This is a genomic window from Sandarakinorhabdus sp. (assembly GCF_040398665.1).
Classification (GTDB): Bacteria; Pseudomonadota; Alphaproteobacteria; order Sphingomonadales; family Sphingomonadaceae; genus Sandarakinorhabdus.
The window spans coordinates 1-115343 of sequence record NZ_JBBATQ010000010.1; the positions used below are offsets into that span (position 1 = coordinate 1).

Annotated in this window: 99 protein-coding genes, 4 tRNA genes, 1 rRNA gene and 1 other RNA gene (1 of these 105 running past the window's edge); 38 read left to right on the plus strand and 67 right to left on the minus strand. The window is 65.4% G+C overall.

Going from position 1 to position 115343, the window contains the following annotated elements; genetic code table 11:
* Window positions 1-308: ribosomal RNA gene (locus ABWP22_RS12340) — 16S ribosomal RNA — on the minus strand; the annotation flags it as partial.
* Between the two features lie 807 nt (window positions 309-1115).
* The gene (locus ABWP22_RS12345; RefSeq protein ID WP_353200282.1) at window positions 1116-1535 is read right to left on the minus strand and encodes a CBS domain-containing protein; all 420 of its coding nucleotides are present in this window, start codon (window positions 1533-1535) and stop codon (window positions 1116-1118) included.
* Window positions 1536-1630: 95 nt separating this feature from the next.
* Here ABWP22_RS12345 and ABWP22_RS12350 point away from each other — a divergent pair, with 95 nt between their 5' ends.
* The gene (locus ABWP22_RS12350; RefSeq protein ID WP_353200283.1) at window positions 1631-1924 is read left to right on the plus strand and encodes a hypothetical protein; all 294 of its coding nucleotides are present in this window, start codon (window positions 1631-1633) and stop codon (window positions 1922-1924) included.
* 34 nt (window positions 1925-1958) lie between these two features.
* Here ABWP22_RS12350 and ABWP22_RS12355 read toward each other — a convergent pair whose 3' ends face one another.
* The 6 genes from ABWP22_RS12355 to ABWP22_RS12380 form a co-directional block, all read right to left on the minus strand.
* Window positions 1959-2990, minus strand: coding sequence for a DUF4167 domain-containing protein (locus ABWP22_RS12355; protein WP_353200284.1), 1032 nt, complete (start codon window positions 2988-2990; stop codon window positions 1959-1961).
* 280 nt (window positions 2991-3270) lie between these two features.
* Window positions 3271-4086, minus strand: coding sequence for an SDR family NAD(P)-dependent oxidoreductase (locus ABWP22_RS12360; protein WP_353200285.1), 816 nt, complete (start codon window positions 4084-4086; stop codon window positions 3271-3273).
* Window positions 4083-4769: an NnrU family protein gene (locus ABWP22_RS12365; protein ID WP_353200286.1), complete on the minus strand. Its 687-nt coding sequence runs from the start codon at window positions 4767-4769 to the stop codon at window positions 4083-4085. The genes ABWP22_RS12360 and ABWP22_RS12365 overlap by 4 nt, the downstream gene beginning before the upstream one ends.
* Window positions 4770-4819: 50 nt before the next feature.
* Complete coding sequence (locus ABWP22_RS12370; RefSeq protein WP_353200287.1) at window positions 4820-6115, minus strand: amidohydrolase family protein; 1296 nt, start codon at window positions 6113-6115, stop codon at window positions 4820-4822.
* A complete protein-coding gene (locus ABWP22_RS12375) occupies window positions 6112-7539 on the minus strand; it encodes an amidohydrolase (protein WP_353200288.1) in 1428 nt (475 codons plus the stop codon). The genes ABWP22_RS12370 and ABWP22_RS12375 overlap by 4 nt, the downstream gene beginning before the upstream one ends.
* A gap of 82 nt (window positions 7540-7621) precedes the next feature.
* The gene (locus tag ABWP22_RS12380) at window positions 7622-9379 is read right to left on the minus strand and encodes a peptide MFS transporter (RefSeq protein ID WP_353200289.1); all 1758 of its coding nucleotides are present in this window, start codon (window positions 9377-9379) and stop codon (window positions 7622-7624) included.
* Window positions 9380-9573: 194 nt separating this feature from the next.
* Between ABWP22_RS12380 and ABWP22_RS12385 the strand changes: the two genes are divergently transcribed.
* The 3 genes from ABWP22_RS12385 to ABWP22_RS12395 are packed head-to-tail and all read left to right on the plus strand — an operon-like array spanning window position 9574 to window position 12061.
* Window positions 9574-10209: a LysE family translocator gene (locus ABWP22_RS12385; protein ID WP_353200290.1), complete on the plus strand. Its 636-nt coding sequence runs from the start codon at window positions 9574-9576 to the stop codon at window positions 10207-10209.
* Window positions 10210-10232: 23 nt separating this feature from the next.
* Complete coding sequence (locus tag ABWP22_RS12390; RefSeq protein WP_353200395.1) at window positions 10233-11471, plus strand: metal-dependent hydrolase family protein; 1239 nt, start codon at window positions 10233-10235, stop codon at window positions 11469-11471.
* The gene (locus ABWP22_RS12395; RefSeq protein ID WP_502951125.1) at window positions 11471-12061 is read left to right on the plus strand and encodes a nitroreductase family protein; all 591 of its coding nucleotides are present in this window, start codon (window positions 11471-11473) and stop codon (window positions 12059-12061) included. Before ABWP22_RS12390 ends, ABWP22_RS12395 begins: the two co-directional genes overlap by 1 nt.
* Here ABWP22_RS12395 and ABWP22_RS12400 read toward each other — a convergent pair whose 3' ends face one another.
* The 6 genes from ABWP22_RS12400 to ABWP22_RS12425 all read right to left on the minus strand — a co-directional run bounded on the left by ABWP22_RS12400 (window position 12062) and on the right by ABWP22_RS12425 (window position 17603).
* Window positions 12062-12739 carry a head GIN domain-containing protein gene (locus tag ABWP22_RS12400; protein ID WP_353200292.1) on the minus strand — a complete coding sequence of 226 codons (678 nt, stop codon included), beginning with the start codon at window positions 12737-12739 and terminating at the stop codon, window positions 12062-12064.
* A gap of 55 nt (window positions 12740-12794) precedes the next feature.
* Complete coding sequence (locus tag ABWP22_RS12405) at window positions 12795-13337, minus strand: hypothetical protein (protein WP_353200293.1); 543 nt, start codon at window positions 13335-13337, stop codon at window positions 12795-12797.
* A 29-nt stretch (window positions 13338-13366) separates the two neighbouring features.
* Window positions 13367-13870 (minus strand): CarD family transcriptional regulator, encoded by a 504-nt coding sequence (locus ABWP22_RS12410; protein ID WP_353200294.1) that lies wholly within the window; start codon window positions 13868-13870, stop codon window positions 13367-13369.
* A 423-nt stretch (window positions 13871-14293) separates the two neighbouring features.
* Window positions 14294-14632, minus strand: coding sequence for a ferredoxin FdxA (fdxA, locus tag ABWP22_RS12415; RefSeq protein ID WP_353200295.1), 339 nt, complete (start codon window positions 14630-14632; stop codon window positions 14294-14296).
* A gap of 46 nt (window positions 14633-14678) precedes the next feature.
* Entirely contained in the window at window positions 14679-15008 is a 330-nt protein-coding gene (locus tag ABWP22_RS12420) for an RNA-binding S4 domain-containing protein (RefSeq protein ID WP_353200296.1), read from the minus strand.
* Between the two features lie 3 nt (window positions 15009-15011).
* On the minus strand, window positions 15012-17603 hold the full coding sequence (locus tag ABWP22_RS12425; protein WP_353200297.1) for a helicase-related protein: 2592 nt from the start codon (window positions 17601-17603) through the stop codon (window positions 15012-15014).
* 287 nt (window positions 17604-17890) lie between these two features.
* On the opposite strand from ABWP22_RS12425, the gene ABWP22_RS12430 reads away from it, so the two are divergent.
* From ABWP22_RS12430 to ABWP22_RS12440, 3 genes are read left to right on the plus strand one after another with little or no spacing between them, the layout of a single operon-like run.
* Window positions 17891-19471, plus strand: coding sequence for a peptidoglycan DD-metalloendopeptidase family protein (locus ABWP22_RS12430; protein ID WP_353200298.1), 1581 nt, complete (start codon window positions 17891-17893; stop codon window positions 19469-19471).
* Window positions 19472-19507: 36 nt separating this feature from the next.
* The gene (locus ABWP22_RS12435) at window positions 19508-20167 is read left to right on the plus strand and encodes a class I SAM-dependent methyltransferase (protein ID WP_353200299.1); all 660 of its coding nucleotides are present in this window, start codon (window positions 19508-19510) and stop codon (window positions 20165-20167) included.
* 45 nt (window positions 20168-20212) lie between these two features.
* The gene (locus ABWP22_RS12440) at window positions 20213-20641 is read left to right on the plus strand and encodes a DUF3429 domain-containing protein (RefSeq protein ID WP_353200300.1); all 429 of its coding nucleotides are present in this window, start codon (window positions 20213-20215) and stop codon (window positions 20639-20641) included.
* Between the two features lie 186 nt (window positions 20642-20827).
* Here ABWP22_RS12440 and ABWP22_RS12445 read toward each other — a convergent pair whose 3' ends face one another.
* From ABWP22_RS12445 to ABWP22_RS12500, 12 genes are all read right to left on the minus strand, one after another.
* Window positions 20828-21700 carry a class I SAM-dependent rRNA methyltransferase gene (locus ABWP22_RS12445; RefSeq protein ID WP_353200301.1) on the minus strand — a complete coding sequence of 291 codons (873 nt, stop codon included), beginning with the start codon at window positions 21698-21700 and terminating at the stop codon, window positions 20828-20830.
* A 148-nt stretch (window positions 21701-21848) separates the two neighbouring features.
* On the minus strand, window positions 21849-23036 hold the full coding sequence (locus ABWP22_RS12450; protein WP_353200302.1) for a M16 family metallopeptidase: 1188 nt from the start codon (window positions 23034-23036) through the stop codon (window positions 21849-21851).
* A 38-nt stretch (window positions 23037-23074) separates the two neighbouring features.
* The gene (gene thrC, locus ABWP22_RS12455) at window positions 23075-24466 is read right to left on the minus strand and encodes a threonine synthase (RefSeq protein WP_353200303.1); all 1392 of its coding nucleotides are present in this window, start codon (window positions 24464-24466) and stop codon (window positions 23075-23077) included.
* A 9-nt stretch (window positions 24467-24475) separates the two neighbouring features.
* On the minus strand, window positions 24476-25132 hold the full coding sequence (locus tag ABWP22_RS12460) for an SURF1 family protein (RefSeq protein WP_353200304.1): 657 nt from the start codon (window positions 25130-25132) through the stop codon (window positions 24476-24478).
* On the minus strand, window positions 25129-25404 hold the full coding sequence (locus ABWP22_RS12465; RefSeq protein WP_353200305.1) for a DUF983 domain-containing protein: 276 nt from the start codon (window positions 25402-25404) through the stop codon (window positions 25129-25131). The genes ABWP22_RS12460 and ABWP22_RS12465 overlap by 4 nt, the downstream gene beginning before the upstream one ends.
* A 73-nt stretch (window positions 25405-25477) precedes the next feature.
* On the minus strand, window positions 25478-26311 hold the full coding sequence (locus ABWP22_RS12470) for a cytochrome c oxidase subunit 3 (RefSeq protein WP_353200306.1): 834 nt from the start codon (window positions 26309-26311) through the stop codon (window positions 25478-25480).
* Window positions 26312-26321: 10 nt separating this feature from the next.
* Window positions 26322-26915 (minus strand): cytochrome c oxidase assembly protein, encoded by a 594-nt coding sequence (locus tag ABWP22_RS12475; RefSeq protein ID WP_353200307.1) that lies wholly within the window; start codon window positions 26913-26915, stop codon window positions 26322-26324.
* The gene (locus ABWP22_RS12480; protein WP_353200308.1) at window positions 26912-27109 is read right to left on the minus strand and encodes a cytochrome c oxidase system small membrane protein; all 198 of its coding nucleotides are present in this window, start codon (window positions 27107-27109) and stop codon (window positions 26912-26914) included. The genes ABWP22_RS12475 and ABWP22_RS12480 overlap by 4 nt, the downstream gene beginning before the upstream one ends.
* Window positions 27106-28032: a heme o synthase gene (locus ABWP22_RS12485; RefSeq protein ID WP_353200309.1), complete on the minus strand. Its 927-nt coding sequence runs from the start codon at window positions 28030-28032 to the stop codon at window positions 27106-27108. Before ABWP22_RS12485 ends, ABWP22_RS12480 begins: the two co-directional genes overlap by 4 nt.
* 47 nt (window positions 28033-28079) lie before the next feature.
* Entirely contained in the window at window positions 28080-29717 is a 1638-nt protein-coding gene (ctaD, locus tag ABWP22_RS12490) for a cytochrome c oxidase subunit I (RefSeq protein WP_353200310.1), read from the minus strand.
* Window positions 29718-29739: 22 nt separating this feature from the next.
* Window positions 29740-30714: a cytochrome c oxidase subunit II gene (gene coxB, locus ABWP22_RS12495; protein ID WP_353200311.1), complete on the minus strand. Its 975-nt coding sequence runs from the start codon at window positions 30712-30714 to the stop codon at window positions 29740-29742.
* Between the two features lie 106 nt (window positions 30715-30820).
* On the minus strand, window positions 30821-31642 hold the full coding sequence (locus ABWP22_RS12500; protein ID WP_353200312.1) for a crotonase/enoyl-CoA hydratase family protein: 822 nt from the start codon (window positions 31640-31642) through the stop codon (window positions 30821-30823).
* 29 nt (window positions 31643-31671) lie between these two features.
* On the opposite strand from ABWP22_RS12500, the gene ABWP22_RS12505 reads away from it, so the two are divergent.
* Window positions 31672-32193 carry a (2Fe-2S)-binding protein gene (locus ABWP22_RS12505; protein WP_353200313.1) on the plus strand — a complete coding sequence of 174 codons (522 nt, stop codon included), beginning with the start codon at window positions 31672-31674 and terminating at the stop codon, window positions 32191-32193.
* Window positions 32194-32277: 84 nt separating this feature from the next.
* Here ABWP22_RS12505 and ABWP22_RS12510 read toward each other — a convergent pair whose 3' ends face one another.
* Window positions 32278-33039, minus strand: coding sequence for a Crp/Fnr family transcriptional regulator (locus ABWP22_RS12510; RefSeq protein WP_353200314.1), 762 nt, complete (start codon window positions 33037-33039; stop codon window positions 32278-32280).
* Between the two features lie 323 nt (window positions 33040-33362).
* Here ABWP22_RS12510 and ABWP22_RS12515 point away from each other — a divergent pair, with 323 nt between their 5' ends.
* From ABWP22_RS12515 to ABWP22_RS12525, 3 genes are all read left to right on the plus strand, one after another.
* Window positions 33363-34322 (plus strand): winged helix-turn-helix transcriptional regulator, encoded by a 960-nt coding sequence (locus ABWP22_RS12515; protein ID WP_353200315.1) that lies wholly within the window; start codon window positions 33363-33365, stop codon window positions 34320-34322.
* 242 nt (window positions 34323-34564) lie between these two features.
* Window positions 34565-35251 (plus strand): PEPxxWA-CTERM sorting domain-containing protein, encoded by a 687-nt coding sequence (locus ABWP22_RS12520; RefSeq protein WP_353200316.1) that lies wholly within the window; start codon window positions 34565-34567, stop codon window positions 35249-35251.
* Between the two features lie 317 nt (window positions 35252-35568).
* Window positions 35569-36111, plus strand: a complete 543-nt coding sequence (locus ABWP22_RS12525) for a PEPxxWA-CTERM sorting domain-containing protein (RefSeq protein ID WP_353200317.1) — start codon at window positions 35569-35571, stop codon at window positions 36109-36111.
* On the opposite strand, the gene ABWP22_RS12530 is transcribed toward ABWP22_RS12525, so the two are convergent.
* Entirely contained in the window at window positions 36090-36974 is an 885-nt protein-coding gene (locus ABWP22_RS12530) for a GNAT family N-acetyltransferase (protein ID WP_353200318.1), read from the minus strand. The two genes, ABWP22_RS12525 and ABWP22_RS12530, sit on opposite strands and share 22 nt — an antisense overlap.
* 47 nt (window positions 36975-37021) lie before the next feature.
* Here ABWP22_RS12530 and ABWP22_RS12535 point away from each other — a divergent pair, with 47 nt between their 5' ends.
* Complete coding sequence (locus ABWP22_RS12535; RefSeq protein ID WP_353200319.1) at window positions 37022-38716, plus strand: alkaline phosphatase family protein; 1695 nt, start codon at window positions 37022-37024, stop codon at window positions 38714-38716.
* 230 nt (window positions 38717-38946) lie between these two features.
* Here ABWP22_RS12535 and ABWP22_RS12540 read toward each other — a convergent pair whose 3' ends face one another.
* From ABWP22_RS12540 to ABWP22_RS12580, 9 genes are all read right to left on the minus strand, one after another.
* Complete coding sequence (locus ABWP22_RS12540) at window positions 38947-39486, minus strand: DsrE family protein (protein WP_353200320.1); 540 nt, start codon at window positions 39484-39486, stop codon at window positions 38947-38949.
* A gap of 11 nt (window positions 39487-39497) precedes the next feature.
* The gene (locus tag ABWP22_RS12545; RefSeq protein ID WP_353200321.1) at window positions 39498-40013 is read right to left on the minus strand and encodes a DsrE family protein; all 516 of its coding nucleotides are present in this window, start codon (window positions 40011-40013) and stop codon (window positions 39498-39500) included.
* Window positions 40010-40963 carry an NAD(P)H-dependent flavin oxidoreductase gene (locus ABWP22_RS12550; protein ID WP_353200322.1) on the minus strand — a complete coding sequence of 318 codons (954 nt, stop codon included), beginning with the start codon at window positions 40961-40963 and terminating at the stop codon, window positions 40010-40012. Before ABWP22_RS12550 ends, ABWP22_RS12545 begins: the two co-directional genes overlap by 4 nt.
* Before the next feature lie 174 nt (window positions 40964-41137).
* Entirely contained in the window at window positions 41138-42574 is a 1437-nt protein-coding gene (locus tag ABWP22_RS12555) for an aldehyde dehydrogenase family protein (protein ID WP_353200323.1), read from the minus strand.
* Between the two features lie 207 nt (window positions 42575-42781).
* Window positions 42782-44065 (minus strand): amidohydrolase, encoded by a 1284-nt coding sequence (locus tag ABWP22_RS12560; protein ID WP_353200324.1) that lies wholly within the window; start codon window positions 44063-44065, stop codon window positions 42782-42784.
* The gene (locus ABWP22_RS12565; protein ID WP_353200325.1) at window positions 44035-44814 is read right to left on the minus strand and encodes a sulfite exporter TauE/SafE family protein; all 780 of its coding nucleotides are present in this window, start codon (window positions 44812-44814) and stop codon (window positions 44035-44037) included. Before ABWP22_RS12565 ends, ABWP22_RS12560 begins: the two co-directional genes overlap by 31 nt.
* The gene (locus ABWP22_RS12570) at window positions 44815-45471 is read right to left on the minus strand and encodes a DUF4893 domain-containing protein (protein ID WP_353200326.1); all 657 of its coding nucleotides are present in this window, start codon (window positions 45469-45471) and stop codon (window positions 44815-44817) included. It abuts the gene before it with no gap.
* On the minus strand, window positions 45471-46076 hold the full coding sequence (gene gmk, locus ABWP22_RS12575; protein WP_353200396.1) for a guanylate kinase: 606 nt from the start codon (window positions 46074-46076) through the stop codon (window positions 45471-45473). The genes ABWP22_RS12570 and gmk overlap by 1 nt, the downstream gene beginning before the upstream one ends.
* A gap of 65 nt (window positions 46077-46141) precedes the next feature.
* Entirely contained in the window at window positions 46142-46630 is a 489-nt protein-coding gene (locus tag ABWP22_RS12580; protein WP_353200327.1) for an SspB family protein, read from the minus strand.
* A gap of 172 nt (window positions 46631-46802) precedes the next feature.
* Between ABWP22_RS12580 and ABWP22_RS12585 the strand changes: the two genes are divergently transcribed.
* Window positions 46803-47357 (plus strand): DUF3833 family protein, encoded by a 555-nt coding sequence (locus ABWP22_RS12585; RefSeq protein WP_353200328.1) that lies wholly within the window; start codon window positions 46803-46805, stop codon window positions 47355-47357.
* A gap of 186 nt (window positions 47358-47543) precedes the next feature.
* On the opposite strand, the gene ssrA is transcribed toward ABWP22_RS12585, so the two are convergent.
* From ssrA to rpoB, 6 genes are all read right to left on the minus strand, one after another.
* Window positions 47544-47888, minus strand: a transfer-messenger RNA (tmRNA) gene (gene ssrA, locus ABWP22_RS12590).
* A 5-nt stretch (window positions 47889-47893) separates the two neighbouring features.
* Window positions 47894-51034, minus strand: coding sequence for an efflux RND transporter permease subunit (locus ABWP22_RS12595; RefSeq protein WP_353200329.1), 3141 nt, complete (start codon window positions 51032-51034; stop codon window positions 47894-47896).
* Window positions 51031-52245 (minus strand): TolC family protein, encoded by a 1215-nt coding sequence (locus ABWP22_RS12600; RefSeq protein WP_353200330.1) that lies wholly within the window; start codon window positions 52243-52245, stop codon window positions 51031-51033. The genes ABWP22_RS12595 and ABWP22_RS12600 overlap by 4 nt, the downstream gene beginning before the upstream one ends.
* A gap of 93 nt (window positions 52246-52338) precedes the next feature.
* Entirely contained in the window at window positions 52339-53556 is a 1218-nt protein-coding gene (locus ABWP22_RS12605) for a glycosyltransferase family 4 protein (RefSeq protein WP_502951126.1), read from the minus strand.
* Between the two features lie 142 nt (window positions 53557-53698).
* Entirely contained in the window at window positions 53699-57838 is a 4140-nt protein-coding gene (gene rpoC, locus ABWP22_RS12610; protein WP_353200332.1) for a DNA-directed RNA polymerase subunit beta', read from the minus strand.
* A 74-nt stretch (window positions 57839-57912) separates the two neighbouring features.
* On the minus strand, window positions 57913-62055 hold the full coding sequence (gene rpoB, locus ABWP22_RS12615) for a DNA-directed RNA polymerase subunit beta (protein ID WP_353200333.1): 4143 nt from the start codon (window positions 62053-62055) through the stop codon (window positions 57913-57915).
* A gap of 396 nt (window positions 62056-62451) precedes the next feature.
* Here rpoB and ABWP22_RS12620 point away from each other — a divergent pair, with 396 nt between their 5' ends.
* Window positions 62452-63054, plus strand: a complete 603-nt coding sequence (locus ABWP22_RS12620) for an outer membrane protein (RefSeq protein ID WP_353200334.1) — start codon at window positions 62452-62454, stop codon at window positions 63052-63054.
* Between the two features lie 247 nt (window positions 63055-63301).
* Here ABWP22_RS12620 and rplL read toward each other — a convergent pair whose 3' ends face one another.
* The 7 genes from rplL to ABWP22_RS12655 all read right to left on the minus strand — a co-directional run bounded on the left by rplL (window position 63302) and on the right by ABWP22_RS12655 (window position 66931).
* Window positions 63302-63676: a 50S ribosomal protein L7/L12 gene (rplL, locus tag ABWP22_RS12625; RefSeq protein WP_353200335.1), complete on the minus strand. Its 375-nt coding sequence runs from the start codon at window positions 63674-63676 to the stop codon at window positions 63302-63304.
* Window positions 63677-63720: 44 nt separating this feature from the next.
* Window positions 63721-64242, minus strand: coding sequence for a 50S ribosomal protein L10 (rplJ, locus tag ABWP22_RS12630; protein WP_353200336.1), 522 nt, complete (start codon window positions 64240-64242; stop codon window positions 63721-63723).
* Window positions 64243-64691: 449 nt separating this feature from the next.
* Window positions 64692-65390: a 50S ribosomal protein L1 gene (gene rplA / locus ABWP22_RS12635; RefSeq protein WP_353200337.1), complete on the minus strand. Its 699-nt coding sequence runs from the start codon at window positions 65388-65390 to the stop codon at window positions 64692-64694.
* Window positions 65391-65394: 4 nt separating this feature from the next.
* Window positions 65395-65829: a 50S ribosomal protein L11 gene (gene rplK, locus ABWP22_RS12640; RefSeq protein ID WP_353200338.1), complete on the minus strand. Its 435-nt coding sequence runs from the start codon at window positions 65827-65829 to the stop codon at window positions 65395-65397.
* A gap of 72 nt (window positions 65830-65901) precedes the next feature.
* Window positions 65902-66438, minus strand: a complete 537-nt coding sequence (nusG, locus tag ABWP22_RS12645) for a transcription termination/antitermination protein NusG (RefSeq protein ID WP_353200339.1) — start codon at window positions 66436-66438, stop codon at window positions 65902-65904.
* A gap of 8 nt (window positions 66439-66446) precedes the next feature.
* Entirely contained in the window at window positions 66447-66674 is a 228-nt protein-coding gene (secE, locus tag ABWP22_RS12650) for a preprotein translocase subunit SecE (protein ID WP_353200340.1), read from the minus strand.
* 181 nt (window positions 66675-66855) lie between these two features.
* Window positions 66856-66931 (minus strand) — tRNA-Trp (locus tag ABWP22_RS12655).
* Window positions 66932-67045: 114 nt separating this feature from the next.
* Here ABWP22_RS12655 and ABWP22_RS12660 point away from each other — a divergent pair.
* From ABWP22_RS12660 to rlmB, 4 genes are all read left to right on the plus strand, one after another.
* Window positions 67046-67119 (plus strand) — tRNA-Gly (locus ABWP22_RS12660).
* A gap of 298 nt (window positions 67120-67417) precedes the next feature.
* Window positions 67418-68512, plus strand: a complete 1095-nt coding sequence (locus tag ABWP22_RS12665) for a GGDEF domain-containing protein (protein ID WP_353200341.1) — start codon at window positions 67418-67420, stop codon at window positions 68510-68512.
* Window positions 68513-68613: 101 nt separating this feature from the next.
* Window positions 68614-68700, plus strand: a tRNA-Tyr gene (locus ABWP22_RS12670).
* A 50-nt stretch (window positions 68701-68750) separates the two neighbouring features.
* Entirely contained in the window at window positions 68751-69506 is a 756-nt protein-coding gene (gene rlmB / locus ABWP22_RS12675) for a 23S rRNA (guanosine(2251)-2'-O)-methyltransferase RlmB (RefSeq protein WP_353200342.1), read from the plus strand.
* 69 nt (window positions 69507-69575) lie between these two features.
* On the opposite strand, the gene ABWP22_RS12680 is transcribed toward rlmB, so the two are convergent.
* Together ABWP22_RS12680 and ABWP22_RS12685 are read right to left on the minus strand one after the other, a co-directional pair.
* Complete coding sequence (locus tag ABWP22_RS12680; protein WP_353200343.1) at window positions 69576-72557, minus strand: TonB-dependent receptor domain-containing protein; 2982 nt, start codon at window positions 72555-72557, stop codon at window positions 69576-69578.
* Between the two features lie 171 nt (window positions 72558-72728).
* Window positions 72729-74102 carry a glutamate--cysteine ligase gene (locus ABWP22_RS12685; protein ID WP_353200344.1) on the minus strand — a complete coding sequence of 458 codons (1374 nt, stop codon included), beginning with the start codon at window positions 74100-74102 and terminating at the stop codon, window positions 72729-72731.
* 132 nt (window positions 74103-74234) lie between these two features.
* Between ABWP22_RS12685 and ABWP22_RS12690 the strand changes: the two genes are divergently transcribed.
* The 3 genes from ABWP22_RS12690 (at window position 74235) to ABWP22_RS12700 (ending at window position 78537) form a co-directional block, all read left to right on the plus strand.
* Window positions 74235-74414 carry a hypothetical protein gene (locus ABWP22_RS12690; RefSeq protein ID WP_353200345.1) on the plus strand — a complete coding sequence of 60 codons (180 nt, stop codon included), beginning with the start codon at window positions 74235-74237 and terminating at the stop codon, window positions 74412-74414.
* A gap of 68 nt (window positions 74415-74482) precedes the next feature.
* Window positions 74483-76228 (plus strand): N-acyl-D-amino-acid deacylase family protein, encoded by a 1746-nt coding sequence (locus ABWP22_RS12695; protein WP_353200346.1) that lies wholly within the window; start codon window positions 74483-74485, stop codon window positions 76226-76228.
* 2 nt (window positions 76229-76230) lie between these two features.
* Window positions 76231-78537 (plus strand): penicillin acylase family protein, encoded by a 2307-nt coding sequence (locus tag ABWP22_RS12700; protein WP_353200347.1) that lies wholly within the window; start codon window positions 76231-76233, stop codon window positions 78535-78537.
* On the opposite strand, the gene ABWP22_RS12705 is transcribed toward ABWP22_RS12700, so the two are convergent.
* Window positions 78530-79747, minus strand: a complete 1218-nt coding sequence (locus tag ABWP22_RS12705; RefSeq protein ID WP_353200348.1) for an aminotransferase class V-fold PLP-dependent enzyme — start codon at window positions 79745-79747, stop codon at window positions 78530-78532. The two genes, ABWP22_RS12700 and ABWP22_RS12705, sit on opposite strands and share 8 nt — an antisense overlap.
* A 101-nt stretch (window positions 79748-79848) precedes the next feature.
* Here ABWP22_RS12705 and ABWP22_RS12710 point away from each other — a divergent pair, with 101 nt between their 5' ends.
* Window positions 79849-80538, plus strand: coding sequence for a cell cycle transcriptional regulator TrcR (locus ABWP22_RS12710; RefSeq protein ID WP_353200349.1), 690 nt, complete (start codon window positions 79849-79851; stop codon window positions 80536-80538).
* A gap of 66 nt (window positions 80539-80604) precedes the next feature.
* Window positions 80605-81714 (plus strand): alkaline phosphatase D family protein, encoded by a 1110-nt coding sequence (locus tag ABWP22_RS12715; RefSeq protein WP_353200350.1) that lies wholly within the window; start codon window positions 80605-80607, stop codon window positions 81712-81714.
* On the opposite strand, the gene scpB is transcribed toward ABWP22_RS12715, so the two are convergent.
* From scpB to argS, 5 genes are read right to left on the minus strand one after another with little or no spacing between them, the layout of a single operon-like run.
* Complete coding sequence (gene scpB, locus ABWP22_RS12720; protein WP_353200351.1) at window positions 81715-82293, minus strand: SMC-Scp complex subunit ScpB; 579 nt, start codon at window positions 82291-82293, stop codon at window positions 81715-81717. It lies immediately after the preceding gene.
* A complete protein-coding gene (locus ABWP22_RS12725) occupies window positions 82286-83065 on the minus strand; it encodes a segregation and condensation protein A (protein WP_353200352.1) in 780 nt (259 codons plus the stop codon). The genes scpB and ABWP22_RS12725 overlap by 8 nt, the downstream gene beginning before the upstream one ends.
* Window positions 83065-84105: a beta-N-acetylhexosaminidase gene (gene nagZ / locus ABWP22_RS12730; protein ID WP_353200353.1), complete on the minus strand. Its 1041-nt coding sequence runs from the start codon at window positions 84103-84105 to the stop codon at window positions 83065-83067. Before nagZ ends, ABWP22_RS12725 begins: the two co-directional genes overlap by 1 nt.
* Window positions 84105-84953: an SPOR domain-containing protein gene (locus tag ABWP22_RS12735; RefSeq protein WP_353200354.1), complete on the minus strand. Its 849-nt coding sequence runs from the start codon at window positions 84951-84953 to the stop codon at window positions 84105-84107. The genes nagZ and ABWP22_RS12735 overlap by 1 nt, the downstream gene beginning before the upstream one ends.
* The gene (gene argS, locus ABWP22_RS12740; RefSeq protein WP_353200397.1) at window positions 84953-86674 is read right to left on the minus strand and encodes an arginine--tRNA ligase; all 1722 of its coding nucleotides are present in this window, start codon (window positions 86672-86674) and stop codon (window positions 84953-84955) included. The genes ABWP22_RS12735 and argS overlap by 1 nt, the downstream gene beginning before the upstream one ends.
* 151 nt (window positions 86675-86825) lie before the next feature.
* On the opposite strand from argS, the gene ABWP22_RS12745 reads away from it, so the two are divergent.
* Together ABWP22_RS12745 and ABWP22_RS12750 are read left to right on the plus strand one after the other, a co-directional pair.
* Window positions 86826-87230, plus strand: a complete 405-nt coding sequence (locus tag ABWP22_RS12745) for a globin (protein ID WP_353200355.1) — start codon at window positions 86826-86828, stop codon at window positions 87228-87230.
* A 159-nt stretch (window positions 87231-87389) separates the two neighbouring features.
* A complete protein-coding gene (locus ABWP22_RS12750) occupies window positions 87390-88334 on the plus strand; it encodes a PEPxxWA-CTERM sorting domain-containing protein (protein WP_353200356.1) in 945 nt (314 codons plus the stop codon).
* 13 nt (window positions 88335-88347) lie between these two features.
* On the opposite strand, the gene ABWP22_RS12755 is transcribed toward ABWP22_RS12750, so the two are convergent.
* The gene (locus ABWP22_RS12755) at window positions 88348-90090 is read right to left on the minus strand and encodes an acyl-CoA dehydrogenase (protein WP_353200357.1); all 1743 of its coding nucleotides are present in this window, start codon (window positions 90088-90090) and stop codon (window positions 88348-88350) included.
* Between the two features lie 46 nt (window positions 90091-90136).
* On the opposite strand from ABWP22_RS12755, the gene ABWP22_RS12760 reads away from it, so the two are divergent.
* On the plus strand, window positions 90137-91150 hold the full coding sequence (locus tag ABWP22_RS12760) for an L-threonylcarbamoyladenylate synthase (RefSeq protein WP_353200358.1): 1014 nt from the start codon (window positions 90137-90139) through the stop codon (window positions 91148-91150).
* Window positions 91151-91192: 42 nt separating this feature from the next.
* On the opposite strand, the gene ABWP22_RS12765 is transcribed toward ABWP22_RS12760, so the two are convergent.
* Window positions 91193-91576: a bleomycin resistance protein gene (locus ABWP22_RS12765; protein WP_353200359.1), complete on the minus strand. Its 384-nt coding sequence runs from the start codon at window positions 91574-91576 to the stop codon at window positions 91193-91195.
* A gap of 77 nt (window positions 91577-91653) precedes the next feature.
* On the minus strand, window positions 91654-92262 hold the full coding sequence (locus tag ABWP22_RS12770; RefSeq protein WP_353200360.1) for a PadR family transcriptional regulator: 609 nt from the start codon (window positions 92260-92262) through the stop codon (window positions 91654-91656).
* Window positions 92263-92417: 155 nt separating this feature from the next.
* Here ABWP22_RS12770 and ABWP22_RS12775 point away from each other — a divergent pair, with 155 nt between their 5' ends.
* Window positions 92418-94097, plus strand: coding sequence for an N-acyl-D-amino-acid deacylase family protein (locus tag ABWP22_RS12775; RefSeq protein ID WP_353200361.1), 1680 nt, complete (start codon window positions 92418-92420; stop codon window positions 94095-94097).
* Between the two features lie 225 nt (window positions 94098-94322).
* On the opposite strand, the gene ABWP22_RS12780 is transcribed toward ABWP22_RS12775, so the two are convergent.
* Together ABWP22_RS12780 and ABWP22_RS12785 are read right to left on the minus strand one after the other, a co-directional pair.
* Complete coding sequence (locus tag ABWP22_RS12780) at window positions 94323-95384, minus strand: alpha/beta fold hydrolase (protein WP_353200362.1); 1062 nt, start codon at window positions 95382-95384, stop codon at window positions 94323-94325.
* 88 nt (window positions 95385-95472) lie between these two features.
* Window positions 95473-95559 (minus strand) — tRNA-Leu (locus ABWP22_RS12785).
* Between the two features lie 162 nt (window positions 95560-95721).
* Between ABWP22_RS12785 and ABWP22_RS12790 the strand changes: the two genes are divergently transcribed.
* The 7 genes from ABWP22_RS12790 to ABWP22_RS12820 all read left to right on the plus strand — a co-directional run bounded on the left by ABWP22_RS12790 (window position 95722) and on the right by ABWP22_RS12820 (window position 105514).
* Complete coding sequence (locus ABWP22_RS12790) at window positions 95722-96711, plus strand: complex I NDUFA9 subunit family protein (protein ID WP_353200363.1); 990 nt, start codon at window positions 95722-95724, stop codon at window positions 96709-96711.
* Window positions 96708-97514, plus strand: coding sequence for an undecaprenyl-diphosphate phosphatase (locus ABWP22_RS12795; RefSeq protein ID WP_353200364.1), 807 nt, complete (start codon window positions 96708-96710; stop codon window positions 97512-97514). The genes ABWP22_RS12790 and ABWP22_RS12795 overlap by 4 nt, the downstream gene beginning before the upstream one ends.
* 150 nt (window positions 97515-97664) lie before the next feature.
* A complete protein-coding gene (locus ABWP22_RS12800; protein ID WP_353200365.1) occupies window positions 97665-99116 on the plus strand; it encodes an NAD(P)-dependent oxidoreductase in 1452 nt (483 codons plus the stop codon).
* Between the two features lie 46 nt (window positions 99117-99162).
* Complete coding sequence (locus tag ABWP22_RS12805) at window positions 99163-99762, plus strand: DUF2059 domain-containing protein (protein ID WP_353200366.1); 600 nt, start codon at window positions 99163-99165, stop codon at window positions 99760-99762.
* 17 nt (window positions 99763-99779) lie between these two features.
* Window positions 99780-104327, plus strand: a complete 4548-nt coding sequence (gene gltB, locus ABWP22_RS12810; RefSeq protein ID WP_353200367.1) for a glutamate synthase large subunit — start codon at window positions 99780-99782, stop codon at window positions 104325-104327.
* A gap of 66 nt (window positions 104328-104393) precedes the next feature.
* A complete protein-coding gene (locus ABWP22_RS12815) occupies window positions 104394-104789 on the plus strand; it encodes a hypothetical protein (protein ID WP_353200368.1) in 396 nt (131 codons plus the stop codon).
* Window positions 104790-104848: 59 nt separating this feature from the next.
* The gene (locus tag ABWP22_RS12820; protein WP_353200369.1) at window positions 104849-105514 is read left to right on the plus strand and encodes a glutathione S-transferase family protein; all 666 of its coding nucleotides are present in this window, start codon (window positions 104849-104851) and stop codon (window positions 105512-105514) included.
* Window positions 105515-105516: 2 nt separating this feature from the next.
* Here the strand turns inward: ABWP22_RS12820 and ABWP22_RS12825 are convergent, their stop codons facing one another.
* Window positions 105517-106665 carry an acyl-CoA dehydrogenase family protein gene (locus tag ABWP22_RS12825; protein ID WP_353200370.1) on the minus strand — a complete coding sequence of 383 codons (1149 nt, stop codon included), beginning with the start codon at window positions 106663-106665 and terminating at the stop codon, window positions 105517-105519.
* 83 nt (window positions 106666-106748) lie between these two features.
* Here ABWP22_RS12825 and ABWP22_RS12830 point away from each other — a divergent pair, with 83 nt between their 5' ends.
* The gene (locus ABWP22_RS12830) at window positions 106749-108200 is read left to right on the plus strand and encodes an AMP nucleosidase (RefSeq protein ID WP_353200371.1); all 1452 of its coding nucleotides are present in this window, start codon (window positions 106749-106751) and stop codon (window positions 108198-108200) included.
* Window positions 108201-108359: 159 nt separating this feature from the next.
* On the opposite strand, the gene ABWP22_RS12835 is transcribed toward ABWP22_RS12830, so the two are convergent.
* Both ABWP22_RS12835 and ABWP22_RS12840 read right to left on the minus strand, forming a co-directional pair.
* Window positions 108360-109226 (minus strand): alpha/beta fold hydrolase, encoded by an 867-nt coding sequence (locus tag ABWP22_RS12835; protein ID WP_353200372.1) that lies wholly within the window; start codon window positions 109224-109226, stop codon window positions 108360-108362.
* Window positions 109223-110149 (minus strand): SMP-30/gluconolactonase/LRE family protein, encoded by a 927-nt coding sequence (locus ABWP22_RS12840; protein ID WP_353200373.1) that lies wholly within the window; start codon window positions 110147-110149, stop codon window positions 109223-109225. Before ABWP22_RS12840 ends, ABWP22_RS12835 begins: the two co-directional genes overlap by 4 nt.
* A gap of 131 nt (window positions 110150-110280) precedes the next feature.
* On the opposite strand from ABWP22_RS12840, the gene ABWP22_RS12845 reads away from it, so the two are divergent.
* Window positions 110281-111876 (plus strand): ATP-binding protein, encoded by a 1596-nt coding sequence (locus ABWP22_RS12845; RefSeq protein WP_353200374.1) that lies wholly within the window; start codon window positions 110281-110283, stop codon window positions 111874-111876.
* Between the two features lie 280 nt (window positions 111877-112156).
* On the opposite strand, the gene ABWP22_RS12850 is transcribed toward ABWP22_RS12845, so the two are convergent.
* Window positions 112157-113749 carry an isocitrate lyase gene (locus ABWP22_RS12850; RefSeq protein ID WP_353200375.1) on the minus strand — a complete coding sequence of 531 codons (1593 nt, stop codon included), beginning with the start codon at window positions 113747-113749 and terminating at the stop codon, window positions 112157-112159.
* Between the two features lie 138 nt (window positions 113750-113887).
* Here ABWP22_RS12850 and ABWP22_RS12855 point away from each other — a divergent pair, with 138 nt between their 5' ends.
* Together ABWP22_RS12855 and aceB are read left to right on the plus strand one after the other, a co-directional pair.
* Window positions 113888-115306, plus strand: coding sequence for a helix-turn-helix domain-containing protein (locus ABWP22_RS12855; protein ID WP_353200376.1), 1419 nt, complete (start codon window positions 113888-113890; stop codon window positions 115304-115306).
* A 10-nt stretch (window positions 115307-115316) separates the two neighbouring features.
* Window positions 115317-115343, plus strand: the beginning of a protein-coding gene (aceB, locus tag ABWP22_RS12860; protein WP_353200377.1) for a malate synthase A. The gene runs 1587 nt beyond the window's last position; only the first 27 of its 1614 coding nucleotides appear in the window; the start codon lies at window positions 115317-115319; its stop codon lies off the right edge, out of view.

Genomic DNA, 115343 nt, shown 5'->3' on the forward strand with positions numbered 1-115343 from the left:
AGTCTGGGCCGTGTCTCAGTCCCAGTGTGGCTGATCATCCTCTCAGACCAGCTAAGGATCGTAGCCTTGGTGAGCCTTTACCTCACCAACTAGCTAATCCTACGCGGGCTCATCCCTAGGCGATAAATCTTTGGTCCGAAGACATCATACGGTATTAGCAGTAATTTCTCACTGTTATTCCGTACCTAAGGGCAGATTCCCACGCGTTACGCACCCGTGCGCCACTAAGCCCGAAGGCTTCGTTCGACTTGCATGTGTTAGGCATGCCGCCAGCGTTCGTTCTGAGCCAGGATCAAACTCTCAAGTTCATGCGACCAGTTGCTACGGGGAAAACCGTTTGCAACTGACCGTTCGTTCAGGAGCTTATTCTGTCTGCACAACATCACTAACGTACCGGCAAAAAGCCGGTGTGCTTTGTGGTATTGAGACATATAAGCTTCGGTTTAACCACGGTATCCGGAGCCTGAACCCCCGAACCGTGGACCGCCGCCCACATGTCCCTTCATTTCAACCTACGATGAGAAAGAGCGGCAACTGCCTATCCCCTGGTTGCCCAGGTTCCTGACCGGTGTCTTGTTCGATGTCGGCGGCGAACGCTTTGCCCAGTTGAGGGCGGTGGGTTCGTCGTCGGCGACGGAGGCGGCTTATGGTCCGCTCTGAACTCTCCGTCAACAACTTTTTTCGTTTTCTTTCCGATTGCTCGGAAGGTCCGAAATTCCCGGCACCGCAATGATTGTCTGCCCACTTTTTGGTGGGTCAAGGCGACCATCGCTGCTGTCTTGGCTTTCGGCGGGAACCGCTGGTTCTCGTCGGCCGGGAGCGCTCCTCTATGGGCGGACCCCCGGACTGGCAAGGCGTTTTTTGCATTCTTGTGAAATTTTCTGTCCCATCCTTGGAAGAAGCGAACTCGTTCCCTGTGTAGCGCCCTGTCTGGGGATGGGGTTGCGACCCTCCAAGGGATGCATTTTCGCCGAATCGGCGGAACGAATGGCCCGCAATATGGTTGAAGCCGGCTTCGGGAATCGCCCTTGCCCCGCAGAATCGCGTCGATTGCTCCCCTGGCACCGCAGACGGGCCCCGAATCCCGGGCATGTCCCTGCCCGGCGCCGGTGGGATCAGCTGGCGATATAGTGTTTGAGGGAATCGGCCTCTGCCTCGGCGTCCTCGATCCGGCGCTTCACCAGATCGCCGATCGACACCAGGCCCAACAGCTTGCCATCGTCCACTACGGGCAAATGCCGGAATCGCCGGTCGGTCATGATGGCCATCGCTTCTGCCACGCTGGTCCGCGATTCGGTGACCACCACGGGAGCGGTCATGATCTCCCGCGCGCACACATCATGCACACCGGCGCCATGGACATGCAGGCAACGGCAGATGTCCCGCTCACTGACCAGGCCAGCAATGGTATCGCCATCCATCACCAGCACCGCGCCGATCCGGTGTTCATGCAGCAAGGCCGCGATCTGGGTGATGGTGGCATCAGGGCCGACGCTGACCAGCGGCTTCTTGTCGACCAGAATCGAACCGATCATGATTCGCCTCCCCGTGATTGGCGCAGTATGCACGCGCCGTGGGCTTGTGATCCGGGCCGAGGATGCGCCCATCCGGCCAGGAAGGCAAAAGATCAGTGACAATCGATAACGGCGGGGCCGAACCGCAGGCCAGAAGTGCCCAGACATCGGTCTGGCGGCCCTTCAAGCGATTGATGGCCATAACCGGCGGCCTGGCGGTCGCTGCGGTGGCAGCGGCGCTGACGTGGCTGCAGGCCAGCGGCGCGCCGGCGCGCTGGGAACTCTATCTGGCGGTATCGGTGGGTGTGGCCGGCACCCTGCTGCTCACCGGCGCGCTGATGGGCCTGGTGTTCGTATCGAGCCGATCAGGCCACGACGAATCGGTCGATCGCCGCGAAGCCGACGACTGACGCAGGCTTCGCGGCGATTCGGCTCAGGCCCGGCTCATTCTGCGGCCGGTTCCACATCGGCAACCACTTTGCGCGGGCGGCCACGGCGCTTCGGCGCTGCGACTTCGGCTGGTTCGTCGGCAATCGCAGCCACTGGCAGCAGTTCTGGCGCTGGCGCCGGCGCCGGAACAGCGGCCGGCTCGGCCTCGGCATGCCTCAACGACAGGCGGCGGTCGTCTTCACGGGCGGGGCTGCGCACGGGTTCGGCACGCGACACCGATGGTGGCAAGGCCTGCAGCAGCGATTCGCGATCATCGATGGCTTCGGCGTCGTTGCCGGCGCGCGGCGCCTCGTCCCGCTCCGGCCGACGGTCGCGGCGGTCGCGTTGCCAATCACGGCGGTTGCGATTGGCATCATCGTTGGGGCGTTCGTCGCGGGCACGCTCTTCACGGGGGCGATCCTCACGGGGCCGATCTTCGGCTGGGCGCGCGGCGCGTGGCCGATCCTGCCGGTCATCCTGCGGACGCTCGATGCGCTGCCGATCGCCGCGCGGACGGTCATCGCGTTGCCGGTCTTCCCGGGGCCGGTCTTCCCGGGGCCGATCCTCACGCTGCCTGTCTTCACGCGGGCGGTCGTCGCGCTGCCGCTCCTGCGGGCGCTCATCGCGCATCCGTTCCGGCGGGCGATCATTGTTGCGTTCTTCATCGCGGCGGGCGTCATCGCGGCGCGAACCGCGATCATCCACATCGTCGCGGCCATCGTCGATGGTGTCACCGTCACCATCGCCGTCCAGGCCATCATCATCATAACCGTCGCGGCCGCGGCGCGCGTCAGGCTGGCGATCACGATAATCGCCAAGCAGCCGGAAATAATGTTCGGCATATTGCAAATAATATTCGGCGGTCACGCGATCACCGGCCTGTTGCGCATCACGCGCCAGCGCCCGATATTTTTCCAGCAACTGGGTGGCGTTGCCGCGCTGGCGATTGTCGAGCCGCGGGCCATAATTGTTGCCACCAGCCATTTGCTGCGGGCGTGGGCCATTGTTGCTGCCACCCCGACGCCGGCGCTGGTTGTTTCTGATCAAGATCGCGATCCTCGTTCCTGGCCCGGCCGTGGCCCCACCTGGGCCCGCTGTGGGTGAACTTCAGTGCCTTGCACTTGCCAACAAACGCCGGCGTCAAGCCGGGTCTGCGGTTGTGCCCGCCTGCGGTTCCGTGGCCAAGGGCTCGGAAGCCCCAACAGCCCGGTTACACATGTGCGAAGGCGGGCCTGCTGCATCTGATGCGACGGCTGCCTGATCGGGCCTTAGCCGTGCCAGCGCCATCCGCCAAGGGAAAAACGACGCACGTCCGCCGCCGCCGCGATCAGCGCGCCACCTTGGGCGCCATCCCCGCCATGGCCAGGAAACAGCCTTCCGGGTTGTGGCGCTTCAGATCGAGCAACTGCATTTCCGGCGCGCCGTCGCGGCCGACCGGGATTTCCGGCGAATCGGCCAGGATGCCGGCGATGATCTGCTGCGCCGCTTCGTGGATCGAAATGCCATCGTTCACCGGATCATCACCGGCACCCTTCTGGCTGCCATCGCCGCGCAGCGCATTGGCGGCGATACCGGTGGCGACAAAGCCGGGGGTGAGCACATGCACCTGCACATCATATTGCGCGATTTCGGCGCGCAGCGCGTCTGACCAGCCGACCAGCGCATGCTTGGCCGCGCAATAACCGGTGCGCAGCGGCGATCCGACCTTGCCGGCCACCGAGGCGTTGTTGATGATTCGCCCCGATCGGCGCGCCACCATCCCCGGCAGCACCAATTGCGTCAGCCGCAACGGCGCGAAGAAATCCACTTCCAGCATGGTGCGATAGACGCTGAAATCCGTATCCAGCGCCAGGCTGCGCTGCGAGATGCCGGCATTGTTGACCAGCCAGTCGATACCGCCTGTCGCGGCCTCTACCCGCGCCGCGATTCCCGGCAGCGACTCCAGATCGGTGGCTTCGAACGCTTCAACAAGCGCGCCGGGGCAATCGGCGGCTACCGCCGTCAGCGCATCATGGTTGCGCCCCGAAAGCACCAACCGCGCACCTTGGGCGGCCAGCGCCAGCGCCAACCCCTTGCCGATGCCCGACGACGCACCGGTGATCCAGATCGTCTTGCCCGAAACCTTGCTCCCAGAGACTGTCATTGCATGTAGCTCCAACCTGCGGCGGGAACGCCGATCAACCATGTGTGGCCCCAGCCCAGAAACAGGAACCACGCCGCCGCCCCGCCCAGCATCGGCACCAGGCCGGGCCACAGCGCGCTGGCCGGCTGGCGGCCACCCAGAATGGCCGCGAACGGCACATGGCTGGTGCGTGCCATATGGGCAGCGTAATTGCTGTCCTGCCCCTGCTTCTTCACATCCTGCATCACCGTGCCGATCAACGCCAAGGCCGCGATGCCGCTGGCCAGGATGATGGTGCGCGGATCGGCGGTCATCACCATATGCACCCCGGCCCAGATCACGAAGCTCCACATCATCGGATGGCGGGTGATGCGCTGCATGCCCTTTGGTTCACCCTTCACGCCCGGCATCATCGACGGGTTGGGCGCCGTGACCGAACCGACAAACAGGATGAAGGCGATCAGCATGGCGACCAGCGCTGGCCCATAGGCCCAAGCCGGCGTGTCCCACAGTCGCGCCTTGGGAATCTGCCGCCACAATTGCACGGCGGCGCCCAGCGTGGCGATCGCCACCAACGAATACACGACAGCAAAGCCGCCCGCGCCCAGCCGCGCCACCAGGGGTGCGCGCAGCGGGTGTGCGAGCAGTTCATGGGTCAGGACAAACGCCCCGACCAACAGGCTAAGCAGCACCAGATCCGACACGATATTCTCCCCCTGCCGCCGTTCGATCGCCGTTCAATCGGCCACAGCCTTCACTGCGGATACTGCAACGGCAGATCGGTGCGGCCAAGCGTCTTGTAGCGCTGCGCCAGTTCGGTCTGCCGACTGGTCAGCGACTGCGCCACGCCATCGATCCAGACATTGGTCGGCGAGCTGGTCAATTCCAGCGGATCGCCATCCCACAGCACGACATCGGCGCGCTTGCCCACCTCCAGCGTGCCGGTGTCGGACAGGCCGAGCACGCGCGCCGGATTGGCGGTGATGCTTGCCAGCGCCTGCGCCCTGGTCAGCCCCTTGCCGCCGGGGATCAACCCCTGCGCCACGGCATTGCCGGCATAGCCCGGCAGATTGACCGGCGTGGTGCCGCCGATACCGCCCAGCGGCCCCAGCACCACGGTGACGCCCGCCGCCTGCAATACGCCAACATTGTTGCGCGAGGCCGCCAGTCCTTCGAAATCGTCGGGCAGATCATAAAGACTGTGGGTGATCACCGGCACCCCGGCGCGGGCAATCTGGGCCGCCACCAGCCAGGCTTCGCGCGCACCGACCAGCACCGGCCGCAGCGCCGGATAACGCGCCTTCAGTTTCAGCACCTCGATGATGTCGGCGGCGCGTTCGACGTGCACCATCAGGGCTTGGGTGCCGGCAATCACCGGCAACAACGCCTCAACATCGCGGCGCTTCGTCAAGGAGCCCGAATCCTCGCCGCCCACGGTCGCTGCCGGATTGGCCGCCAGCCGCTTGGCGGCATCGAGCAGGCCCAAAAGCTGCGCATAGGCCGCCGGACGCGAACCGCCGGCAAGCTGGGCGCCGGCCTCCCCCAGTTCCACATATTGAAAGGCCCGCGCGCGGGTAACGGTCGGGCCGCTGGCCGCCAGGCTGAGCAGCGCACCCTGCCCGCCGAACACCGCGTTGCCGGCATCGGGCACCGCGGCAGCGCGGGTGACGCCGGCCATGCGATAGATGGCAAAGTGCAGCGAGGCCGGGTTGATGGCCCCCGCCATGTCCAGCGCCGCCGAATAGGGCGAGGTGCGGGCACTGCCATCGTTGGTTTCGCGCACGCCGCCGACCTCGGTGAGGCCGAGATCGCTGGGCACCGCGACGATGCCGGGGGTGACCGGCAGGCCCTTGGCATCAATCACCGTCGCGCCAGCCGGCACGGGCAGGCCAGCACCGATGGCGGTGATGCGGCCAGCATCGATGATGATGGTGGCGTTGCGGATCACTTCCTCACCGCGGGCAGTGAGTGCCGTGGCGCCGGTGATGGCGATGGGGGCGGCGAATGCGGGCGCACTCGCCAGCAAGGCCAGGATGGCAAGCCGCTTCATTTCACATCCCCTGCGCCGGGTTGGCCCAGCTCGAAATCGGCAATGGGCCGGCGTTTGGGATCGCCCCAATCATACATCAGCGCGCCATCAATCCAGACATTCATCGGCCGCGAATAGACACTGAACGGTTCGGCCGACCACAGCACGACATCGGCGGCCTTGCCGACCTCGAGGCTGCCGGTGCGGTCGCCAATGCCCAACCCCTTGGCCGGGTTCAGCGACAGCCAGGTCCATGCCAGTTCCGGTGCGATCGGCAGCCCCAGCCGGCGGCCGGCGGCGATGGCCTTGGCGGCCTCCTGGTTCAGGCGCTGGATGCCGTTGGCATCATCGCTGTGCACGATGGCGCAGGCGCCGGCGGCATTCACCAGCGCGATATTCTCGCGGATGCCGTCATAGCTTTCCATCTTGAAGCCATACCAATCCGCCCACATCGCCGAGCAGATGCCTTCGGCTTTCAACATGTCGGCAATCTTGTAGCTTTCGACCGCGTGGTGGAACGCCGTCACCTTGTATCCGAACTCGTGGCTCATGCTGATCACGTTCGCCATTTCATCGGCGCGGTAGCAGTGGTTCTGCACCAGGATCTCGCCCGACAGCACGCCGGCCAGCGTGTCCAGCGCCAACTCGCGGCGCGGCGCGTCGCCGGGCTTGGCGGCGCCGGCCTCGGCGCGCTTGGTATAATCATCCCAGCGGCGTTTATAGGTGACCGCATCGGACCACAGCTGGCGGGCATAGGCGATATTGCCCATGCGGGTAGAGGGCAGCTGGTTGCGGCTGCCGTAGACACGCTTGGGGTTCTCGCCGCAGGCCATCTTCAAGCTGTAGGGCGCACCGGGAAACTTCATTTCCTGCACGCTGCGGCCATAGACGGGCTTCAATGTGGTGCCGCGCCCGCCGAACAGATTGGCCGATCCGGGCAGCACATGCAGTGCGGTGATGCCGCCGGCGAGCGCGCGGCTGAAGCCGGGGTCCTGCGGCCACACGCTGTGTTCGGCCCACACTTCCGGGCGCGCCGGGCTGGTGGCTTCATTGCCGTCGCTGTGCGCCTGCACGCCGGGGCTGGGATAGACGCCCAAATGGCTGTGGATATCGATGATGCCGGCGGTGACATATTTGCCCGCCGCCTCGATCAACTTGGCGTCGGCCGGCACGGCAACGCTGGCGCCGATTTCGGCAATCTTGCCGCCTTCGATGCGGATCATGCCATTGTCGATACGCCGCCCGGCGCCGTCATAGATGGTGGCGCCACGGATCACCGTCGTCACGCCGGGGTAGGGCTTGTACTGGCTGGGGAACGGGTCCTTGCCGACCCGGATGACCTCAGGCGGCGGCGACGGGGTTTCGGCTGGCTTGTCCTTGGCGGACGCGGCCGTGGCCAGCGCCAAGGCTGTTGCTGCCGCCGCCAGCAGATAACTCGACTTCATCAACCATTCTCCCCTGTTGGCGTCATGCTGGGCCAACAGGGCCATGGCCGCAACCCCTGCATTAACCCCTGCTTTGCGCCGATCACTTCACCCCGTGCATGAGCTTCTTCAGCAGGGGCGCAATCAGCAGCAGCACACCACCGATCGCCGCAGAGGCGAGCCCGATGGTCTGGAACACGCCGGCATAGGTATCGAGGCTGACCTTGAGGTTGGTCACCTGCCCACCAACCGTCTCGACGCTGGCGACCTGCGCCACCAGCCCGCCAACATATTGCGCGCAGGCGATGGAGACAAACCACAGGCCCATCATCAGCCCGACGATGCGGGCAATCGACAGCTTGGTCACCATCGACAGGCCGACCGGCGAGATCATCAACTCGGCCGCGGAATGGATGAAATACAGGCCGGCCAGCCACCAGATGCCCACCTTGAATTCCGGGCCGACAAACTGCGTGCCCCACACCAGGAACAGGAAACCGCCGCCAACGCCAACCAAGGCCATGCCGAACTTCACCGGAATGCCCGGTTCCAGCCCGCGCCGGCCCAGCGCCTGCCACAACAGGCTGAACAAGGGCGCCAGCGTGACGATGAAGAAGGCGTTGAAGAATTGCGTCTGCCCGGCCGAGATCGGCACGCCGAAGATCGACAATTCGGTGTTGCGCGCGGCAAACAGCGTCAGGCTCGATCCGGCCTGTTCGAACAGCGTCCAGAACACCACGTTGAAGACGATCAGGATGATGGCGGCCAGCATCATCTGCCATTCGGCGCGGTTGCCGACCATGATCGACCAGATCGGGATGCCGACAACACAGGCGAGGAAGGTACCGAACAGCACCTTGCCCAGGATCGGCAGGCCGGCGAGATAGCCCAGAAAGCCTTCGCCGGCGACCGGCGGCGGCGCCGCCATCAGATTGGTGAACAGGAACCACACCAACGGCACGAAGGCGATCGCGCCCAGATAGATGGGAATGTCGCGATTGGCGGCGCCGGGCGGCGGATCGCCATAGCCATCGAGCTTTGGCCCGGCGAACTGGATGAGGAACCAGCTCAATGCCATGCCCAGCGCGGCGAGCAGGAACCCGGCCCACCAGCCATAGGCATCGGCGAGGACCGGACAGGCCAACTGGCTGCCCAGCGAGCCGATGTTGATGCCCATGTAGAAGATGGTGAAGCCGGCATCGCGGCGCGGATCGCCCTTGGCATAAAGGCTGCCGACCATCGTCGAGATATTGGGTTTGAAGAAGCCATTGCCGATGGTGACCGCCGACAGGCCGATCAGCATGATGGTGACGAACAGCGCGTCGCGCGTCCCGCCGGCTTCGAAGCCGCCCTTGGCAATGCGGCGCGCTTCACGGCCGTCGCTGGCGTTCAGCGAGACGCTGCCATCCTCATTGCCCTTGATCTGGAGCTTCTGGCCATTGAGCGTGACGAACTGCGACTGGTCGTTGCCGATCTTCTCGATGCTCACCGCATATTGCTGGCCATCGAACTTGGCGAAGGGCTTGGCCGTCTCGCCGCCGAAACACAGGGTGAAATAGCCAGCCGCCATCAGGATGGCGCCGAACTTCACCGCCTTCTTCGATCCCAGATAGCGATCGGCCAGCAAGCCGCCGACCAGCGGGGTGAGATAGACCAGTGCGGTGAAGCCGCCATAGAGGCCGGTGACGGTGGTATCGGAAAACAGGAAATGATTGGCGAGATAGAGGGTGAGCAGCGCCCGCATGCCATAATAGCCGAAGCGTTCCATGGCTTCGGTGGTGAACAGCCGCGCCAGTTGCGCCGGGTGGCCGAACCATTGCGGGCGGGTGTCGGCCACGGCGGCAGCGGCATTTTCGCTCAATTCAATTCTCCCTGGCGCGCCGCAGGCCCGGCGCGCGCTGTGCTTGCCACGGTGATAGCCGGCGGCAGGGCATCCGCCAAGCGGTCAACACCCCGGCCCCATTCCTCGCCTCTGGCCAAGCCGGCGCGGTGATGCCATGCGTTGCCTTTGCGACCGCGAGCGGCAACGCCGCCGAGACAAGGGAGGGCGCCGCCATGCCGATCGATGTCAACCTGTTGCCGGTATTCGTGTCGGCGGTGCTGTTGCTGATGATCATTCCGGGACCGGATATGATCCTGGTGATCGCCAACAGCCTGGGGGGTGGCCGCCGTGCCGGCTTGAGCGCCATGCTGGGGGTGGCAACCGGCGCCTATCTGCAGGTGATCGGCGCGGCCATCGGGGCATCGGCCGTGCTGGCCACGTCATCGCTGGCCTATGATATCGTGCGCTATGCCGGTGCAGCCTATCTGGCCTGGCTGGGGTTCCAGTTCCTCACCGAGCGCCAAAGCCTTGCGCCCATCGGCCGCGCCGGCCAGCCATCGCTGCTGGTGGTCTATCGGCAGGGCGTGCTGACCAATCTGCTCAACCCCAAGGCCGCGCTGTTCACGCTGTCGTTCCTGCCACAATTCGCCTCGCCGGCCCTGGGCCCGGTGGCCGGGCAGATGCTGATCCTGGGCGGCGTAATCGTGGTGATCATGGTGATGATCGATATCCCTATCATCCTGGCGGCGCAGCGGCTGGTGGTGGTGCTGGGCCGCAGCGGGGGCACGGCAACTGCCATGGCCAGGCTGGTCGGCGGCCTGCTGTTGGGATTATCCGCCTATGTGGCGCTCTCGCGCCGCACCGCCTGATTTTGCTCGATCGGAGACACATGATGCGTCGCGCCCTTGCTGCACTGCTGGCCCTGCTGCCGTTGCCCACCATGGCAGCCCCGGTGTTGCTGGTGCCCGATCGGGTGTTCGATGGCGAGGCGATGCACGAAGGCTGGCAGGTGCTGGTGGATGGCACGAAGATCGTCGCGGCTGGCCCGGCGTTGAATGTGCCGGCCGATGCCACCCGCATTGCCCTGCCCGGCCATAGCTTGATGCCCGGCATGATCGAAGGGCACAGCCATCTGTTGCTGCACCCTTATGACAAGACGCCGTGGGACGATCAGGTGCTGAAGGAGAGCGAGGCCTATCGGGTGGCGCGCGCCACCGTGCATGCGCGCGACACATTGATGGCCGGCTTCACCACAGTGCGCGATCTGGGCAGCGAAGGCGCCGGCACTGCCGATGTCGGGCTGAAGCGTGCGATCAACGAGGGGCATATCCCCGGCCCGCGCATGATCGTCGCCACCCGCGCGCTGGTGGCATCGGGTAGTTACGCGCCCAAGAATGATGCATGGCACGTGCCGCAGGGTGCCGAGGAGGCCGACGGGCCGAATCTGGTCAGCGCCGTGCGCCGGCAGATCGGCGCCGGGGCCGATGTGGTGAAGCTCTATGGCGATTATCGCTGGCGGCCCGGCGAAGGCAGCCGGCCGACCTATAGTCAGGCCGAGATCGCGGCTGCGGTCGCCGCCGCCCACGATGCCGGCCGGCCGGTGGCGGTGCACGCCAATACGGCCGAAGCCATGCGCCGCGCCACGATGGCCGGGGTGGACGTGATCGAACATGGCAGCGAAGGCACGGCGGACGTGTTCGCGCTGATGGCGAAGAACAAGACCGCGCTGTGCCCCACGCTGGCGGCCGGCGATGCCATCGCGCGTTACACCGGCTGGAACGGTCAGGAGCCGGCCCCGCCCAGCGTGCAGGAAGATCGCGTCGCGTTTGCGCTGGCGATGAAAGCCGGCGTGCCGATCTGCATGGGCGGCGATGTCGGGGTTTATGCCCATGGCACCAACGCGCGCGAAATGCTGCTGATGGCCAAGGCCGGCATGCCGAACCGCGACGTGCTGTTTGCCGCGACCGCCGGCAACGCGCGCTGGTTCGGTCTGGCGGATCGCGGCCGGGTTGCGGCCGGGCTGTTCGCCGATCTGGTGGCGGTGCCGGGCAATCCGGTCGCCGACTTGAACGCGGTGACGCGGGTCGGCTTCGTGATGAAGGGCGGCGTTGTGGTGAAGGCAGCACAATGATGGACGGGTTCAACGATCGCAGCAGCACGGCCAGCCTGCTCGCCACCCGCCGATCCGGCAAGGCGCGCGAAATGGCGGAACCCGGCCCCGATGCCGCCCAACTGGCGGCCATCCTGCACGCCGCATCGCGGGTGCCGGACCATGGCAAGCTCAATCCGTGGCGCTTCGTCGTCATCGCGGATCGTGCGGCGTTTTCGGAAGCACTGCTGCGCATCTATCAGGCCGGCAAGCCTGATGCCGGCCGGCTGGAGCTGGAAGCGGTGGCGCAGTTCGGCACGCAGGCGCCGTGCCTGGTTGTGGTGCTGTCCAGCCCGAAGCCCAGCCATATTCCACTGTGGGAACAGGAGCTTTCGGTGGGTGCGGCCTGCCAGAATCTGCTGCTGGCGGCGCATGCACAGGGTTTTGTCGGAAATTGGCTGACCGGCTGGGCCGCCTATGATGCCGCCGTGCTGACGCTGCTGGGCGGCGCGGCGCCGGAACGCATTGCGGGATTCTTCTTCATCGGCAGCCAGGCGCGGCCGCTGGAAGAGCGGCCGCGGCCCGATCCGGCCGCCGTCATCAGCCGTTGGCCCCCCGAATCTATCGGTTGATCAGCTGCAGCGCACCGCGCCGCTGCCGGCGACCTTCTTGGAGCAACGGCCGCCGCCGGTGACCGTGACATCGCCCGATCCGGCCACGTTCACAGTGGCCTGACCCGACACATGGGCGCTGACGTCGCCCGATCCGGCGACACTGATCGCGGCATTGGTGCAGCGCAGGGCTGACGCATCGGCATTGCCGCTGCCCGCCACGCGCAGGTTGAGTGCGCCGCAGCGGCCGGCCGCGACCACATCCCCGCTGCCGGAAATGGCGATGTCGGCCGTCTTGGTATCGAGATTGGCGATCCTGGCATTGCCCGAACCGCTGATCTTCAGGCCGAACTGGTCTCCGCCGCCGCGATCGGCGATCACATCGGCCGAACCGGCGATCACCAGGCCGTGCAGCGCCGGCAGCGTCACCGACACCTGCACATCCTTGCCGCCCCAGCCCCACTGGCCACGCTTGCGGCCGATCTTCAGCACGCCGCCTTCCACTTTGATGTCGAGCTTGTCGAGATCGCTGGCCGCCCCGTCGGCCGCCACCGCGAAACCGCCTTGTTTCACGGTGACATTGTCGCTGCCCGCCACGGCGATCCGGTCAAAGCCGGTCAACGCAAAGCGTCGCTGTTCGGCAAGCGCCGGGGTCGCGACGGTGGCAGCAACGGCGAGCAGCAAGGCGGTACGGATCATGGCGGGCTCCTTCGTGTATTATCTGAATAATACACGACGAATCAATCCGCGCAAGTCAGCGTTTCACGCGTGCGAATTCCAGACCGAAAATATTGATTTCAATCACGAAAAAGCAGATGATCCAGATCGCGCCGTCCCAGAAATCCAGCCAGGCGCCTTCGATCCACCACAGCACCGCGCAGACGAAGGTGATGAGATACAAGATCCAGCGCAGCGTCGATCGGCTGAGCCCGCGCGAGCCGCGCGGGTAGAATAGATCCACCCAGATCAGCGCCGAAATGCCGAGCCATGCCACCGCATTGGCGATCTCCACCGGATCGCTGATGTCGATATAGTGCGACAGGGCGAAAAGTGCGCAAGCATAACCAACCAGTTCGCAAGCCAAGGCCGGCCGGCTGATGCGGGTGAGCGCCTCGCCCGGCGGCAAGCGTGCGGTTTCCCATTCGAACACGCCCAGAATGATGATCCAGCCGATCTGGTCCACGGCCTTGGGCGCCAACACGTCGCCCGCGGCAAAGATGAACAGGCCGACATTGGCCAGCAAGGCCGCATAGACTGCGGCCTTGAACGCCTGGAACCAGAGCAATTTGCTGGGCAATGCCGGGGCTGATCAGATCAGCAATCGGATCAGGCGGCTTTGAGCACCTGTTCGATCTTTTGCTGTGCGGCCGGCTCATCGATGTTTTCCATCGCCGCCAGTTCGCGCGCCAGACGGCCGATGGCCGCTTCGTAGATCTGCCGCTCCGAATAGCTTTGCTCCGGCTGATCTTCGGCGCGGTGCAGATCGCGCACCACTTCGGCGATGCTCACCAGATCGCCGCTATTGATCTTGGCTTCATATTCCTGGGCGCGGCGCGACCACATGGTGCGCTTGATGCGCGGACGCCCCTTCAGGGTGGTCAGCGCTTCGTTCATGGTCGCCTGGCTCGACAGCTTGCGCATGCCGACGCTTTCGACCTTGTTCATCGGCACCCGCAGTGTCATCCGCTCCTTTTCGAAGCGCAACACGAACAGATCGAGCGCGACGCCGGCGATTTCCTGATGCTGGATCTCCACGACACGGCCAACGCCATGCTTGGGATACACAACATAGTCGCCGACTTCGAAACCGAGCGGTTTGGCAAGTGCCATTGATCCATGTCCTTTTGTTCTACGCGGCAGCCGGGCCAAATCACGGACAACGCTGGATATGTTCACCAGCGGTTGCGGCTTCGTGCGGTTGGCCGATCGTGCTGACTGCCTGCCTTTGTTCCAGACCGTGGCCCGGCATCCGCCCGGCAGGTGGGCGCGGTGATGACGGAACCGGCGATAGGTTGCGGCGTTGACCAACAACCATTTGCCATCTGTATCAGAAACTGGTCACAAATGCCACAACGGCGTGACAAAAGCGTCCATGCGCGGCGATTGGGCGTATCCAGCCGCCCGTATCAGCAGATTTTGGCGCCAATGTCCGTGGAATAATGGCCGTTTGGCATCGCTTCGCAGCCGGTTCGCGGGATCTCGTGGCCGAAACCCCGCGGGGGCACCCAAGTTACGAACCGATGCAGGGCGCGCTTATGATCCGGTGCCCGGGGCGTCCGTGAAATACTTCTCGAACTTGCCTTCTTCGCCCTTGTGCGAATCGGCGTCGTCCGGGGTTTCGCCCTTCATGGTGATATTGGGCCACTGCGCCGCAAAGGTGGCGTTCAGTTCCATCCACTTTTCCAGGCCGCCTTCGGTATCGGGCAGGATGGCTTCGGCCGGGCATTCCGGTTCGCACACGCCGCAATCGATGCACTCGCTGGGGTTGATGACCACCATGGTCTCCCCTTCATAGAAGCAGTCCACCGGACACACTTCCACGCAGTCCATATATTTGCATTTGATGCATGCTTCGGTGACGATGTAAGCCATAAATCTCCCCTGGTCGGGATCTGTCCCGTATGGTTCATCGCGGGCCTTAAGCGACCGCAAAGCCTTCTGGCAAGAGGGCAAGTTGCCCGCCGTCCCTGTGGCCGCGATCCGGCGTCAGATCGGTATAATATTCCCGCGCCTCAACATAGGGCCCGCGCCGGTCGGGAATGGCTTCCACCCGCACCACGATGATCTCGTCACCGCGTGGCCAGCTCAGCACGCTGCCGGCGCGCACCAGCGCCGAAGCACGCTCGACAACGCGGCCATCGATGCGCAATCGTCGGCTTTCACACAGGTCCTGGGCATAAGAACGGCTCGGCGCGAGGCGCGCGAACCAGAGAAATTTGTCGAGCCGAAGCCCTGCCCCGTAGACCAAATGCTACCTGCCTTTCATGCCGGCCAGAACAGCGAAGGGCGACGCGTCATTCCCTCTGGCCAAAGGAACGGCGTCGGGTGGCGGCTGCGGTGGGCGCTTGCGCCCGGCCCAGGCAAAATGCGGCGCGCCATCAACAAGGCGCGGGCGATAGCCAAGCGCGCGCAGCAGCCGCGCCAGCCCATCCTGCGACAGGCCCAGGCTTGCCGCCCAATTGGGATCGGGCATGAACGGCATGCGGCCGTCACGGCGTTCGTGGATGTGGCGCGCCAGCCGATCGACCATGTCGATGCGCACGGCGATGGAATCGCGGCCATGTCCGACCCGCCAGTATCCGGCCACCGCCAGCACATCGGAATCGGTTTGCGCCTCCGCTGCCATGCTGACCCGGCCGGGCGCCGGCAGCGGCGGCAACTGCAGCAGATCATTGGCCACCGCCCACAGCGCCAGGCGCCAGCGCGTCGGTTCCGGGCGCAGCAATGTCGCCATGAACAGATGCAGCGGCCCCAACCGCACGCCGCAGCGCGCCAGCGCCTGCCGATCGCCGCGAGTCAGGCCGACCAATTGTTCGGCCACCGCCTCACGCGACAACACGCCCAGCGCCGCCACCAATTGCACGATCAGGCCGCGCGCCGACGGCGAGACATCACCGTGCAGCGCCGACAGTTTCGCCAGCGGCGCCAATACGCGCGCCGCGCCGTCGGCCACGAAGCGCTCCAGCCGTTCCGTCACCCGCCGGCGATCATCGGGCGACAGGCTGGCGACGCTGCGATCCACCTCCACACGCGGGGTCAGCGCGTCGCGGCCCTTGCGCAGCACCGCCACCCGCGCGCCGCGCCAGATCAGGCGCGGCGGCAGATCGCCATTGAAGTCGAGCGCGAAATCCATGTCTTCGCTTTCGGCCAACTGGCGGGCGCGCGCCGCGCGTTCACGCACCAGATGGCGTTCGGCCGCCGCCAGCAACAGGCGCTGTTCGCCGGCCCGCGCCGCCACGTCGGCCGTGAAGCGGAATCCATCGAGATGGCCGATGGCCTCGCCGTCCACCGCGACTTCGCCGGCCGCATCGATCAGCACGGCCGCCGATGCGCCCTTGGCCTTCAGATCCTTCAACAGCACCGCCGTGCGCCGATCGACAAAGCGCTGGGTCAGCGCACCGTGCAGCGCATCGGACAGGCGGTTTTCGACATCGCGGGTGCGTTCGGCCCATTCGGCCGGATTGGCCAGCCAATCGGGGCGGTGCGCCACATAGGTCCAGGTGCGCACCGCCGCGATCCGGTCCGCGATGGTTTCGACGTCACCGCTGACCCGATCAAGATGCGCGACTTCGGCGGCGATCCAGGCTTCGGGCAGATGGCCGGCACCTTCGGTGAGATGGCGGAACACGCGGCCAGCCAGCCGTGTGTGTGTCTCCACGCCGGTCTTGCGGTAATCCGGCAGGCCGCATGCCTGCCACAACCGGAACAGGCCGCGTTCCCCCAACAGCCGCGCATTGGCGCGCTGCATCACCCACGGCTCTCCGGCCAGCCGCTTCAGCACGGCCAGATCGAGCGCATCATCGGCGCGCACCAGTTCGGGGCGCGGGGAGCGCGCCTCCATGGTGGCCACCAGCCGCGCCAGGCTGGAAAAATCCAGATCGCTGTTGCGCCAGACCAACTGGCTGAGCGGCTCGAAGCGGTGCGCTTCCAGCCCTTCGATTTCGTCCGGCGTGAAGGCGCAACTGGCTTCGGCGCCCAGTTGCACGGTGCCGAATGTGCCATCCTTCTGGTGGCGGCCGGCGCGCCCGGCGATCTGCGCCATTTCGGCCAGCGTCAGCCGGCGCTGGCGCTTGCCATCGAATTTGCCCAGCCCGGCAAAGGCGACATGGGCGATATCCATGTTGAGGCCCATGCCGATGGCATCGGTGGCGACCAGATAATCCACCTCGCCGGATTGATACATCGCGACTTGCGCGTTGCGGGTGCGGGGAGACAGCGACCCCATCACAACCGCCGCGCCGCCCTTCTGCCGGCGCAACATTTCGGCGATGGCATAGACTTCGGCCGCGGTGAAGGCGACGATGGCGGTGCGGCGCGGCAGGCGGGAAAGCTTCTTGGGCCCCGCATAAGCCAGGGTGGAAAAGCGCGGCCTTGTGATGATCTCGGCCTGCGGCACCAGCTTCTTCACCAAGGGCTTGATGGTTTCGGAACCGAGGATCATGGTTTCGGCATAGCCGCGCGCGTGCAGCAGCCGATCGGTGAACACATGCCCGCGTTCGGGATCGGCGCCCATCTGCGCTTCATCGATGCCGACAAACGCCGCCTCGCGATCGAGCGGCATCGATTCCATCGTGCATAGATACCAGCGCGCCTGCGGCGGCACGATCTTCTCTTCGCCGGTGATCAGCGCGACCTGATGGGCGCCCTTGGCAGCCACCACCTTTTCATAGACTTCGCGGGCGAGCAGCCGCAGCGGAAAGCCCATGACGCCGCTGGCATGGCCGCACAGCCGTTCCACGGCGAGATGGGTCTTGCCGGTGTTGGTCGGGCCGAGCACGGCGGTGACCTTCGCCTCGCCCAGAGAGCTGCCGGGCCGATCAAACGAGGCGCCGATGCGATTCACAAGCCGAACGTGGCCGCTGTTGCGCAGGCCCGCAAGTGGGTGTGGCAATCGCGGCGAGTGAAACCAGACTGCAGGGCGGGCGAATGGATACTGCGCGATCCGGCGCGCCGGATCGGCTGGCAATATCCTGTCATGCGAACATCGCTCGGCTGGACATGGCCGAAATCTGACACAGCCGCGATTCGGCGGCAAGTGACCGTTTGATGGCAACGGCTGGGCGGGATTGACAGCCGTCCCGCCTGTCGCGGAATTGACAGGGCGACTCGCCGCAGGCAGACCTTCGCCCGTTGGCCAAGCGTTTCGGGCCGGACTGCGGTGGGGGTCGCACCTTGTACCAGGCGGATTTGCATTCAGTGGCCGGCGGCAGCGTGGCATTGCCGTGCGCGCGCAGCCTGGGTGCTCCCGCCCTGCTGCGCCGGGTTGGCAAGGGCCTCGTCGATCTCAATCATCAGCAACAACGCCTGAGGGGCGATGCGGCCCGATTGCTGCGCGCGGCACGGACCGGGGACCTCGATCCCGCCCATCTCGATCTCGATCTCGGCCTTGGCCTGTTCAGCCGCGCCTGGTGGCTGAAGGCCGGCGCCTGCGCGGCGCTGGTGGGCGCCGCGCTGTGGGCCGGCAGCCAGGTCGTGCCGATCCATGAAGCCGCCGCGCCCGCCTTCACCCCCAGCCAGCGCGATGACGCCGCGGTGTTCGCGATTGCGCCGCTGGCCCGCGGCGGCGCGACCGGCGAGGCGGCGCGCGTCGATGCCCGCCAGCTGCGCCCGCTGGCCGAAGCCCCCGAACGTCCGCGCGTGGAGCGCAGCCTGAGCATCGGCCGGCGCGGGCTTGCCGCCGCGCTGCGCAATGCCGGAGTGGGCAGCGCTGACGTGGCGGACGTCACCCGCCTGCTGGCCGGGATCAATCCCGGCGGCGGTGTGCGCGCCGAACTGGTGCTGGGCCGGCGCGCGAACAAATCGCTGCCGCGCCCGCTCGATGTGCTGAACCTGCGGGCCGCTTTCGATCTGAAGGTGGAGCTGCGCCGGGTCGAGGGCGCGCTGACCATCAAGCGCATTCCGATCGCGGTGGACACGACGCCACTGCGTGTTGAAGGCTTGGCGGGTGGCAGCCTCAATCGCGCGCTGCGCAGCGCCGGCATTCCGGCCGGGCCGGCAGCCGAGTTCGTCAAGCAGATGCGCCATGTGGTGGATTTTCAGCGCGGGCTGGGCAAGTCGGACCGCTTCGACATCATCATCGAGCAGGACCGCGCCGCCACCGGCGAAGTGCGCCACGGCAAGCTTCTGTTTGGTGCGCTGACCCGCAAAGGCAAGACACCGGTGGAAATCGGCCTGTACAAGGGCGATTACTACCAGGCCAGCGGCGAGGGCGTGTCGCGCGGGCTGATGCGCACCCCGGTGGATGGGGCGCGGATGACCAGCGGCTTCGGCATGCGCCTGCACCCGCTGCTCGGCTTTTCCCGCATGCACCAGGGCGTCGATTTCGGCGCCGGCACCGGCACGCCGATCATCGCGGCGGGCAGTGGCACGATCAGCTTTGCCGGCTGGCACGGCGGCCATGGCCAATATGTGATGATCCGCCACAACAAGGATCTGGCCAGCGCCTATGCCCACATGTCGCGGATCACGGTGAAGCCGGGGCAAAGGGTGCGGCAGGGCCAGGTGATCGGCAAGGTCGGATCGACCGGCATGTCGACGGGGCCGCACCTGCATTACGAAGTGTGGCTGCGCGGCCGACCGGCCAATCCGGTGTCGCTGCGCTTCATCGGCGGCGCGGAGCTGGCCGGGCGCGATCTGAATGCCTTCCAGCGCCAGATGAACCGCTGGCGGGCGCTGCCTGAGAGCCGTAACCAGCCGGTGAGTGCCGACTGACATTTTTTGGCCATGCTCGGCTGTCATAGCCAGATCATGCACCTTCTGGTCCCGCTGATCCCGTTTTTGCTGGCTGCTGCGCCGGCGACTTTACCAAAGCCCCAGCGGCCAGTGGCGCCGGTGGTGGCGCTGGAATGGGGCGATGAAGCCTCGCGCGACCAGCTGGGCGAAGCGGCCGACGTGGTGCGCATCGCCGGCATCAAGGCCGGCAGCACTGTCGCCGATATCGGCACCGGCACCGGATATTATGTCATGCGGTTGGCGCCGATCGTGGGGCCGCAGGGCCGGATCTTTGCCCAGGACATCTCGCAGCGGGCGCTCGATCTGGTGCGGCGGCGGGCGGCGGCGGCCAAATTCACCAATGTGCGCACAGTGCACGGCGGTCAGGCCGATGCGCGGCTGCCGGCGGCGAGCGTGGATGTGGCGTTGATGGTGCACATGTATCACGAGATCGAGCAACCCTATCTGCTGCTCGATCGCTTGCGGCGCAGCCTGAAACCGGGCGGGCGCATCGTCATCGTCGATCTCGACCGGCCATCGGACATGCACGGCATGCCCAAGGCGCTGCTGACCTGCGAGGTGAAGGCCATGGGGTATGAACTGATCGGCATCACCGATATCGCCCAGGGCTATGCGGCGGTGTTCCGCCCTGGCCTGCGGCCACAGCCGGCCAGCGTGCGCGCCTGCCGCGCCTGAAATGCCGCATTTACCTTTGCCGGCGGCCATGACAGGCGCTGCGCCATGATCACCATCCCGCGCGCCGTGCTGTTTTTCGGGCTTGCCGGCCTGATTCCGTTTTTTGCCGCACCGGTGCTGACGTTGCTGTTTCCGGATTTCCGCTGGCAGTGGAACGAAGCCTTGCTGTCGTGGTCGGCGATCATCCTGTCGTTCCTGGGCGGGGCGCGCTGGGGCGCTGCGGTGCAGGCCGGCCCGGCCCCGGCGCGCCTGATCGGCCTTGCCATGCTGCCCAGCATCGGCGGCTGGTTCATCCTGCTGATGCCGGCCAACACGCGGGCGGCGCAGTTCATTGCCTTTGCGGTGGCACTGCTGCTGATGCTGGCCTGGGATTGGCGCGGGCGCGGCCTGCCCGGCTGGTATCGCGCCTTGCGCCTGCCGCTCACCGCCGGCGCGGCGGTGGCGCTGGGCTGGCAGGCGTTGTTGCAGGGCTGATTGGAATATTTCGGCACCCTCCCCCTTGCGGGAAGGGCGACTCGGCGCCAGCAGAGCAGTCTGCCCCGGACTTGATCGGGGGGGGTGGGGGTTGCCTCTGTTGGTGACCACCGGCGGAACCCACACGGGCCTCGCCTTCCTCGCAAGGGGGAGGGAGCTGAACGTTACAGCTTGAGCGCAATCGCGTTACGCCGACCAGCGCGCGAAGATGGCGGTGGGCAGGATCAGGCCGCGGGTTTCTTCGCGGGTGCCCATGTCGCCCACCTCGATGGTGCCGCCCCTTGGCCCCAGCGCCTGATCAAGCAAGGGGTGCAGCGCCAGTGCCGACATGCGGATCGCATAGACGGTCAGCACCACGAATCGCGCATCGTCGGCGAGCAATTGCCGCGCGAGATCAACCAGTTCGGGTAGATCACGCTCCAGTTGCCAGATCTCGCCATCGGGCCCGCGGCCATATTTGGGCGGATCAAACATCAGGCCATGATATTTGGCGCCACGCCGCACCTCGCGCCGCAGGAATTTCAAAGCATCATCGATGATCCAGCGGATCGGCGCATCGCCAAGCCCCGACAGCACGGCATTCTCGCGCGCCGCCGCCACGCTTTTCTTGCTGGCATCCACGTGGGTCACCTGCGCGCCGGCGCGCGCCGCAACCAGGCTGCCGACCCCGGTATAGCCGAACATGTTGAGCATGCGGTCACCCGGTCGCAGCCGCGATTGCAACCAGTCCCATTGCCCGCCCATGTCCGGAAAGAAGCCCAGGTGACGGAACGGCGTGTTGCTGGCCCAGAATTCAACCGCACCCGCAGGCGATGGCCGCTGCATCTGCCAGCGTTCGGGCACGTTGCTCAAATGCCAGCGGCCGCCGCCGTCGTCGTCGCTGCCACCGATGAATTCACCGTCGGCCTTCCAGTCCGGATGGGCCGGCGCCCACATCGCCTGCGGTTCGGGGCGGATGAACTTGAAGCGGCCATAGCGTTCGAGTTTGCGGCCCCCCCCTGAATCGATCAGGCCGTAATCCGCCCAGGGTTCGGTGACGAGGGTGGCGAGGGCGGTCATGAGCAGGGGTTAGGGGATTTGGCGGCGCTGGCCAAGCCCACCCCAGCCCCTTCCCGCAAGCGGGCGGGGAGCAGATCATCCACGTGCACACGGTTCCCCTCCCGCTTGCGGGAGGGGTTAGGGGTGGGAGAGCGCAAGCGCGCCCGAATCACGCCGCCTTGTGACGGCCGATCTCGGCGCGGGCCGGGGTGTGGGCAAGCATGGCGGTCCCAGCCGCGCGCGCCTGATCCACCGTGACGGCTTCGATGCGGGCGACGATCTCGGCCGGCGGCACGATGCGGCGGTGGACGAGCAGGCTGCGCGCCATGAAATCCGCCACGCCCTGCGGCGCTTCCAACGCCATCAGCAGGCCGGCAAGCGCCTGCGCGCGGGCACGATTGAGCTCGGCCTGCTCCAGTCCGGCCGCCGTTTCGTGCAGCACCTGTTCAACCAGCGCCCGCGCTGCGGCGGCCTGGGTGGGGTCGGTGGCAGCATGGACACTGAGCAGCCCGCCATCGGCATAGGGCTGCAACGCCGCCGACACGGTATAGGCCAGGCCGCGTTCCTCGCGCACCTGCTGGAACAGCCGCGAAGACATGCCGCCACCGGCCGCCAGCGCAAACAGCAGCGCGGCATCCTGCGCCGGATCATGATGGCCCGGCGCGGCCCAGGCCGCCGTGAGCTGCGCCTGTTCGATGCGGCGCTTGTCGTGGCGGTTCGATGGCGCGAACTGTGCCGGATCGCCAGTCGGGGCGGTGGCAGCGGTGGCCGGGCCGGGAAAAGCAGCTTCGGCGAGGCGGCAAAGCGTGTCGTGATCGAGCTTGCCGGCAGCCACCAGCGTCAGGCGCTGCGGCGCATAATGATCGGCCTGCCAGCCGAGCAGATCATCGCGGGTGATCGCAGCAAGGCTGGCTTCGTCGCCGAGCACGGAACGGCCCAGGCCCTGATTCGGGTAGGCGGCCTCTTGCAGTTGATCGAAAACAATATCGTCGGGCGTGTCGCGCGCCTCGCCAAGTTCCTGCAGCACGACCTCTTTCTCGCGGACGATATCCTCGGCATCAAAACGCGCGCCCGTCACCAGATCGGCGATCAGATCGACGCCCAGCGGCAGATCGCGCGCCAGCAGGCGGGCGTGGAACATGGTGGCATCGCGGCTGGTCCACGCGTTCAGTTGCGCGCCGACATCTTCCATCTCCTCGGCGATGGCACGCGCCGTGCGCCGCTGCGTGCCCTTGAACACCATATGCTCGAACAGATGCGCCAGGCCGTTCAGCCGGGCCGATTCGAATCGCGAGCCGGTATCGGCCGACAGCGCCACGGCAGCGGTTTCAACGCCGGGCAGCGCCCAGCTTGCCACCGTGAGTCCGTTGGGAAGGATCGTGAGATTCGGTTGTGTCATTTCGGAGTGGCGCGCGCGGCGACATAGGCCTCGATCGCCTGCAACTGTGCCGGTTCGATATCGAAGCGTTCGGGCCGGCTCATCAGATCAGAGAGCCGCGCCGGCAGTGCCGGTTCGATGCCGCAGGCCGCCAGCACGGCGGCGGGGAACTTGGCCGGATGGGCAGTGGCCAGCGTCACCATCGGCGCATTGCCGGTGTCGCGGCGTGCCGCCGCGAGGCCGATGGCGGTGTGCGGATCGAGGATTTCGCCGGTGTGCGCCTGCGCCCAGCGCATGGTTTCGACCATCTCGGCCGCATCGATGCGATGCGAGGTGAACAGCCTTGCCGCCGTCTCGCGCTGATCGGTGGGCAGGGTCATCTGCTTGGTGGCTTCGAATTCGGCCATGCGGGCGGCCAGCGCCGCACCATCGCGGCCGGCCAGATCAAACAGCAGCCGTTCGAAATTGGAGGAGACCTGAATGTCCATCGACGGTGCATCGGTGGGGGCCACGCTGCCGGCGCTGTAATCGCCGGCCGACAGCGCGCGGTGGAGAATGTCGTTCTCGTTGGTCGCCACCACCAGGCGTTCGATCGGCAGGCCCATTTGCGCCGCGACATAGCCGGCGAACACATCGCCGAAATTGCCGGTGGGCACCGCATAGGCGATGGCGCGGTGCGGCGCCCCGAGCGCCAGTGCCGAGGTGAAATAATAGACCACCTGGAACATCAGCCGCGCCCAGTTGATGCTGTTCACTGCCCCAAGATTGAAGCGGCCGGCAAACGCGGCATCGTTGAACATCGCCTTCACCAGCGCCTGCGCGTCGTCGAAATTGCCGGTGATCGCGATATTGTGGATGTTGGGCGCCAGCACACTGGTCATCTGGCGGCGCTGCACCGGGCTGACGCGGCCGTGCGGGTGCAGCATATACACATCCACGCCGCTGCGCCCAGCCAGGGCATCGATGGCGGCAGAGCCGGTGTCGCCCGATGTGGCACCGATCACGGTGATATGGTCGCCGGATGCCGCAAGGAAACGTTCGAAGACCAGCCCCAGCGCTTGCAGCGCGATATCCTTGAACGCCAGCGTCGGGCCGTGGAACAGTTCGAGCAGGAAGTGCCGGTGATCGAGCTGCTTCAGCGGCACCACCGCCGCATGGGCGAAACGACCATAGGCGGTGGTGAAGATCGCGCGCAGCGCCGATTCGTCCAGACTGTGACCGGTGAACGGCCGGCACACGCGCACCGCCACCTCGACATAGGAAAGACCGGCCATGGCCGCGATCTCGTCCTGCGAAAAATGCGGCCAGGTTTCGGGCACATACAGCCCGCCATCGCTGGCCAGGCCCGCCAGCGTGGCGCCTTGAAAATCGAGGACCGGCGCGCGGCCGCGGGTGGAGATATAGCGCATGGCTTCCCGTTATTCGGGTGTGACGGCGGGCGCAACCATGCTGCGCGCCGCAAGGCTTCGGCGCCGCAGCCACAGGCCATAGATGGCCGACAGGGCGATGGCGAGGCCGAACCATTGCCCGGCATAGGCCAGATGATTGTCGGGCAGATCGGCCGGACGGGGCTGTTGCGGCTTGCCGAGCGGCGGCACGGCGGCGTCGGGAATCAGCATGAAACGCGGGCGATCCGGCGCATTGCCATAGGGACGTTCGATCACCACGCCGGCGAATTCATGATCAAGGTTGATCACCGAGTCCTTGGCGTCGACGCGGCGCGTCCAGCCGGCGACCGCGACGATATCGGGCGGCAGATCATTTGGCCGGCACGACACCACGACGAAAAAGCCCGATGTGCCACCCGCCGAACTGCCGGGGCGCAGATCATAGGGTTTGCGCGGGCCGGCGTGGCAGCCGATGGCGGCACGGCGATACTGCACGCTGATGTCGCCCTTCATCGCCGCCAGAAATTCCCGCGGGGATACCGGCGGCAGTGTGGCAGCAGCGTCCAACCGGGTGATCAGATCATGTTTCCATGCCCGGCGTTCCAGTTGCCAGCGGCCGAGCCCGCACAGGATCAGCACGCCGATGGCGGTGATCAGGGTGGGGATGATGGGGATGCGTCGCGTCATGAGCCTGACTGGCCGTTGCTGCCGCGATATTCGAGGGCGACCAGCAGCCCCTTCGCGATGCGTTGCAGCGTGATGGTGAGGCCGACGGTGAGCGGCGTCCACAGCAGCACATGCACCCACCAGGGCGGGGCATATTTGGCATCGACGACCAGCGCCGCCACCATCACCACGCCGCCGACGATGAAGATCAGAAAGGCCGCCGCGCCGTCACCGACATTGAAGCGGCCATAATCGAGGCCGCATTTCGTGCAACGCGGCGCAAAGGCCAGCACACCAAAAAACAGGGGGCCGCCGCCACAGCGTGGACAGCAGCCCCGAAGCGCAACCTGCGCTGGTGTTGGCCCGTCAGCCAAACTGGCCGGAGCCGACGGCGGCGCCGAACTTCGACCCCCACACATAGATGGCGATGAACAGGAACAGCCACACGACATCGACGAAGTGCCAATACCAGGCTGCGGCTTCGAAGCCGAAATGCTGCCGGGCGGTGAAATCGCCTTTGTACGTCCGCGCCAGGCAGACCATCAAAAAGATGGTGCCAACGATGACGTGGAAACCGTGGAAGCCGGTCGCCATGTAGAAGGCAGCGCCATAGACGCTGTCGGCCATGCCATATTCGGCGTGGTGATATTCATAGGCCTGCACGGCCGTGAAGATCAGGCCGAGCAGGATCGTCACCCACAGGCCCTGCTTCAGGCCCTTGCGGTCATCGTGGATCAGCGCGTGATGCGCCCAGGTGACAGCCGTGCCGGACAGCAGCAGGATCAGCGTGTTGAGCAGCGGGAACACGAAGGGATCGAGCAGTTCGATACCCTTGGGCGGCCACACGCCTTCGATGCCTTCCTGCATCGACGGATACAGCGCAGCGTTGAAATAGGCCCAGAACCACGCCACGAAGAACATCACTTCCGAAGCGATGAACAGGATCATGCCATAACGGTGGTGCAGTTGAACCACCGGCGTGTGATCGCCGGTGTTGGCTTCGTGGACGACATCCTTCCACCACAGGAAGAACATCGCCGCGACCGCGGCGAGCCCGGCGAAGAAGGCAGGCATGCCCCACGTCGCCTTGTGCATCCAGCCGATGCCGCCAGAGGCAAGCACCAACACCGCGAACGACATCAGCAGCGGTCGCGAAGAAGGGTTGAGAATGTGGAAATCGTGGGTTTTGCTGCCGGCCATGGCTGGGGCCCTATCCTGTAATGGTACGTTTTGCCGCACCGCTTAGCTTGACCGGTGCGGGATTGTCCACCGCGTAGAAGGTGTAGCTGAGCGTTATTTCATCGATCTTGCGGGCCACGGGATCATCCATGATCGCCGGATCGATATAATAGCTGACCGGCATGTCGACCGTTTCGCCAGCCCGCAGCGTCTGTTCACTGAAGCAGAAGCAATCGATCTTGATGAAATAGCGGCCCGCCACATCGGGCGAGACATTGTAGACAGCGCGGCCGGTGATCGCGGTGTTGCCGCGATTGCTGGCGGTGAAGAATCCCAGGCGCTTTTCCCCGATCGGGATCGATACTTCGTTGGCCTTGGGCCGGAAACGCCAGTCAAGACCGGGGGCAACGTTGGAATCGAATCGGATCTTGATGCTGCGGCCGATCGCGCCAGTGCGCAGCGGCGCGGCTGCGGCAACCTGGGTGGTGCCGCCAAAGCCCGTCGTTTCGCAGAACATCCGGTACAAAGGCACTGCGGCATAGGCCAGGCCGACCATGGCGACGGCCATCAACGCCGCCAGCGCACCGACGCGACGATTTGCACTTTGCAGCGGGGTGGCGCTCATTGAGCCGGGACCGTGGGTGCCGCGACCGGTTTGGGCGCGGCGTTGATCTGATCGGTCATCCGCACCACGGTGATGCCGAAGAACAGGGCGACCAGCACGAACAGCAGAATGCCGAGCGCGCGGTTGCGCGATTCGCGGCGGGCGTAAAAGGCCGTGCGTTCCGCATCGGTCCAGTTGGCGGGATCGGGGTTCATGGCAGCAGCAGCCGATCGGCAACCAGGGCACCGAACAGGCAAGCCAGATAGAGCAGGCTGAACTTGAACAGCTGCTTTTCGGCAACCATCTGCGACGGCGCGGTGGCCGTGCTGCGCGAGACCTTTATGGCCATCCACATGAACATTGCGCCCAGCGTGATGGCAGTGCCGCCATAGGCCCAATCCGCCATCCCGAGCAGCGTCGGCGCGATGGTCAGCGGCACCAGCAGGCACGAATAGAGCAGAATCTGCCGGCGGGTTTCCGGCAGACCGTGGGTCACCGGCAGCATCGGCACGCCAGCCTTGGCATAATCGGCTTCCATGAACAGCGCGAGCGCCCAGAAATGCGGCGGGGTCCACAGGAAGATGATGCCGAACAGCATCCAGGCGAACAGCGGCGTGTCCCCCGTGACGGCGGCCCAGCCGCAGATCACCGGAAACGCCCCGGCCGCGCCGCCGATGACGATATTCTGCGGTGTGCGGCGTTTCAGCCAGACCGTGTAGACGACCACGTAGAACAGGATCGAAACGGCCAGCCAGAAGGCCGCGACCCAATTCAGAGCCAGGCCAATCATCGCCACCGATCCGGTGCCGAGGATGACGCCAAAGGCCAGGGCTTCCCCGGCGGCCAGCTTGCCGGCCGGCAGCGGCCGCTGCGCCGTGCGCTTCATCAGCGCATCGATATCGGCTTCATACCACTGGTTGAGCGCGCCGGCGGCACCCGCAGCCACGGCGATGCACAAGATGCCGGTGAAGGCCAGCATCGGATGCAGCTTGCCGGGCGCGACCGCCATGGCACAGGCGGCAGTGAAGATCACCAGCGTCATCACCCGCGGCTTCAGCAGCGCGAAATAATCCCGCCAGTCCGCGAACAGCGTGGCTTGGGCCGACCCTGTTGTTGCGTCGGTGGCAATCTGGTTCATTGCAATATCCTGATCGGGGGCAGGATCACCCTGCCCCCGAAAGCCGGTTACTTGATGACCGGCAGGGTTTCGAACTGGTGGAACGGCGGCGGGCTGCTCAGCGTCCATTCCAGCGTGGTGGCGCCTTCGCCCCAATAATTGTCTTCCACCTTGCGGCGCGACGCGAACGACACGATCAGGTTGAGGAAGAAGAAGACCATGCCCAGTGCCATGACCGCATAGCCATAGGACGCGATCTGGTTCCAGAAGGCAAAGGCATCCGGATAATCCGGGATGCGGCGCGGCATGCCGTCCGACCCCAGGAAGTGCATCGGGAAGAACATGATGTTCACGCCGATGAAGAAGATCCAGAAGTGCAGACGGCCGAGCGTTTCATTGTACTGCTTGCCGAACATCTTGCCGAACCAGTAATACCAGGCGGCGAAAATGGCGAACACGGCGCCCAGCGACAGCACATAGTGGAAGTGCGCCACGACATAATAAGTGTCGTGGAAATAGGTGTCGACACCGGCGTTGGACAGCAGCACGCCGGTCACACCGCCCACTGTGAACATGAAGATGAAGCCGATCGCCCAGAGCATCGGCGTATCGAACTTGATCGATCCGCCCCACATCGTGGCGATCCAACTGAAGATCTTGATGCCGGTGGGCACCGCGATGATCATCGTCGCAGCGGTGAAATACATCTTGGTGTTCACATCCAGACCGGCGGTGAACATGTGGTGCGCCCACACGATGAAGCCGATGAAGCCGATGGCGACCATGGCATAGGCCATGCCGAGATAGCCGAAAACCGGTTTGCGGCTGAAGGTGGAGACCACCTGGCTGACGATGCCGAAGCCCGGCAGAATGAGGATGTAGACCTCCGGGTGGCCGAAGAACCAGAACAGATGCTGATACAGCACCGGATCACCACCACCATCGCCGGTGAAGAAGTGGGTGCCGAAATTGCGGTCGGTCAGCAGCATGGTGATGGCGCCGGCCAGAACGGGCAGCGACAGCAGCAGCAGGAAGGCGGTGACCAGCACCGACCAGACGAACAGCGGCATCTTGTGCAGGGTCATCCCCGGCGCGCGCATGTTGAGAATGGTGGTGATGAAGTTGATCGCGCCCAGGATCGACGAGGCGCCCGCGATGTGCAGCGAAAGGATCGCCATGTCCACGGCCGGGCCGGGGTGGCCCTGCGTGGACAGCGGCGGATATACGGTCCAGCCGGTACCGGCGCCGTTTGCGCCTGCCGGGCCCTCGACGAACATCGATCCGCACAGCAGCAGGAACGACGGCACCAGCAGCCAGAACGACACATTGTTCATGCGCGGGAACGCCATGTCGGGCGCGCCGATCATGATCGGCACGAACCAGTTGCCAAATCCGCCGATCATCGCCGGCATGACGGTGAAGAACACCATGATCAGGCCGTGGGCGGTGATGAACACGTTCCACAGATGGTTGGCCTGATCGACATTCCCCTGGGTCATGAAGGTCAGATACTGGATGCCCGGCTGCGCCAGTTCGAGGCGCATCATGCCCGAAATCGCGCCGCCGATGGTGCCGGCGATGATCGCGAAGATCAGATAGAGGGTACCGATGTCCTTGTGGTTGGTCGAAAACAGCCAACGCTGGACAAAGCCCAGCTTGTGATCATCGTGGGAGTCGTGCGCTCCGGCGGTGGCGGCGTGAGCCATGATTTGGGCGTCCTCTTGAGGATTATCGAACGGCCGGCGCGGCGACAGGCGCTGCAGCTTCGGCGGGCATTGGGGCGGGGGCCGCGGTGGGCGCTTCAGCGGCGGCAACGGCAGGCGGTTCGATGCCGTTTTCCTTTTGCTTGGCGGCCACCCAGGCATCGAACTTGTCGCGCGGCAGCACTTCAACCGCGATCGGCATATAGGCGTGGCGCGAGCCGCACAATTCGCTGCACTGGCCGAAATAGACGCCGGGCTTGTCGACCTTGAACCAGGTTTCGTTGATGCGGCCCGGCACGGCGTCCATCTTCACATAGAAGGCCGGCATGGCGAAGCTGTGGATCACATCGGCGGCGGTGGTGAGGATCTTCACCGTCGCACCGACCGGCACCACAAGGCGATTGTCGACATCGAGCAGCCGGGGTGTGCCGCGCTTGGCGGTTTCGGCCTCGGTCAGCATCACCGAATCATAGGTGAAACCGCCCTGATCGGGATATTCATATTCCCAATACCATTGGTGACCGGTCGCCTTGATCGTGATGTCGGCCTTGGGCGGGCTGTACTGGTTGGCGAGCAGGCGGAACGACGGCACCGCGATCACCAGCAGGATCAACGCCGGCACGGCGGTCCAGATCACTTCGATGGTGGTGTTGTGGCTGGTTTTCGACGGCACCGGATTGGCCCCGGCGCGATATCGGAACACTGTCCAGGCCAGCAGGACCAACACGAACAGCGCCGTGGCGGCCATCACCGGGTTGAGCACGTAATCGACCATGTTCTGCGCTTCGACGGCGATGTCGGTCATCGGTTTCTGCAGTTCCCACCCGCCGCTGGGCTGGCCGATGCCGGCGGTGGGCGCCGTCAATTCGATCGTGCCCGTCGGCACGGCGGTGGCCGCGACCGGCGGCACCGGCGCGGCAGCAACCGCGTCCTGCGCGGCACCATGCCCCGAAGCAAATATTGCTCCGGCGGCGAACATCAACTGCAAAAAGCGACGCATATTGCCTCTGGACTGAAACGGGCGGACGCGGCCGCCGAACGATGGAGGGTGTATGCCGCGCTGCACCGCAACAGGCAAGCCGAAACGCGCCGATCCCGGTGTCGCATCAGGCTATCAGATCAGCGAAGACCGCTTGGCTCTTGGCCATCTGCGCGCGCACGGCGCTGGCGACATCATCGCCCTGCAACATGCCGGCATTCCACACCGCAACATATTCCAGGCCATCGGCCACGCTGTGATCGCGGCCGTGGTTCAGCACCTGCTTGATGCCGGCGATGGCCAAAGGCGATTTGGCGGCGATGTCGCGCGCCATCGACTCGGCAGCAACCAGTGCCGCCTCGTGGCCCTCGGCCACGCGATTGACGAAGCCCCATTTTGCCGCTTCGTCGGCCGGGAAGCGCCGGCCGGTATAGGCCAGTTCGCGGATCAGCCCTTGCGGCAACAGATGCGGGATGCGCTGCAACGTGCCGACATCGGCGACGATGGCGATGTTGATTTCCTGGATCACGAAAAACGCGTCACTGGTGCAGATGCGGATGTCGCACGCCGTCACCAGATCGACTCCGCCGCCGATGCAGCCGCCCTGGCACACCGCGATCACCGGCACCCGGCAATTGTCGATCACGTTGAAGCTTTCCTGCAGCTCTTTCACATGGCGGCGAAAGGCTTCGCGCTGGCGGCCGGTATCGGCACCGCTGTTGGCCAGCGCGCCGCTTGCCGCCATCTTCAGATCGAGCCCGGCGGTGAAATGCTTGCCGGTCGATGCGATGATCACGCAGCGCACCGCCATGTCGGCATCGATGGCGCGGAACACCTCGATCATTTCCGGCCAGAACGCCTTGTTCATGGTGTTGAGCTCGGCCGGGCGGTTGAGCGTCACCCGCGCGATGCCATCATCCACGCGGTAATCGAGAGTCGTCAGTTCCATTGGAGCCTCCCACACACTATGAAGTTGGCATGACCAAGTTCACCGTGAACGGCAATCCTGTCGAATTTCTGATGCCGGCCGATACGCCGTTGCTGTGGGCGCTGCGCGACGCGGCGGGGTTGACCGGCACCAAATTCGGCTGCGGCGCCGGGCTGTGCGGGGCGTGCACCGTGCATGTCGACGGCAAGGCCACCCGATCCTGCCAGGTGACCATCGCCGATCTGGAAGGCACGTTCGTCACCACCATCGAAGGCCTGTCCGACAATCGCGACCACCCACTGCAACAGGCGTGGATCGCGGTTCAGGTGCCGCAATGCGGTTATTGCCAATCCGGCATGATCATGGCCGCCGCCGCGCTGCTGAAGGACAAGCCCAGGCCGACCGACGCGGACATCAACACCGCCATCACCAACCTGTGCCGCTGCGGCACCTACAACCGCATCCGCCGCGCCATCCACATGGCGGCCAGCGGGCAGATCGAGGCAGCGGTGCCGGGGCCGGAGGCCAGCGCCGAGGATGCGGCGGCGCTGGTGCCCAGTTTGAAGCCCTGATGGCCAGACTGGGCGCCTTGGCCGCAAGCCGGGCAAGGCGGCGCTGAAGCGGACAGATCGGCGGACACGCGTAGCCGCTACTTGCTATTGCTGGATCCGACCGTTCCTGGCTTCCTGCACAGCACTGGCCGGAGGGCAGAGAAACGCATCAAACCGCGCCTTCACGATTGCATAGCACTCGCAGGTTATAGCCTCGAGCCTGGCACGATCCCGGATCTGCATCATCCCCCGTCGGTAGCTGATCAGCCCCTGGTTTTGCAGCGATTGCGCCGCGAACGTCACCGACGTTCGATTTGCCCCCATGATGCGCGCCAGAAACTCGTGCGTATAGGTCAATGTCTCGCCTTCGGCCCGATCGGCCATCATCAAAAGCCAGCGGGATAGTCGTTCTTCCACCGAATGCAGACTGTTGCAGGCGACCGTCTGCATGACCTGTGACAGGAGCGTTTCAGAATAGCTCACCAGCAGGTTCTGCATATGCGAACTATTCTGGAATTCGGTCAGCAAGGGTTGGATTTCGCATCGCAGCATGGGCCCTTCGAGTTGCACGGTACATCGGTTGTACGACACGCGGCTGTACATGGCGGAGAAGAGTCCGAATGCTCCTTCACGTCCGATATTGGCACACTCGATTTCCGATCCGTTCTCGAGGATCGTGAGCAGCGAAAGGACACTGCCTTCAGGGAAGTAAACGTGGGTCAGCAGGCCGCCGGCCTCGCAAACCGTCGCTCCCAGTTTCAAGTCGACAGGCTTCATAAAGGGCTGAATCCGGTCGCGAGCCTCCGGCGTGAACGCACCAAACAACTGATTTTTATGAACAAGCTTCTCATCTTTCGGCTTTTTCATGTCCGCATCCTTGCCCGCGATGGCGGAAAACAACGAAACGCCCGAACCCGCGAAACGTTGCCACCCTCTGTTGGCTGGACAACAGACCGCGTCGCCAACACCCTGTAACCTCCGGTTCAAAGCATAATCGGTTCTGCCCTCAGGGAATGCGCCAACGTGAACATGCCATTGGCCGACCCAAAGCGCCCAACGTCATTTTGCCCCCGGCGTCCATGAACGCTCGTGCGCATGTCGGCTCTTGAGGCAAGCAGAGGTTCAGCGATCCGGCCTAGAACGGCAAGATCACTGTTGCCCGTGCAGGGATTTCGTTGCGGACGACGACGATGAGCGCGACCAATACAGGCCCACCACTCCGCGCCATCGCATGGATCGTCGATGCCTGGTCACTCGATATCATCAGCGACTGGTTGCATTTTTTCGGCGGCGACAGGCGCATGGTCGAAATCTACCTGTTCGTCCTGGCGGCCAACACCCAGCATCTGATCGGTGATGCAACGCTTTCGGCGCGTCGACATGGCGACCCCGTGACGCCGGCCGATTGCCGCCCGGTGAAGATTGGCGCCATCGCCGCGGGACTTGGCATCGATGACGAGACGACGCGCCGGCATGTCGCCGCGATGTGCGCGGACGGCCACTGCCTGGCCGATCATCACGGCGTTATCGTGGATCTTGCCGATGCCGGCGCCGCAGTTTTCACCGCCACACCGGGTGGCATGCCGGCGCGGCTGGCAACGCTCGTCACCCGGCTGAAAGGCCTCGTTCTCGATACTGGCTATAGCGCTGCTGCCGTTGCCGAACTGGGTACCGCGCTCGACTTCGATGCTTGCCGCCTTGTCACGGCCGCTACGTTGGTCACCCTGCTTGTCGGCCGGCACATCACGCGGACGCTGTTTCCCACCATCAGCCTGTTCGGGGCCGATCGCGACAGCGCCGCCATCTATTTGACCATCTATGTCGATAACACCCGCACCAAGATGGATGATCCGCGGGTGTTGCGCGCCGATGGCTGGATCGACCGCGAATTGCCGGCTGACGTGTTGCGGCCAATAACCGTGACCGACATCGCCAGGCGACTTGGCCTGCCGACCGAAACGGTGCGGCGCAAGGCCAATCGGCTGATCGACAGGGGGATGATCGAACGCGTGGTCGGCGGGGTGATCGCGATCCGCACCCTTTCCTTTGCACCGGTCCACGCGCCGCGGCTTTATCAGGAACTGCTCGCCATGCTGGCGAAACTGGCGCTGGTCAGTGCGGCGAATGGCGCGGGCGCCGTGGCGCCTTAGGCAATGCCGCCGCGGTGCTGCCCCCCCCTCGGCGATGGTCGCCCGCGCAGGAAGCCCGCGCCAGGCACACATTGTCTGCCCATTCACAACCATGGTTCAACTATCTGATAACATTTATTATTTTCTGCGGCCATTTCCCCATAATGAGGCTTGCGCGGCGGCGGCATAACCCTGTCTACGCGCGAATGTCCGCGGCCTGATTGCCGTCAGGGCAAAAATTCTTGTTTTTCAAAAGGGCCAAAATGAGCAAATTCCTGATCACGCTGCTGGCGACGTCTGTCGTCGCCGCAGCGCCCGCCGCCGCAGACCCATGCGCCGTAACCACCGTGACCTTCCCGACTTATGCGCCCGTGCAATGCTATGACGAAGAAAACTGCCCACCCGCTGTGGTCTCCAACCCCTATGACGAAGCCGGCTTCCATTTCCAGAACTCAGCTGAAGGCGGTTATGCGCTTGTAAATGGCAGCAGCAATCCAACGAATTCAGCTGATCCGACCGGCGGCGTTCTGACCAACAATTACGGTTACAAGACGACAACGGTCACCAAGGTTGATGGTGGTCTGTTTGATTTTATCTCGGTCGATCTCGCTGACGGATTCAACAACATGAACTACTTCCCTGCAACCGGCTTCAACAGGCAGGGCGGCGATGTTTTGTTCACGTTCACCACCGGCAGTGGCTCGACAACGCAGACCATCACCATCGATGGCATTCCCGGCTTGCAAACGTTCACCTTCAACATGACCGGCCTGACCTCGGTCAGCTATTTGCCGCAAACCACCTTCAACGGCTATATTCAGGCCGACAATTTCGTTGTTAGTGCCGCCACCGGTGCGGTTCCCGAACCCGCCAGCTGGGCGATGCTGATCGCCGGCTTCGGCCTGACCGGCGCCGCGATGCGCCGTCGTCGCACGGCTGTCGCTGCCTGAACCGGCCGCATGTGCCGATGAAGGGGGGCGGCCGGCAACGGCGGCCCCCTTTTCTTGCCGGAATGCCGTGGCTCATAATCAGGCCCGCACACCGGCGGCGAGCCGTTCATCGGCAGGCGAACCTGAAACTTCGCGTTTCTGAAGCCGTGCACGCAGAACGATGATGCCTCGGCAGATAATTGAACTCATTAATTTTCTGCTGCGGCCATTTCCCCATAATGAGGCTTGCCAGTCGGCAACCTGAGCGTGTTCACACGCGAGCAGAGGCGGACCGTTCGTCTTCAGGCCTTTGAGGCCTCTCAACACAAAGGTTCACCATGAAGATCCTGTCAAAACTCTCGCTCGGCGCTGTTGCCGCCGGCGCCATCGCCGCGCCGTCGGCCGCGACCACGACGACCGTCAATTTCTTTTTTGCAAACAATGGCTCAGGCAGGAGCGACATCACGTTGGGCGGCAATACAACGCCGCAATACACTTATGACACGTCGGTCGTTTTTAGCGGCAAGAATCAGGCCTACTTCGTTCCCAACAGTTCATCATCTTATGGAGTTATTGGCCCTGTTGTTGGTCCGGTCGCGCTTCCGACGCCAAACACAGCCACACAAAACCTCGGAGGTTACATCGGATACAACAATAACTCCCCGGGCGACCGCTATTTGCCACTGCAGTTCTCCATCAACGGCACCACGACCGTCGGCAATGCCTTTTTCAATAATACCAACGGCCTGGTCAAAATCGAATACGCCGACGTTGCCGGCGGTGTCCCCGAGCCGGCGATCTGGGCCGAACTCGTCGCCGGCTTTGCCCTTGCCGGTGCCGCGATGCGCCGCCGTCGCCCTCAGGCGGCGGTCGCCGCCTGACCATCCAGCCCGCGCCAATATCGTGCTTCGCTGAACCGGATGTCGCCGCCCCCGCGGGCGGCGACATTCATGGTGTCGGCAACGCGGCTGTCGCTGTAATAATCGATCCATGTCACGAGCGGTGCCGCCCGGCGGCTGGCCACGTACAATTGCAGCGCGTTGACGTACGATCGGCGCCGGTGCGGGGCGACGATATTGCAGTCAATCGACGCGGTATCGCCCGTGGTCGCGGCCAACAGCACGCCAACCACGGCGCCATCTTCGACAATCACCGTCGAGACATCGGGGTTGAGACGCACGGCGAAGGGATCGACCAGCGACCTTTGCAGCCGGGCAAGGACCTGCGCCGGCTGCTGCCCGAAGCCGGCGGCGATAAGCATTGCTGTGCGTTCGAGCGGGGCGTCGCGCAGCGTCGGCGTCGCCACGCCAGTTGGAATGCGGCGCGTCTTTTCCAGTCGGGCAACAATGGCTTCGATCTGCGTCTGCATGCCTTGCAGAGGTATGCGCGAATGCACGTCGCGCTGCCCGGCGACAAAGCCGCAGCGCACGAGGAACGCCGCCGCCGGGGCGTCGTCACGATAGCGGTCGGCCGACCACAGGCCGTCGGTTTCGCCGTCCGCCGCCGCCGCCATGGCAGCAAGCAACGCCCGGCCGACTCCGCGCCGCCGCGCCCCGTCGCGCACGAACACGGTGACGCCGAAACCCGGCGGGGTGTTCTGCCCGCGCCATTGCATCGCGCCGGCGCCGGCAATCTCGCCATCGATCAGCGCCGCCCAGTGCTGCGCCCCCGGATCGGCGGTGGCCGGCAACAGTGCCAGACAGGCCGGCAGGGTCGCGGCATCGGCGGGGGCAATCATCAGCATCGCCATCGCCTAGCAGAGGCCGGCGCGACAGCAACAGGGACTTCACCATGATCCAGACCCGCCTCATCGTCCTTGATGGCGTCTGCTGGCCGGGTTTTGCCGCCGCCTGCCGGCAGGGGCGCGTGCCGACGCTCGCCCGTCTTGCCGCTGCCGGTGCCACCGGGCTGTTGTACGGCGTGCCACACCAGGGGCGCATCGGTGCTGCCGCCAGCATCGCCAGCGGCCATTGGCCCGAAGCCAGCGGCCTGTGGTTTCCCGAAGAAGCCTGGGCCGGCGGTGTTCGCCCGGCAACAATGGCAAGCTGGCAACGGCCGCCGCTGTGGGCGTCGCTTGCCGCCGCTGGCATCGGCACCGCCAGCGTCGCCTGGCCGGGCAGCGCCCCGGGGGGCAGCGCCGCCGGCTTGCATGTCGATGATCGATATCCGCGCGCGCTTGGCCAGACCGTGCAAGGGTGGGCCTTGACGCCCGATTGCTGCCCACCGGCCTGGCGCGACGAGCTTGCCGACCGGCGCATCCACCCGACCGCGATCACCACCGGCCATCTGTTGCCGCTGGTGCCCGATCTGGGTGCGGTCGATCAGGCCGCGACCGACGCGCTGGGCCGGCTGGCCATCACCATGGCCGAAGCGGCGACGGCACACGGGGCCGCGGCCTGGATCTTCGCGCACCGCCGCCCCGATACCGCTGCGCTGTGGCTGTCATGGCTGGGCGACATTCGCGCCGGCACCGCAGCCACGGCGCGACCGCCATGGGATCATCTCGTTGCCGGGGCCTGGACCTTCCTCGACACGCTGGTTGGCGCGCTGGCGGCGCTGGCAGGCAACGATCGGCTGTTGATCGTCGGTACCGGCTGGGCCGCGGCACCGGGGCTGGTGCTGGCACATGGACCGGAGATCGCGCCCGGAACGGTGCTGCCGGCGGCGCAACAGATCGATATCGCGCCGACCATACTCGCCTGGCATGGTCTTGCCGATCCGGGGCTGGCCGGGCGGCCGCTGCCGCTGGGGGTCGATCGCGCCTGCCGCGACGTGCCGCCGCCGCCGCCGCAACCGGCCGAACCCAGCGCCGCCGCGGCGGCATACCTCGCGCCGCTGCTGGCCGAAGGCTTTGCGCCGCCGCCGCCGCCGTCGCCGCGATGGCAGGCGGCGCGGGCGCTCGCGCTTGGCCGGCTGTTGCTCGACCGTGATGCCGCCGCCGCCGAAGCCGCCGCCGAGGCGGCGCTGGCGGCGGTTCCCGACAATCCCGACGCCCTGACGCTGAAGGCGTGGTGCCGCTATGCTGCCGATGATGCCGCCGGCGTCGATGCTATCGGCGTGAGGCTGGAAACGCTGGCGCCCGATCACCCGTGGGGCGCCATGGCGCGGGGCGCTGCTGCGGCGATGCGCGGCGACGCCGGCGCGGCAAGACCGTTCCTGGTTGCGGCGGCGAAAGGCGACGCCGAAACCCGACTGCGCGTAGCGCGCGCCTGGTTGCGCCTGCGCCAACCGGCCGCGGCCATGGCCTTGCTCGGCCCCCTCGCCGTGGAATTGCCGGGCCGGGCCGAAGTCCGGCTGGCACAGGCCGAAGCCGCCGCCGCCGTCGGCAACCATTATGAAACCGAAATGGCGTTGCGTGCGGCGCTGGTCATTGATCCGTACGTGGAGCAGGCCTGGGCGGCGCTCGAAACCTTGCTGGTACGCCTAGGCCGCCGCAGCGAAGCGACGCGCGCCGCGGCGATGCTGGCGCAATTGCAGGTTCGTTGAATAGACTTGGGGGCATCCCGGAACCTGTCGCGGCGGCGGCGGCAAGGCGCTGACCGAGCGAGCGGTGATTCATCAAGCGGTGATCCAGGCGGCCATGATCGGAGCCGCTATCGATCATGGCCCACGGCATTTCTGCCCGACGATGTGGCGCAATCAACCGAGCAGACGTTGGCGGTTGGCAGAAACATTGGCCGTATCAGACCCAGCCCGAAATCGCCGACTGGCTTCGATCAGAACGGGTTGAGCGTATAACCGCGCTGTTGATAAACGGCATGGGCGGTGATCGCCGAGAGGGACATCTTCACGCCGGGCAGCAGATCGGCCTTGGTGATCTTCTGCCCGGCCGCCGTCTGGCCGCACAGATAGAATTCCACGCCGGCACCGATCAGCTTGCGGATCGCCTCCATGCTGCCATTGGCCTTGCCGTCGTTGCGCGCCGCATAGACCTCCGGCTTGAGCAGATCGGCGGCGGACGGGCCGTGGAAGATCAGCACGATCTGCACGTTTTCCTTGGGCACGCCGGCGGCGACGTGCATGTTGAGCGTGCGTGCCGCGGTTTCGATCTGGCGGCTGAGCGTGCCCGGCGTTGCCTTGGCGGCGATATCGAAATCGATCTTGAATTTCGTGCCCTTGGGCAGCGGCAGGTCGCTGTCCACCGGGGCGATCGGGCCGACATCCGGCAGCACCGGGCCAGCCACAAAGCCTTCGCGCGATTGGGCCAGCACCGGCGCCGACAGCAACATCAGGGACAGGACGGCAGCGCGGATCATGGGATCACCTTTCAGAACGGGTTCAGCGTATAGCCCTGCGCCTGCAGGATCGCATGGGCGCTGCTGGCGGAGATTGCCAGTTCCACGCCGGGAAGCAAATCTGCTTTCTTCACGCCCATGGCGTTGGCGGCCTGGCCGCACACCACGAAGCGCACGCCCTTGGCCAGCATCTCCTCCACCATCGCCTGGCTGGCGTTGGCGGCACCGTTGTTGCGCGCCGCGTACACCGGCGCCTTGGTCAGCTCGGCGATCGCCGGGCCGTGGATCACCACCGCAACCGCGACATCGCGCAGCGCCATGCCATTGCCGACATGGGAATTGATGAAGCGCGCCGCGGTTTCAAAGCCGGGGTTACGCTTGCCGGGCGTGGCGGCGGTCACATCATAGACATGGCGCAGCACCGTGCCCTTGGGGATGACGAGATCATATTCCACCGGCGTGTGGCTGCCGAAACCCATGAAGACGGGGCCATCGGTGGCAAGGGCGGGCGTGGCGAGCAGCGCCGCCAGGATCAACGTACGGATCATCCGAACCTCCGCATGCCCGCCAGGGCGCTTTCGGCTTCCGCCATCGTGCGGCGCACGATTTCGCCGGCCGGGAGCACTTCGGTGATGCCACCGCCGCCCTGCCCCGCGGCAAGACACTGGGTTTCGGGGATCACGTCGAGCACGCCGGCAATCGGCCCCAGGCGGTTCAATTGCACCGATTCCATCACCTGCGCCGCAAACGGCTTGGCCGTGCGATTGTCGAAATCGCGGTTGCTGTCGTTCACGATGGCACGCAGCGTCTTGCCGGTGAACACCTTGGAAATCACCGTGTCGCTCTCGCTCATGCCGACGATGGCATCCTTGTACGCCTGGCCGGCGTGGGCTTCATGGCTGGCGATGAACCGGGTGCCCATCCACACGCCAACGCAGCCGAACGCCAGCGCCGCCGCCAGCCCGCGGCCATCATAAAGCCCGCCGGCCGCCACCACCGGGATATCGACGGCATCCACGCACTGCGGCCACAGCGCCACACTGGCCACGCTGCCGGTATGGCCGCCGCCTTCGGTGCCTTGCGCGATGATCACGTCGCAGCCGGCTTCGGCGGCCTTGATCGCGTGCTTCACATTGCCGGCCATGCACATCACCACGATGCCGGCCTGTTTCAGTTCGGTGATGATGGCAATGGGCACGCCCAGCCCGGCGATGAAGGCCTTGGCGCCGCCCTTGATGATCACATCGACACTGGCGGTGAGGGTTTCCGGCTGGGCGGTGAGCAGATCGACGCCGAACGGCTTGTCGGTCAGGTCTTTCACGCGGGCCATCTGATCGGCGATGAACTTCGGCGGCAACCCGGCCATGCCGAGCGAGCCGAACCCGCCGGCAGCGGAGACCGCAGCGCAGACCTCGGCATAGGAAACGCCGCCCATGCCGGCGAGGAGGACGGGATGCTCGACACCGAGCAGGTCACAGATGGGGGTGTGGATGGTCATGATTGCTCCTCAGGTCCCCTCTCCCCCCAAAGGCTTCTGGGCGGGAGAGGGCGAGAGACGCCGAAGGCGGCCCGGGGTGAGGGGTAAGCCAAATGGTACCAACGCGGGTGCCCCCTCACCCCGCCGCGCTGGCGCGCGAATCGCCCTCTCCCGCAAGGGGAGAGGGAAAACAGATCACTCCGCCGCGGCCGCTTCACCCCAGCCGATGATCGCCTTCGTTTCGAGGAAATCGGCAAAGCCATGGTCGCCCCATTCGCGGCCGTTGCCGGACTGCTTGTAGCCGCCGAACGGCGCCATCAGATCGAACCCGGCCTGATTGATGTTGACCTGCCCGGCGCGCAGTTGGCGGGCCACAGTGCGGGCATGTTCGGGCTCACCCTGCACATAGGCGGCGAGGCCATAGACCGTGTCGTTGCCGACTTCGATGGCCTGTTCCTCGCTGTCGTACGGCAGCATGGCCAGCACCGGGCCGAAGATTTCCTCGCGGGCGATGGTCATGTCGTTGGTGACATCGGCAAAGATGGTCGGCTTCACATAATAGCCCTTGTCCAGGCCCTCCGGCCGGCCGGGGCCGCCAGCGACCAGCGTGGCGCCTTCGGCGATGCCCTGCTCGATCAGGCCCTGGATCTTGTGCCACTGGGTCTCGCTGACGACGGGCCCCATGGCGCTGTTGCCGTTCGGGTCGCCGACCGTGGTGGCTTCGGCAGCCTGTTTGGCGATGGCGGCGGCTTCGGCCATTTTCGCGCGCGGCACCAGCATGCGGGTGGGCGCGTTGCAGCTCTGGCCGCTGTTCATCATCACGCTCTGCACGCCGCCAGTGACGGCCTTCACCAGATCGGCATCGGGCAGCACGATGTTCGGCGATTTGCCGCCCAGTTCCTGCGCCACGCGCTTGACCGTGTCAGCCGCGTTCTTGGCGACGGCAATGCCGGCGCGGGTCGAGCCGGTGAAGCTGACCATGTCGACGTGCCTGTGGCCGGACAGCGCCGTGCCCACGCCAGGGCCATCACCGTTGACCAGGTTGAACACACCGGCCGGCACACCCGCCGCGTGCAGAATCTCGGTCCAGATATAGGCGCTGAACGGCGCGACTTCGGACGGCTTCAGCACCATGGTGCAGCCCACCGCCAGCGCCGGCGCCACCTTGCAGGCGATCTGGTTGATCGGCCAGTTCCACGGCGTGATGAAGGCGCACACACCGATCGGCTCTTTCGTGATCAGCGTGGTGCCCTTGAGTTCGTCGAACTTGTAATTCTTCAGCACTTCGATCGCGGTGGCGACATGGCCGATGCCGAGCGCCGCCTGCGCCTGGTTGGACAGCCAGGCCGGCGCGCCCATTTCCTCGGTGATGGCGGCGGCCATGTCGTTGTACCGCTTCTGATATTCCCCGGCGATGGCGCCCAGCAGCTCGATACGCTCCTGCACGCTGGTGCGGCTGAAGCTGGTGAAGGCGGCCTTCGCGGCAGCGACGGCGCGATCGACATCGGCGGCGCTGCCCAGATTGATCTGGCCGGCGACTTCTTCGGTGGCCGGGTTGATCACATCGATCGGGTTGGCCACGGCCGGCTCGACCCACGCCCCATTGATATAGAATTTGGTGTAATCGCGCATGATGCCGTCCTCCCCAGACTTGTTTGGAGCGACTGTAGCACGAAGGCCAAGCGATTCGGCGCTTGGGCATTTTGAGGGGGACATTCCCACCCCCAGCCCCTCCCGCAAGCGGGAGGGGAGCAGATTGGGCGTGATGCACGCTCTTACCCCAAGTCCACACGGCTCTCCTCCCGCTTGCGGGAGGGGTTGGGGGTGGGCCTGCGCGCCCTACTTCGCCGGCATCAACATCACCGCCGCCGCCGCCATGCTTTCAACACCCGTCGCAATCGTCGGGCCGGGATCGGGCGCCCAGCCGCTGTTGTGCAAGGACGGGATGGCGGGACCGCCGGCCTGGGCCGCGTCCCATTGCGCCTTGCCGACCCCGCCCAGCCAATAGATCACCGATGGCACCTTGGCCTCCAGCCCGAACAGCTGGAAATCTTCCGACGCCATCGATGGATCGAGATCGATCACCCGCGTGGGCCCAAGCGTCTGCCGGAAATGGGTGGCCAGGCGCGTGGCCAGCGGCGTGTCGTTCAACGTGGGCACGCCGATCGCCGTCGCGGTGATCACCGGCGCCAGCGTATCCGGAATCCCCGCCGCGATGGCTTCGCCTGTCGCCAGCCGTTTGATGCTGTCGATCAGGCGTTGCTGCTGCGCCGCGTCATAGCTGCGGATGGTGAGTTGCAGCGCCACGCTATCGGGAATGATGTTGTGCTTGGTGCCGCCGTGGATGCTGCCCACGGTGATCACCGCCGGATGGAAGGGATCATTTTCCCGGGAGATCAACGTTTGCAGGGCGGTGACGATGCGCGCCGCCAGCACCACCGGGTCCTTTGTCGTCGCAGGGTACGCACCATGGCCGCCGATGCCCCTGACCACCATGTCCATCGAAGTCGAGATCGACAGCGCGCGATACGGCGGCACGCTCACCGTGCCGGCGGGAATGGCGGCGCTGTCGTGCAGGGCCAGCGCGAAATCGGGCTTGGGAAAGCGGGTGAGCAGGCCATCGGCGAGCATCGCCCGCGCGCCGCCCAGGCCTTCTTCGGCCGGTTGCCCGATCATCACCACGGTGCCGCGCCATTTCGCCTTGTTCTCGGCCAGCCAACGCGCGGTGCCCACCCAGACCGACATGTGGATATCATGCCCGCAGGCATGCATCACCGGGGTCATCGGGCCGCTGCCATAATTGCCGGTCGCCGTGCTGGCATAGGGCAGGCCCGTCGATTCCGGCACCGGCAGCCCGTCCATGTCGGCGCGGATCAGCACGGTCGGGCCCTTGCCGTTCTTCAGCACGGCAACCATGCCGGTGCGGCCGACCTTTTCCGTGACCTCGAACCCGGCGGCGCGGGCTTCGGCGGCGAGGATGCCGGCCGATCGTACCTCCTGGAAGCTCAGTTCGGGGTGGGTGTGCAGATCCTTGTACAGCGTCACCAGATCGACCGGCGCTGCGGCGAGCGGCGGCGCCGCCAGGGCTATCATCACGCCAGCAAAGCCCAGAATCCGTCCCATGCCAGTTTGCCTCCCACCAGGATCATCAGTGCATGGATAATGGCATAGAAACGCGGGCCATCAACCCGGCGCACCAGGATGGTGCCGGCCCAGGTCGACAGGATCGCGGCGGGCATCAGGATCAAGGCCAGCCACAGATTGGCCGGCGTGAACGCCCCCAGCGCCCAATAGGCCGGCACTTTCAACCAGTTGATCGACGCGAAAAACACGCTGCTGGTGCCCAGAAACACATCGCGCGGCAGCTTGCGCGGCAACACATGCATCTGGAACGGCGGGCTGCCGGCATGGGCGATCTGGCTGGTGAAGCCAGCGACCGCGCCGGCGGCCACGCCTTCCCACGCCGCGCCGATGCGGGCGGGGATGCCGCGGCGCTCCGCAACGATGCGCTGAAAGGCGAACGCGATGGAAATCAGGCCCACCGCCAGCTCGACCATCGCCACCGGCACGAAGCGCGCCAGCGCCCAGCCCGCCACAATGCCGATACAGGCCGACGGGATCATCACCTTGAGCACCGCATCGTCGCGTTGTGCGCCAAAGGCCCGCACCGAAAACACATCCTGCACCAGCAGGATCGGCAGCAGGATCGCCGCGGCCATCACCGGGTTCATGCCCAACGCCATGATCGGCACGCCGAGCACCCCCAGCCCGGCAAAGCCACCCTTTGCCAGCCCGAGCACGGTCACGCCGATCACCGCCGCTATCCAGAATCCGGCATTCTGGCCCGCCAGCGCCGTCTGCAACGCGTCCATTCAGGCGCTGCGCAGTTCGATCAGCACCAGGCGCGCGCTCCAGCGCGGCCACGGCATGGCAATGCGCCAATGGCCGGGCGCCACCATCTCCAGCACGCCCAGCTGATCACGATCGCCATCCTCGCCATAGCGCAGCCGGCCCATTTCCCCCTCCAGCGCCACACTGCCCAGGAAAATCAGCCGATCGACATCGGGATAAAGGGTGCCGAAAAAGCGCTGCGGCGCCGGGCTGGTTTCCAGACCGAGCAGGATGCCATCGGCGGCGAGCGTGCACGGCGCCCACGCCCCGGCCTGCACCGGCGGCACATCGCGCGCACTGCCCTGCCGCCAGCCGAGGCGGATGGTGCGGCATCGATAGGCACCGGGCCCGGGCATGGTGATCTGCGCCGTCATGCCAGCGGGCGGCGGCGCGCCGGGCGGTGGCGGCACCACGGGGCCCAGCGCGGCCAGATCGGCATCGGCGCCGGCGCTGCCGATATCGGCGCGCGCCTGTTCCCACGCGCCCGACAGCCGCGCCAGCCGGCCGCGATCCTTGTCGCTGATCACCGCCTGCCACACGTCTGCCCGGCGCACGATGGCATAGGGGCGCAGATTGTCGGATTTGGTGCAGCCGGCCAGCACCAGTGCCAGCAGCAGGAGAACCGGGCTGCGCGCCATCACTGGCCCAGCATGTCGCGCACGAAGCCGGCCAGGCCGAGCTGGCGTTTGCGGCGCAGGCGTTCGGCCTTCAGGATCGAGCGGAGTTCGTTCAGGCAGGTTTCGGCATCATCGTTGACGAGGATATAGTCATATTCGCCCCAATGGCTGATCTCGTCGCGCGCGCGCGCCATGCGGCCGGCGATGACTTCGGGATGATCGGTGTTGCGCATGGTCAACCGGCGTTCCAGCTCGGCCAGATCGGGCGGCAGGATGAACACCCGCACCAGATCGGAGGCGGCATCGGTTTGCTGCAACTGCTGCGTGCCCTGCCAATCGATATCGAACAGCACATCGCGCCCGGCGGCGAGCGCATTTTCAACCGGGCTGCGCGGCGTGCCATAGCGGTTGCCGAACACATGCGCCCATTCCAGCAGCGCATCGCCATCGACCATCGCCTGAAACTGATCGGTCGACACGAAATAATAATCGACGCCGTCAATCTCGCCGGGGCGCGGTGGGCGCGTCGTGGCCGAAACGCTCAAGGTGATCAGGCTGTCTTCGGCGAGCAGCGCGCGCGACAAGGTGGTCTTGCCGGCACCCGACGGCGAGGACAGCACGAACATCAGGCCGCGGCGAATCGGCAATCGCGACGATGACCGGTTCTGGGCGTCGCTGCTGACGAACTGGGTCACTTGCGGCGAAACCGATCGAGCGTCACCACATTGCTGCCATCCGCGCTGCCGTCCGGGGCGGGCGGCGGCGCTTCCGGTTCGGGCGGAGCGCTGCCTGGCGGCGGCGATTCGCCGTCCTTGGCGGCAAATTGCAGCGCGAAATTCACGGCCGGATCGACAAAGCCGACCACGGCATCATAAGGCACCACCAGCTTGGCCGGCATCTGGTTGAACGACAGGCCAATGGCGAAATGCTCGGCCTCCACCTCCAGATCCCAATAACGGTGCTGCACCACGATGGTCATTTCATCGGGATAGCGCTCCATCAGATGCGCCGGGATCGACACGCCCGGCGCGCGGGTGCGAAACGCGATGTAGAAATGATGGCCACCGGGCAGGCCGCCGGCCTCCAGAATGCGGCGCAACACCCGGCCGACGACCGTGCGCAGGGCGTCCTGGACGATGTCGTCATAGGGGATAAGGCTGTCGGGCGTCGTTTCGTTCACGGCGGCGGGCCTTCGTCAGGATAGGGGGCTGCGTCTGGCGCTCCCGATTGGCGTGCGACGGTGCGAAGGTCAAGGGATATGGGATCGGCTGCGGCCGCTGACGCTGGTGGCTGGGTCAACCCAGGCTGGCCACCTGTTCGCCGCTGCCGGGAAACGATGGTAGAGCATGCCGATGTCGAGTCTGCGCCGCGCCCTGACTGCCGCCCCAAACATTGCCTTGTCGTTTGCCCTGCTGGCCACCGCCGGCTGCGTGTCCACCAGCCGGCGTGCACCGGATCCCGCAGCGCCGCCATTTGATGCCGCCGCTGTCTTTGCCGGCGCCACCCGCGGCACGGGATCACTGCATATCCTGTTCCGGCGCCCGCAAAGCGTGGTGGTGGCCAGCATCGGCCGGGTGACGCCGGACAACATCATCATCGTCGATCAATCGGTGCGGCGCGGCGACCGGCCGGCGACGCAGCGGCAGTGGCAGTTGCGCGCGGATCGGCCCGGCCATTATGTCGGCACGCTCAGCGATGCGGTGGGGCCGGTGGCAGGCGTGGTGGTGGGCAACCGGCTGCACCTGCGCTTTGCGCAAAAGGGCGGCTTCCGGGCCGAACAATGGCTTGACCTGCAACCCGGCGGTCAGGTGGTGCGCAATGTGATGATCATCCGCAAGTTCGGTATCGCGGTGGCGCGGCTCGACGAGACGATCCGCCGTGTGGATGGCGCGGCGCCGGAACAATGAGCATGCGAATCGGTGAGGGGGTAATGTTGCCCGGCCCCCCAAATCGCCTGAGGGTCGGGGGGCCGTGTGGGCGCAAATTGGTGAGGGGGTAATGTTGCCCGGCCCCCCAAATCGTCTGAGGGTCGGGGGGCCGTGTGGGCGCAAATTGGTGAGGGGGTTCTGTTGCCCGGCCCCCCTCGGGCCGCTGGAATCCACTTCTGTTGCCCGGTGTGGCCCGAACCGCGCTTTCGGCCAGTGTAACTTAGTCCGTGAGGACCGGGTTACGCTGCGATTGCGAATGCCTCGTTGTCGTTGGCATTTATGGGGTTTTGAACGGTTTAACGGCTCATTCAGGCCGGGCAAAAATACGGTCTTTGAACACACGTCGATCCTGGTTCGGCCCCAAACATCACCCCGACAACGGGCTGACAATGGTGGAGCCGCCGGGTACTGCCCCCGGGTCCGCTGCGTCTATTTCACGGCATCATTTATCGCCATATCCGGCAAGCCGGCGGCCCCCATATAGGCGCGGCGCGGCGATTCCTCAATGCCTGTGATCAATCGCGGGCAAAACGCCGATACAATGTGGGCACCACCAGCAAGGTGAGCAGGGTGGAGGAGATGATCCCGCCGATCACCACCGTGGCCAGCGGCCGCTGCACTTCGGCCCCGGCGCCGCTGGCCATCGCCATCGGCAGAAAGCCGATGCTCGCCACCAGTGCCGTGGAAATCACCGGCCGCAGCCGATCGAGCGCGCCGGCCGCAGCGGCTTCGGCCTTGGCCAGGCCCTCGCTGCGCAACTGGTTGATATGATCGACCAGCACCAGGCCATTCAACATGGCAATGCCCGACAACGCGATGAAGCCGATGGCCGCCGTGATCGAAAAGGGCATGCCGCGCAAGCCCAGCGCGAACACGCCGCCCGTGACGGCCAGCGGAATGCCGGCAAACACGATCAACGCCTGCACCATCGACCCCAGCGCCCCGAACACCAGCAGCAGGATCAGCAGCAGACAGGCCGGCACCAGGATCGCCAGGCGGGCCTTGGCCTCTTGCAACTGTTTGAACTGGCCGCCGAATTCGATGCGATAGCCTTCGGGCAGCTTCACCGATTTCGCCAGTTCGATGCGGGCGCGCGCCACATAGCCCTCCACATCGCTGCCCGACAGATTGACCAGCAATGCAGCGCGTTTCTGGCCATTGTCGCGCCGCACCGGTTCGACCGCCATCACCTCTTCCAGCCGCGCCACGCGCCCCAGCGGCACCAGCCCGGCATTGCCCACCCTGAGCGGCAGCGCCCGGATGGTATCGCGATCGGCACGGGCCGCATCGGGCAGGCGCACGACAATGGCGTGGCGGCGGATGCCTTCCAGAATCGCGCCCACCTCCTGGCCGGCCAGCGCCGTGGTGATGGCGCGGTTCACCTCGTCCGCCCCCAGCCCCAGCCGCACCAGCGCGGCTTGATCGACCCGCACCACCAGGCTGGGCGTGCGGCCGTCCACTTCAAATTCGGCCTGGGCCGTGCCCGGCAGGCGTTTCAGCACCGCCAGCGTCTGCCCGCCCAGCGCCTCCAGCCGATCATTGTCGGCCCCGAAGATCTTCACGCTCAGATCGGCGCGGGTGCCTTCCAGCATTTCGTTGAATTTCATCTCGATCGGCTGCCCGCGCAGGAAGGTCTGATCGGCAAAGCGGGCGCTGGCTTCGGCCTCGATGGCGTCAATCAAGGCCGCCTTGGTCTGCGGGCCCGTCGCCGGCCATTCATCCAGCGGCTTGTAGCTGACATAGAGGTCATTTTCGTTGGGGGGCATCGGATCGGTGGCGACGGCCGACGTGCCGATCCGGGAAAAGGCTGCGGTAATTTGTGGATATTTGGCCACCAGTGCCTTTTCGAGCGCAAGTTCAAGTGCCAGGCTCTCATCAAGGTTCATCTCCACCGGCTTGTAGACCATGGTGGTGATCGAGCCTTCATCCAGCCGCGGCGTGAACACCGTGCCCAGCCCGGTGAACACCAGCCCGGCGGCCGCCATCACCAGCAGCGCCGGCAGCACCGCCAGCAGCGGCCGCGCCAGCGTGGCGGCGAGCAGCGGGCGATAGACACGCTCCAGCCCGGCGACCAGCCGGCCCGGGCCATGATCCGATCCGGCCTTTAGCCAGAATGACGCCATCGCCGGCACCACGGTCAGGCTGATCACCAGCGCGGCAGAGAGCGCCAGCATCACGGTGATCGCCATCGGCCGGAACAATTTGCCTTCGACCCCGCCCAGCGCCAGCACCGGCACATACACCAGCGTGATGATCGCCACGCCGAACGCCACCGGGCGCGCCACCTGCCCCATCGCCTGGGCGATCAGGCCGCGCCGCGTCGCTTCATCCAGCGGTCGGCCCAGCCGCGCCTGTTCCTGGCCCAGCCGGCGCAGGGCATTTTCCACCGCCACGATGGCGCCATCGACCACCAGCCCGAAATCCAGCGCCCCCAGGCTCATCAGATTGCCGGAGATATCCAGCCGCACCATGCCGATGCTGGCGATCAGGAACGCGATCGGGATCACCGCCGCCACGATCAGCGCCGCACGCCAGTGGCCGAGCACCAGGATCAGCACCACCGCCACCAGCAACGCGCCTTCCGACAGGTTGGTGCGCACGGTCGCCACCGTGCGATCGACGATATCGGCCCGGTCATATCGCACCTTGATCACCATGCCGGTCGGCAACGCTGCCTGCACTTCGGGCAGGAAGTCCGTCACCCGGCCGGCCACCTCGCGGCTGTTCTGACCGGTGAGCATCATGATCGTGCCGAGCACGGTCTGGCGCCCGTTCACGGTCGCCGCACCCGATCGCTGCGCCGAACCCACCCGCACCGTCGCCAGATCCGCCACGGTCAGCGGGCGCACGCCGCCGGCGAACTTCACCGGCAGGGCGCCAATGCGTTCGGGCTGCATCACCCGGGCATCGGTGCGCACCACCAGCCGGCGCTGCCCCTGTGCGATCACCCCGCCGCCGGCGTTGTCGGCAAAGGCCGCGATGGCATCGGCCAGTTCGGTTGGTGTCACCCCGGCGGCGGCCAGCTTCTTCAGGTCGGGTTCCACCACATACTGGCGCTCCAGCCCGCCGATGCTGTTGACCTCTGCCACGCCGGAAACCGTGCGCAGCATCGGGACGACCGTATATTCCTGGGTTTCAGCCAGTGCCATCAGATGATCTTCGGCGGCGCTGGCCGGCTCCAGCCCGGCGTGGTGCGGCTCGTCGTGCGGCAGATGCTGCCATTCCAGCGTGTAATAGAGAATTTCGCCCAGCCCGGTGGTGATCGGGGCCAGCCCCGGCGTGGCCCCGGCCGGCAGCAGCGCCTGCGCCGTGGCCAGCCGCTCGGTGACCACCTGGCGCGCGCGCAGCACATCGGTGCCATCTTCAAACAGCAAGGTCACCTGGCTGAGGCCCGAGCGCGTGAGCGAACGGAAACCGGTGAGGCCGGGCTGACCGCCCATCAACCGCTCGATCGGCACCGTCACCCGGGTTTCGATTTCTTCGCCGGCCAGGCCGGGCACGGCGGTGTTGATCTGCACCTGCACGCCCGTCACATCGGGGATCGCATCGATCGGCAGGGTGAACAAATGCCACAGGCCGATGGCGGCGGCGACCAGCGCGACCAACAGCACGCTGCCGCGATTGCGCTCGCTCGCTGAAATCAACCCGGCAATCACGGGGCTTCGCCTGCACCCGTGATGATGCGGATATTCTCCCGCGCTTCCCACAGGCCGGCGCGCGTATCGAGCACGGCCGACATCGCATCGAGCCAGCCGTTCTGCATCTGGACATAGGTGGCCAGCGGCACCGCGCCGACCCGATAGCTGCGATCGGCTTCGGCCGCGGCGGCGGCAAAGCGCGCTGGTGCATCGGCCGGCCATTTCGCCAGCGCCGCCATGCGCGTCCGGTACTGCGCCGCATCGGCATAGAGGCGCGCCAGCAGCCGCCGCCGCGCGCCGATCAGCGCCGCTTCGCCTTGTGCTTCGCGGCTTTGCGCCGCCGATACATCGCCGGCCTGGCGGTTCCACAACGGGATATTGGTGGTGGCGCGCAGGCCGACCACCTGATCCTTCACGTCACCGCGATCACGATTGAAATACGGCCCGATGCTGATGGCGCCGCTGCGGCTCTTTTCGGCAAGGCGGGAGGTCAGACCCTGCTGGGTCAATTGGGTTTTCAGGGCCAGCAATTCGAAATTGCCGCTTTCCAGTCGCTCGGCGAGGGTCTCGACGCCGGGCAGCGGCGGCGGGATCAGCGGCGGACGCAGGACGCGCAGCCGCGCCGCAAACGCCTGGCCGCGCAGGCCGTTCAGCTCATACAGCGCGGCGTTGCTGGCCGCTTCGGCTTCGGCAGCCGTACGTTCGGCGCTGATGGCGGCGGCTTCCAGCACGGCCGCCTCCAGGCGCGGTGTGGGGCCGGCGGCCTCGCGGGCCACCAGCACGCCTGCCAGATCACGCAGGCGTGCAGCGACCTGCGCCGCTGCCTCGGCACGGGCATCGGCCGCGAACAGCCGATAGCCCAGCGTGCGCGCGCGACCGGCGAGCGTGGCTTCGAACTGGGCCAGGCCAATGCGCGCCAATTGCACATCGCCCTGGGCGATCGCCTTGCGCAGCGGGATGCGGCCATTGAACTCGATGGGCTGCAGGATCGACACGGCAAAGGCCGGGCCATCGCCAAGCCGCTGGCCCGTCTGCACATTGTCCGTGCGGCGTTCGCCGAATTCGACGGAAATCTCCGGATCGGCGAGCCGGCCAGCAGCGGCGGCGCCGGTTTGCGCCAACGCGATCTGCCGGGCGAGATATTGGCGTTCCGGATTGTCGGCGACCACCTGCGCAGCCAGCGCGTCGATGGACAGCGAAGGCGGCACCGGTTGCGACAGCGCCGGCATGGCAGGCAGTGGGGCGAACAGAACGGCAAGAAGCATAGTGTGGCGCATCGCGGCGACCATAGACGCAGCGCCGCCGATAAAAAACCCGTTGTTTTACGAATGCTTAGCTGCGATTACGTCGCGATAGCGAGACAGGACGGCGCCGTTGATCACATCCCAGTCATAGGCGTTGGCCGCAGCGAGCCCGGCCTGGCCATGCGCGGCGCGCAAGTTCGCATTGCGGCAATAGCCGGCCAGCGCATCGGCATAGGCACGCATGTCGCGTGGCTCGACCAGCGCGCCGGTGATGCCGTCGCTGACCAAAGTTTCATTGCCGCCGGCGCGCGCCGCCACGACCGGAATGCCGCTGGCCATCGCCTCCAGATTGATGTTGCCGAACGTCTCGGTGGTCGATGGGTTGAGCAGCATGTCGGCGCTGGCGTAAGCGCGGGCCAGGTTGGTGCCATCGAGGAAGCCGGTGAAGATCGCGCCATCCGCCTTCCCTGCACCCACCAGCGCCTCGAAATGCGCCCGCGCCGGGCCGTCGCCAACCACGAGCAAGCGGTGCTTCACGCCGCGCTGCGTCAGCTCGTTCACCGCTGCTGCCACCATGTCGAGGCCCTTTTCCAGCACCAGCCGGCCGACGAAGCCGATCACCGCCTCATCATCGGCAATCCCGAGGCTCCAGCGCCATTCCGGGCTGCGGCGGCCAGGGTTGAACCGCGCCTTGTCGACACCGCGACTCCACACGGCGGGCGCCATGCCGATGATGCCGGTGTCGCGCATGGTTTGGCCAAAGCCTTGCGATGTCACGAAAATCTCGTCGAGACCATGGTAGAAGCGGCGCAGCAGCGCTTCGATCCCGGGCCGGATGAAGCCCAGGCCATAATATTCGAAATAGGTTTCGAAGCGGGTGTGGATCGAGGCGACCACCGGGACGCCCAAGCGCCGCGCCAGTTTCTTCGCCGCGTGCGCCGCCGGATCCGGAGCTGACAGATGGATGATATCGGGCGCAAAATCGCGAATGTCGGCCTTCAGCCGATCGGGGAGGCCTGGCGCGACGCGATACTCGCTGCGGCCCGGAATGGCGAAGCTGGGCACCGACACCAATGTGCCAGCCGGCTCGAACGCCGGCGTGTCGGAGGTGGGCGAATAGACCCGCACCACACAGCCCTGCGCTTCGAGGAACGTCACCAGGCGGTTCAGCGCCTGGTTGGCACCATCGCGCACATAATTATAGTTACCGGAATAAAGCGCCACCCGCAGCGGGTGGGCGGGGCGGGTCTGCGGCGCCGGGGCGGCAGATTCGGGCAGTTTGAAGGCAGTGGCCACGCGCATGTTCCGATTGCTCGGCAACGTTGTTGCACGGCTTTGTGGCCAAGACACGGCAGCATGATGACCAGCAGCGCAGGACATGAAAAACCCCGCCGGCATTACGGCCGGCGGGGTGATTTCAGCGGAAGCGCACGGCCGATCAGGCTTCGGTCTGCTCCAGCGCCTTGGCGTTGGCTTGCTGCACGGCGCGCAGGGCCACGTCGCGGCTGTTCGCCGCCACGCGCAGGCGGTTCATGCCGGCGCCGGTGCCCGCCGGGATCAGCCGGCCGACGATGACGTTTTCCTTCAGGCCGGTCAGGGTATCGATCTTGCCCTGCACAGCGGCTTCGGTGAGCACGCGGGTCGTTTCCTGGAAGGATGCGGCCGACACGAACGACTTGGTCTGCAACGAGGCCTTGGTGATGCCCAGCAGCACCGGCTTACCAGCAGCATGGCGGCCACCGGCCTCCAGCTTGCTGTTTTCGCTGTCCATTTCCTCGCGATCGACCTGTTCGCCCACCAGCAGCGTGGTGTCGCCGCTGTCGGTGATTTCCACCTTCTGCAGCATCTGGCGCACGATGACTTCGATGTGCTTGTCGTTGATGCGCACACCCTGCAGGCGATAGACTTCCTGGATTTCGGCGCAGAGATATTCGGCCAGCGGCTCCACACCCAGCACTTCCAGGATGTCGTGCGGGTTGGGGTTGCCATCGATCAGATAGTCACCCTTGCGCACGAAATCTCCTTCCTGCACCGCCACGTTCTTGCCCTTGGGCACCATGTATTCGGCCAGGTCCCCACCATCTTCGGGACGGATGTTGATCCGGCGCTTGGTCTTGTAATCCTTGCCGAATTCAACGCGGCCATCGATGCGCGCGATCACCGCATTGTCCTTGGGGATGCGGGCTTCGAACAGCTCGGCCACCCGCGGCAGACCGCCGGTGATGTCACGCGTCTTGGCGGCAGCGCGCGGGATGCGGGCCAGCACTTCACCGGCCGACACCATCTGGCCATCGGCCACCGACAACACCGCATCGACGGCGAGCAGATAGCGCGCCGTTTCGCCCGATGTTTCATCCAGCAAGGTGATGCGCGGCCGCAGATCTTCCTTCTTGCTGGCGGTTTTCCAGTCGGTCACCACCTTGTTGGCCAGGCCGGTGGCTTCATCCACCTCTTCCTTCAGCGTCACGCCTTCGATGATGTCCTGATACTTCACCTTGCCGGCCTTTTCGGTGATCACCGGCAATGTGTACGGATCCCATTCGGACATGCGATCGCCCTTGGTGACCGCAACACCTTCAGCGACATTGATGATGGCGCCATAAGGGATGCGGTGGATCGAGCGTTCACGGCCTTCGGAATCGCGGATCACCAGTTCGCCGTTGCGGGCCATGGCGATGTTGCGACCACGGCTGTCCCCAATCGTGGCCATGCCGCGATATTCGACGACACCGTCAACCGGCGCATCCAGCGTCGATTGTTCGGACACCTGGGCCGCACCACCGATGTGGAAGGTGCGCATGGTCAGCTGCGTGCCCGGCTCACCGATCGACTGCGCCGCGATGACACCGACGGCTTCGCCCATGTTCACCGGGGTCCCGCGCGCCAGATCGCGGCCATAGCAGGTGCCGCAGACGCCGCCCTTGGTTTCGCAGAGCAGCGGCGAGCGGATCTTCACTTCGGCCACGGCGGCCTTTTCGATGCGCGCCACATCGGCTTCGGTGAGCAGATGGCCCGCCGGGGCCATGACATCGCCGGTCTTGGCATCGACGATATCGACCAGCACGGTGCGGCCGAGGATGCGCTCGGAGAGCGACACGATGGTGTTGCCGCCTTCGACGATGGCCTTCATCACCATGCCGCGCTGGGTTTCGCAATCATCCTCGACGACCACGCAATCCTGGCTCACATCCACCAGACGGCGGGTGAGATAGCCGGAGTTGGCGGTTTTCAGCGCGGTGTCGGCCAGACCCTTGCGGGCGCCGTGGGTGGAGTTGAAATACTCCAGCACGGTGAGGCCTTCCTTGAAGTTCGAGATGATCGGCGTTTCGATGATCTCGCCCGACGGCTTGGCCATCAGGCCGCGCATGCCGGCCAGCTGCTTCATCTGCGCCTGGCTGCCGCGCGCGCCGGAGTGCGCCATCATGTAGATGGAGTTGATCGGCGCGACCCGGCCATTGGCCAGTTGCTTGGGCGTGCTGATTTCCTTCATCATTTCGGTGGCGACCTGGTCACCGCACTTCGCCCAGGCATCGACGACCTTGTTGTACTTCTCACCCTGGGTGATCAGGCCGTCCTGATATTGTTGTTCGAAATCCTTCACGCCCGCCTTGGTCTCATCGACCAGACGGATCTTGGCGACCGGGATCACCATGTCATCCTTGCCGAAGCTGATGCCGGCCTGGAATGCGTGGCGGAAGCCCAGCGCCATGATGGCATCGGCGAACAGCACCGTCTCCTTCTGGCCGGTGTGGCGATAGACGATGTCGATGACGTCGCCCAATTCCTTCTTGGTCAGCAGGCGGTTGATGGTTTCGTACGGCACCTTGTGGCTTTTCGGTAGCGTCTCGCCGAGCAGCAGGCGGCCCGGCGTGGTGTTGACGCGCTTCACATACAGCTTGCCGGTTTCATCGGCCTGATTGACGCGGGCGATGATCTTGGTGTGCAGGGTGACGTTCTTGTTGAACAGCGCCTGGTGCACTTCGGCCATGTCGGCAAAGGCCATGCCTTCGCCGGGTTCGCCTTCCAGCTCCATCGACAGATAATAGAGCCCGAGCACCATGTCCTGCGACGGCACGATGATCGGCTTGCCGTTGGCGGGGCTGAGGATGTTGTTGGTGGACATCATCAGCACGCGCGCTTCCAGCTGGGCCTCAAGGCTCAGCGGCACGTGCACGGCCATCTGGTCACCATCGAAATCGGCATTGAACGCGGCGCAGACCAGCGGGTGAAGCTGGATGGCCTTGCCCTCGATCAGCACCGGTTCGAAGGCCTGGATGCCCAGGCGGTGCAGCGTCGGCGCGCGGTTCAGCAGCACGGGATGCTCGCGGATCACCTCATCGAGAATGTCCCAGACTTCCTTGCGCTCCTTTTCCACCCACTTCTTGGCCTGCTTCAGGGTCATCGAAAGACCCTTGGCGTCGAGGCGCGAGTAGATGAACGGCTTGAACAGTTCGAGCGCCATCTTCTTGGGCAGGCCGCATTGATGCAGCTTGAGTTCCGGGCCGGTGACGATCACCGAACGACCGGAATAATCGACGCGCTTGCCGAGCAGGTTCTGGCGGAAGCGGCCCTGCTTGCCCTTGAGCATGTCCGAAAGCGACTTCAGCGGCCGCTTGTTGGCGCCGGTGATGGTCCGGCCACGGCGGCCGTTGTCGAACAGCGCATCAACGGCTTCCTGCAACATGCGCTTTTCGTTGCGCACGATGATGTCCGGCGCGCGCAGTTCGATCAGCCTTTTCAACCGGTTATTGCGGTTGATGACGCGGCGATACAGGTCGTTCAGATCCGACGTGGCAAAGCGGCCGCCATCCAGCGGCACCAGCGGGCGCAGTTCCGGCGGGATCACCGGCACCACGGTCAGCACCATCCATTCCGGCTTGTTGCCGGAATTGATGAAGCTTTCGACCACCTTCATCCGCTTGATGATCTTCTTGGGCTTCAGCTCGGACTTGGTGGTGCGCAGTTCCTCGCGCAGCACTTCCATCTCGCCTTCAAGATCGAGTTCCATCAACAGGATGCGGATGGCTTCGGCGCCGATGCCGGCCTGGAAGGCGTCTTCGCCATATTCTTCCTGCGCCGTGAACAGCTCGTCCTCGGTCAAGAGGTCGAACTTCTTGAACGGCGTCATGCCCGGATCGATGACCACATACTGCTCGAAATACAGCACGCGCTCGAGCTGCTTGAGCTGCATGTCGAGCAGCATGCCGATGCGGCTGGGCAGCGATTTCAGGAACCAGATGTGGGCAACCGGCGCGGCCAGTTCGATATGGCCCATGCGTTCGCGGCGCACCTTGGAAACGGTGACTTCCACGCCGCATTTCTCGCAGACGATACCCTTGTACTTCATGCGCTTGTACTTGCCGCACAGGCATTCGTAATCCTTGATCGGGCCAAAGATCCGCGCGCAGAACAGGCCGTCACGCTCCGGCTTGAACGTCCGGTAGTTGATGGTTTCCGGCTTCTTGATCTCGCCGAACGACCAGCTGCGGATCTGTTCCGGGCTGGCAATGGCGATCTGGATCTGATCGAACGTCTCGGGCTTGGCGGCCGGCGAGAAGAAATTGGTGACTTCGTTCATGGGTCAATCTCCGTGGAGGCTGTGGGCAAGCGCGGTGGTGTGGCGCGGCGGTGGGGGACCGCCGCGCCCGCGCCTCACTCCACCTCTTCGTTGGTCTGCAGTTGGACGTTGAGGCCCAGGGACCGCATTTCCTTGATCAGCACGTTGAAGCTTTCGGGGATGCCGGCTTCGAACGTGTCGTCACCCTTGACGATGGCTTCATAGACCTTGGTGCGGCCGACGACGTCATCCGACTTGACGGTGAGCATTTCCTGCAAGGTGTAGGCCGCGCCATAGGCCTGCAGCGCCCACACTTCCATTTCCCCGAAGCGCTGGCCACCGAACTGGGCCTTGCCGCCCAGCGGCTGCTGGGTCACGAGGCTGTAGGGGCCGATCGAGCGGGCGTGGATCTTGTCGTCCACCAAATGGTGCAGCTTGAGCATGTAGATATAGCCCACCGTGACCTTGCGATCGAACTGATCGCCGGTGCGGCCGTCGAACAATTCGACCTGGCCCGACGAATCCAGCCCGGCCAGCGCCAGCATGTGCGACACGTCGCTTTCCTTGGCGCCATCGAACACCGGCGTCGCCATCGGCACGCCGCCAACGAGATTGCGCGCCAGTTCGACCACCGCTTCATCGGCCATGTCGGCAATGTCCAGCCCATATTGCGGGCCATAGATCGCCTTGAACAGCTCGCGGATTTCGTCCGCCGAACCTTGGGTCATCGTGGCGTTGATGTTTTCAAGCATCTCCGCAATCTTCTTGCCCAACCCGCGCGCGGCCCAGCCGAGGTGGGTTTCGAAGATCTGACCGACGTTCATGCGGCTGGGCACGCCCAGCGGGTTGAGCACGATATCGACCGGGGTGCCGTCCGCGAGGAACGGCATGTCTTCCTGCGGCAGGATGCGGGAAATCACCCCCTTGTTGCCGTGGCGGCCGGCCATCTTGTCGCCCGGCTGCAGCTTGCGCTTCACCGCGACGAACACCTTGACCATCTTCAGCACGCCGGGCGGCAGTTCATCACCGGCCTGCACCTTGCCCTTCTTGTCTTCCAGCTTGGCATTGATGCTGGCGTGGGCTTCGTCCCACTGCGCCTTCAACGCTTCCAGGCCGGCCTGCATGGCATCGTCGGCAACGCCGAACTGCCACCACAGACGGCGCGGCTGTTCTTCGAGCAGGCTGTCATCGATGGTGATGCCCTTCTTCACGCCCTTGGGCGCGGCCACCACTTCCTGGCCGAGCAGCGCATCGCGCACGCGGGCATAGGTGGCGCGATCGAGGATGGCGCGTTCGTCGGCCGCATCCTTTTCGAGCCGCTCGATTTCCTCGCGCTCGATCTGCAGGGCACGTTCGTCCTTGTCGATGCCGTGGCGGTTGAAGATGCGCACATCGACGATGGTGCCCGACACGCCCGGCGGCAACCGCAGCGAGGTGTCACGCACATCGCTGGCCTTTTCGCCGAAGATGGCACGCAGCAGCTTTTCTTCCGGGGTCATCGGCGATTCGCCCTTGGGCGTGATCTTGCCGACCAGGATGTCGCCCGGCTCCACTTCGGCGCCGATATAGACGATGCCGGCTTCGTCGAGCCGGGCCAGCGCGTCTTCACCGACGTTGGGAATGTCGCGGGTGATGTCTTCCGGGCCCAGCTTGGTATCGCGGGCCATCACTTCGAATTCATCGATGTGGATCGAGGTGAAGATGTCTTCCTTGACGATCTTCTCGTTGATCAGGATCGAATCTTCGTAGTTGTAGCCATTCCACGGCATGAACGCGACGAGCACGTTGCGGCCCAGCGCCAGTTCGCCGTCCTCGGTGGACGGGCCATCGGCGATGATGTCGCCCTTGGCCACGATATCGCCCACCGTCACCAGCGGACGCTGGTTGATGCAGGTCGACTGGTTGGACCGCTGGAACTTCATCAGCGTGTAGATATCGACGCCGGACTTGCCGGGTTCGACCTCTTCGGTGGCGCGGATGACGATGCGGGCCGCATCGACCTGATCGACGATGCCGCCGCGCTTGGCGCCGATGGCGGCGCCGGAATCGCGGGCAACCGTGCCTTCCATGCCGGTGCCGACGAACGGCGATTCCGCCTTCACCAACGGCACGGCCTGGCGCTGCATGTTCGAGCCCATCAAGGCGCGGTTGGCGTCATCGTTTTCCAGGAACGGGATCAGCGAGGCCGCGACCGACACCAGCTGCTTCGGCGACACGTCGGCCAGCGTGATCTGGTTCTTCGGTGCCATCAGGAATTCGCCGGCTTCACGCGACGACACCAGATCGTCGAGGAACTTGCCGTCGGCACCGATGCCGACATTGGCCTGCGCGATGGTGTGGCGGGCTTCTTCCATGGCCGACAGATAGACGACTTCGTCGGTCAGCTTGGTATCGATGACCTTGCGATACGGGGTTTCGATGAAGCCGTACTTGTTCACCCGGCTGAAGGTCGCCAGGCTGTTGATCAGGCCGATGTTCGGGCCTTCCGGCGTTTCGATCGGGCAGATGCGGCCATAGTGCGTCGGGTGGACGTCGCGCACTTCGAAGCCGGCGCGCTCACGGGTCAGACCGCCCGGCCCAAGCGCCGACACGCGACGCTTGTGGGTGACTTCCGACAGCGGATTGGTCTGGTCCATGAACTGCGACAGCTGCGAGGAGCCGAAGAATTCGCGCACCGCCGCCACCGCCGGCTTGGCGTTGATCAGATCGTTGGGCATGACCGTGTCGATATCGACGCTGCTCATGCGCTCCTTCACGGCGCGTTCCATGCGCAGCAGGCCGACGCGATACTGGTTTTCCAGCAATTCGCCCACCGAACGGACACGGCGGTTGCCGAGATTGTCGATGTCGTCGATTTCGCCCTTGCCGTCCTTCAGCTCAACGAGGGTCTTGACCACGGTCGCGATATCCTCGCGGCGCAGCACCGTCACATCATCCGGGCAATCCAGATTGAGGCGCATGTTCATCTTGACGCGGCCGACCGCCGACAGATCATAGCGATCCGGATCGAAGAACAGGCCGGCGAACATGGCTTCGGCGGTTTCGCGCGTCGGCGGCTCGCCGGGACGCATGACGCGGTAGATTTCGGCGAGCGCATGGTCGCGCTCTTCCACCTTGTCGGCCATCAGCGTGTTGCGGATCCACGGACCGACCTGAACATGATCGATGTCGAGCAGTTCGATGCTGGTCTGGCCGGCGCGATCGATGCGCTCCAGATTTTCGGCGGTCAGCTCGTCACCGGCTTCGATGTAGATTTCGCCGGTGGCTTCGTTGATCAGATCGAACGCCGAGTAACGGCCGAAGATTTCCTCGGTCGGGATCAGCAGCGCGGTCATGCCATCGCTGCCGGCCTTGCGCACCATGCGCGGCGTGATCTTGGTGCCCTGCGGGAAGATGATCTCGCCGGTGTCGGCATTGACCACGTCAAAGGTCGGCTTGGCATTGCGCCAGCTGGCTTCGACGAAGGGCACCACCCAGCCGGCCTGGCCGGTCGGGCTGGTGCCGCGCACCCACACCACGCGCTTGTAGAACAGGTTGAGGATTTCTTCGCTGTTCCAGCCCAGCGCATAGAGCAGGCTGGTGACCGGCAGCTTGCGCTTGCGATCGATGCGGACGTTGACGATGTCCTTGGCGTCGAATTCGAAATCCAGCCACGATCCGCGATAGGGGATGACCCGGGCGGCAAACAGATATTTGCCCGACGCATGCGTCTTGCCGCGATCATGATCGAAGAACACGCCCGGTGAACGGTGCATCTGGCTGACGATCACGCGCTCGGTGCCGTTGACGATGAACGTGCCGTTCTGCGTCATCAGCGGCATGTCGCCCATGTACACGTCCTGCTCCTTGATATCGAGCACGGAGCGGGTTTCGGTATCGGCATCCACTTCAAAGACGATCAGGCGCAGCGTCACGCGCATCGGCGCCGCATAGGTCATGCCGCGCTGACGGCACTCGTCCACATCATATTTCGGCTCTTCCAGTTCGTAATGCACGAAATCCAGCTCGGCGGTGCCGGCGAAATCGCGGATCGGGAACACCGAACGCAGGGTCTTTTCCAGGCCCGAGACATAGGCGGTGGCCGGATTGGAGCGCAGGAACTGCTCATAGCTTTCGCGCTGCACCTCGATGAGGTTGGGCATCTGCACGACTTCGCCGATCTGGCCAAAGCTCTTGCGGATGCGGCGGCGGCTGTTGAACGGCTTGACGCCCTGGGGCGGCTTCATCTGGGTGGCCATCGGTGTCGGTCGCCTTCTTCATGTGCCCGGCAGGGGGAGTGCCGGAAAAACAGCAAAACCCGCACGTCACACCACTGCTGCGGTATGTCGCACGGTCACTGGCGATTAAATTGCCGTCACCCTTCCATCCGTCGCGGCCCGATCGCGCAGCAGGCCGTGTCTCGAAGCGTGTCGGCCCGGACGGGGAATCAGCCCCCGACCGGTCGATGGCCGCCCCATAGGCGCTTTGTTGGATTTGCGAAAGGGGGGACGTGACCGCCAAGCCCCGCTGCGCCTGTGTTGCAGTGCGGCAACACGCCGGCAGCCAGCATTGCCACCGCGGAACCATCGCCACCTTCGACGGGTTGAGTGTTGCAGTGGCCGCCCCCGCCACCCGCGTTTTGAAGAAAGAACCCCATGAAATCCCTGCTCATCACCAGCGCGCTTGCGCTGACCATCACGTCTGCCCCGGCCGTCGCCCAGAACACGATGGACCCGTCACCGCAGCCCACCACACAGAACGACGGACCGACCAGTCCTGATGGCTCCAAGGCCTTCGGGATCGAGCCCTATTTCGGCGTGGTCGGCGGCTACAACAGCTTTGATCGCACCACCGATGCCAATGGCGTGCAATCGCGCCGCTTCGATGGCGCGCTGGTCGGCGGTGTTGTCGGTGTCAACATTCCGCTTGGGCCGCTGTTCGTCGGCGTGGAAGGCCATGGTGCGCGCGGTTTCGGCGACATCCGCTGGGAATATGGCGCGCGTGGCCGCGCTGGTTTCCGGGCCGGCGACAGCGGCATGTTCTATGCCAGCGCCGGCTATACCTGGATCGACGCCCGCAACAGCCGCGGCTTTCCCGACCGCAAGGATTGGGTGTGGGGCATCGGCGCCGAATTCGGCCCGCGGGATATCGGCCTTGGCGGCGTCACCGGCCGGGCCGGGCCGCGGTTCCGCATCTCCGTGGAAACCATGGACTTCGACAATATCCGCCCAATGGCCGGCGTGGTCTTCCACTTCTGATCAGGGGCTGAATGATGGGATCGGGGGCGCTTGCGGACACGCAGGCGCCCTTCTTTCATGGCGGCTGCCCCCTGCTTGCCCAAGCCCGGCGTGACGCACAGCGCCGTTGCCTGCCCATCAGTGTCGACTTCTCCCCTCACCTTTCCGCCCGACAGGCCTTGGGGAAAGTGGCAAGAAAAAGGGCTGCCCCTTGCGAGGCAGCCCCTTTCCTTCAACTCGGCAAATCGGGCGGCGTTGCCGCAACGACTTACTTGAGTTCGACAGTCGCGCCGGCTTCTTCCAGCTGCTTCTTGATCTTCTCGGCGTCAGCCTTGCTGATGCCTTCCTTGACGGCCTTCGGCGCGGATTCGACCAGCGTCTTGGCTTCGGTGAGGCCCAGGCCGGTGATGGCGCGGACTTCCTTGATGACGTTGATCTTCTTGCCACCGTCGCCGGTGAGGATCACGTCGAACTCGGTCTGCTCTTCAACAACCGGGCCAGCAGCGGCGGCCGGGCCAGCCGACACGGCAACCGCCGCAGCGGCGGACACGCCCCACTTTTCTTCCAGCATCTTGGCGAGGTCAGCGGCTTCCAGCACGGTCAGGGCGGAAAGCTGGTCAACGATCGAATTCAGGTCAGCCATGGTAATCTCCAATGTTTTCAGTTAGCGTTTGGGTTCGAAACGGCTCAGGCGGCTTCTTTGTCCTTGTCGGCATATGCCGCAAAGACGCGGGCCAGCTTGGCGGCCGGGGCGTTGGCGAGCTGGGCCAGCTTGGTCGCCGGTGCATTGACCAGACCAATGATCTTGGCACGCAGTTCATCCAGCGACGGCAGTTCGGCCAGGGCCTTGACGCCGTTCACATCGAGCAGCGTGCTGCCCATGGCGCCGCCGACGATTTCGAACTTGTCGGTCGTCTTGGCGAATTCCACCACGATCTTGGCGGCAGCCACCGGATCGGCCGAGGTCGCCAGCCCGCACGGGCCGGTGAGCAGCGCGCCAAGCGGCTGGTAGGGTGTGCCCTCGAGCGCGATGCGCGCCAGACGGTTCTTCGTCACCTTGAAGTTGGCGCCGGCCGCACGCATCCGGTTCCTGAGATCGCTTGCTTGCGCGACGGTCAGGCCATGGTTGCGCGCGACCACGACCACCGAAGTTTCGGTGAGCGTCTTCGCCAGCTTGGAGATGGCTTCGCTTTTTTGGGTGCGATCCATGCTCACTCCTTGACAGGTTGAGCGCATCCGCCGGCCCGAAGGCCCGCATCGGCGCGGGTTATGACAAAGCGCCAAGCGCCTTGCCGGCTCGATGGGCCTGCAAGCTGCCAGATTCCGATGTGGAAGGCGGCGGGCCCCAGGCCCGTCCGAAGAGGATCGTTGCCAACGCCGTGCGCATCTGAGATGGCCCGAACGCAGTCCCGGCCACGGCGCGAACGCCAGCCGGAGAAAAACTTGCCTCGTCTCATGCAGGCCCTGGTGGCTTAAGCGCGAACGCACCTGCAATCTCGGACGGTTGCCCGGCCATTGCGGGCCGAACAGGAAATGGCGCGTTAGGCGGCCAGCGGCCCGGAGTCAAGTGGCGCGCGGGAAACCGCCGGCCCCGCAAAAGGCAGAACGGGCCGGGGCGCACCGCGCCCCGGCCCGTTCGCTTGTTCAGTCGCGGTTGATCAGGCCGTCTGGCCGGTCGACGACGGATCGACCTTGATGCCGGTGCCCATCGACGAGCTGACCGCGACCTTGAGCAGATACTTGCCCTTGGCGCCGGTCGGCTTGGCCTTGACCACGGCATCGAGCAGCGCATCGAAATTGGCGCGCAAGGCGTCCTTTTCGAAGCTCGCCTTGCCGAGGATGCCGTGGATGATGCCGGCCTTTTCGACGCGATATTCGACCTGGCCGCCCTTGGCCGCTTCGACAGCCGCAGCGACGTTCATCGTCACGGTGCCGAGCTTGGGGTTGGGCATCAGGCCCTTGGGGCCCAGCACCTTGCCGAGACGGCCGACCAGACCCATCATGTCGGGCGTGGCGATGCAGCGATCGAAATCGATGTTCCCGCCCTGCACGGCTTCCAGCAGGTCTTCGGCACCAACGACATCGGCGCCAGCAGCGAGGGCTTCTTCGGCCTTGGCGCCGCGGGCGAACACGCCGACGCGCACGGTCTTGCCGGTGCCGCTGGGCAGGGTGACGACGCCGCGCACCATCTGATCGGCGTGACGCGGATCGACGCCCAGGTTGAAGCTGACTTCGATGGTTTCATCGAACTTGGCGGTGGCCAGGTTCTTCACCAGGGTCAGGGCTTCATCGACGCCATAGAGCTTCTCGCGGTCAACCGCAGCGGCCAGGGCCTTGGCTTTCTTGGTTGTTGCCATGTGATCAGCCCTCCACCACTTCGAGGCCCATTGCGCGGGCCGAACCTTCGATCGTCTTCATTGCCATTTCGATGTTGTTGGCATTCAGATCGGGCATTTTCTTCTGGGCGATCTCGCGGATCTGCGACTGCTTGATCTTGGCGACCGCAGCGCCCTTGCCCGGCGTGGTGCCGCCCGATTTCAGGCCGGCGGCCTGCTTCAGCATGTACGACGCCGGCGGCAGCTTGGTGATGAAGCTGAACGAGCGATCGGCGAACACGGTGATCACGGTCGGGATCGGCGTGCCCTTTTCCAGGCTCTCGGTCTTGGCGTTGAACTGCTTGCAGAATTCCATGATGTTGACGCCGCGCTGGCCCAGGGCCGGGCCGATCGGCGGCGAAGGGTTGGCCATGCCGGCCTTCACCTGCAATTTCACATAACCTGTAATCTTCTTGGCCATCGGGCCACTCCTTGCTGTGTGGTGATAGCGGCCGGGGCGACCGGCCTCCCACGTGATGGGGGAAAGGCTGAATTACTTCTGCTTTTCCACCTGTTCGAAGCCGAGTTCGACGGGCGTTGCCCGGCCGAAGATCGACACCGAAACCTTGACGCGGCCATGGTCGTAGTCGATTTCCTCGACCAGGCCGTTGAAACTGGCAAACGGGCCATCGAGCACGCGCACGCTGTCGCCGATCTCGAAATTGGCCTTCTTCTTGATCTTGGCCGCCGGGGTTTCCTCGGTCTTGGTGTTCAGCATGCGCGCCGCTTCGGCTTCGGTGATCGGCTGCGGCTTGTTCTGCTGGCCCAGGAATCCGGTGACCTTGGGGGTGTTCTTGACGAGGTGATAGACATCGTCGGTCATGGCGAGCTTGGCGAGCACATAGCCCGGCATCGATTTGCGTTCGACCGCGCGCTTCTTGCCCTTCACCACTTCGGTAACGGTTTCGGCCGGCACTTCGACCGCATCGATGAAGGCTTCGAGGCCCATGCGGCGGGCTTCGGAGAGGATGGCCTCCTTCACCTTGTTTTCAAAGCCGGAATAGGCGTGGATGATGTACCAGCGTGACATGAAGATCCTCAGGCTGCGAGGCTGAGCAGGAATTTGACGGTGCGGCCCAGCACCTGATCGATGCCGAGGAAGAACACCGACAAGATGGTGGTCATGATCATCACCATGATCGTCATGCGCACCGTATCGGGCACAGTGGGCCAGGCGATCTTGCGCGTTTCGGTTTGCACCTGGCGCACGAACTCCGCCGGGGACACCCGGGGCTTTTTCGCAACTTCGGCCTTTGCTTCGCTCACGCGCCCATCTTCCTGTTCAACACCAAATCGAATCAACCCGCCACGGATGGCAAGCCTGCCAGCAACACCAATAACCGGCTCGGGCTACCCCGAGGCCGGCACTCTGCGAAGCATCCCGCGCCACGTTTTCAAGCCAACAAGCCAATGATTCCCGTGGTTTGCACGTTCATCACCGGCCCGCTGGCAGGAGTGGAGGGGCTCGAACCCCCGGCCCTCGGTTTTGGAGACCGATGCTCTACCAACTGAGCTACACTCCTAGGCGCGGGATGCGGGCTATAAAGTGGCTGGCAGGGCGGCGCAAGAGGCGCGCGAAGCATGGGGGCAACCGGGCATTGAAACCGCGTGTCTGCTGCCGTATGAGCGGCGGCAATGCGGGTATAGCTTAGTGGTAAAGTTCCAGCCTTCCAAGCTGGCCATGCGGGTTCGATTCCCGCTACCCGCTCCAAATCGCAGCCGGGCGCGCAAATAGCGCAGCTATTTGCCGACTCCGGCAAGATCGGCCGGGCTGGCGGTTGGCCCTTCCGCCAACCGAACAGCTTCGACGGCGCGGCTTTGCCGCGCTCTTGCTTCCTGCCTTCACGTCCTCCGTGCAACCAAGGCAAACGGACCCGGCGGCTCCGCCGCCGGCCGTTCCTCGCGTTGAGCGGGTTCCCCCCCGCAAAAACCCCACCCACCCGCTTAACCCCCCGCCCTCTCCGCCGTTTCCCGATGGGCAGATCGCAGCGGCAGAAGGGTCCAACACCATGCAACATCAGCCAGGGCCGATGCAGGCCGTCGCCTCGGTGCCGCCGCCGGCCGATGTCAGGACTTCGGCTGGCGGATTTCCAGCGGGAACGGGCGCGATGGCCTGGTTCGATCAGATCCGCGCGCTGCTGCTGTCCAGCGGGCTGCCGCCGGAGCCGGCGGTGTATGATGTGCTGTGGCGCTATGTGCGCGACGATGATCATGAACTGTCGCTGGCCATCGATCGCGCGCTGGCGCATGGCGCGCTGACGCTGGCTGCGTTGCTGGCGCTGCGCGAAACGCATCTGGGCCAGATGAGCGAGGCACAGGTCAACCAGTTGATCGCCGAGGCGCATGACCAGGCCGAGGCGCTGGGGCGGCGGATCGAAAGCGGGCAGACCGATCTGGCCGATTACGGCCGCGCCATTGCCGATGGCGGCGAACGGCTAGCCGGGCCGATGGACGCCGCCAGCCTGGGCGCACTGCTGGAGCAATTGAGCCAGGCGACGTCGCTGGTGCAGGCCGCCAATGCCCGCCTGATCGAGGAGCTGGACCAGGCCGCCAGTGAAACCCGTGCGTTGGCCGACAAGCTGATCCAGGCCGAACGCGCCGCGGTGACGGATGCATTGACCGGCGTGCTCAACCGCCGCGGCATCATGGCCGCCATCGAAAAGGCGCAAGGCGAGGCTGTGGCATCGGGCGTGCCACTGGCGCTGGCGGTGGTGGATATCGATCATTTCAAGCGGTTCAATGATCGGTTCGGCCACGCCATGGGTGATGATGTGCTGCGGTTTGTGGCCGGGCACATGGCCGAGCGGCTGGAGGCGGATGGCGGCGCCGTCGGCCGACTGGGCGGCGAGGAGTTCGTCGGCCTGCTGCCGGGCGTGAGCGTGCAGGCCGCCGCCGGGCGCATCGATCGCATCCGGGCCGATCTGGCCGCGCAGGTGCTGCGCAGCGCCGTGGATGGCAGCAGCATGGGCCGCATCAGCTTTTCGGCCGGCGTGGCCGAACATCGCCACCCGCAAAGCGCCGACCAGTTGATCGAGCGGGCCGATAGCGCGCTGTACACCGCTAAGCGACTGGGGCGCGACCGGGTGGTGCCGGATCGCGGATAGACGGCGAACAGAAAACCCCCGTTGACAGGCGGGCTGACCTGCCGCACTAGGCCGCCTCCCGCACGGTGCCTGCTTGGCAAGCGCCTTGCCCGAAAGGCAGTGGAGGGGTGGCCGAGCGGTCAATGGCAGCAGACTGTAAATCTGCCGGGTTTCACCCTACGTTGGTTCAAATCCAACCCCCTCCACCAGCTTTCGGTTGCCAGTTCGGCCCGGTGCCGGTTCAGCCAAGGCAGCAATCATGGGCCGTCGACCGCATCCCAAATCCCAGCAGGGCCAGAAAAGCCCGTTCCCGCGCCTGTATGGCCGGCATGCGGTGTTCGCCGCGCTCGACAATCCGGAGCGCGAATTGCGCAAATTGTGGCTGACCCCGGCCAGCGCCAAGACCATCGAACTGCCGCCGGGCCTGAACGTGCAATATGGCGATGACCATGATCTGGGCCGGCTGTGCCCGTTGGATGCGCCGCACCAGGGGTTCGTGCTGGAGGTGGAGCCGCTCGAATCAGCCTGGCTCGACGAAATCCTTGCGCAGGCCGATGATGGCGACAATCGCCCGATCGTGGTGCTGGACCAGGTCACTGATCCGCACAATGTGGGGGCCATCATGCGATCGGCGCTGGCGTTCGGTGCCCGCGCGCTGGTGACGCAGGATCGCCATAGCCCGGCGGAGACCGGCGTGCTGGCGCGCAGTGCCAGCGGCGCGCTGGAGCAGTTGCCGTGGGTGCGCACGGTCAATCTGGCGCGGGCACTTGGCGAGATCGGCGAGGCCGGTTTCTGGCGCATCGCGCTGGACGGTGCGGCCGAGATGACGGTGGAGGCGGCACTGAGCACCAGCCAGGCCGCGCTGGTGCTGGGCAGCGAAGGCGAAGGGCTGCGGCCGCTGACCGTCCAGAACTGCGACGTGGTGGCCAAGCTGCCGATCAGCGGCGTTGAAAGCCTGAACGTGTCGAACGCGGCCGCCGTTGCCCTGTATGCATGCGTGCGGCGCGGCCTGTAAGGGCCGCGCCGTCGCAATTTGCCGACATGTTTGAAGGGCCGCTGCCGAAAGGCAGCGGCCCTGCATGCGTTACATGATCACGCGGAGGCCGAAGCGATACACACGGCCCAGCGGGTTGCCGATGAACGGATCATAGGACAGTTCCAGGCGCGAGGCGGGCGGATCGGCATTGGTGAAATTGTCGATGCCGAACTGCAGCTGGGTGGTCACCCCGCCCATCGGGATGTCGTACTGCACGTTGATGTCATGCTGCGTGAAGCTCTTCACCACCGCGCCGAAGTTGGTCGGCCCGAAATTGGTGCTGACGCAGTTGGCCAGGCCAACGCAGCGATCGTCATCGACACCACCGACATAGCGCGCCTGATAGCGGGCGTTGAAGCGCGGCAGCGAATAGTTGATCCAGCCGGTGGCGCGTAGCGGCGAGACGGTGAGCGGATCGCGCAGATAGTTGGTGAAGCCCTTGGCCTGATAGCCGGGTTGCACCAGCACGCCGCGGAAGATGAAGTCGGCGAAGGTGTAATCGAGCACGATGCTGGCCTGCGCGCCGACGTTCAGCTTTCCGGGGCCAAGATCGGTCTTGTAATCGAACGACAGGTCGATGCCGCTGGTCTTCAGATTGGGGCCGTTCACCCAGTCGGTGCGGACGCGGCTGATGGCATTGCCGTTGGTCACGCCCTGCACGCACCCACCCTGGAAGGTGATCAGATTGGCGAACACGCTGCTGCAGTTGGCCAGGCCGAGGCCGTTGAAACCCGGCACCACGGCCGAGGCGATCGCCTGGCCGGGCGTGGTGGTGATGCGGCCATCGACATCGAAGCTCCAGTAATCAGCCGAGACCGTGAAGCCCGACGTGGTGATCACGGCACCGACATTGTAGGTGAAGGCGGTTTCCGGCGCGAGATCGCTGGTGTTGCCGAAAATGTCCACCGAGCGGAAGCCGTTGGCAGCGGCCTGGATGCCAGCCAGCGAGGTGATCTGGTTGTTGACCACCTGGTTGGCGAGCGGACCGCGGAAGGTGGTGCCGGCCGAACCGCGCAGGACCAGCCAGTCCGTGGGGTTCCAGCGCACCGCGCCCTTCGGATTGAAGGTGGAACCGACCGTGCCGCCATAATCTTCGTAACGGGCCGCGCCGGTGAACTCCAGCGTGTCGGTGATCGGCACCTTCACTTCGGCAAAGATCGCCTTCACATTCTGGCGCACGGTTTCCGGACGCGTCACGCCGAGGAAGATGAACGGTCCGACGCCCTGGGTCGGGGTGCCGACGCAGCTGAGATCGCCTTCGCGGAAGCAAGGGTTGATGTTGGCATCGGAGATCGGGGCGAGCGGCCGCGACGACCATTCGTTGCCGCGATACTGGGCACCAAAGGCATAGGCGATCGGCCCGCCGCCCAGATCGATCGCGGTTTCGCCCGAGAAGATCGCATCGACGACCAGTTGTTCCTCGACCTGGCGCGTGCCGGCGTAGGGCTGGATGAAATTGATGAGATCCGCCGAGTTTTCGGCGCCGCGCACATAATTGGGATTGTTCAGGCCCTGGATCGACACCGGCTGCCCGGCGTTGATGAACGGATTGAACCACTGGCAGCCATTCAGCCCCGGCGTGTTGGCACCGACGTTGCAGTTGGCGCCGCCAAGGCCGTTGAGGGCATTCTGCAGGCGCGAGCCCACCATGTCACGCGAGGCGGCATTGCGTTCGGACCGCCACCATGTGGCGAACAGCTCGGCGCGGAAATTGTCGTTGAACTCGTGGTTGATCCCGCCCGACAGGCGATAGCTCTTGTTCTGGGCAAAGCCCAGACCGGCGCCGCGCACCGGCTCGGACGGATTGCCCAGCCAGCCGAACGGTCGCCACAGCACAACGGAGATCGCATTCAGCGGTTGCGCGACGGTCGGGGTCGGCAGGCCGTTCTGGGCCAGGAAGGCCGGCACACCGGGGTTGTTGGGGCTGACCGTGAAACGGCTGGTGCTGCCCGACCCGGTCGGGCCCTGGATCGGCGGGAAGGACGGCGACTGACCGATGGTCGTATCGGTCTGCGCAAAGGTGAATTCGGCGTGGAACTTGGTGCGGTCCGACAGTTCCGCATCCATCTGGGCATAGGCCTGGTAGCGGTCTTCCTCTTCGATGATGTTGTTCCATGGCAGGAAGCTGAAGCGGCAGATCGGCAGGCCGGTGCCGCCGGCGCCGCTTGTATCGTTGATGCCGCCAACCGCCGGGCAAGCGGTGGTGCCGCCATCGCGGACGGTGATCGGCGCAATGCCCCCATAAACCGCGGCAAAGACGCCCGGATTGCTGGATGCCGACCAGGCGGACGGGTTCACCGCATAGGGCGTGCGGCTGAAATCGCGGCTGAAGCTGGGCAGGGTGGAGCGGTGCTGCCAGCCGCCACCGACCATCAGATTGACCTTGCCGAACGTGTGGCCGACCAGCGCCGACATCGTCCAGTTGCCGCGCGAGCCGCTGATGGCATCGAAATCGCCCTGCAGCACCGCGCCATTGAAATCCTTGCGGGTGACGAAGTTGGCCACGCCGGCGATGGCATCGGAACCATAGGTGGCGGCCGCGCCATCCTTCAGCACTTCGATGTTCGCCAGCGCGAAGATCGGGATCAGGTTGGTATCCGCAAAGCCGTCACCAGGCGCCAGCACCGTGCGGCGACCATTGAACAACACCAGCGTGCGGGTGGGGCCAAGGCCGCGCAGGTTCAGCGAGCCATTGCCCTGGAAACCCTGGGCCGCCGTGGAGAATTGGTTGGTATCGCCCAGCGACGCGCCAACGGACGGCAACTGCTTGATGAATTCCAGCGGCGAGCTGATGCCCTGCTTGTTGAGATCATCGGCGGTGAACACATCGACCGGCACCGCGGCGTCTTCACGGGTGCCGCGAATGAAGCTGCCGGTGACGACGATTTCGGTATCGGCCTGTTCCTCGGCGGCGGGCGCGGCCGCTGCCTGGGCCTGATCGGCCGACTGGGCCTGCGCCGTCGCGCCGTAGAATGTTCCCGCAACCAAAGCAAAAAGCGCACAACCTGAGCGCAGCCGCAAAGACGACATCGATATCCTCCCCGAACAGGATCAGCGTCTGGCCTGTTCCCGAAGTGGGCTGGCTGAGATCGTGATCAATGTCTCATGCTGTTTCGCAAACGGCGGCGGGTCAAGAGGCAAAATGCCCTGATATTGTGGGCAAGCAGCAGTGGCAGCACGATTATATCGGGGGTGTGTCTTTCAGTAAGCCTCTGTGTCGTAGATGCGGGTGATGTCGCCGCCCCAGGCACCGTTATACAAGCCGAGCAGGCGATCGGCGTTGGTCAGGCCGCTGGCGACAATCTCGCGCAGCGGACCCAGAAAGCCTTGCTCGCTGTCGCCGGCATCATTCAACCGTGCCCGCGCCGCCAGACCGGCATCGGCGATTTTCAGCACTTCGCGCGCCAGATCCTGCAGCGTGCCGCCACTGGGGCTGGCTGCGCCCAGCGCCAGTGCCGGCACTTCGCGGCGCAGGCGGTCATGATCGGCTGGTGTCCAGTGCTTGACCAGATCCCAGGCGGCATCCAGCGCCGTCTGATCATAGAGCAGACCGACCCACAGCGCCGGCAGCGCGCAGATGCGATCCCAGCGTCCACCATCGGCGCCGCGCATTTCCAGATAGGACTTCATCCGCACTTCGGGGAAGGCGGTGGTCAGATGATCCTTCCAATCGGCGAGGCGCGGCACTTCGCCGGGCAGCACCGCCAGCTTGCCGGCCAGGAAATCGCGGAAACTGTGCCCGGCGGCATCGATGTAACGGCCGTCGCGGTAGACGAAGTACATCGGCACATCGAGCGCATAGTCGCAATAACGTTCATAGCTGAACCCGTCTTCGAACACGAAGGGCAGCACACCGGTGCGTGCCGGATCGGTGTCGGTCCAGATATGGCTGCGAAACGATTTGAAGCCGTTGGGCGCATTCTCGGTGAACGGTGAATTGGCGAACAGGGCCGTGGCCAGCGGTTGCAGGGCAAGGCTGACGCGGAATTTCTTCACCATGTCGGCTTCGGAGCCATAATCCAGATTGGTCTGGATGGTGCAGGTGCGCATCATCATGTCGAGGCCCAGATTGCCGACCCGCGGCATGTGGCGCAGCATGATCGCATAGCGCCCCTTGGGCATCACCGGCAGATCGGCACGCGCCTTGTCTGGCCAGAAGCCGAGCCCGAGGAAACCCAGTCCGAGTTCATCGCCGATTTCGCGACATTGGCGCAGGTGGCGATTGGATTCGGCGCAGGTGCCGTGCAGATCGACCAGTTGCCCGCCCGACAATTCGAACTGACCGGCCGGTTCCAGGCTGATGTTGCCGTCTGCACCCTTCAGCGCGATGACATTCTCGCCTTCATAAATTGGTTCCCAGCCGAACCGCGTCATCCCCATCAGCAGATCACGGATGCCCCCAGGTTCGTCATAGGTCGGCGCGCCATGATCAGCCTTGCGGAACACGAATTTTTCATGCTCGGTACCGATCCGCCATGCAGCCTTCGGCTTCGCGCCGCCTTCGAACACCGCCATCAACTGGTCAAAGCGTTCGATCGGTGCTTCATCGCCCGTGGAAGTGACCTGGTTGCTCATGCGCCGCGCCTTAGCCGGGTTGCCGGCAACAGGCAATGAAGCCTGCCGATTGCCGAAATATGACGGCCATGGCGCAGAGATTGCCGCACGGGCCCTCTTGTGATTCGACACCGCGAGCCCTTATTGCACTGCATGCGTCTCATTCCCCTGCTGCTGTTATTCGCCCTGGCCGGATGCCGCTTTGACGAAAGCCGTCCGGCGCCCGTGGCCGATCCTGACGCCTGGGGCCGGGTGGACGCCGATCCTGCCCCGGCAACCCCCGATCCAGCGGCGGTTGCCCCTGGCCCGGCCCCCACCCCCGGCCGCGCCTGACAAACCCACCGGGTTGCAGGCCAGCCATAGTCTGTCATGCTGCGGCTTTCCCATGGGAGGGGCGCAACATGCATGATCTGGTCATTCGCGGCGGCACCATCGTCGATGGCAGCGGCAACCCGCGATTTGTGGGCGATATCGCCGTGGATGGCGGGCGGATCACCGCCGTCGGCCACATCAGCGTGCCGGGCCGCGAAGAGATCGACGCGGCCGGTCTGATGGTGACGCCGGGCTTTGTCGATATCCACACCCATTATGATGGCCAGGCGACCTGGGATGCCGAAATGGCGCCGTCATCATGGCACGGTGTGACGACGGTGGTGATGGGCAATTGCGGCGTCGGCTTTGCCCCGGCCGCGCCGGATCGCCATCAATGGCTGATCGGCCTGATGGAAGGCGTGGAGGATATCCCCGGCACGGCGCTGGCCGAAGGCCTGACCTGGGATTGGGAGACCTTCCCCGAATATCTCGACGCGCTGGAAAAGAAGGCGCGCACCATCGATGTGGCGACGCATGTGCCGCACGGCGCGGTGCGCGCCTATGTGATGGGCGAACGCGGCGCCCGCAACGAAAAGCCAACCGAAGATGACATCGCTGCCATGGCGGCCATCGTGGCCGACGGCGTGCGGGCCGGCGCGCTGGGTTTTTCTACCAGCCGCACCATCCTGCACAAGAGCATCGATGGCGAGCTGGTGCCGGGCACCACGGCTGAGAAGGACGAATTGATCGCCATCGGCCGCGCCATGGGCGAGGTGGGCCATGGCGTGTTCGAGATGGCCAGCGATCTGAAGCGCGAATGGGATGAATTCGGCTGGATGGCGCAAATGAGCCGCGAAACCGGGCTGCCGGTCACCTTCGCCATGCTGCAGAGCATCGCCAAGGAACTGCCCTGGGAAGAACAGATGGCCGAAACGGCCCGCGCCAATGCGGACGGCGCCAATATCGTCGCCCAGATCGCACTGCGCGGCAATGGCATCCTGATGGCCTGGCGCGGCACCGTGCACCCGTTCAAGTTCAAGCCGAGCTGGGCCGCGATCGATGCGGCCCCGTGGGACGAACAATGGGCCTGCATCTCCAACCCCGAATGGAAGGCCAAGCTGCTCGCTGAGCCGGATGTCTATCCGGAATCCGATGTGCAGATGCTGCTGATGGCGGTCGCGCAAGGCTTTGGCCTGCATTATGAAATGGGTGACGGCTTCGATTATGAGCCGACCCAAGCGGAAACCGTCGCCGCCCGCGCCGCCGCGGCCGGCAAGCCGCCGGCGGAATATGCCTATGATCTGCTCACCGCCAATGGCGGCACCGGCTTCATCTATTTCCCGATCCTGAACTACGCCGATGGCAATCTCGATTTTGTCGAAGGCCTGCTGGATCGCGACGATGTGGTGATTTCGCTTTCGGACGGCGGCGCGCACTGCGGCACCATCTGCGATGCCGCCTCGCCGACGTTCCTGCTGCAACATTGGGTGCGCGATCGCAAACGCGGCACGGTGACGATCGAGAACGCCGTCCGCCGCCAATGCCATGACACGGCCCGGCTTTATGGCCTCAATGATCGCGGGCTGATTGCGCCGGGCTATCTGGCCGATCTCAACATCATCGACATGGACCGGCTGAAACTGGGCAAGCCGTGGCTGGCCTTCGATCTGCCGGCCGGCGGCAAGCGCCTGCTGCAGAAGGCCGACGGCTATGTCGCCACCATCAAGTGCGGCCAGGTGACCTTCCGCGACGGCACCATGACCGGTGCCCTGCCCGGCGGCCTGATCCGCGGCCCGCAGGCCGTGCCGGCGGCGGCAGCACTGGCGGCGGAGTGACCATGATCCGCACGCTCCTTGCAGCAACGCTGCTCGCCAGCGCTGCAACTGCGCAGCCGGCACCGCCTGCCGTGTTCAGCGAGGCGCGCCCCCTGCCCGGCCTGTCGGCACCCGGTGAGATCATCATCGATCGTGCCGGCATCCCGCACATCTATGCCGCCAATGCCCGCGATGGCTTTTTCCTGCAGGGCTATGCCGTGGCGCGTGACCGGCTGTGGCAGATCGATCTGTGGCGCAAGCGCGGGCTGGGGCAACTCTCGGCCAGCTTCGGCCCGGCCTTTGTTGCGCAGGATCGCGCCGCGCGGCTGCTGCTGTATCGCGGCGACATGGCGGCGGAATGGGCGGCCTATCCGGCCGACGCAAAGGCCTGGACGGAACGCTTCGCGGCCGGGATCAATGCCTTCGTGGCCGATGTGGCCGCCGGCCGCCAGAAACTGCCGATCGAATTTGCCGCCACCGGCAGCCGGCCCGACCGCTGGAGCGCCGATGATATCGTGCGCATCCGGTCCAACGCGCTGGCCAGCAATGTACCGGCCGAAGTGCTGCGCGCCCGTGCGCTGTGCGGCGGCGATCTCAAGCTGGAACCGCTGCGCCGCGAACTGGCGCCGGCGCGCGCGGTGACAATCCCCAAGGGCCTCGATCCGTGCAGCATCCCCGATGATGTGCTGGACAATTACATGGCCGGCACCAGCGATGTGCGCTTCGATGGCAAGCAGATGCAGGTGGCCAGCCGCACCGACCCGGAAACGCTGGAAGGATCGAACAACTGGGTGATCGCGCCGGCGCGCAGCGCCACCGGCCGGCCTATTTTGGCCAATGATCCGCACCGCGCCCACGCCGTGCCCAATCTGCGTTACCTGTCCCACATCGACACGCCGGAGCTGAAGATCGCCGGATCGGGCGAGCCGGCGCTGCCTGGCGTCAGCTTTGGCCACAACGAAGATGTCGCCTGGGCGCTGACCATCTTTGGCATCGATCAGCAGGATCTGGTGGTGAACCCGAAGGGCACGAAGCTGACCGAAGTGCGCGAGACCATCGCGGTGAAGGGCGAAGCCCCGCGCGACGTGGTGCTGAAGTTCAGCGCCGACGGCCCGATCATCCACGAAGACGCCGCATCGGGCCGCAGCTTCGCGTTGCGGGCGACGTGGAGCAAGCCGGGCGCATCGGCCTATTTCAACGCCACCTGGGCGTTTGCCGCCAAGACCTGGGACGAATTCCTCATCGCGCGCAACCATTGGGGCGCGCCGCCGCTCAACCTGCTGTTCGCCAGCCGCGCCGGCGATATCGGCTGGGCGCCGGGCGGCTTCGTGCCGGTGCGTGCGGCGGGCGACGGCCTGCTGCCGGTGCCAGCCGGCAAGGCCTTTGGCTGGACCGGCCTGCTCGATGCAAAGCTGATGCCGGTGGTGTACAATCCGGCGCAGGGCTGGTTTGCCACCGCCAACGAATATAACGTGCCGGCCGGCTATCCCCACCTGCTCGGCCTGGAATGGGGTGATCGCAGCCGCATCACCCGCATCAACGAAGTGATTGCCAGCAAACCCAAATTCTCAATGGTCGATGCGATGGCGCTGCAGAATGACGCCACGTCGGCGATGGCACAGCGGGCCGTGAGGTTGCTCGCCGGCCTGACCGGGCGCAGCGAGGCCGAACGCGTCGCGCTGGCATTGCTGCAAGGCTGGGATGGCCACGAAGGACCGGATTCGGCACCGGCCGCACTGTATGAAATCTGGGCCGCGCGCCACCTGCCCGGCGCCGCAGTGAAAGCCATCGTGCCGGAAGCGGCGCAGCGCAATTTCGGCCGCACCGCGATCGGCAATATCCTGCCCGTGCTGGAACAAGCCACGCTGCTGGGCAGCGATGCCGGGGCGATGCGCGCGGCGATCCTGCTGGGTTCGCTGGGCAGCGCCTTTGCCGAAGCGTCGAAACTGCTTGGCCCCGATCCGGCGAAATGGCGCTGGGGCGCGCTGCATGTCGCGGATTTTCAGCCAGCGCTGCCCATCGCCGGCCGCGATGTCGAACGCCGCGTTGGCCCGCTGCCGATCGGCGGCAGCGGCTCCACGCCGATGGCGATGAGTTCGGCTGCCGATTTCCATGTCACGGCCGGCGCGTCGGTGCGGGTGGTGATGGATGTCGGCGCCTGGGACAACAGTGTCGCCATCAATACGCCTGGGCAATCCGGCGACCCGGCCAGCCCGCATTATCGCGATCTGTTCCCGCGCTGGGCCAGCGGCAACTATGTGCCGTTCGTCTGGAGCCGGGACCGCGTGTTGCAGGAGGCCGAGCGCATCATTCGGGTGACGCCTAACTGACCATTCCCACCGGCACGAACCGCTCCGCCTGCCATTCGCCGCTGGCCAGCACGGCCTGCAAGGCGGCGAGCGCCAGGCCGATATCGGCAAAGCGCGTGGTGAGCGCGGGAAAGCCGAAGCGCATGGCATCGGGCGGGCGGCAATCGCCGATCACCCCGCGCGCGACCAGCGCGTTCATCACACGGCGCGCTGACATGTGGCGGATGATGCATTGCGCGCCGTGGCGCCCCTGGGGCAGCGGATCGACGCTGATGCCCGTGATCTCCGCCGCGCCGGCAGCGAACAACTGCACTTGGCGGCGGCTCTTCGCTTCAGCCACCGCCATGTCGATGCCGTCGAACGTGGCCACGCCGGCCTCCAGCGCGCGCATCGCCAGGATCGGCGGCGTGCCGGTGAGCAGGCGGCGCGCACCCGGTGCCGGTGCATAATCGGCGGCAAAATCGAACGGCGCTGCATGGCCCATCCAGCCGGTGAGCGCCGGTTCGCAATCCCGCCAATGCCGGCGCGCGACATAGGCGAAGGCCGGCGCGCCGGGGCCGCCGTTCAGATATTTGTAGCCGCAGCCAACTGCGAAATCGGCCCCATCGCGATCCAGTTGCACATTCAGCGCCCCGGCGCTGTGCGACAGATCCCACAGGGTGAGCGCGCCGGCCGCGTGCGCCGCCGCGCTCATCGCCGCCATGTCGTGCACCTGGCCGGTCACATAATGGGCGTGGGTGAGCAGCAGCAGCGCGACATCATCCTGCAGCGCGCCGGGCAATTCCCCTCGCGCTACCCGTTTCAGCGTGACGCCCGCCAGTCGCGCCAAGCCCTGCATCACATAGGCATCGGTGGGGAAATCCTGGGCTTCCATCAATATGGTGCGCCGCCCGGGCCGCAGCGCCAGCGCGGCGCTGGCCAGCTTGAACAGGTTGATGCTCACGCTGTCGCAGGCGACCACGCTCTCGGCTTCGGCACCGATGATCGGCGCGATCATGGCGCCCAGCGCCACCGGCAGATCGATCCAGCCGGCATCGTTCCAGCTGCGGATCAGCCCCTGCCCCCATTCTTCAGCGACCGTCTTTGCCAGCAGCGCCGGCGTGTCAGCGGGCAACGGCCCCAGCGAATTGCCATCGAGATAGACCAGCCCATCGGGCACAAGAAATCGAGCGCGGGCGTGCGCAAGCGGATCGGCCGCGTCCAGCGCGGCGAGGTGGGGATCGGGCAGCATCGTGCGCCCTTGCGCCACAGCCGACGCTTCATTACAAGCGTATCTGTCCAGCCGTCCCGCAAGGGGCGGCTGTTTGCTTTTCATTTTAAGGAGCTCAGCCCATGGCCGCGCCCAGCGTTCCCTTGATGCCCCACGCCACCGCCGCCTGGCTGGTGGACAACAGCGCCCTCACCTTCTCGCAGATTGCCGAATATTGCGGGCTGCACATTCTGGAAGTGCAGGCCATCGCCGATGACACCGCCGCCACCAAGCTGAAGGGCCGCGATCCGATTCGCGCCGGCGAACTCACCCGCGAGGAATTGACCGCCGGTGAAGCCGATGCCGATCATGTGGTGAAAATGGCGCGGCTGCCCGAACAGGCCCGGCGCACCAGCGGCCCGCGCTACACGCCGGTATCGAAGCGCCAGGACAAGCCCGATGGCATCTTGTGGATCATCAAGAATCACCCGGAAATCAGCGATGCGCAGATTTCCAAGCTGATCGGCACCACCAAGAACACGATTTCCGACATTCGCACCAAGTCGCACTGGAACTATGCCAATCTGCAGGCGCGCGATCCGGTGACGCTCGGTCTGACCAGCCAGCGCGAGATGGACTCGCTGGTCGCCGCCGCCGCCAAGAAGGCCGGCATCGACATGAGCGTCGATCCGGAAAAGGCCGCTGCCGACCGTGCCGCGCTGATCAACCAGTTGCAGGCCGAACGCTATGCCGCGGCCAACGCGCCGGAAACCCCGGTGTCGAACACGCCCGGCACCGCGCTGGAACAGGGCGAGGCGCTGTTCCGCCGCTGATCTTGTCATCATCCTGCAACAGGCGTGCGCTCTTGATCACTGTCTGTTTGCAGGGATGAGGGTATGATGACCGAATTTGATCGACGCGCGTTGCTGGCCGGTTTGGCCGGCACCGCCCTGTTGCCCGGCATGGCGCGCGCGGGCGCCTTCCCGACGCTGGCGGGCAGGCTCGACGTGCCAGTCGCACCCACGCTCGATCCCGAACGCCGGCTGACCCGCATCGGTGTCGGCTCCTGCTTCAATCAGAACCGCGAGGGCGCGCTGCTGGAAACCGCACTGCACACGCAGCCTGATCTGTTCCTGTTCATGGGCGACAATGTCTATGGCGACACGCGCGGCCCCAATCTCGATGAGCTGATCGGCGCCTATGCCGCCGCCCTGGCCCGCCCGGATTATCGCCGTTTCCGCAGTGCCATGCCGATGGCGGCGGTGTGGGATGATCATGATTTCGGCCTGAACGATGCCGGCGCCACCTATGCCTGGAAAGACGCGACGCGGCCGTTGTTCTTCGATTTCTGGAACGTGCCGGCCGATTCGCCGCGCCGCCGCACCGGCGGGATTTACGACAGCTTCATCACCGGGCCGAAGGGCGCGCGCGTGCAGGTGATCCTGCTCGATACCCGCAGCTTCCGCAGCGACTGGACGAAAAGCCCGCAGCGCGGGGCACCGGGCCAGGAAGTCTATGTCGCCAATCCCGATCCGGCGCTGACCGTGCTGGGCGAAACGCAATGGCAATGGCTGGAGGCACAATTGGCGCAGCCGGCCGATGTGCGCCTTGTCGTGACCTCCTATCAACTGCTCGCCGATGGCCACGGCTATGAATGCTGGCGCCTGTTCCCGCACGAGCGCGCGCGTTTTCATGCCATGGTAACGCGCACCCGCGCCAATGGCATAGTGCTGCTGTCCGGCGATCGTCACCGCGCCGGCCTCTATCGCGAAACCGTCGGCACCGCCTATCCGATGATCGAGATGACGGCATCGGCCTTCAACATGGGCAGCAGCGGCGAGCACCGCGAAGAGGCCGGGCCGAATCGGCTGGGGCCGAGTTTTTCGGCCAACAATGTCGGGCTGGTCACGCTGGATTGGGCCCGCGGGATGATCGGCCTGCGCATTCTGGACGCCGCCGATACGGTGGTCTTGTCCCACGATGTCGCGCTGGCAGCGCTGAAGGCCTGATCAGCCGCTGTCTCCGCTGAACGGCAGGTTGAGCTCGCGCGGCGGTTCGCGGTCGAGCAGGCCGGCGGCTTTCAGATCGGCAATGCCGGGCAGGTCGCGGCGGCTGCCGAGATTGAAATGCGCCAGGAATTCCGGCGTGGTGGCATATTGCAGCGGGCGACCAGGAGTTTCGCGGCGGCCGGCCGGACGCACCCAGCCTGCCGCCATCAACACGTCGATGGTGCCGCCCGACACCGCGACGCCGCGGATTTCCTCGATCTCCGGGCGCGTCACCGGTTCGTGATAGGCGATCACCGCCAGCGTCTCGACCGCAGCGCGCGACAGTTTCTTCACGGTTTCGCGGGTGGTGCGCAGATGATGCGCCAGATCGGGCGCGGTCTGGAATTGCCAGCGGCCGCCGCGTTCGACCAGATTAATGCCGCGCGGACCATAGGAGGCGGCCAGCGCCCGCAAGGCCGGCAACAGATCGCCGCGTTCCCCGATATGGCGGGTGATGTCGGACAGGCTGAGCGGTGCATCGCTGGCGAACAGGATCGCCTCCAGCGCGCGCGCCAGTTCCGGATCCTGCCCGTCATCCATCGCGGCGCGCCTTCATTAGGATCGGCGCAAAGGCTGCGCCCTGCGACAACTGCACCTTGCCCTGCCGCGTCAATTCCAGCGCCGCAACAAAACTGGAAGCCAGCACCGATCGCGCATAGGATTCGTCGACGAGATCGACCGGTAGGAACCGCGCCAGCTCGGTCCAGTCGATGCTGCGGCCCAGCAGATGCTCGAGCCGTTCAATGGCTTCATCAAGCGCCATCACCGGCCGGCGGCGGACGATGTGGACACTGCGGGTGCGCCGCGCCGTGATGGCACCATAGGCCGACAGAAGTTCATAATAATCGCAATCATAAACCGCGCGGCGATCCTGGGCGAGGCCTTCGGGATTGGGCCGGCGGAACATGTCCCAGCCCAGTTGCGGGCGGGCCAGCAAATTCTGGCCGGCGCCGCGCATGGCTTCCAGCCGTTGCAACTGGAATTGCAGCTTCAGCGCAAGTTCGGCCGGATCGGGATCGGCGTCCGCCGCCTTGGGGAGCAACAGCGCGGATTTCAGATAGGCCAGCCAGGCCGCCATCACCAGATAATCGGCGGCCAGTTCCAGGCTGAGCGCCTTGGCATCGCGGATGAACGCCAGATATTGATCGACCAGCGCCAGGATGGAGATCTGCGCCAGATCGACCTTTTGCGCGCGCGCCAGGCCGAGCAGCAGATCGAGCGGGCCTTCCCAACTGCCCAATTGCAGCACCAGCGTATCGCGTGTCGACAGCGCCCGCACGGGTGCGTCGAAATCCGCCGCCGCTTCGGTCATCAGCCCAGCGCCAGCAACATGTCGCGCGCCTGTGCCCATTCGGCGGCAGGGGTGCCGTCCCCAGGCCCCATCCACGCCATGGCCGCAGCAAGCCGCGTGGCAGCGGCATCGCTCATCATCGGCGCGGCTTCGGTGATGGCGCGCATTTCATGGAAATCGCCCGAACAATGCAGGGCGATATCACAGCCGGCATCCAGGCAGGCCAGCGCCCGCGCGCCGAAATCCGCCAGCGCGTTGCTGCCCGGCGGGTGGCCGCCCGATTGCGGATTGCCGAGCGCGTGCATGCCCAGATCATCCGACATCAACAGGCCAGCAAAGCCGATATCCTGACGGATCAGATCGATGACGATGGGCGACAGCGTGGCACAGCGATCAGCATCGATCGCGGTGTAGGTGATGTGCGCCGTCATCGCCATCGGTGCGTCGGCCAGGCGGCGGAAGGGTTCGAAATCGCGCTCCAGTTCTTCCCGGCTGGCGCTGACCACCGGCAGTTCCAGATGGCTGTCGGCCAAAGCGCGGCCGTGGCCGGGGATATGCTTCACGACGCCGCAGATGCCGCCCAGCCGGAAGCCATCGAGCACGGCCCGGCCCAGCGCGGAAACCAGCATCGGTTCGGCACCGAAGCTGCGATCGCCGATGATATCGTGGGCGCCAACGTCGCGCACATCGAGCAAAGGCAGGCAATCGACGTTGATGCCCAGATCGCGCAGCAGCGCCGCCAGCGCCAGCGCGTTCAACCGGCACGCCTCGATCGCCGTGATCGGCGCGACATCATAGAGGTGCCCGAAGCGCTCGCCGGTGGGAAACTCCGGCCAATGCGGCGGACGCAACCGGGCGACGCGGCCGCCTTCCTGATCGATCAGGATCGGCACATCGCGGCCCGCCAGATCGCGCAAGCCGGCGGTGAGCGCCCGCACCTGATCGGGCGAATCGATGTTGCGCTTGAACAGGATATAGCCGGCCGGATCGGCCGCGCGGAACAGCGCACGCTCTTCATCGCCGAGCGTGAGGCCGGCGAGACCCAGAATGAGCGGCTGCATCAACCCTTCACCACTTCACATGCGCCCTTTGCCGCCAATATCGCCTGGCAGGCTGCGGCGGCGTCCCTGGTCTGGCCGCGCACCCGCCACAGCGTCTTTCCGGCCGCACTGGTCAGCTTCTCGACGCGCTTGCCGGTCAACTTGCCCTTGCCGCCAACGCGGGCCCATTCCTCTTCGGCCTTGGCCTCACTGGAAAAAGCGCCGATCTGCACCAGCGTGGTGCCGGAAGCGGGTTTCTGCAGCGCGGCGGCGATGCTGGCGAGCGGCTTGGCCGGTGGTTTGGCCGGAGGTTTGGCAGGCGCAGCCGTCGGCGCCGCGACTGGCTTGGGTGCAGGCTTGGCGGCGGGCGCCGCTGCGGCCGGCAGCATATCGGGTTTCTGTGCGGGGCGCTGCGCCGGCATCATCTGCACCGGCACCGGCTGCCCCGTGGGTGGTGGCGACGGCGTGACTGGCGTGCCATCGGGGGGCAGCAGATCACGCGGGCGGCCGATCGGCGCTTCCGGCACGGCGTTCAGATCGATCTGGCTTTGCAGATCCTCGCCGCGCACGGCTTCGTGAATGACTTCGCCATTGCCTTCCAGCTCCAGCCCCTCGCGATTTTCCGGCGGCACCTTGTAGGGACCGGCATCGGCCTCGATCAACGGCGCCTGCGCCGCCTCCATATAGCCCTGGCTGCTGCCACCATCCTTGCGGCCGAGCAGCATCAGCAGGCCGACAGCGGCAATCGCACCCAGCGCCAGCACGGCGATGGCGATGTTGAGCATCGGCCGGCGCCGCGCCGCACTGCCCGACGGGGCGAGTGGCGCGGCTTCGGCCAACCAGGGCGCATCCTCATCCCGTCCCGCCATCAGTGCAGTTCCTCCGCCGCGGCCACGCCGATCACGGCCAGGCCGTTCCTGATCACCTGGCCGACAGCGCGCGCCATGGCCAACCGCGCCGCGGTCAGGTCCGGCCGGTCGGCCAACACGAAGCGCCGGGCCGCATCATCGTTGCCGGCATTCCACTGGCTGTGGAAGGCGGCGGCCAGATCGCCGAGATAGAAAGCGATGCGGTGCGGTTCCCGCGCTTCGGCGGCCTGTTCGACGATGCGCGGGAAATTGGCCGCCATTTTCACCACGCCCAGCTCGTCGGCATCGAGCAGCGCCAGATCGGGTTCGGGCAGGGCGAGGCCAGCCTCCACCACCTTGCGGCCCAGCGAGGCGATGCGGGCATGGGCATATTGCACATAGAACACCGGGTTTTCCCGGCTCTGTTCCACCACATGCGCGAAATCGAAATCCATCGGCGATTCCGGCCGCTTGGTGAGCATCACGAAGCGCACGACATCCTTGCCGACCTCTTCGACCACTTCATCCAGCGTGACGAAATTGCCGGAGCGCTTCGACATTTTCACCGGCTCCCCGGCGCGCAGCAATTTCACCAGATTGACGATCTTGATGTCGAGCGGCACGCGGCCGTCCGACAGTGCCTTCACCGCCGCCGTGACGCGCTTCACATAGCCGGCGTGATCGGCGCCGAAGATGTTGACCAGCGCGTCGTAATCGCGAGCCAGCTTATCCCAGTGATAGGCGACGTCGCCGGCGAAATAGGTCCAGCTGCCGTTGGATTTCTGCATCGCCCGGTCCTGATCGTCGCCGAACTGCGTCGAGCGGAACAGGGTTTGCGGGCGCGGTTCCCAATCATCGCTGGTCTCGCCTTTCGGCTTTTCCAGTTCGCCCTGGTAAATCAGGCCCTTGGCGGTGAGCGTGTCGAGCGCCTCCTGCACACGGCCGCCAAGCCCGGCTTCGGAGAAATACACATCCTGCACGATGCCGAGCAGCGCCAGATCGGCGCGGATGCGCACCATCATCAAGGCAACGGTGCGGGTGCGGAACAGCACCAGCCAGTCACTTTCCGGCGCATCGCGGTAACGGTCCCCGAATTCGGTCGCCAGTGCCTGGCCCACCGGCACCAGATAATCGCCGGGATAGAGGCCTTCGGGAATGGTGATCGTTTCGCCGAGCGCCTCGCGATAGCGCAGGTGCGCCGAACGGGCGAGCGTATCGACCTGGCCGCCGGCATCGTTGATATAATATTCCTTGGTCACGTCCCAACCGGCGAAGGCCAGCAGGCCCGCGAGCGCATCACCGACCACCGCGCCGCGGCAATGGCCCATGTGCATCGGCCCGGTGGGATTGGCGGAGACATATTCGACATTGATGCGCTTGGCCTGGCCCACAGTGCTGCGGCCATAATCGCCACCGGCGCCGAGCATGGCGGACAGTTGATCATGCCAGACGCTGTCGGCCAGCTTGAGATTGATGAAACCGGGGCCGGCGACATCGGCGGCGATGATGCCGGGCTGGGTGCGCAGCACCGCGACCAACGCCTCGGCCAGCACGCGCGGGTTGGTGCCAGCCGGTTTGGCCAGCACCATGGCGGCATTGGTGGCCAGATCGCCGTGGGCAGCATCGCGCGGCGGCTCGACGGTCACATTGGCCAACGACAGCCCTTCGGGCAGCGTGCCGGCCGCAACCAGTTGGCCAAGCGCGGCGTGAATGAGGGCCGTGAAATGGGTGAAGAGATTCAAGGGCAGGTTCACGGCGATTGGCAACTTTTCGAGACAGTGATTGATGGCCCAATCCCTAACGCCAAGCCCCGCCCCCGTCCATCGTCTGGCGCACGCGCCCTGCCGCGATGCAGGGCTTGCCGAGCCGAGCCGCCCGCGCCACCCTTTGGGCATGGATCATCATGCAGCCATCACCGCCAGCCTCGAACTGGCCGCCACGCGCATCGGCGACCCGACGGCGGCGGTCTATGCCCGGCTGTTCGCCCTGCACCCGGCCATGGAGCGCGAATTCTGGCGCGATACGCACGGCAACATCCGCGGCGAGATGCTGAACCGCAGCTTTGAAGTGATCCTCGATCTCGCGGGCCCGCGTGGCTGGGGCGGCCAGTTCCTCGCCACCGAAATCCACACCCACAGCGCCTATGGCATTCCGCCTGCGGTGTTCGGCGATTTCCTCCCCATCGTGGCGGCGGTGATCCGCGATGGCTGCGGCGATGGATTTGCCCCGGCAATGGCCGAGGCGTGGGACATGGTGCTGGCCGAGGCAGCACGGCTGGCCGCTACGATCATCATCTGAACCTGCACAGGTTGCCGGCACTGCGCTGATGCGGTCACAAATGCTTGGAGCCCCCCCTCAGTCTGATCGATTTTTCGAACAATGAAATACGTAACAGTCTCGAATTGATCGGCCGCCCCGCAGGGTAATCATGTCCGCCTTCAATCAGGAGGAAAAGCGATGGGCAAGATCGTTTGGAAGGCCGCCACATCAATGCTGGGGGCATCGCTGCTGTTGACGGCACAGCCGGCAATGGCAGACGGCGGCGTGATCACCGCGTATGTCGCCCGGAAAACGGTGGCGTTCGTGGTCAATTTTCTCAGTTCCGCCTCCAGCAACGCCAACGCGGCAGCCGCAGCAACGGCGGTATCCGAAGTCGGCACCGATTATGATGACGACACGGATACCGGCTATTTCAAGGCAACGGCAAATGCGAGCGCCACGTCCGGCACTTTGGCCAGCACGTCGGTGACCGTCGTCGCGGACTATAATTTCTTCGAACCGAATGAACTGACCATCACGCCGGGCGCCAGCCAGATCATCAACCCCAATGGGTTGTCATGGGAATGGTATGCCAACGCCCGCATCAAGGGCATTTGGCAGATATTGGTGGAATCGCTGCCTTCCCCCTTCTCGATCCAGCCCTTGAGTTCGCCGGTCATGGGTGAGCTGGCGGTACCGATGTCATTCGCGTTCGATCTCAACCCGCATACGAGCTATCGATTCGATCTGGCACTGGAGTTCGATGGCGGCTCCACGATCGAACTGGCGCAAGGATCAGCCGGTGCAGGCGGCACATCGATCCTGTTTCCCTATCTGGAAGGCAGCAATCCCGCCCTCGCTTCGGCCCTGCGCGCCCAGTATATGGGGGCGGTGAGCGGGCAAAGCGGGCCGGTTGCGGTTACTTTGGGTCAGGGTTTGCTGCCGCCCAGTGATGATGGCGCGACAGGCCTGCCGGTGATGGTTCCAATCGGCGAACAGTTCCGCCTGAACAGCGGACTGGACGGGGATGGCGCCAACGCCGTGCCAGAACCGGCAAGCTGGATGCTGCTCATCGTTGGATTCGGCAGCGTGTGCCTGGCACTGCGCCGGCGGCGCCGGGCACTGCCAACGACCGCTTGCTGAGCGACGAGCCGGCTTACGCCGCCGCCAGCCCATCCTCCGGGATCGCATAGAACAGCGCAGCGCCGCGCATCGCGCTCGCCGACAGCGCCTGTACCTGCGGCAGCAATTGTTCGGCGAAGAAGCGCGCGGTGGTGCGTTTGGCGGCGGCGAAATTGGGGTCGGGGTGGGCGCGCGATGCCAGCGCCTGTTTCGCCAGCAACCAACCGCCCAGCGTCAGGCCCATCAGGCGCAGATAGGGCGTGGCGCCGGCCGCCACATCATCCGGGTTGTTGGCGCTGGCCAACCACAGCGAGGTGGTTTGCGCCGCATCCAGCGCATCCTGCAGCCAGGGGGTGATCAGCTTCAGTTCGGCATCTTCATCGAGATCGGACAATGTGGCGCGCACCTCGCCAAGCAGCGTCTTCCAGTGCGTGCCGCCGTCCTGATGGAGTTTGCGCCCGACCAGATCCATCGCCTGGATGCCGTTGGTGCCTTCATAGATCGGGGCGATACGGGCATCGCGGAGGAACTGCGCCGCACCGGTTTCCTCGACATAGCCCATGCCGCCGAACACCTGCACGCCCATGGAAGCGACCTCGACGCCGATGTCGGTCGCCCAGGCCTTGGAAATCGGGGTGAGCAGATCGGCGAGGCCCGCGCCATCGGCATCGCCGCTGTGGGCGCGATCAACTGCGGCGGCATTCAGATAGACCAAGGCGCGCGCCGCTTCGGTGAGCGCGCGCATGGTCATGATGGTGCGGCGCACGTCGGCATGTTCGATGATGCGCACCGCATCACGACCGCCGCCGAACTTCGCCGACTGCACCCGGCTGCGCGCATAATCCAGTGCGTGCTGCGTTGCGGCCTCGGCGATGGCGACGCCCTGCAAGCCGACCTGCACGCGGGCGTTGTTCATCATGGTGAACATGGCGCGCATGCCGCCACCTTCATTGCCGACCATCCAGCCAACACAATCATCATGGTCGCCAAAGCTCATCGTGCAGGTCGGCGAGGCGTGGATGCCGAGCTTGTGCTCCAGGCCGACGCACTTCAGATCGTTGCGGCGGCCATCGGGCAGGATTTTCGGCACCAGAAACAGGCTGATGCCCTTGGTGCCCGGCGGGCTGTCGGGCGTGCGGGCCAGCACGAGGTGGACGATATTCTCGGCGGCTTCATGCTCGCCCCAGGTGATGTAGATCTTGGTGCCCTTGATGCGCCAGCTGCCATCAGCCACCGGTTCGGCCCGCGATTTCAGCGCGCCGACATCGCTGCCGGCGCCGGGTTCGGTCAGATTCATCGTGCCGGTCCATTCGCCGCTCACCAGCTTCGACAGATAGGTGGCTTGCAGTTCGGGGCTGGCGTGCGCGGCCAGCGCCTCGATGGCGCCCTGCGACAGCATCATGCACAGCGCAAACGCCATGTTGGCCGATGTGATCTGTTCCTGCACGGCGACCGCAACCGCAAACGGCAGGCCCTGGCCGCCATGCGCTTCGGCCACGCCCAGCCCGGCCCAGCCGCTGTCGCGATACTGGGCATAGGCATCGACGAAGCCCGGCGGCAGCGTAACGACGCCATCCGCCAGCGTGGCGTGCGCCTTGTCCCCCACTTTATTGAGCGGCTCGAACACCTGCGCTGCCATCTTGCCGGATTCGCCCAGGATCGCCTCGACCAGATCGGGGGTGGCATTGGCATAGGCCGGCAGCGCGGCGAGGCCGGGCAGATCGGCGATCACATCCAGCACGAAACGCTGTTCGGTGGTGGGGGCGGTGTAGGGCATGCGTAACGGCCTTGGGTTGTTTGCCGGCCCGGTATAAACGCGGGGCATGGCCCATGAAAGCCACATCGTCGCAGCAGACGCCGCCGGCATCGCCGCAGCGGTGGATGTGCTGCGCGCGGGCGGCCTGGTCGCGGTGCCGACCGAGACCGTCTATGGCCTCGCCGCGCGTGCCGATGACGGGCGGGCGGTCGCCGGGATCTATGCGGCGAAAGGCCGGCCCAGCTTCAACCCGTTGATCGTGCATGTGGCGGATTTGGCGCAGGCCGAAACGCTGGCGCTGTTTTCGCCGTTGGCGCGCAGCCTTGCGGCGCAGTTCTGGCCGGGGGCGCTGACGCTGGTGCTGCCGCTGCGCGACGGTGCGGCCGTCGCGGGGCTGGTGACGGCGGGGCTGGCGACGCTGGCGCTGCGTTGCCCGGCGCACCCGGTGATGCAGGCGCTGATCGCCGCCGTCGGCCCGCTGGCAGCGCCATCGGCCAATGCATCGGGGCGGATTTCGCCGACGCGCGCGACGCATGTGGCGGGATCGTTGCCGGGCATGATGGTGCTGGATGCCGGGCCGTGCGCGGCGGGGGTGGAATCGACGATTGTGGCGGTGGAAGCGGAAGGCTGGCGCTTGCTGCGGGCGGGCGCGGTGGCGGTGGAGGATATCGTGTCAGTCGCTGGGCAACCCTTCACCCCTCCGGATCAAGTCCGGGCCAGGCTGCGCGCCTCCGCCGAATCGCCCTCTCCCCCCGGATCAAGTCCGGGGCAGGCTGCTGGGGGAGAGGGGATCGTCGCGCCCGGCATGATGGCATCGCATTATGCGCCCAACCAGCCCGTGCGGCTTGAGGCGCGCACCGCCGACGCCCCCGAATTTCACATCGGCTTCGGCCCGGTGGCGGGCGATGCCAACCTGTCCCCCACCGGCGACCTGACCGAAGCCGCCGCCCGCCTGTTCGATCTGCTGCACATCGCCGAGGCCTCGGGCCGGGCGGCCATTGCGGTTGCCCCGGTGCCGCGCCACGGATTGGGGCGGGCGATCAACGACCGCCTGGCCCGCGCCGCCGCCCCGCGGGGGTAAGGGCATATCAGCAGAGCCGTTGGTGGCTTTCGTTTGCAGCCTTCAGGCGCCGCCGCCCATGGCCTGTCCAAACACGATCAGATTGCCGTCAGGCGCAAGGATCAGCAATTCCCGCTGGCCATAGGATTTGTCGGCCGGTCCGTGCACGTCCTGCGCGGGCAAGCCATGCAACCGGGGTTTCAGCTCTGCATGGAGCGCATCGACATCCCGGCAATCGAAATAATATGCGAAACGGCGGGTGCCCGGCTGGAACGGATTGCCGGGGCCGGTTTCCAGCATCCGCAACCCGGCGCCGTCGCGGCTGACATAGGCATAGCCATCCATGCGGAAATCGATCCGAAAGCCAAGCCGATCCACCATCAATGCGAGCGCCGCCTCCAGATCGGGCACATGCATGAAGGCGGTCGATTGGATGATGTTGGTCATGCATGGGGCCCTGTTTCAGACGGCAGCATGATCATGCGGGCGGGGGCGCAGCGCAACCTTGACGCCCCCACCCGCCATCAGTCGTCCAGCGCTTCCACCGCGCGGGTGGCGGTGGCGAGAATTTCGGCGATGCGGGCGGCGCGGTCGCTGCTGTCGTCCTGGGTGGCCAATTGCGCGCGGATCGCCGTTTTCAGATCGGCCATGGCATCGCGCACATCGGCATGCGGGCGGCGATGGCCGGCCATGCCCGCCATTTCGGCGAGCCGGTGCAGCGCCTGTTTCAGATCGGCCTCGGCAGCAGCCAGTGCGGCCTCACCGTCGGCCGTGATGGCATAACGGCGCTTGCTGTAATCGCCCGGCAGTTCGCTGATCAGACCCTGTTCGGCAAGCAAGGTGAGCATCGGGTAGATCATGCCCGGCGACGGCGAATAGAGCCCGGCGGACAGATCCTCGATCGTCTTGATCAGCTCATAGCCATGGCGCGGTTCGCGCTGCAGCAGATGCAGGATGACGATCTTCAACGCATCGGCGCCAAAGCGGCGGCGGCGCGGATGTTCCGGCCCGTCGGCGCCGAATTCATCGGCCATGGCGCGGGCAAAAGCTGCCCAGCGTCCACCACGGCCGCCAAAGCGCCCGCCGAACGCCTTGTGAAAACGCTCGCCATCAACGTGGAAACGAAAATGCATGGGTCTGCTCCAAAGGGGGATTGGAAGCCTTAAGATATATCTTGCATCTGTGTATTGCAAGAGCAATACGGTGGGGGATGGCGGCGTGCGCGGCTTGTCTCTTTCGCGCCTGCCGTTCCCGCCATAGACTTGCGCCGCATAACGGGGGGACCTTCATGACGCGCGCATTCATCCTGGGGCTGATGCTGTCGGCGGCGGCAACCGCACAGGCGCAGCCGCTGCTGCTGACCAATGGCCTGATCGTCGATGGTTCTGGCACCACGCCCTATATCGGCTGGCTGGCGATGGACGCGGACCGCATCACGGCGATGGGCAAGGGTGCGGCCCCGGCGCTGCCGGGCGCGGCAGTGCGCGATGTCGGCGGCCAGGCCATCGCGCCGGGCTTCGTCAACATGCTCAGTTGGGCCACCGAATCGCTGCTGGTCGATGGCCGGGCGCTGTCTGATCTGAAACAGGGCATCACGCTGGAGGTGATGGGCGAAGGCGAGAGCATGGGGCCGTGGAACGACGCCATGAAGGCGCTGGACGCGCGGCGGCAGGGCGACATCAAGTACACGGCGACCTGGACCAGCCTGGGTGACTATCTGAACCATCTGGAGCAGCGCGGCATCGCCGTGAACGTCGCCAGCTTCGTCGGCGCGGCGACGGTGCGCGTGCATGAACTGGGCGAGAATAATGTGCAGCCGACGCCGGCGCAACTGGCGCGGATGCAGGGGCTGGTGCGCGCCGCCATGCACGAAGGCGCGATGGGGGTGGGATCGTCGCTGATCTACACGCCGGGCAACTATGCCAAGACCGCCGAGTTGACCGCGTTGATGCAGGCCGCGGCGCCGTGTGGCGGCATGTATATCAGCCATATCCGCAACGAAGGCCCGACCCTGGAAGCCGCGCTGGAGGAGATCATCAGCATCGCCAAAGACAGCGGCGCCCGCGCCGAGATTTATCACATGAAGCAGGCCGGCCGCGCCAGTTGGGGCAAATATGATGCGATGGTTGCCCGCATCGAGGCAGCACGCGCCGCCGGCGTGGCGCTCACGGCCGACATGTACACCTATGCCGCGTCATCAACCGGCCTTGATGCCTCGATGCCGCTGTGGGTGCAGGAAGGCGGCATCGAAGCCTGGACGGCGCGCATGAAAGACCCGGCAATGCGCGCGCGGGTGATTGCCGACATGCGCAATCCGCCGGCCGGCGAAACCAATTCGATGGCGGAGGCCGGCGGGCCGGACAAGGTGCTGCTGCTCGGCTTCAAGACCGAGGCGCTGAAAGCCTTGACCGGCAAGACCCTGGCCGAAGTGGCCGCATCACGCGGCACATCGGCGGAGGACACCGCCATCGATCTGGTCATCGCGGATGGCAGCCGCATCCAGGTCGCCTATTTCTCGATGAACGAAGCCAATGTGAAGAAGCAGATCGCCCTGCCCTGGATGAGCTTTGCCAGCGATGCCAGCGCGCAGGCGCCGGAAGGCGTGTTCCTGAAAAGCTCCACCCACCCCCGCGCCTACGGCAATTTCGCCCGCGTGCTGGGCAAATATGTGCGCGAGGAGAAGGTGATTTCCCTGGCCGAAGCGGTGCGCAAGCTCAGCGCGCAGCCGGCAGACAATCTGCGCATCACGGCACGCGGGCGGCTGAAGCCCGGCAATTTCGCCGATGTGGTGGTGTTCGATCCCGCCACCATCGCCGATCGCGCCACCTTTGCGCAGCCGCAGCAACTGGCCGTGGGCGTGAATCATGTCTGGGTGAATGGCGTGCAGGTGCTCCAAGGCGGCGAGCCGACCGGGGCAGCGGCGGGGCGGTTCGTGAAGGGGCCGGGCACCGGGCGGTGCCCGGCCTGAAACGCGCGGGGAAGTGTCCGGCCTGAACGGAATTTCATTCAAGTTAAAAGGCTTAACTCCCTCCCCCTTGCGGGGAGGGCGACTCGCGCCCCTTGGCGCGAGCGGGGTGGGGGTCCGCCTTTTGGTGACAGCAGCCGGGAACCCCCACCCCGCTCGGCCAGCGCCGAGTCGCTCTCCTCCTTGCAGGGAGGTAGCTGATTCGATCTTGATGCAATCGGGCCTGAATCACCGGCTCCGCGCCAGCAGCGCCTTCAACTCGTCTTCCCAGAAGATGCTCCACGTGTGGGTGGAATGGCCACGGGTCTGCGCGGTTTCGGGGATCAGCACGAAACGGCCCTGCGGCATGGCCTTCACCCATGTGTCCGGCGCACCCACGCCGGGCGGATTGATGAAATCATCGGCGCTGTTCACCCAGGTGATGGGCACGGTGATGCGCGCCAATTGTGGGCCGGGGTTGTAGTTGCGGCTGGCCTCCAGTTGGTAGATGCGATCATTGGCATCGGGGCTGCCGGCCAGGCCGGTGGCCATCGCGCGCTCTGCTGCCATATCGGTGGCGGCGCGGGTGGGCAGATCGGCCTGCATGCGCACCGGGGCGGAGCTGGCCATCGCCTGCAAGGCCACGCCTACCCGGATGCCGTTCAAGGGCGGGCGCGTGTAATTGCCGCCCTGCCAATCGGGATCAGCCTTGATCGCCTGGATGGCCATGGCGCGCCACATGCGGTTGCGCCCGGCCAGTTCGATCACATTGCAGGCCAGCGGCATGATCGCCGCCGCACGCCCGGGCAGATCGACCCCGAACTGGAAGCCCATCATGCAGCCCATCGATGTGCCCATCAGCAGCCGCAGCCGCTTCACCTTCAGACCATCCAGCAGCAGGCCCTGCGCCCGCGCCATATCGGCATAGTCATAGGCCGGGAACGCCATCTTCAGGCCATCGGACGGTTTTGATGATCCGCCATGGCCGATGGCATCGGGCAGGATGATGAAATTCCGGGCGGGATCGAGCGGCGCGCCGGGGGCAAACAGCCGCGTGAACTGCGGCACCAGAAACTGCGCGCCGCTGCCGCCGGTGCCGTGGCCGATCATCACCGCGTTGGTGATGTTGCCGGCCGCGTCGCGGATCGGCGTGCCCAGCGTGCGATAATGCTGCCGAAGCGCGGGCAGGCTCTTGCCGTCGTTGAACTGGAAATCCCGGGTGATGAAGTCCGCTTCGGCCACGGGCAGGGCCGGCTGCGCGGCGGCGGCCGTCGCGAACAGCAGACCGGCCAGAATTGCGATGATGCGCATGACGATATCTCCCTCGACAGCCGTGATGCCGACTCCGGTGCCAAGCGCAACAAAAAAGGCCGCTGTCGCCAGCGGCCTTCATTGCAAATGGTGCCCAGGAAAGGACTCGAACCTTCACGCCCTTGCGAGCGCCAGCACCTGAAGCTGGTGCGTCTACCAATTCCGCCACCTGGGCCCGTTTTTCCCAATTGCTTGGGTGGTAGGCGGCGGCAGATATGGGTGGAATCAGGGCTTGTCAATCGTTGGGGCGGGTTTTTGCACGAATTCGCCTGCCAGCGGTGCCGCAGGGCAATCTGACCCGCGACAAGCCGCGCCCGCGGCGCTAATGGCAGCGGCCATGACAGCAATCACAGATGATGCAGCGCCCTTGCCGGCTGGCGCGCTGGTGACGGTGATCGGCGGCGCCGGCTTTCTGGGCCGCTATGTCGTCGAGGCGGTGGCCAGGGCCGGGTACCGGTTGCGGGTCGTATCCCGCCATGCCGATTCGGCGTTGTTTCTGAAACCGCTCGGCGATCTGGGCCAGATCCAGATGGTGTCGGGTGATATCCGCTCCGATGCCGATATGGCCTCGGCCTTCGCGGGCGCCGCTGCCGGCGTCAATCTGGTCGGTATCCTGGCCGAATCCGGCCAGCAGAAATTTGCCGCGTTGCAGGCCGAGGGGGCCGGGCGGGCCGCCCGCGCCGCGGCCACGGCCGGCGCCGTCGCCTATGTGCAGATGTCGGCGATCGGCGCCAATGCCGCCAGCACCATCCCCTATGCGCGCAGCAAGGGCGATGGCGAGCAACAGGTGCAGGCCGCCCTGCCCCAGGCCGTCGTGCTGCGGCCCAGCATCGTCGCCGGGGCGGAAGATCAGTTCTTCAACCGCTTTGCCGCCATGGCGCGCCTGTCGCCGCTGCTGCCGGCGATCAGCGGCAACAGCCTGTTTCAGCCGGTGTATGTGCGCGATGTCGCCGACGCGGTGGTGGCCGGCCTGACCCGCAGCGAAGCGCGGGCGCGCATCTTCGAACTGGGCGGGCCGGATGTGCTGAGCTTCAAGGCGATCCTGGAAATGATTTCCGACCTGACCGGCCTTGACCGGCCAGTGGTGGGCTTTTCGGATTTCACGAGCGCCATGCTGGCGAAGCTGGGCGATATCCTGCCGTTCATGCCGATGAACAGCGATCAGTTGGCCATGCTCAAGCTGGGCAATATCTGTGCGCCGGGCATGCCGGGCCTGGCCGATCTGGGCATCACGCCAACGCCGCTCAGCGCCTTCCTGCCACAGATGATGATGCGCCACCGGCCGGGCGGCCGCTTTGCCAAACCGATGGCGGAACCGGCGGCATGACCACGCCGGATCTGCTGACGGTCATCCTGCTCGGCATTGTCGAAGGCTTGACCGAATATCTGCCGGTATCGTCCACCGGGCACCTGATCCTGGCCGGCGAGCTGCTGGGCTTTTCCGGCGATGCCGGCACCACCTTTGATATCGCCATCCAGTCGGGCGCCATCCTGGCGGTGCTGGTGGCCTATTGGGGCCGGTTCATGGCGGTGGGGCGCGGGCTGCTGGTGCGGGAGCCTTCGGCACTGGCCTTCCTGCGCAACGTGGTGCTGGGCTTCCTGCCGGCCGCCGTGATGGGCGTGCTGTTCATCAAGGCCGTCGAAGCGCTGCTGGAAAGCCCGACAACGGTTGCCGTCTCGCTGATCCTCGGCGGCTTTGCGATCCTGTGGATCGAACGGCGCATGGGCGAGGCCCGTGTTTCGGGCGTGGAATCGCTGAGCAGCGCCACGGCGGTGAAGATCGGGCTGGGCCAATGTGTCGCGATGATCCCCGGCGTATCGCGGTCGGGGGCGACCATCATGGCGGCGCTGATGCTCGGCGTGGACCGCAAGACCGCCGCCGAGTTCAGCTTTTTTCTGGCGGTGCCCACCATCTCGGGTGCCACGGTGCTGATGCTGTGGCGCAACCGCGATGCGCTGGATGCGTCCAACCTGTCGGCGATCGGCATCGGCTTTGCGGTGTCGTTCGTGGTGGCCTTGGCGGTGGTGAAGGGCTTTGTCGCGCTGGTCGGCCGCTTCGGTTTTGCGCCCTTTGCCTGGTATCGGATCATCGTCGGCAGCGCCGCCTTGCTGTGGCTGCTGGCGCGTTAGGGCCGAAACGGATATATTTCGCCGCCCCATGCCGCCTTGGGCGGCAATCTGATCTGCAAATAGTCAGTAATTCTGACCTAATCGGCCGAATCCGCGTGACTCGCCCGCCAAACTGTGGTTGAGCGACGCCCATCGAGAGGAGCGGGGGCGATGGCCGCAACAAAATTGCTGAAGTTCGTGGAACGTGACCAGGCCTATCCGGCCAAGCGCACGGCCGAAGAGCGCACCCACGATTTCCAGGAAATCGCCCGCCCTTATATCGAGGCCAACGCCGAGGCGCAGGCCGGCCGCTGCAGCCAGTGCGGCGTGCCCTTCTGCCAGGTGCATTGCCCGCTGGGCAACAACATCCCCGATTGGCTGAAACTGACCGCGGAAGGCCGGTTGGAGGAGGCCTATGAAATCGCCGCCGCCACCAACGCCATGCCGGAAATCTGCGGCCGCATCTGCCCGCAGGATCGCCTGTGCGAAGGCAATTGCGTGATCGAGAAGGATTTCGGCAGCGTCACCATCGGCGCGGTGGAAAAGTTCATCACCGACACCGCCTGGGAAAATGGCTGGGTGAAGCCGATCCGGCCGTTGGTCGACCGATCCGGCCAGAGCATCGCCATCATCGGCGCCGGCCCGGCCGGGCTGACCACCGCGGAGCTGCTGCGCGTCAAGGGCTATGACGTGCATGTCTATGATCGGCACGATCGCGCCGGCGGCCTGCTGACCTATGGTATCCCCGGCTTCAAACTGGAAAAGCCGGTGGTGATGCGCCGCATCGATCGCCTGATCGAAGGCGGCGTGCAGTTCCATCAGGATTTTGCCGTCGGCCGCGATGCCAGCCTGGCCGATTTGCGCGCCCGCCATGATGCGGTGCTGATCGCCACCGGCGTGTACAAGGCGCGGCAAGTCGATGTGCCCGGCGCCGATGGCCCGACGACGCTGGAAGCCATGGATTATCTGATCGCCTCCAACCGCGCCGGGTTCGGCGACACCGTGGCCGATGCGCCGCGGTTCGATGCGGCGGGCAAGCATGTCGTGGTGATCGGCGGCGGTGACACGGCGATGGATTGTGTGCGCACCGCCGTGCGCCAGGGCGCCGCCAGCGTGAAGTGCCTGTATCGCCGCGATCGCGCCAACATGCCGGGCAGCATCCGCGAAGTCGCCCACGCCGAGGAAGAAGGCGTCGAGTTCGTCTGGCTGGCCGCCCCGGCCGAGATCACGCCGTCGGGCGTGACGGCGCAGGCCATGCGGCTGGGCCAGCCCGGCGCCGATGGCAGGCGCAGCCCGGAACCGGATGCCGGCACGCAGTTCACGGCGCACGCCGATCTGGTGATCAAGGCGCTGGGTTTTGATCCCGAAGATCTGCCCGGCCTGTTCGGCGCGCCCGATCTGCCGGTCACCCGTTGGGGCACGGTGCGCATCGATCACAAGACGATGATGACCGGGCTGGATGGCGTGTTTGCCGCCGGCGATATCGTGCGCGGTGCCAGCCTGGTGGTGTGGGCGGTGCGCGACGGGCGTGACGTGGCGGCGCAGATGCATCAATATCTGCGCGCCAGAGCCGGTGCTTTGGCCGGCGCAGCGGTTCAGGGTGTTGGCAAGGCTGCCGCCTGAACCGGACGGACCTGCGCGTGCGTGAATTCAAGTTGGAGGACCTGCCATGTCGTTCCTGATCTTCGCCGTCGCTGCCGTCGGGGCCGCCGCGCAGCAAGCCCAGCCGCCGCGGCCCAGCCTGCCGCCGGCGCCGCCACCGGTGCGCGCCGATGCCGCGACCATGCAAGCGGCCACGACCCTGATCACCCAACTGGGGCTGAAGACGCAGTTGCAGAACCAGATGGCGGGCACCGTCAAGCAGATGCAATCGGGCGTCGTGGTGCGTTCCATGCTGGCGCAGCAGCCAGGGTTCATTCCAGCCTATCAGGCCAACAAGGCCAAGTTCGATGTCGCGCTGAAAAAGGCCGGTGCCATTCAGGCCAGTGTGGCCCAGGGCGTCATCAACCAGAATTTGAACAACGTGGTGACCGCGGCGCGCGATGCCTATGCAAGGCAATATACCGCCGCGGAACTGAACGCCCTGATCGCCTTCTACCGCAGCCCGGCCGGCCAGGCGCTGCAGAAGAAACAGGGCGCAGTGCAGAACGAGATCGGCCTGCAAACCGCGCGGTTGATCGGCGCCAAGATCGACGTGGCCATGCAGGCCAATGCCGCGAAACTGCGCGACGCGCTGGCCCCGCTCAACAGCGCGCCGCAGCCCAAGTAAACCGACTGGACCTGCCCATGACCACCACGCCCTTCACCGCATCCGCTGCCGAACGTGCCCGCATGGCCGACATCGGCATGTACCGCCCGGATCTGGAATCCGATGCCTGCGGTGTCGGGCTGGTGGCCGCCACCGATGGCCGGCCGCAGCGCCGGGTGGTGACGGCCGCGATCGACGCCCTGAAGGCCGTGTGGCACCGCGGCGCCGTGGATGCCGATGGCAAGACCGGGGATGGTGCGGGCATATTGGTCGAAATCCCCGTCGATTTCTTCCACGAACATATCGAGCGCCATGGCCAGAAGCCGGTGGCCGGGCAATTGGCCGTGGGCATGGTGTTCCTGCCGCGCACCGATCTGGGCGCGCAGGAGGCCTGCCGGACCATCGTCGAATCCGAGGTCATCGGCTTTGGTTATAAAGTCTATGGCTGGCGCCAGGTGCCGGTGGACATCAGTTGCATCGGCGACAAGGCGATGCTGAGCCGGCCGGAGATCGAGCAGATCATGGTCGCCGGGCCGGCGGCGCACAGCGAGGATGCCCGCGAACAGTTCGAAAAGGATCTGTTCCTGATCCGCCGCCGCATCGAGAAGAAGGTGATCGAAGCCCAGATCCAGGGCTTCTACATCTGCTCGCTGTCGTCGCGCACCCTGATCTACAAGGGCCTGTTCCTCGCCGAAACGCTCAGCATATTCTATCCGGACCTGAACGACGAGCGCTTCGTGTCGCGCTTTGCCATCTACCACCAGCGTTATTCCACCAACACCTTCCCGCAATGGTGGCTGGCGCAACCATTCCGCACCCTGGCGCACAACGGCGAGATCAACACCATCCGCGGCAACACCAACTGGATGAAAAGCCACGAGATCAAGATGGCGGCCGCCGCGTTCGGCGAGCATAGCGAAGACATCAAGCCGCTGATCCCCGCCGGCGCATCGGACACGGCGGCGCTTGATGCCGTGTTCGAAGCCTTTGTGCGATCAGGCCGCGATGCCCCCACCGCCAAGCTGATCCTGGTGCCGCAGGCCTGGCAGAAGGATGACACGCTCGATCCGGCGACGCGCGCGATGTATGCCTTTTTCGCTTCGGTGATGGAGCCGTGGGATGGCCCGGCGGCGCTCGCGATGACCGATGGCCGCTGGGTCGTGGCCGGGCTCGATCGCAATGCGCTGCGGCCGATGCGTTATTGCCTGACCCGCGACGGCCTGCTGATCACCGGCAGCGAAGCCGGCATGGTGGTGGTGCCCGAAGCCGATGTGGTGAAGAAGGGCGCGCTCGGCCCCGGCGAGATGATCGCGGTGGATCTCGATGCGGCGCCGTCGCGGTTCTACACAGACACCGAGATCAAGGCCAAGGTGGCCGCGGCGCAGGATTATCAGGCACTGGTTGCCGGCTTCACCGATTTCGAGGCGTTGCCCGGCGGCGATGCGCCGGAACCGGCGCCGGCCTTCACCCGCGATGAATTGCGCCGCCGCCAGGTCGCCGCCGGCCAGACCCAAGAAGACATGGAGCTGCTGCTGGCGCCGATGGTCGATGATGCCAAGGAAGCCATTGGTTCGATGGGCGACGACGCGCCGCTGGCGGTGATTTCCGACAACGCCCGCAACCTGTCGCATTTCTTCCGGCAGAATTTCAGCCAGGTCACCAATCCGCCGATCGATGCCTTGCGCGAAACCCGGGTGATGAGCCTGAAGACACGTTTTTCCAATCTGACCAACATCCTGGACGACGAAGCCACCCAGGCCGGCGTGATGGTGATGGAAAGCCCGGTGCTGTCCAACCGCGACTGGTTCCGGTTGAAAGCCCATTTCGGCCGCCAGGCGGTGGAGATCGATTGCACCTTCGACATCGGCGGCGGGCCGGCGGCGCTGCGCGAAGCCATCGCGCGGGTGCGCAGCGAAGCCGAAACCGCCGTGCGCCAGGGCAAGACGCAATTGTTCCTGACCGATGAACATCAATCGGCGACCCGCGCCGGCATTGCCATGATCCTGGCCACCGCCGGCGTGCAGACGCACCTGATCCGCAAGGGCCTGCGCGCCTATGCCAGCATCAACGTGCGCGCCGCCGAAGCGCTGGACACGCATTATTTTGCCGTGCTGGTCGGCGTGGGTGCCACCACGGTGAACGCCTATCTGGCGCAGGAAGCCATCGCCGATCGCCACGCGCGCGGCCTGTTCGGCACGCTCAGCTTTGCCGACTGCGTGGCGCGGTACAAGAAAGCCATCAATGACGGCTTGCTGAAGATCATGGCCAAGATGGGCATCGCGGTGATCTCGTCCTATCGCGGCGGCTATAATTTCGAAGCGGTTGGGCTCAGCCGTGCGCTGGTCAATGATTTCTTCCCCGGCATGCCGGCGAAGATCAGCGGCGAAGGCTTTGAATCGCTGTTCATCAACGCCCAGATCCGCCACGATCGCGCCTGGGACGAAGGCGCCGCGGTGTTGCCGGTGGGCGGCCTGTATCGCTGGCGCGCCGGCGGCGAGGCCCACGCCTGGAACGCGCAGTTGATCCACCTGCTGCAAACCGCGGTGAGCCGCGATGCCTATGGCGATTATCTGAAATTCAGCCGCGGCGTGCAGGCGCTGCCGCCGATTTCCCTGCGCGATCTGCTGGATTTCGTGCCGGGCACCAAGGCGATCCCGATCGAAGCGGTGGAATCGGTCACCGAAATCCGCAAGCGCTTCGTGACGCCGGGGATGAGCCTGGGCGCGCTGTCCCCCGAAGCGCACGAGGTGCTGGCCATCGCCATGAACCGCATCGGCGCCAAGGCCGTATCGGGCGAAGGCGGCGAAGACCCGATCCGGTTCAAGCCCTATGCCAATGGCGACAATGCCAACAGCGTGATCAAGCAGATCGCCTCCGGGCGCTTTGGCGTGACCGCCGATTACCTCAATGCCTGCGAGGAGATCGAGATCAAGGTGGCGCAAGGTGCCAAGCCGGGTGAAGGCGGGCAGTTGCCCGGCTTCAAGGTGACCGAGCTGATCGCCCGCCTGCGCCACAGCACGCCGGGCGTGACGCTGATCAGCCCGCCGCCGCACCACGATATCTATTCGATCGAGGATCTGGCGCAGCTGATCTATGATCTCAAACAGATCAACACCCGCGCCCGCGTCTGCGTGAAGCTGGTGTCGAGCGCCGGCATCGGCACGGTGGCGGCCGGGGTGGCCAAGGCCCACGCCGATGTGATCCTGATCTCCGGCAATGTCGGCGGCACCGGCGCGAGCCCACAAACCAGCATCAAATATGCCGGCACGCCGTGGGAAATGGGCCTGTCGGAAGTCAACCAGGTGCTCACCCTGAACGGCCTGCGCCACCGCGTGAAGCTGCGCGCCGATGGCGGCCTCAAGACCGGGCGGGACGTGGTGATCGCCGCCATCCTGGGTGCCGAGGAATATGGCATCGGCACCATGAGCCTGGTGGCGATGGGCTGCATCATGGTGCGCCAGTGCCACAGCAACACCTGCCCGGTGGGCGTGTGCACGCAGGATGATGCGCTGCGGGCCAAATTCGTCGGCACGCCGGAAAAGGTCATCAACCTGATGAGCTTCATCGCCGAAGAAGTGCGCGAGATCCTCGCACGGCTGGGCGTGAAGAGCCTGGATGAAGTGATCGGCCGCACCGAATTGCTGCGCCAGATCAACCGCGGCGCCGAGCATCTTGATGATCTCGATCTCAATCCGATCCTCGCCAAGGTCGATGCGCCCGATCACCAGCGCCGTTGGGGCCTTGGCAATGGCCGCAACCCGGTGCCCGACAGCCTGGATGCAGACATGATCCGCGACGCCGCTCACCTGTTCGAACGCGGCGAAAAGATGCAACTGGCCTATACGGTGCGCAACACCCACCGCGCCGTGGGCACCCGCCTGTCCGGCGAAATCACCCGCCGGTTCGGCATGAAGGGCCTGCAACCGGGGCATGTGCAGATCAAGCTGCGCGGATCGGCCGGGCAATCGTTGGGCGCGTTCGCCGTGCAAGGCGTGAAGCTGGAAGTGTTTGGCGAAGCCAATGATTATGTCGGCAAGGGGCTTTCCGGTGCCACCATCGTGGTGCGCCCCTTCCCGTCGAGCCCGTTGGCATCCCAGGACAATGCCATCATCGGCAACACCGTGCTCTATGGTGCCACCGCCGGCCGGCTGTTTGCCGCCGGGCGCGCCGGGGAACGTTTTGCGGTGCGCAACAGCGGCGCCACCGTGGTGGTCGAAGGCTGCGGCGCCAACGGCTGCGAGTACATGACCGGCGGCACGGCGGTGGTGCTGGGGCCGACAGGCGACAATTTCGCCGCCGGCATGTCGGGCGGCATGGCGTTCGTCTATGATCGCGACGGCGGCTTCGAAGGACGGGTCAACACTGAAACCGTGGTGGTGCAGCGGCTGGCTTCGGCACATTGGGAAGGCGTGGTGCACGGCCTGATTGCCGAACATGCCGCCGAAACCGGATCGCAATGGGCCGCCGGTCTGCTGGCGGAATGGGATCGCACGCGCCTCGCCATCTGGCAGGTCTGCCCCCGGGAAATGCTGAGCCGGCTGACCCACCCACTGGACGACAGCCCCAGCAGCATCGCCGCCGAATGAACCCATGCGCCTTGAAACCGGGTTCTTCGCTGCTATATTTGCATAAGACAGTTGAAGGACCCGGTTGTGGCAAAGAACAATGATCCGCTCATCGAAAGCCTGATGCAGCTCGCCGTGTCGGCCGCGCCGCTGATCCGCAAGGCGCGCGAGGCCGGGATTTTCCGCGAGCGCGAGACCGTGGTCGAAGCGGAAGTGGTGACGCCCGCTGCCAAGCCGGAACCGGCCCCGGCCCCGCCAGAGCCGCCAAAGGCGCCGGAACCGGCCCCCGCCGCTGTTGACACCGGCCAGACCGCAGCATTGCAGGACATTGTCGTTCGCCAGGCGCTGCGCATCAACGAGTTGGAAGCCGAAGTCGCCGCCGTGAAGGCCGCGATGGCCGCACTGGCCGCAGCAACTGCCGCCCCTGCGCCGACCAAGCCACGCCCCAAGGCCAGCCCGAAAGCCAAGCCGGCAAAGGCCTGAAGCCACCGGCCATGCGTGCGGCCTTTCCATGGCGGCAAACATGGCTATGACAGGGCGTCATGTGGCGTCTCCACCATTTCACCCTCTGCCCGTTCAGCCGCAAGGTCCGCTTTGCGCTGGCGGTGAAGGGCGTCACCCACGAATTGCTGCTGGAACGACCGTGGGAGAAGCGCGCCGAATTCAATGCATTGAACCCGGCCGGGCAAACCCCTGTGCTGCAACAGGGCGCCATGGTGCTGGCCGACAGTGTCGCCATCCTCGAACATTTCGAAGAGACGCTCGATCGCACGCCGCTGCTTGGGGCGACGCCGGAAGCCCGCGCCGAAACCCGGCGGCTGGTGGCCTGGTTCGATCAGAAATTCTATGGCGAGGTTGGCGCGCTGCTGCTGGGTGAGCGCATGTACAAGCGCACCGTGCTGAAGGGTGCACCCGATGGCGGCATCATCCGCCAGGCCGGTCGCCAGGCCGACATGCATCTGGATTATATCGATTTCCTGCTGGAACAGCGCGCCTGGCTGGGCGGCGGGCAGTTCGGGCTCGCCGATATCGCCGCCGCCGCGCACCTGTCGGTGGCGGATTATCTCGGCGGGCTGGAATGGGACGGCCATGATCCGGCCCGTACTTGGTATTCAGCGATCAAATCCCGGCCGACCTTCCGCCCGCTGCTGGCCGAACGGCTGGAAGGCCTGCCGCCACCGCCGCATTATGACAAGCTGGATTTCTAGGTTCAGTTGCTCTGCCGCAGCAGTTCGCGCGCGGTGATCATCCGCATGATCTGGTTGGTGCCTTCCAATATCTGATGCACGCGCAGGTCGCGGAACAGCCGTTCCAGCGGGAAATCCATCAGATAGCCATAGCCGCCGTGCAGTTGCAGGCCGCGATCGACGATGGCCATGCCGGCATCGGTGGCGAAACGCTTGGCCATGGCGGCAAACATCGTCTTGTCGGGCGCGCCCTCGCTCACCTTCACCGCCGCATGATACAGCAGCGCGCGTGCCGCGGCGAGTTCGGTGGCCATGTCGGCCAGGGTGAACTGCGTCGCCTGGAAATCGCTGATCGCCTTGCCGAACTGCTGGCGCTGGCGCGTGTAGGCGATGGCTTCATCCAGTGCGCGCTGCGCGCCGCCCAGGCTGCACGCGCCGATGTTGAGCCGGCCGCCATCCAGCCCGGCCATGGCGATGGCAAAGCCCTGGCCTTCGGCGCCGACCAGATTTTCCACCGGCACGCGCACGCCATCGAAATTCACTTGGGCGGTGGGCTGCGATCGCCAACCCAATTTGCGCTCCGGCGCGCCGAAGCTGACGCCTGGCATGTCCTTTTCGATCACCAGGCAGGAAATGCCCTTGGGCCCATCCGGCCCGGTGCGCACCATGGTGATGTAAACATCATTCACGCCGCCGCCGGAGATGAACGCCTTCGATCCGCTGACAATATAATCATCGCCATCCCGCACGGCGCGCGTCTTCAGCGCGGCGGCATCCGATCCGGCACCGGGCTCGGTCAGGCAATAGCTGGCGATCTGGTCCATGGTGACCAGGCCGGGCAGATATTTGGCCTGAAGCGCGGCGCTGCCATAGGCATCGATCATCCAGGCGGCCATGTTGTGGATGGAAATGAACGCCGATGTGGATGGGCAGCCGTGCGCCATCGCCTCCATGATCAGCGCGGCTTCCAATCGGCCCAGCCCGATGCCGCCGCCCGCTTCGGACACATAGATCGCCCCAAACCCCAGCGCCGCGGCGGCTTGCACCACATCCTTCGGGTAGTGATGCTCCGCATCCCAGCGCGCGGCGTGGGGGGTGATCGCCTCGGCGGTGAAGCGGCGCGCCACTTCCTGGATCGCCTTCTGGTCATCGGTCAGGTCAAATTGGCTCATGATATGGCCTTACAGGCCGCCATGGAGGCTGAAAAGCCGCGCAGGACTGGAATCACCGCCGCAGATGGTGCAACAGGCGCGCGATGAATGCTGCCCCTTCCGAAATCGTCGACCAGCTGGTCCAGATCCACGCAGAATCCACCGCGGCGCTGCGCGCGGCCTTGCGCGCCTATATCGACGACAGTGAAACGCCCGATGGCAGCAGCCGCGTGCGCGGCGATTGGGCCTATCCGGAACTGCGGCTGGAATTTTCCGGCGTGCGCCGCGCACTGCGCCCCATTCGCGCCTTTGCCCGGCTCAATCGCCCCGGCGCCTACGCCACCACCGTCACCCGCCCGGCGATGTACCGCGCCTATCTGGAGGAGCAGATCGGCCTGTTGATGGCCGATTATGATGTGGTGGTGTCGGTCGGCCGATCAGAGGTGGAGATCCCCTATCCTTATGTGCTGGATGGCGCCACCGATCTGAAGCTGGACGGCGTGGCGGCGGCCGAGCTGGCCCGGCATTTCCCCACCACCGAACTGGCGCAGATCGGCGACGAACTGGCCGATGGCCTGTGGGATGATTTCCGCGTCGAGCATCGTCCGCTGGCGCTGTTCGATGGCCCGCGCACCGATTTCTCGCTGGCCCGGCTGAAGCATTACACCGGCACCGCGCCGGAGGATTTCCAGCATTATATCCTGCTCACCAATTATCACCGCTATGTCGATGAATTCGTGCGCTGGGCGTGCCGCCAGTTGGGGCCAGCGGGAAATGGGGGCTATGACCGGCTGGCCTGCCCCGGCGGGCTGGACATCACTGCCGATGATCCCGATGCCGACAAGGCCGCGGCGGATTTCGCCTGGCGCAAGAACCAGATGCCGGCCTGGCACCTGATTGGCCCGAACCGCACCGGCATCACCTTGGTCAACATCGGCGTCGGCCCGGCCAATGCCAAGACGATCTGCGATCACCTCGCCGTGCTGCGCCCCGAAGCGTGGTTGATGATCGGCCATTGCGGCGGGCTGCGCCCCAGCCAGGCCATCGGCGATTATGTGCTGGCCCACGCCTATCTGCGTGACGATCATGTGCTCGATGATGTGCTGCCGCCGGAAATCCCGATCCCGGCCCTGTCGGAAGTGCAAAAGGCGCTGCACCTCGCCACCGAGAAGGTGACCGGCCTGGTCGGCGACGCGCTGAAACCCCGGCTGCGCACCGGCACGGTGGTCACCACCGACGATCGCAACTGGGAACTGCGCTATTCCCGCTCAAGCCTGCGCTTCAACCAGTCGCGCGCCGTCGCCATCGACATGGAATCCGCCACCATCGCCGCGCAAGGCTATCGCTTCCGCGTGCCCTACGGCACGTTGCTCTGCGTATCCGACAAGCCGCTGCACGGCGAGATCAAGCTGCCCGGCCAGGCCAATCGATTCTATGAAGGCGCGATTTCGGAGCATCTGCAGATCGGCATCGAAGCGATGATGATCCTGCGCGATGAAGGCCCAGCGCTGCACAGCCGCAAATTGCGGGCGTTTGACGAGCCGCCGTTCCGGTAGGCGGTCTTTGGCCTGTCCTACCCAGGCCAAGCCTGTAATCATGGCCGGGTCAGGCTTTTGCGCGAATGCGGCCACTCGGCGGTCAAAATTGTCCAAAACCCGCCGGATTCGTCCAATGCGTCAAAACTGCAGACCGAATCCCGACAAGCTGCCGCTCTTTCACAATCGCATTTCAGCCGGCACCAGCCGCTTCTCCCGCAGCCAGGCCAGCATCGCCGCGTTGACTGCATCGGGTGCTTCCTGCTGCACCCAGTGCGAGACGTTGGGGAAGCGCTGAAGCGTGAAATCCCGGACGTGGCGGCCATAGTTTTCGGTGAGCTTGAGATCGAGCGCCTTGTCTTCCTCCCCCCACAGCATCAGCGTCGGCACGGTGATTTGCGCGGCGACCTCATCCAGCAGGCCCAGGTTGGCGCGGTAGTAATTGATCATCGCGGTCAGCGCGCCGGGTTGCAGGGCGTTCTGGCGATAGACCTCCAGCACCTCTGGCGGGAACATGGCCTTGTTTACCGCCATGTTCAGAAAGGCGTTGGCAATGGCTTCCGCCCGGCGCTGGCGCAGCAGAAACTCCGGCAGCGAGGGGATCTGGAAAAACGCGACATACCAGCTCTTCAGCCGCTGCGGCCAGTAATGGGCGATCAACTCGCCGAACACCGTCGGGTGCGGCACGTTCATGATGATCAGGCCGTCGAGCGGCACGGCGCGGCGCATCGCCACCACCCAGGCAATCGCCGCGCCCCAATCATGCGCCACCAGCAATTTGCGCCGCGCACCCAGCGCATCGAACATCGCCGCCACATCATCGACGAGATGATCGATATGGTAGGCGGCCTTGCCGGAAGGCCGGCTCGACCCGCCATAACCGCGCAGATCCGGCGCCACCGTGCGCCAGCCAGCGTCGGCCAGCACGGGCAATTGATAACGCCAGGAAAAGCGCGATTCCGGAAAACCGTGCAGGCACAATGCAACGTCCGGGCCTTCACCCGCCACGTCGCAGGCAAACTCCAGCCCGTTTGCGCGCAGCATCATGCGTTATAGTTCAGTTTCAGCCCCGGCCGCGGCCAGCGGCACTTTGCGAGCTTGCCGGTGGTCGACAGGCAGACCCAGGCATCCATCATGTCGTCGCCGCCAAAGCAGATGTTGGTGGTGAGCAGATCGGGGAACGGGAAAAATTCCTGCGCGCCCGTTACCGGATCGATGCTGGTGATGCCGGCGCTTTCGATCAGCGTCGCCTGTGCGATGTTGCCGTTGGCCTCGATCGCCAGCGAATCGAGATAGGTCTTGTTGGCCCAGGTCGTCACAAAGCGGCCGGGCACCGCCGGCAGCGGTTCCGGCGCCAGCACGCCAGGCGACACGATATCGAACGCCAGCACCACGCGCCGGCTGGTGGAGGCGGCGTAAACCGTCTTGCCGTCGGGGGAGAGGCCGACGCCGTTCAGGTCGGGCCCGTGGATGAGCCTGGTGATCTTCGATCCATCGGGCAGCGCATAGAACAGCCCGCCGGCATCGGTGTGGTGATCGAAATGCTTGCCGAGATCGGTGAAGTAGAAACCGCCATGCGCATCGAAGACGATGTCGTTCGGGCCAGACAGGCGCACGCCGTCGCAACTGTCGTACAGGCGATCGACCTTGCCGGTGGCGATATCGATACGTTCGATGCGACCAGTGCTGTAATCGCCGGCGGCATTGCCGGGCAGCAGGATGCCATCCTGCTCATACCATTCAAACCCGCCGTTGTTGCAGACATAGAGCGCGCCATCCGGGCCGATCGCCATGCCATTGGGGCCGCCGCCGGGCGTTGCCACCGTCTCCTTGCGGCCATCGGGCGTGATGCGCGTGATGCGGCCGGGGCGGATTTCGACGATCAGCACCGATCCGTCGGCCATCGCCACCGGCCCTTCCGGAAAGCCCAGGCCGTCGGCCAAGATCTCGTGTGGATGGAAATCGCTCATTGTCTGTCCTCCCCGTCGTTTGCGCCATGCTGGCGCGGGTCAGTCGTCCGCGCAAGCGCATTGAAAGACGAGGCTGGGAACAGAAAATTAACGCCTGATCGGGCAAGCCTTAACCTTGGAAGGATATGGCCATGTTGCAGGCAGAGATGGTGATCGGCGAGGTGGCGGCATTGGCCGCCGGCCAGATGATGCTGCGCCTGGATATGGCCGCCACCGCGCGCCTGAAAAGCCATCCGGATGGCGTGCTGGCATCGGCCGGCATGCTGGGCAGCCTGCTCAAGGTCGAAAGCCAGGGCCTGTGGGTGATCGGCACGTTGCGCGCGATCGAGCAGCAGGACGGGGCCGCCGTGGGCATCATCGATTTCGTCGGGGAAGCCGAAGCCGATCCCGATGGCCGCATCACGCGCTTCCGCCGCGGCGTCGGCACCTATCCGCGCGCCGGCGATCGTGCCTGGCCGATGGACGGCGCCGAGACGGCACGGGTGTTTTCCGGCGACGAGCGGCCGCACATCCAGGTCGGCATCGTCTATCCCACCGGCCAGGTGCGCGCCGCGGTGTTTTTCGACACCTTCCTGTCGAAGAATTTCGCCATCGTCGGCTCCACCGGCACCGGCAAATCCACCGCCACCGCGCTGTTCCTGCACCGCATCATCGAACAGGCGCCGCAAGGCCATGTCGTGGTGATCGATCCGCACGGCGAATATGCCCGCGCCTTTGCCGATACCGGCATGATCTTCAACGTCGACAATCTGGAACTGCCCTATTGGCTGCTGAACTTCGAAGAACATTGCGAAGTGCTGTTGACCAGCGAAGGCGCCGTTCGGGAAATGGACCGCGATATCCTGGCGCGCTGCCTGCAACTGGCGCGGATGAAATCCGTTTATGCGCAAGGATTGAGCAGCGTCACCACCGACACGCCAATCCCCTATCTGCTGTCCGCGTTGATGGACACGCTGGCATCGGAAATGGGCAAGATTTCCGAAGGCCAGAACGCGCCGAATTATCTGCGCATCCGCGGCAAGCTGGAACAGATCATGCGCGATCCGCGCCACAAGTTCATGTTTGATCGCCGCTACTCCAATGACAACATGGCCGAATTCATGAGCCGCATCCTGCGCCTGCCGGTGGCCGGCAAGCCGATTTCGGTGATCGATCTGTCGGGTGTGCCTTCAGCGGTAGTCTCCGCCGTCGTCTCGGTGCTGTCGCGCATCGTATTCGATTTCGCCGTCTGGTCGCGTGGGGAGCAGCGCCGGCCGGTGGTGCTGGTGTGCGAAGAAGCCCACCGCTACATCCCGTCGCGCAGCATTTCCAAGCACAGCACGGTGCGCGACGTGCTGGAACGCATCGCCAAGGAAGGGCGCAAATATGGCGTGTCGCTGGGCCTGGTCACCCAGCGCCCGTCCGATCTGGCCGAAGGCGCGCTGTCGCAATGCGGCACCATCGTGTCGCTGCGACTGAACAATGATCGCGATCAGGCCTTCGTGAAGAACGCCCTGCCCGAAGGCGGCCGCAGCTTGCTGGATGCGATCCCGGCGCTCAGGAACCGCGAATGCATCATTTCCGGCGAAGGCGTCGCGGCACCGATCCGCGTGCGGCTCGATGATCTGGAACCGCACAAGCGCCCGGCCAGCGACGATCCGGTGTTCAGCGAATTGTGGGTGGAGACGGGAGATGATGACGAGATGCTGGATCGGGTGATTGCGCGGTGGCGGGCGAATACGCGGTAGCGGCTAGAGATTTCTGCTCCCCTCCCTGCAAGGGAGGGGCCGGGGGAGGGTGGATGCCGCTTGTGCCTCCAGCGTCTTCACCACCCGCTCACCCTGAGCTTGCGGCCGGCGGCGAAGCCGCCGAGTCCGCTGGGGTGTTCAAGGAAGTGGAAGAAGGGAAGAGCGCGGCAACGCTGCGCCGTCAGACGAGTCAAAAAGGGCGGCCTGTTGAGACCGCCCTTTTCGCTCGCTGGCCGTGCTTGCGCGAGTCGGCAAATAGCTGCGCTATTTGCGCGCCGCGCTACGCAGCAAACTGGTTCATCGTGTTGTGCGCCCCACCAGCCTTCAACGCCGCCTCGCCAGCGAAATACTCCTTGTGATCATCGCCAATGTCCGAACCCGACATGTTCTGGTGTTTCACACAAGCAATGCCCTGACGGATTTCGGCGCGCTGCACGTTCTTCACATAGCCCAGCATGCCCTGGTCGCCGAAATACTCGCGTGCGAGATTGTCGGTGCTCAAGGCGGCAGTGTGGTAGGTCGGCAGGGTGATCAGATGGTGGAAGATGCCGGCCTGCGCGGCGGCATCGCGCTGGAAGGTGCGGATGCGCTCGTCGGCTTCCTGCGCCAGTTCGGTGGCGTCATAATCGACGCTCATCAACCGGGCGCGGTCATAGGCTGACACATCCTTGCCGGCTTGGGCCATGGCATCATAAACCTGCTGACGGAAATTCAGCGTCCAGTTGAAGCTGGGGCTGTTGTTGTACACCAGCTTGGCATTCGGGATCACGTCGCGGATGCGGTTCACCATGCCGGCGATCTGGCCGATGTGCGGCTTCTCCGTTTCGATCCACAGCAGATCCGCACCGTTCTGCAGGCTGTTGATGCAATCGAGCACGCAGCGATCCTCCCCGGAACCGGCGCGGAACTGGAACAGGTTCGATGGCAGGCGCTTGGGCCGCAGCAATTTGCCGTCGCGGCTGATCACCACGTCGCCGTTGCCGACCTGCGTCACATCGATTTCCTCGCAATCGAGGAAGCTGTTGTACTGGTCGGCAATGTCGCCGGGCGTGCGGCTGTAGGCGATCTGCTTGGTCAGGCCGGCGCCCAGTGAATCGGTGCGCGCGACGATGATGCCGTCTTCCACGCCCAGTTCGAGGAAGGCGTAGCGGATGGCGCGGATCTTCGCGAGGAAGTCCTCGTGCGGCACCGTCACCTTGCCGTCCTGGTGGCCGCACTGCTTTTCATCGCTCACCTGGTTCTCGATCTGCAGCGCGCAGGCGCCGGCTTCGATCATCTTCTTGGCGAGCAGATACGTGGCTTCCGCATTGCCGAAGCCGGCATCGATATCGGCGACGATCGGCACGACATGCGTCTGGAAGGCGTCGATCTGATGCTCGATCGATTTGGCCTTCACCGCGTCACCGGCGGCGCGGGCGGCATCGAGATCGCGGAACAGGCCGCCCAGCTCGCGCGCATCGGCCTGGCGCAGGAAGGTGTAGAGTTCTTCGATCAGCGCCGACACGCTGGTCTTTTCATGCATCGATTGATCGGGCAGCGGGCCGAATTCGCTGCGCAGCGCCGCGACCATCCAGCCCGACAGATACAGGTAGCGTTTGTCGGTGGTGCCGAAGTGCTTCTTGATCGAAATCAGCTTCTGCTGGCCGATGAAGCCATGCCAGCAGCCCAGCGACTGGGTGTACTGGCCGGGATCGGCATCATAGGCGGCCATGTCACGGCGCATGATCGCCGCGGTGTAGCGCGCGATATCAAGGCCGGACTGGAAGCGGTTCTGCACGCGCATGCGCGCCACGGATTCGGCGCTGATCGCCTGCCAGCCGGGCTTGCCCTCGATGGCGGCGGCGGCGTGCCGGATTTCGTCCTGATAGGTCATGGGGGGCTCCTCTTGTGCACTGCGGTATCGCTTGTCACGGCGTTGCGCTTCGGCTACGGCCCGGTCAACAGATTCTGTCAAGGAATCGTGTGTAAATGTCCCGCTTTCGCCGGCTTTAGCTGTAAAGATGTAAATATTTTGACAAAACTCGCCGCCTCGCCTGCACTGAAGGACGCCATCGGCGGCGGCCGCAAGATCTTCGCTGGCGCGCGCGTGCGGCGGCTGCGTACCCAGCGTGGGCTCACCCAGACGCGCATGGCCCACGATCTCGGCGTGTCGGTCAGCTATCTCAACCTGATCGAACGCGACCAACGCCCGCTGTCGGCCAGTTTCCTCGTCAAGCTGGCCGAACATTATGATCTGGATGTGCGCAGTCTGACCGGCGACGACGGCGGCGAACTGGTCGAAGATTTGTCAAAACTCTTCACCGATCCGCGGTTGATCGGCATCGATGTGCCACGCGCCGAATTGAAGGATCTGGCGGTGCGCGCGCCGGCCATCGCCCATGCGTTGTTGCGGCTGGCGGCGGCCACCCCGCCCGTCGCCCCGATCCCGCCGCCGCCTGGCCCGCTGGCGGCGGTGGCCACGCTGATCGATGCCGCCGGCAATTATTTCCCCTTGCTGGATGAAAGCTGCGAACGTCTGGCAGACGAGCTGCGCCTGTCCGGCCCCGATCTCAACGCCGCAGTGGTCGATCGCTTGCGCAGCCGCCACGCCATCACCGTGCGCGCGCTGCCGATGGAGGTGCTGCCCAACCAGTTGCGCCGGCTCGATCTGCATGCCCGGCAATTGATCCTGTCCGAATCGCTCGATGCTGCCAGCCGCGGCTTTGCCGCCGCCGTGCAATTGGTGCTGATCGAACTGAAAGCCCAGATTGCGGATACCATCGCGGCCGCCGGCATCACCGACCCTCTGGAGCAACGCGCCTGCACCGTGGCGCTGGGCAAATATGCCGCCGCCGCCACATTGATGCCCTACGGTCGCTTCCTCAGCGCCTGCGAAGCCACCGGCTATGATGTCGAACTGTTGCAGGCGCGCTTCGGCCGCGGGCTGGAGCAGGTAGCACACCGCCTGACCACGCTGCATCGCCCCGGCGCGCGCGGGGTGCCATTCTTCTTCCTGCGGCTCGACCGGGCCGGCACCATTTCCAAACGCTTTGCGCCTGGTCCATCGCCCTTGCCGCTCACCGGCGGCTGCGCGCTGTGGCATGTCTATCATGCCTTTGATCGGCCCGGCGAAATCCGCCGCCAACTGGTCGAGCTGGAAGACGGCAAGCGCTTCCTGACGCTCGCGCGAACCGTGCGGCCGGCCGCCATGCCCTGGGGCGGTGCCCGGCCAAGCTTTGCCATCGGCATCGGCTGCGACATCGCCCATGCCGGCGCGCTGGCCTGGAGCAGCGGCATCGAACTGAACGGCCAGGCCGCCCCGATCGGGCCGGGCTGTGCCGCCTGCCACCGCGCCGCCTGCCGCCAGCGCGGCCAGCCCCCAGCCGGCGCCCATCTGGCGTTTGATGAACGCCAGCGCGGCCTCACCCCATTTCGTTTCACCGATGATTGAAAGGCAGAACATGACCAGCCACCCCGCCCTGAATTTT

What these genes read in the sequence shown, in the direction of transcription:
- ABWP22_RS12620 (WP_353200334.1), top strand. Translation starts at nt 62,452, where the DNA reads ATGAAATCCCTGCTCATCACCAGCGCGCTTGCGCTGACCATCACGTCT.
- ABWP22_RS12445 (WP_353200301.1), bottom strand. Translation starts at nt 21,700, where the DNA reads ATGACCGCCCTCGCCACCCTCGTCACCGAACCCTGGGCGGATTACGGC.
- ABWP22_RS12555 (WP_353200323.1), bottom strand. Translation starts at nt 42,574, where the DNA reads ATGCGCGATTACACCAAATTCTATATCAATGGGGCGTGGGTCGAGCCG.
- rplL (WP_353200335.1), bottom strand. Translation starts at nt 63,676, where the DNA reads ATGGCTGACCTGAATTCGATCGTTGACCAGCTTTCCGCCCTGACCGTG.
- ABWP22_RS12790 (WP_353200363.1), top strand. Translation starts at nt 95,722, where the DNA reads ATGACAGCAATCACAGATGATGCAGCGCCCTTGCCGGCTGGCGCGCTG.
- ABWP22_RS12800 (WP_353200365.1), top strand. Translation starts at nt 97,665, where the DNA reads ATGGCCGCAACAAAATTGCTGAAGTTCGTGGAACGTGACCAGGCCTAT.
- ABWP22_RS12565 (WP_353200325.1), bottom strand. Translation starts at nt 44,814, where the DNA reads ATGGACGCGTTGCAGACGGCGCTGGCGGGCCAGAATGCCGGATTCTGG.
- fdxA (WP_353200295.1), bottom strand. Translation starts at nt 14,632, where the DNA reads ATGGCTTACATCGTCACCGAAGCATGCATCAAATGCAAATATATGGAC.
- ABWP22_RS12695 (WP_353200346.1), top strand. Translation starts at nt 74,483, where the DNA reads ATGCATGATCTGGTCATTCGCGGCGGCACCATCGTCGATGGCAGCGGC.
- ABWP22_RS12400 (WP_353200292.1), bottom strand. Translation starts at nt 12,739, where the DNA reads ATGATCCGTACCGCCTTGCTGCTCGCCGTTGCTGCCACCGTCGCGACC.
- ABWP22_RS12840 (WP_353200373.1), bottom strand. Translation starts at nt 110,149, where the DNA reads ATGAGCGATTTCCATCCACACGAGATCTTGGCCGACGGCCTGGGCTTT.
- ABWP22_RS12835 (WP_353200372.1), bottom strand. Translation starts at nt 109,226, where the DNA reads ATGATGCTGCGCGCAAACGGGCTGGAGTTTGCCTGCGACGTGGCGGGT.
- ABWP22_RS12485 (WP_353200309.1), bottom strand. Translation starts at nt 28,032, where the DNA reads ATGAACCAGATTGCCACCGACGCAACAACAGGGTCGGCCCAAGCCACG.
- ctaD (WP_353200310.1), bottom strand. Translation starts at nt 29,717, where the DNA reads ATGGCTCACGCCGCCACCGCCGGAGCGCACGACTCCCACGATGATCAC.
- ABWP22_RS12750 (WP_353200356.1), top strand. Translation starts at nt 87,390, where the DNA reads ATGGGCAAGATCGTTTGGAAGGCCGCCACATCAATGCTGGGGGCATCG.
- ABWP22_RS12770 (WP_353200360.1), bottom strand. Translation starts at nt 92,262, where the DNA reads ATGCATTTTCGTTTCCACGTTGATGGCGAGCGTTTTCACAAGGCGTTC.
- ABWP22_RS12780 (WP_353200362.1), bottom strand. Translation starts at nt 95,384, where the DNA reads ATGCGCATCATCGCAATTCTGGCCGGTCTGCTGTTCGCGACGGCCGCC.
- ABWP22_RS12850 (WP_353200375.1), bottom strand. Translation starts at nt 113,749, where the DNA reads ATGACCTATCAGGACGAAATCCGGCACGCCGCCGCCGCCATCGAGGGC.
- ABWP22_RS12470 (WP_353200306.1), bottom strand. Translation starts at nt 26,311, where the DNA reads ATGGCCGGCAGCAAAACCCACGATTTCCACATTCTCAACCCTTCTTCG.
- ABWP22_RS12735 (WP_353200354.1), bottom strand. Translation starts at nt 84,953, where the DNA reads ATGGCGGGACGGGATGAGGATGCGCCCTGGTTGGCCGAAGCCGCGCCA.
- ABWP22_RS12480 (WP_353200308.1), bottom strand. Translation starts at nt 27,109, where the DNA reads ATGAACCCCGATCCCGCCAACTGGACCGATGCGGAACGCACGGCCTTT.
- rlmB (WP_353200342.1), top strand. Translation starts at nt 68,751, where the DNA reads ATGGGCCGTCGACCGCATCCCAAATCCCAGCAGGGCCAGAAAAGCCCG.
- ABWP22_RS12540 (WP_353200320.1), bottom strand. Translation starts at nt 39,486, where the DNA reads ATGATCCGCGCTGCCGTCCTGTCCCTGATGTTGCTGTCGGCGCCGGTG.
- ABWP22_RS12585 (WP_353200328.1), top strand. Translation starts at nt 46,803, where the DNA reads ATGTCGAGTCTGCGCCGCGCCCTGACTGCCGCCCCAAACATTGCCTTG.
- ABWP22_RS12745 (WP_353200355.1), top strand. Translation starts at nt 86,826, where the DNA reads ATGGATCATCATGCAGCCATCACCGCCAGCCTCGAACTGGCCGCCACG.
- ABWP22_RS12360 (WP_353200285.1), bottom strand. Translation starts at nt 4,086, where the DNA reads ATGACAGTCTCTGGGAGCAAGGTTTCGGGCAAGACGATCTGGATCACC.
- ABWP22_RS12570 (WP_353200326.1), bottom strand. Translation starts at nt 45,471, where the DNA reads ATGGCGCGCAGCCCGGTTCTCCTGCTGCTGGCACTGGTGCTGGCCGGC.
- ABWP22_RS12755 (WP_353200357.1), bottom strand. Translation starts at nt 90,090, where the DNA reads ATGCCCTACACCGCCCCCACCACCGAACAGCGTTTCGTGCTGGATGTG.
- ABWP22_RS12710 (WP_353200349.1), top strand. Translation starts at nt 79,849, where the DNA reads ATGGCCGCGCCCAGCGTTCCCTTGATGCCCCACGCCACCGCCGCCTGG.
- ABWP22_RS12535 (WP_353200319.1), top strand. Translation starts at nt 37,022, where the DNA reads ATGATCCAGACCCGCCTCATCGTCCTTGATGGCGTCTGCTGGCCGGGT.
- ABWP22_RS12715 (WP_353200350.1), top strand. Translation starts at nt 80,605, where the DNA reads ATGACCGAATTTGATCGACGCGCGTTGCTGGCCGGTTTGGCCGGCACC.
- ABWP22_RS12475 (WP_353200307.1), bottom strand. Translation starts at nt 26,915, where the DNA reads ATGAGCGCCACCCCGCTGCAAAGTGCAAATCGTCGCGTCGGTGCGCTG.
- ABWP22_RS12825 (WP_353200370.1), bottom strand. Translation starts at nt 106,665, where the DNA reads ATGAGCCAATTTGACCTGACCGATGACCAGAAGGCGATCCAGGAAGTG.
- ABWP22_RS12665 (WP_353200341.1), top strand. Translation starts at nt 67,418, where the DNA reads ATGCAACATCAGCCAGGGCCGATGCAGGCCGTCGCCTCGGTGCCGCCG.
- thrC (WP_353200303.1), bottom strand. Translation starts at nt 24,466, where the DNA reads ATGCGCTATATCTCCACCCGCGGCCGCGCGCCGGTCCTCGATTTTCAA.
- gltB (WP_353200367.1), top strand. Translation starts at nt 99,780, where the DNA reads ATGACCACCACGCCCTTCACCGCATCCGCTGCCGAACGTGCCCGCATG.
- ABWP22_RS12560 (WP_353200324.1), bottom strand. Translation starts at nt 44,065, where the DNA reads ATGGGACGGATTCTGGGCTTTGCTGGCGTGATGATAGCCCTGGCGGCG.
- ABWP22_RS12680 (WP_353200343.1), bottom strand. Translation starts at nt 72,557, where the DNA reads ATGTCGTCTTTGCGGCTGCGCTCAGGTTGTGCGCTTTTTGCTTTGGTT.
- ABWP22_RS12830 (WP_353200371.1), top strand. Translation starts at nt 106,749, where the DNA reads ATGAATGCTGCCCCTTCCGAAATCGTCGACCAGCTGGTCCAGATCCAC.
- ABWP22_RS12550 (WP_353200322.1), bottom strand. Translation starts at nt 40,963, where the DNA reads ATGACCATCCACACCCCCATCTGTGACCTGCTCGGTGTCGAGCATCCC.
- ABWP22_RS12705 (WP_353200348.1), bottom strand. Translation starts at nt 79,747, where the DNA reads ATGCTGCCCGATCCCCACCTCGCCGCGCTGGACGCGGCCGATCCGCTT.
- ABWP22_RS12545 (WP_353200321.1), bottom strand. Translation starts at nt 40,013, where the DNA reads ATGATCCGTACGTTGATCCTGGCGGCGCTGCTCGCCACGCCCGCCCTT.
- ABWP22_RS12685 (WP_353200344.1), bottom strand. Translation starts at nt 74,102, where the DNA reads ATGAGCAACCAGGTCACTTCCACGGGCGATGAAGCACCGATCGAACGC.
- ABWP22_RS12845 (WP_353200374.1), top strand. Translation starts at nt 110,281, where the DNA reads ATGTTGCAGGCAGAGATGGTGATCGGCGAGGTGGCGGCATTGGCCGCC.
- ABWP22_RS12440 (WP_353200300.1), top strand. Translation starts at nt 20,213, where the DNA reads ATGATCACCATCCCGCGCGCCGTGCTGTTTTTCGGGCTTGCCGGCCTG.
- ABWP22_RS12760 (WP_353200358.1), top strand. Translation starts at nt 90,137, where the DNA reads ATGGCCCATGAAAGCCACATCGTCGCAGCAGACGCCGCCGGCATCGCC.
- nusG (WP_353200339.1), bottom strand. Translation starts at nt 66,438, where the DNA reads ATGTCACGCTGGTACATCATCCACGCCTATTCCGGCTTTGAAAACAAG.
- rplK (WP_353200338.1), bottom strand. Translation starts at nt 65,829, where the DNA reads ATGGCCAAGAAGATTACAGGTTATGTGAAATTGCAGGTGAAGGCCGGC.
- rplJ (WP_353200336.1), bottom strand. Translation starts at nt 64,242, where the DNA reads ATGGATCGCACCCAAAAAAGCGAAGCCATCTCCAAGCTGGCGAAGACG.
- ABWP22_RS12435 (WP_353200299.1), top strand. Translation starts at nt 19,508, where the DNA reads ATGCACCTTCTGGTCCCGCTGATCCCGTTTTTGCTGGCTGCTGCGCCG.
- coxB (WP_353200311.1), bottom strand. Translation starts at nt 30,714, where the DNA reads ATGCGTCGCTTTTTGCAGTTGATGTTCGCCGCCGGAGCAATATTTGCT.
- ABWP22_RS12515 (WP_353200315.1), top strand. Translation starts at nt 33,363, where the DNA reads ATGAGCGCGACCAATACAGGCCCACCACTCCGCGCCATCGCATGGATC.
- ABWP22_RS12460 (WP_353200304.1), bottom strand. Translation starts at nt 25,132, where the DNA reads ATGACGCGACGCATCCCCATCATCCCCACCCTGATCACCGCCATCGGC.
- ABWP22_RS12725 (WP_353200352.1), bottom strand. Translation starts at nt 83,065, where the DNA reads ATGACCGAAGCGGCGGCGGATTTCGACGCACCCGTGCGGGCGCTGTCG.
- ABWP22_RS12525 (WP_353200317.1), top strand. Translation starts at nt 35,569, where the DNA reads ATGAAGATCCTGTCAAAACTCTCGCTCGGCGCTGTTGCCGCCGGCGCC.
- gmk (WP_353200396.1), bottom strand. Translation starts at nt 46,076, where the DNA reads ATGTTCGTGCTGTCCTCGCCGTCGGGTGCCGGCAAGACCACCTTGTCG.
- ABWP22_RS12510 (WP_353200314.1), bottom strand. Translation starts at nt 33,039, where the DNA reads ATGAAAAAGCCGAAAGATGAGAAGCTTGTTCATAAAAATCAGTTGTTT.
- ABWP22_RS12520 (WP_353200316.1), top strand. Translation starts at nt 34,565, where the DNA reads ATGAGCAAATTCCTGATCACGCTGCTGGCGACGTCTGTCGTCGCCGCA.
- ABWP22_RS12390 (WP_353200395.1), top strand. Translation starts at nt 10,233, where the DNA reads ATGCGTCGCGCCCTTGCTGCACTGCTGGCCCTGCTGCCGTTGCCCACC.
- rpoB (WP_353200333.1), bottom strand. Translation starts at nt 62,055, where the DNA reads ATGGCCACCCAGATGAAGCCGCCCCAGGGCGTCAAGCCGTTCAACAGC.
- scpB (WP_353200351.1), bottom strand. Translation starts at nt 82,293, where the DNA reads ATGGATGACGGGCAGGATCCGGAACTGGCGCGCGCGCTGGAGGCGATC.
- rplA (WP_353200337.1), bottom strand. Translation starts at nt 65,390, where the DNA reads ATGGCAACAACCAAGAAAGCCAAGGCCCTGGCCGCTGCGGTTGACCGC.
- nagZ (WP_353200353.1), bottom strand. Translation starts at nt 84,105, where the DNA reads ATGCAGCCGCTCATTCTGGGTCTCGCCGGCCTCACGCTCGGCGATGAA.
- rpoC (WP_353200332.1), bottom strand. Translation starts at nt 57,838, where the DNA reads ATGAACGAAGTCACCAATTTCTTCTCGCCGGCCGCCAAGCCCGAGACG.
- ABWP22_RS12820 (WP_353200369.1), top strand. Translation starts at nt 104,849, where the DNA reads ATGTGGCGTCTCCACCATTTCACCCTCTGCCCGTTCAGCCGCAAGGTC.
- ABWP22_RS12375 (WP_353200288.1), bottom strand. Translation starts at nt 7,539, where the DNA reads ATGAAGTCGAGTTATCTGCTGGCGGCGGCAGCAACAGCCTTGGCGCTG.
- ABWP22_RS12600 (WP_353200330.1), bottom strand. Translation starts at nt 52,245, where the DNA reads ATGCCGGCGCTGTCGCAACCGGTGCCGCCTTCGCTGTCCATCGACGCG.
- ABWP22_RS12500 (WP_353200312.1), bottom strand. Translation starts at nt 31,642, where the DNA reads ATGGAACTGACGACTCTCGATTACCGCGTGGATGATGGCATCGCGCGG.
- ABWP22_RS12385 (WP_353200290.1), top strand. Translation starts at nt 9,574, where the DNA reads ATGCCGATCGATGTCAACCTGTTGCCGGTATTCGTGTCGGCGGTGCTG.
- ABWP22_RS12345 (WP_353200282.1), bottom strand. Translation starts at nt 1,535, where the DNA reads ATGATCGGTTCGATTCTGGTCGACAAGAAGCCGCTGGTCAGCGTCGGC.
- ABWP22_RS12795 (WP_353200364.1), top strand. Translation starts at nt 96,708, where the DNA reads ATGACCACGCCGGATCTGCTGACGGTCATCCTGCTCGGCATTGTCGAA.
- ABWP22_RS12370 (WP_353200287.1), bottom strand. Translation starts at nt 6,115, where the DNA reads ATGAAGCGGCTTGCCATCCTGGCCTTGCTGGCGAGTGCGCCCGCATTC.
- ABWP22_RS12805 (WP_353200366.1), top strand. Translation starts at nt 99,163, where the DNA reads ATGTCGTTCCTGATCTTCGCCGTCGCTGCCGTCGGGGCCGCCGCGCAG.
- ABWP22_RS12775 (WP_353200361.1), top strand. Translation starts at nt 92,418, where the DNA reads ATGACGCGCGCATTCATCCTGGGGCTGATGCTGTCGGCGGCGGCAACC.
- ABWP22_RS12395 (WP_502951125.1), top strand. Translation starts at nt 11,471, where the DNA reads ATGGACGGGTTCAACGATCGCAGCAGCACGGCCAGCCTGCTCGCCACC.
- ABWP22_RS12700 (WP_353200347.1), top strand. Translation starts at nt 76,231, where the DNA reads ATGATCCGCACGCTCCTTGCAGCAACGCTGCTCGCCAGCGCTGCAACT.
- ABWP22_RS12410 (WP_353200294.1), bottom strand. Translation starts at nt 13,870, where the DNA reads ATGGCACTTGCCAAACCGCTCGGTTTCGAAGTCGGCGACTATGTTGTG.
- ABWP22_RS12690 (WP_353200345.1), top strand. Translation starts at nt 74,235, where the DNA reads ATGCGTCTCATTCCCCTGCTGCTGTTATTCGCCCTGGCCGGATGCCGC.
- ABWP22_RS12765 (WP_353200359.1), bottom strand. Translation starts at nt 91,576, where the DNA reads ATGACCAACATCATCCAATCGACCGCCTTCATGCATGTGCCCGATCTG.
- ABWP22_RS12505 (WP_353200313.1), top strand. Translation starts at nt 31,672, where the DNA reads ATGACCAAGTTCACCGTGAACGGCAATCCTGTCGAATTTCTGATGCCG.
- ABWP22_RS12530 (WP_353200318.1), bottom strand. Translation starts at nt 36,974, where the DNA reads ATGCTGATGATTGCCCCCGCCGATGCCGCGACCCTGCCGGCCTGTCTG.